Below are 115343 nucleotides of genomic sequence, written 5' to 3' on the forward strand. Positions count from 1 at the left end.
GTGGCCAGAGTGACCTTGTCGAGGCGCAGCGCCCGCAACAAGGGGTGCTTTTTCATCGGTTCCAAGACGCTGCGTTTGCCGACAATGATGCCGGCCTGAGGACCGCCCAGCAATTTGTCACCGCTGAAGGTAACCAGATCCGCTCCTGCCTCAAGGTATTCGCCCACCGTCGCTTCGCCTTGCAGGCCATAGGCCGAAAGATCGATCAGGGTACCGCTTCCCGCATCGACCATGACCGGCAGAGAAGCTTCGCGACCGACGCTGACAAGCTCTTCGGTCGAAACCTCGGTGGTAAAACCAACCACTGCAAAATTGCTGGTGTGCACCTTGAGCAGCAGGGCCGTTTCCTCGGCAATAGCCGTCCGGTAGTCCCGGGGATGGGTCCGGTTGGTGGCGCCGACTTCCCGCAAAATTGCACCGCTCTGTTCCATGACCTCGGGGATACGGAAGGAGCCACCGATCTCCACCAGTTCACCACGGGAGACAATGACTTCCTTGCCGCGAGCGAGGGACGAAAGGGCAAGTAACACGGCGGCGGCATTGTTGTTGACCACGATGGCGCACTCGGCTCCGGTCAGGCTGCAGAGCAGCTCTTCCACATGGACCGCACGCTTACCCCGCTCCCCGGTTTCCAGGTTAAATTCAAGGGTGCTGTAGCCAAAAGCCGCTTCGAGCATCGTCTCACGAAGAGACGGAGGCAATACCGCCCGGCCCAAATTTGTGTGCAGAACCACCCCGGTGCCATTAACCACCCGCCGTAGGCCGAGAGTATTTAATTTCTCTATGGCAAGTCCCACCCGTTCAACAATGGATTCTTCTGCGAGAACTTCCTCCGTTGCTTTTCCGGCAAGGATCTCGGCGCGTACCTGGTTGAGAGCTTCCCGAACCGCCTGGACAATCATCCAGCGGGGATGCTCCTCAACAAACACTTTAATGGCCGGCCACTCCAGAACCTTGTCTACTTTTGGAATATTTTTGAGCAAGAGCGTTACCTTTCCCGCTTTAAATCGAAGGGACTTTCCCGTCATAGAGACATCACACCCGGGGCCATGCTCAGCCGATATTATCGGTCCCGATTACAGGCCACAATGGCGGCCTTATTGTATAACCTGGCCACTAATAGTCAAGAAAGGAAAGAACTGGCAAAGAGACAGTTCTATTGAAAATTTCAATAACATCCAATCAAACTATTAATAATTACAATTAGACATAAATGTCTGTATTTGTTAGTTTCCCCTCGAATACTTCTTTTTATCGATGGAGGAACACATGAAAAAATTATCGTTTATCGGTCTGGCACTGATTGTTTCCGTTCTACTTACCTGTTCACCGGCATTTTCCGACAGCCTGGCCCCCTTCAAGGGCGAAAAAGGGACATTGAAAGTTTCCGGCGGAACAGCGCATATCCCGGTTATGAAAGAAGCCGCGCAGCAAGTTATGATGGCGAATCCCGATATTCAGATCAGCATCGCCGGCGGCGGCTCGGGCGTCGGCATCAAGCAGGTCGGTGAAGGCCTGGTCGACATCGGCAACAGCGGACGCAAAGCCAGCGACGAAGAAATCGAACGCTATCAGCTCAAACTGCACAAGTGGGCCATCGACGGCGTTGGACCGGTGGTAAATCCGGCGAACCAGGTCAAGGCTCTGACCCAAAGCCAGATGATGGATATTTTCTCCGGCAAGCTGGACAACTGGAAGCAGCTGGGCGGCGCAGACCGGAGCATCAACATCTATACCCGCGATGAAGCCAGCGGCACCCGCGCCGTGTTCTGGAAAAAAGGCCTGAAAAAAGGACCGATCAGCTCCGGCGCCCATGTTGTCGTCTCCAACGGCGCGATGAAATCGGCCATCGCCCAGGATCCTTACGGCATCGGCTACGTCTCCGTGGGTCACATCGATGAGATGGTGGCGCCGGTGGCCCTTGACGGCGTAGTGCCGACCATTCAGACCATACAGGACGGCACCTACAAAGTCGCCCGCGGACTGTACAGCAACACCAAAGGCGAGCCGACCGGCCTGACCAAGAAATTCATCGACTTCCTCTACACCCCCGAGGGGAAAAAGATCATTGAGAAGCGCGGATTTATCCCCGCCCAATGAAAAGATACCGGGAGCTGATTGCGGAGAGGGCCTTTCTCCTCTCCGCATTAGCCAGCTCTTCCATCACCGTAGCGATTCTGGGCTTCATGGTGTTTATGGGCCTGCCCCTGCTCAAGCAGGGGGGGCTTCACCAGCTGCTGCTGAAACCGTGGGCGCCCTTCCAGGGTTTGTTCGGCATCTACCCGATGATCATGGGCACCGCTGCCATCTCCCTGCTGAGCCTGTTGTTCGCCTTCCCCTTAAGCCTCGGCTGTTCCTTTCTGATCGGCTCCATAGCACCGCAAACCGTCAGCAAAGGATTCCGGCGCTTGATCGAGCTGATGACCGGCATCCCCACGGTCATCTACGGCTTTGTCGGGGTTTTTCTCCTGGTCCCCATCGTCCGCGAGCTGTTTCAAAGCGGCTCGGGCCTGTGCATTCTCACCGCCGCCCTGGTGCTGGGCATCATGATCTCGCCCACCATGACCCTGTTTTTCTGCGACAGCTTTGACCGGATTCCCAAGGCCTACCTGGATGCCGCCGATGCCCTGGGCGCAAGCCCCGTACAAAAGCTGCTCTATGTTATTCTGCCGGCCGCAAGACACGGCATGCTCAACGGGGTCATCCTCTCCCTGGGGCGGGCCGTGGGAGACACCCTCATCGCCCTGATGCTGGCGGGCAATTCGGTGCGGGTCGCCGAATCGGTTCTGGAACCGGCCCGAACCCTCACCGCCCATATCGCCCTGGTCATCGCCGCCGATTACGAAAGCCCCGAGTTCCGCTCCATTTTCGCCTGCGGAGTGGTGCTCTACCTGTTCACCATGACAGTGACCTTTCTGGTTCGCTACCTGAGTTTCAGCAAGGATAGAACAGTTTGAGATACCGCAGCCTCGAGCGCCTGACCATCATATTTTCCTGGCTGGCCGGCTTACTACTGCTGAGTGCAGTCGGCTTGCTACTCGGCTACCTGTTCGTCAAAGGCCATCAGGCCGTCAACCTTAAATTGATTTTCGGAGACGCCTCCCCTTTGCGAGCCATCCTTCTGCAAGAGAGGGTGTTTAACGGCCTGTTCCCCGCCATCGTCGGCACCCTGGTCCTGGTCCTGCTGTCCGTCATCTGGGCCATCCCCGTCGGCATGGCCACGGGCATCTATCTCGCTGAATATGCCGGCCCGCGGGCCAAGCGGGTGTTGGATGCTTTTTTCGACGTCTTATCCGGCATCCCCTCCATCGTGATCGGGCTGTTCGGCTTTGCCTTTGCCGTGTTTCTGCACAAACACTATTCCGACCGCATCGGCCCCTGCCTGCTCATATCGAGTATCGCCCTCTCCTTCCTGGTCCTGCCTTACATCATTCGCACCACTCAGGCGTCCCTCGATGGCATCCCACGGGAAACCCGCCTGACCGCCCTGGCCCTGGGAGCCACCAAATTTCAGAATATCTTCCTGGTGCTGATCCCCAAATCCCTGGCCGGAATCATGAGCGGGATCATCCTCGCCATCGGCCGCTGTGCCGAAGATACCGCCGTCATCATGCTGACCGGAGCCGTCGCCTCCACCGGCCTGCCCCGGTCGCTATTTACCCAATACGAAGCCCTGCCCTTTTATATCTATTACATTTCGTCCCAATATACCGATCGGGCCGAACTGATGCAGGGATACGGCGCCGCCATCATTCTCCTGCTGCTGTGCGCCGTGCTGTTTTCGGTGGCCTACGGCATTCGCAAGGGCCTGAGCCATTTCGCCCTTTACCGACCATGAGCCTGCCATGACTCCAGATATCAAGATACGCGTTGCCGACCTGAACTTTGCCTACCGGGACCGGACCATCCTTCGGGACGTGAGTCTCGAATTCGCCGAGAACACGATTACCGCCCTCACCGGATCTTCCGGAGCCGGCAAATCGACCTTTCTCATGACCCTCAACCGCCTGTGGGAAAATATCTCCGATGCGAAGATGCAAGGCACGGTAGAGATCAAACTTCAGGACCGATTTCGGGATATCTACGCCGCCGATCTGGCCGTGACGGAATTGCGGAAAATGGTCGCCATGGTGTTTCAGGTGCCCAACCCTCTGCCCATGAGTATTCGCAAAAATATCGCCTTTCCTCTCAAACTCAGCGGCGAAAGAAACCGGGAATCGGTTGACCAGAAGATTGAACAGGCCCTGAAAATGGCCAATCTGTGGGATGAAGTCAAAGACCGCCTCAACGAGGATGCCCGCAACCTCTCCGGCGGTCAGCAGCAGCGGCTCTGCATCGCCCGGGCCTTGGTGCTGGAACCGGAAGTGTTGCTGCTGGACGAACCGACCTCGTCGCTGGATCAGGCATCGACAGCGGTTATCGAAGAGCTATTACTGAAACTGAAGGATCGCCTGACCATCCTGATTGTGTCCCATCATCCGGAGCAGGTTGATCGCATTGCTGACAAGATCATCCAGTTTGGCGATAGCGGGATTGTTTCCACAGGCTGAAAACTATCGAAGCAGAAAAAACAAGAAAGGCCCCGCCTAAAAAACTGGAGGGGCCTTTTGATATCTTGGGTGCAATGATTTATCGGCAATACGGGGAGTGACCCTCGCTTACTCAGTCTATTCAGGTCGGAAAGTAAGTAAAAAAACAACGTCCCAGCCCCCCTCAGAACGCCGGTCCGAACTCCATATTTTTCATTGCCACAAACCCTCGCTTGCGATAGCATCTCCACCATTTCCAGGACTGCCGAATAATAGCAGCCGGTCACTCGCTCATTTCACACGGCACGACAACGATCGTGCCGTAGCCTGTTTGTAGTTGAATTTCCTGACATGACCAAAGACTCCTATATCACCTATCGCCCCATCGGCATCCTGCGATCCCCCTATACCCGGCGCATCGATGCACCCCATCAAAGCACGGTGGTGGAGGGCACTGAAACCGGGGCGTTCGCCCCAGCTACCCTGGAACTTCAGGATTGGTTGGACGAGAAAATCCTTCAAGATCTGGGCGGCTTCGAGCGACTTTGGCTCATCTTCGCCTTTCATCGGAGTGAAGGCTGGAAAAGCAGCGTCAAGCCGCCCCGGGGTGGACCGAAGCGGGGCGTTCTGGCCACCCGCTCCCCTCATCGTCCCAATTCCATCGGCCTTTCGGCGGTGGAATTGGCCAAGATCGAAGGCAGGACGCTGCACCTTCGCGGCGTGGATCTCCTTGATGGCACCCCTGTTCTGGATATCAAACCCTACGTGCCCTATGCGGACGCCTTTCCCGACGCCAAAGCCGGCTGGATCGACGATCTGGATGAAAAGCTGGGACGTCATTCCGCGCCCGGACCTCGCAGGCCCAGGGGTAGGTAAGAACGCTAACCCTGAATTCCGAATTCCGCGAATTCCGGCGAATTCCGGGGACACCATACTCATTAGCCAGGTTTCGGGCCGGGCTTTTTTCTCTTTAAATCGCGGCCAAGTGTTTGCCCCAGATTGGCGAGGAACTTGTCATCCCCAAGTGGACGTCCGGTTCTTTCCGCCTCGGGCGAATTCCGGGGACACCATACTCATTAGCCAGGTTTCAGGCCGGGCTTTTTTCTCGTTAAATCGCGGCCAAGTGTTTGCCCCAGATTGGCGAGAAACTTGTCATCCCCAAGTGGACGTCCGGTTCTTTCCGCCTGTTTAAGGGCGAATATCTTAGATGCGCTAAACTCTTCAGCTAAAAAGCCCTGCCAATCTGCGACCATTTCAACAAGAGGTGACTGTTTCACCAGAGGGTCGGTTTTGCCATTTACATGAAAGGCGGCGCTGCTCCATGGATAATTCTCGGCTTGTTCGCATAGATTGCTTCTGACAGGATTCAGTTCAATGTAACGAGCGGCGGTCAGAAGATGCGGTTCGTCCATTGGATATGAAGCAAAACGGCCCTGCCAAAGATGCCCCCTCCATCCCTCACGGAAATTGATCCGGCGTGTATAGCGGCGATGGGTTTCACCAATGGCAAGGCATAGTCCGTCTTGGTCATGCGGCACGGCAATAAGATGCACATGATTGGGCATTAGACAATACGCCCAAATTGCGACCTTATGCCAGTCGCACCAATGCCTCAAAAGATCGAGGTAGGCTCGATAGTCTTCGTCAGAAAAGAAGGTTTGCTGCCTACGATTTCCCCGTTGAGTGATGTGATGGGGCAAACCGGGGGCAACGACTCGTGCGATTCTGGCCATGCTGCATATTAAGCGCCTCTAGTAACTCTTTCAAGGAATTATTCACCAGGCCTAATCTTACTGGACAGATTCCCTAATGAGTATGGTGTCCCCCGAACTCCCCCACAGTAAGCCAATAACCGAAAATGTCTCATTCCAGGTGGCACTAAAGCAGGGAGGTTTACACCACTATATTCCAAGGGATTATGGCAGCCTAAATGATCCCTGCAAATATGGTACAGGCCTTGCCTCATAATTCTTCCGAATGGTATTCTTAGACCATCAGGGGGGAAAGGAGACTTTCCATGCAAAGCATTGCAAAATTGCCCCTCGCCTCCCTGACGATGGTTATCGCCGGGCTGCTGTTCTGGGCCGCCCCCCTCTTGGCACAAGTCGTCCAGCTTGCTTGGGACCCGAGCACCAGCCAGGATGTCGCAGGTTATAAAATCTACTACAAGGCCGACTCCAGCGAGTTGCCGTTGGATGGAGTGGAAGCCTTGGAGGGTCCATCGCCCATCGATGTCGGCAATGTGACTGCCTTCACCCTGAATGAACTTCCGGAAGGATCGATTTACTATTTCCGCGCTACCGCCTACGACAGTACCGGCTATGAAAGCTCACTGTCCAACCTCGCGTTCAGCGAGTGGCTCCCCGCCATCCTGGCTCCGGGCATGAACGAAATTGTCGATTCCTCGGTAGTGCTGGTCTGGAGCCCACCGCCGGACGATCTCGATCTCACCTTCTCGCTAGTATACGGCACTGATCCCGAGTTGCGAACCAACATCAAAAGCAATAAAGGTCGCCTCAAAAAAGACCCCACCTTCATACCAACGATGTTGATCGACAACCTGGCGGACACCAGCTATACGGCAAATGACCTCTACTCCGGCATCACCTATTACTGGCAGGTTGTTGCCACCGACGGCAGCGGACAGCAATATACCACCGGCATCAGCTCATTTGTCACCGAATAAACGGCTATTGTACGGATAAATGGAAGCACCTGAATTCACTGAAAAACTGAATCTTACAACACCTGTTATCTAGAACATCTTCATGAATCTAACTCTATTCGGCTTGATAGATACGTGCTATGAATAGTCATTTGTAAAAACCTATTCGATCAAATGCTTGGCACACAAAATTCGAGCTTTGAATACTCAAATATCCATCCAATCGATATTTACAGCTCAACCAAGAAAACGACCATGAACCTGAAACAGCTAGAAGTCTTCATCGCCGTAGCCGAAAGCGGCAGTTTTTCCCGCGCAGCGGAAATCACCTTTCTGACCCAGTCGACGGTCAGTCAGCACATATCCTCTTTGGAAAAAGAATTTGACCTGAAATTGCTGGACCGGACCGGGAAAGGGGCCTTTCTCACCGAGGCGGGAAAACTGCTTTTGGAGCAAGCCCGGCGGGTGGTGGCGGAAGCTCAGAACATCCCCCTGGCTCTTAACCGTTTTCGCGGCTTGGAGGATGTTGTACTGAAGATCGGCGGTAGCAATATCCCCGCCTGCTACATGATCCCCCTCTGCGTTTCTTCCTTTCGAAAGGAACATCCCGGCGTGGTCATTTCCCTCATCCAGGGAGACAGCCGGGAAACTCTGGACCGGCTCAAAAATGAAGAGGTGGAGTTTGCCCTAATCGGCACTTGTGTGCCTGAAAAGGGTCTCGCCTTTACCCCCCTGTCCCTGGATAAAATCTCCCTGGTGGTGCCCGTCGGGCATCCCTGGAGCGTAAAGGAATTTATCCTTCCGGAAGATCTGGGCAGCGAATCTTTCATTTTTCGCGAATCTGGATCGGGAACGGATCAAACCCTGCGGGAGCAACTGACCAAGGCGAGCTTTGCCCCGGAACAATTGAAAGTCTCCATGGTCCTCGGCAGCAACGAAGCGGTAAAACAGGCGATCCTGCACGGTACCGGGGTTTCCTTTCTGTCCGAACTGTCGGTGAAAAAGGAGTGCGAGCGGGGCGAAATGTGCATCGTCAACATCCGGGGTTTGGACATTTATCGCCACATTTATTTAGTAACCCGAAAGGCTCGCGAACTGGCTCCGGCTGCCAAGGCCTTTATCGACAAACTTGTGCAACATTTTCCCTCGAAGTAAGTCTTCAGCAGAACCGTTTTTTCTTTTTCTTATGGCGCAACCCCTCGTTTTTTCGCTCAAATCAATTGCAAACATTGCCCAAATCGGCTACTATCCGACCTCTTAAACGACTTACGAATGAAGGTTTTTTCAGGGCCTGAAAACGTCGATTTGGTTGCTAAGATGTTAGCTCTGATTTCACAAGATCATGGAAGCGCGACGGTCTCTGGTGGGCCGCCCGGTCTTCAAAACCGGTGTGGGGGGTGAGAAACTTCCCAGGTGGGTTCGATTCCCATGCGCTTCCGCCAAATTACCCCTGGTTGCAATCAAGAAGATGACAATCCAACCATGAAACACCTCATCCTCGGCACCGCCGGTCATATCGACCACGGCAAAACCTCACTGGTCAAAGCCCTGACCGGCACCGACACGGATCGCCTGAAAGAAGAGAAAGAGCGAGGCATTACCATTGAGCTGGGTTTCGCTCATCTGGAACTGCCGGGAGATATTCAGTTCGGGATCGTGGACGTGCCGGGCCATGAGCGGTTTGTGCGGGCCATGGTGGCCGGAGTCGGCGGAATGGATGTGGTGATGCTGGTGATCGCCGCCGACGAAGGGATCATGCCCCAGACCCGGGAGCATCTGGAAATCTGCCAGTTGCTCGGGGTCAAAAAGGGACTGGTGGCCCTCACCAAATGCGACATGGTGGATGAGGAGTGGCTGCAGCTAGTGACCGAAGAGGTCGGCGACTATCTGGCCGGCAGCTTTTTGGAAGAGGCGGCGATCATCCCCGTTTCATCGAGAACCAACCACGGGCTCGACGATCTCAAGTCGGCCCTTGAGCTACTGGCAAGTGAAGTACAGGAAAAGTCGGCTGACGGTTCCTTCCGCCTTCCCGTCGACCGTGTGTTCTCCGTTCCCGGTTTCGGTGCAGTGGTCACCGGCACCCTCCTTTCAGGGGAAATTGCCACTGGCGAGGAAGTGGAGGTGTTGCCTTCCGGCCTCACCTCCCGGGTCCGCAGCGTGCAGAGTCACGGCCAAACAACCGAAAATGGTGCGGCCGGCCAGCGTCTGGCGGTTAACCTGCAAGGAGCCGATCATAACCAACTCTGCCGTGGCGATGTTGTCGTTCCCCGGGGAGTATTTCGTGCCACCCGCACGGTAGATGCACGGATCGACTACCTTGCTTCGGCTCCCCGGGAGTTGAAACATCGGGCCACTCTGCGCCTCCATTCGGCCACCTATGAGGTGTCGGCGCAGGTGATCCTCCTTGACCGGAGCTCCCTCGCCCCCGGTGAATCGGCCTTCGTTCAACTGCGTCTCAAAACTCCGGTTCTGCTCCTGCCCGGCGACAATTTCATCGTACGCAGCTACTCGCCCCAGATTACCGTCGGCGGCGGCACCGTCATCGACCCCGCGCCGCCTCGCCGCAGACGCCGCTCTGCCCAAGCGTTGGAACTGCTTCACTCTCTCGACCAAGGCGAGGACACCGACAAGCTGTTGCTCCTGACGCAGGCGAGTCTCCTGTCCGGCCTGACTTTGGAGGAACTGGTTCTTCGCAGTGGCCTGTCGGAAAAGAAGATTGAGTCTCCCCTTGCCGGACTGCTCTCCAAAGGCCTGATCGTGCAGGCGCTGCGCAAACCTCGCATGTTTCTGGCCGGGGAAGCTTTCGCAACCCTTAAGTCACTGCTGACAACAGGCTTGGAAAAGTACCTGCAGGCCAACCCCCTTAAGGAAGGCATCGGCAAAGAAGAGCTGAAGGCGCAGATCCCACAGCGAAGCGATGTGCGTTTCTTCGAGGCGCTGCTTAGTGCGTTGCAGAAGGAACAGAAGATCATTGTTGACCGGGATCTGATCAAAATACCGGGTCACCGGGCCTCTGCCGCTGTTGATCAGGCCGCCGTGCTGGCTAAACTGGAAGGCGCCCTGCAACAGGCGGGCACCGAACCGCCCAGCATCAAGGTTTTGGGCGAACTGGTTCGCTGCAACGACAAGGCGGTGCTGGAACACCTGATCCTGCTGCACCGCGAGAACCGGGCGGTGAAAGTAACCGCCGACCTCTTCTACGCCCCCCAGCCTTTGCAGTCGATACAGGAAAGGCTGGTGGCCTTTCTCAAAGAAAATGAGGAAATCACCCCGCCCCAATTCCGGGAGCTGACGGGACTTTCGCGGAAATTCATGATTCCCCTGCTCGGCTATTTTGATCAGGAAAAAATCACCCTCCGGATTGGCGACAAGCGGGTATTAAGGAAACGCTAGAGGACGGTTCACGAAACCGGGCCGGTCCTGCGACAAGAGAACAACCACAACATACTTGTTCGCTGCGCGATTTTGTATTGTAATGTGCAGGAGCAAAAAGGTTCTCATACCTTTTACCCCTGATGGCTCAACCGGAAAACAGCCTGTTCCTTTTGACAGTCCGGCAACTGGGAAGAAAAACCATGTCTACAAACCAAACGAGCGGGGAATTCAACCTCCCTGAAGGGTACGCACTGCCCGAAAACCTGTACCGGGAGCTTGCCGCCTTTATCGAGGGCCTGCCGACCAAAGCCGGCCACCTGGTCACAGCGCTGCACAAAGCCCAGAGTCTGTTCGGCTACCTTCCGGAAGAAGTTCAGAAGTTCGTTGCAGAGCATATGGATGTGTCGGTGGTTCACGTCTACGGTGTCGTCAGCTTCTACACCTTCTTCACCCAGATACCCAAGGGTAAGCACCCCATCTCCATCTGCATGGGGACGGCCTGCTTCGTCGTCGGTGCCGATAAGATCGTTGAATCCTTCCGGCAGCAACTCGGTGGTGTCGAGGTCAGTGAAGTGACTTCCGATGGTCAATTCTCCATCGACTGCCTGCGTTGCGTCGGCACTTGCGCCCTGGCTCCCGTGGTCATGATCGGTGAGAAGGTCTACGGAAAAGTAACTCCAGACCAAGTTAAAGACATCATTGCCGACTTTTCTTGATGGCGTCGCAAGCTGCATCGATGGTCTTAATGCATTAGCAGACCCCATGAATTCACTAAGCTAAATTTTGTAAAATGGCTAAGCAAAAATTTCGTCCTACAAGGCTTGGTGTTTTTTTAGGGGTGAAGGCATACATCTAGTATGTCGAGATCCTGAAAAAATGCCGTAACGCCGTAGGGCGGACTTTTTGCGACGCCGCCATTAAAAAAGAAGGAGACATCTGACATGTCTATGTTGAATATAACCATTGACGGTCAAACCACGCAGGTACCGACCGGCAGCGCGATTCTCGATGCTGCCAGTCAGCTGGGAGTGAAGATTCCGACCCTGTGCCATTTGGAAATGGAAGAGAAATGCAACCAGCAGACTGCCGCCTGCCGGGTCTGCGTGGTGGAAGTTGAAGGCCGCCGCAACCTGGCCCCCGCCTGCGCCACCCCGGTCATGGAAGGCATGATCGTCAAGACCGACACCGAACGGGTTCATGCAGCGCGCAAGACCGTTGTCGACCTGATGCTTTCCGACCATCCCCTCGATTGTCTTACCTGCGAACAGGCTGGACGCTGTGCCCTGCAGGACCTCTGCTACCAATACGACCTTGAACAAACTTCCTTTCCGGGTCAGCGCAATGACTTCCCGATAGATACAACCAATAAATTCTACAGCCGCAATCTCAACAAGTGTGTGGCCTGTCGTCGCTGCGTCGTCATTTGTCAGAACTTTCAGAACACCAACGCCATCGGCTTCGGCGACCGCGGTTTCAGCACCCATCCGGTAGCCCCCTTCGATCGAGGAATGGACGAATCGACCTGCGTTTCCTGCGGCAACTGCGTTTCGCTCTGCCCCACCGGTGCTCTACTGCCCAAGAGCAAAGAAAAGTTCCGCAGCTGGGAAGTCTCCAAAGTGGCCACCACCTGCTCTTACTGCGGTGTCGGCTGCCAGATGACCCTGTTGACCAAAGACAACAAGGTTGTCGGTGTCGAGCCCGCTAACGGCCCTTCCAACGATGGTCTGTTGTGCGTCAAAGGCAAGTTCGCTTTCAACTTCATCAACCATCCCGACCGCCTGACTTCCCCGCTGATCAAAAAGGACGGCCAGTTCGTCGAAGCAAGCTGGGAAGAGGCCTACGACCTCATTATCGACAAGGTCAAAACCGTTAAATCGGAATACGGCAGCGAGGCCCTGGCGGGACTGTCTTCGGCCCGTGTCACCAACGAAGAAAATTACCTGTTCCAGAAACTGGTTCGAGCGGGGTTCGGCACCAACAGTGTCGACCATTGTGCCCGACTTTGACACTCCTCAACAGTTGCCGGTCTGGCAACTACGCTTGGAAGTGGCGCAATGACCAACAGCATCAACGAGCTGATGGCCAGTAATGTAATTTTCATCACCGGCTCCAACACGACCGAGTCTCATCCGGTCATCGGCGCCAAGATACGTCAGGCAAAGAAAAGAGGCGCGAAGATCATCGTCGCCGAGCCGCGGGCGATCGAGATAACTGCCGATGCGGAGATCTTCCTGCAGATCACTCCGGGAACCAACATCGCGCTGTACAACGGTCTCATGAGCACCATCATCAATGAAGGGCTGCAGGATGTCGAATACATCAAAGAGCGCACCGAAAACTACGACGAGCTGGTAGCCACCCTGGCCGACTTCAGCCCGGAAAAAGCGGCTGAGATCTGCGGCGTCAGCGCCGAAGACATCAAGGCCGCCGCCCGCATGTATGCCGAAGCCGCTAAAGGTGCCATCGTCTACTGCATGGGCGTCACCCAACATTCCAGCGGCACCGAAGGGGTCATGAGCCTCGCTAACCTGGCGCTGCTCTGCGGCAATATCGGTATCGAATCGGGCGGCATCAACCCGCTGCGCGGCCAGAACAATGTTCAGGGCGCCTGTGACATGGGCGGCCTGCCCGGCACCTATCCCGGCTACCAGAAGGTCACCGATGCCGAGGTGAAGGCCAAGTTCCAGAAGGCCTGGGGCGTCGAACTGTCCGACAAACCCGGCATGACCCTGACCGAAATCGTCGACAAGGCCGGTCACGGAGAGATCAAGGTGCTGTACATCATGGGCGAAAACCCCATGGTTTCCGACCCGGACCTGACCCATGTCGAAAAGGCTCTGAGCAATACCGAGTTTCTGGTGGTACAGGACATCTTCCTCACCGAAACCGCGCAAATGGCCGACGTGGTTCTTCCGGCGGCTACCTTCGCCGAGAAGAACGGTACCTTCGTTAATACCGAGCGCCGTGTCCAGAGGGTGCGTAAGGCCATCGAGCCGGTGGGCAACTGCAAGCCCGACTGGGTGATTCTGAGCGACCTTCTCAACAGGCTCGGTATCGAAAAGACCTACGCCGCTGCCGAGGAAATCTTCACGGAACTCGCTTCGGTGACTCCCTCCTACGGCGGGATCAACTATGCGAGGCTGGAAAAATTGGGCAGCCTGCAGTGGCCCTGCCCGACGACGGACCACCCGGGAACCAGGTTCCTGCACGCCGGCCAATGCGCCCGCGGTCCGGGTCTGTTCAAGCCGGCAGTGTTCAAGCCCAGCGCCGAGCTGCCCTGTGCGGAGTACCCTCTGGTTATGACCACCGGGCGGGTGCTCTATCACTACCACACCCGGACTATGACCGGTAAGGAAGCGGGCCTGAATCAGATGTGTCCCGAATCCTTTGTCGAGATCAACCCGACACTGGCCAGGAAACTGGGCATCGCAAATGGCGACAAGGTCGCCGTATCGACCCGTCGCGGTCGGGTCGAAGTGACCGCCAAACTCACCAACATCCTGAAAGAAAACGTTATCTTCATGCCGTTCCATTTTGCCGACGGATCGGCCAACACCCTGACCAACCCGGCACTTGACCCGATCGCCAAGATCCCCGAGTACAAGTCCTGTGCGGCCAGGGTGGAGAAGATTTAGATAGGATACGGGCAGCAGAAGCTAGCAGGATGGCCTTTTTGCGACGCCATCAAAAAGACTTCGCAGCGACGGTAGTCTCCGGTTATAATGGTGTCCACCAAACCTTTTTAACCCTCTCGACTTTTGTATCAGTGGAGTTCTGAATTATGATCGAAAAAAATGTTGTCACCGATTTTTGCGGAAAATCCTCGGAACCTGTTATCGATGCCACCAGTTATGTCCATCCCCTGGCCGCCGTTATCGGCAATGTTATTCTCGGCAAAAACATCATGGTCTCGCCTACTGCGGTAGTGCGAGGCGACGAAGGGCAGCCGCTGTTTGTCGGCGACGATTCCAATGTTCAGGACGGGGTGGTCATTCACGCTCTGGAAACGGAAATGAACGGCAAAGAGGTCACCAAAAACCTCTATGAGGTTGAAGGGGAGAAATATGGCGTCTATGTCGGTCGCCGCGTTTCCCTGGCTCACCAGGTACAGATCCACGGCCCGGCCGTAGTCCTCGATGGAACTTTCGTCGGCATGAAAGCCCTGGTATTCAAATCCTTCGTCGGTAAGGGTTGCGTTATCGAACCCGGCGCCATTGTTATGGGCGTCTCCGTGGCCGATGGCTGCTATGTGCCGGCGGGCATGGTGTTGCGCACCCAGGAGGATGCCGACGCTCTGCCGTCCATCACCGATGATTATCCCTTCAAGAATCTGAACAACGGGGTCGTGCATGTCAACACAAACCTGGCTAAACAGTATCTGGCGGCCCAGAAAGCTTAAATATTGTAACGACCTGCCGTTTAATTTTCGAGAAAGAGGTTCATGGAAGCTGTTAGCGACCGACGGGAATTCCCGATTCTAAAATATCGTCAGGGGCAAACCAGCGAAGTATCGGACGTGGTGGTCGCTGAATACAACCTGGCGATTCAGGTCAACGGCAGGGATTTCGTTATTTTGCTCTGTACCCCCGTTCTCTGGACGACCTGGTGGTCGGCTTCCTTTTCTCCGAAGGGATCATTCAAGACCGCAGCGATCTGCAGGAGCTGACCATCGACGAGGCCCGGCAACAAGCCCGGGTGACCCTTGGAAAAGCGGCCGCCGCGCGCTTGAAGGACGATCAACCCTTTAGCCGCAAAACGGTACCGACGGCCGGCGGCAAAGGCCACTCCACCCTGGATACCGGCAGCATCCAGGCATTGACCGGACATTGTCGCGACGACTTTTCCATCGAGGCAACAAAGGTTCTGGAACTCATGGATCGGTTCAGCGGAAAATCCCAGCTGTTTCTCGATACCGGCGGGGTCCACAGCTGTGCCCTTTCCGACGGCAGCGACTTGTTGCTTTTTGAAGACGACATCGGCCGGCACAATGCCCTGGACAAGGTATTGGGCCATGCCATGATGCACGATATGCCGCTGCACGATAAAATCGTGCTCACCAGCGGCAGGATTTCCACGGAAATTCTTGCCAAGGTGGCCCGGCGGGGAATACCCGCCATCATCTCCCGGTCGGCGCCGACCAGTGCCGCTATTGAACAGGCCAAAGCTCTGGACATGACACTGATCGGGTTTGCCCGCGGCAATAACTTTAACGTTTACACCAATTTTTCCTGCCTGACTCGAGACTGACCCTTTTGCAAGGCTGTAAATTTTCTAGTAAGCCGGAGAAGTAATGGACAGGGAATTCGGCAGCGCCGTCATACTGGCGGGCGGTAAAAGCCGCCGCATGGGCTTCGACAAACAGTTCTTGCAGATCAAGAACCACTATCTGCTCTGCCACCATGGCAAGCAACTGGCCAACCTTTTTGATCAAATCATCGTGGTGACCAACACCCCCGATCTCTATCGGGATCCCCCCTTTGTTCTGGTCAGTGACGAACTGTGCGACAAAGGCCCCCTGGGCGGAATCCATATCGGCCTTAAGACGGCAAGCTCTCGCCAGGTTTACTTCCTGGCCTGCGACATGCCCAACATCAATCTCGACTATATCCGCTTCATGCAGCAACGCCTGCGAGGCGGCACAAACACCGCCTGCATCACCCGCTTTGGCGATTGGATCGAGCCCTTTAACGCCTTCTATGCCCGCGATTTGGTACCAGGCATCGAAGACTATCTTCATCGCGGCCACCATTCCCTCTTTCAGTTTCTTCACGAACACGACACTCACTATGTCAGTGAAGCGGATGCCAGGCGCTACAGTCCCGACTGGCAGATGTTCCTCAACCTTAACACCCGTGAAGAATTTGAAACCTGGCGCAGCGCTAGTCCCGACACGGGGTTCAACCCTTCCTGGGTCGTCGAGTCCCGCTGATAAGGGGTTCCTTAAGCAAAGGGCTTGCACTAGGCGTTAACGATCTGTATTGTCCTTCAGCACATTGTGAAAAATCACCATCCCCCATTCTATTCATTTACAGGCTGACCTTTGACTCAACCGGATATTATCGTTATTGGCGGCGGTGCCGCCGGCATGATGGCCGCTGGCCAGGCGGCGCAAGCCGGCGCCCGCACCCTGCTCTTAGAGAAGATGCCATTGCCCGGGCGCAAGCTCGGCATCACCGGCAAAGGCCGCTGCAATCTCACCAACAGTGCTGAAATGCGCGAGTTCATCGCCCACTTTGGTCCCTCAGGACGCTTTTTGCGGCAAGCCTTCGCGCGTTTTTTCAATGTTGACTTGATGGATTTCTTTGAAGACCTCGGTCTCAAGCTGGTTACCGAGCGGGGCGGGCGGGTGTTTCCCGCCAGCGGTCAGGCCGGTGACGTGTTGAGAACGCTGCGCCGCTGGCTGCAGGAGGTCGGCGTCACCGTACAAACCTCGGCGACCGTCGAAAGGCTGGTGGTGACCGATGGCCGATTGACCGGGGTTGTCTGCAACGGTCAAGAGATTCCTTGCAAAGCGGCGATTCTGGCCACCGGCGGGGCTTCCTATCCAGCTACGGGCTCCACCGGGGACGGCTATCGCTTCGCCGCCGCCGCAGGTCATCATATTATCGATATCCGGCCGGCCCTGGTGCCCCTCGAGACGGCCGATTCTGTTACCGGGCGCATGGCCGACCTCAACCTGCGCAACGTCCAAGCCCGGTTGCTGGTCAACGGTAAAAAGGTGGCGGAAGATTTCGGCGAGCTGGTCTTCAGCAAGTCGGGAGTCACCGGTCCAATCATCCTGACCCTGAGCGGCTTGGCGGTAGACGCCCTGCGCAGCAACCATAAAGTGGAATTATCTCTCGATCTCAAACCGGCCCTCGACGAGCAAAAACTCGACCGCCGCCTGCTGCGCGATCTGGACGCCCGCGGCAAGGAGCCCATCTCCAGCCTGTTGCGGGGTCTTTTACCCGCAGCCATGGTGCCGGTCTGCCTCGATCTTACCGGTCTTCCCGCAGAGCGCACAGCCGCCACCCTGAACGCCAAAGAACGCCGTAAACTAGGCCGTTGGATCAAGGACTTTCGTCTTGAAATCAGCGGTCATCGTCCCTTTAGCGAGGCTATTGTTACCGCCGGTGGCGTCGAAACGAAGGAAGTCGATCCACGCACTATGGAATCGCGTCTGACCGAGGGGCTTTATCTGGCCGGGGAGCTGCTCGACTTGCAAGCGGAGACCGGCGGCTACAACCTGCAAGCAGCCTTTTCAACGGGCTGGCTGGCCGGCCGCTGTGCCGCCGAGGCGGTTCAGGAAGGGGATTTGTAAATGCAGATCTGGATCGATGCCGACGCCTGTCCCAAACCTATCAAGGAGATCCTGTTTCGCGCGGCCGAGCGGGTGAAGGTATCCCTCATTCTGGTGGCTAACAAACCACTGTCGACTCCGGCTTCCCGTTACATTCGTTCGATGATCGTCGCCTCGGGGATGGATGTCGCCGATGCCACCATCGTCGAACTGTTACAGCCCGGCGACCTGGTGATTACGGCTGACATCCCCCTGGCTGCACTGGTCGTCGATAAGGGCGGCCACGCCCTCAATCCCCGGGGAGAACTGTATGACAGAGACAATATTCGCGAACGGCTGGCCATGCGCGACCTGATGGACGAACTGCGCGGTAGCGGTATCGACACCGGAGGACCGGCCCCCTTCAATAAGCAGGATCGCACCGCCTTTGCCAATCAACTCGACCGTTTTCTGGCCAGTCAGCTCAAATAGTCCTCTTCACCACGGGACGGTGAATTATCCAACCTGTCACCCATTAACAGTGTTTGCGGACTCTCCCTTTCTGAATCACCAGTTTTTTTAAGCTGCGCATTTCCCCACCCCAGTCATTCTCTTAAATGTTTACACAAGCCGTGGACACCGTAGTTTCCCCTCTCCGGTTACCATCTGCCAAGAATATCTTCTGTTTTTGGTTGAAGATGACCAGATGGTAATGTCCCCGTCATCTTGACGTAACGTCAACCCCTTATATTTTCCCTGATAGCCACCGCTCTTTGTATCGGTGCGTCGATAATTGTTGCCGCAAAGCATTGCACCAGTAGCTCTGCAGCATCTCGTTTGAGGGAAGATAAGTATGTCAAAAGTATCGCTCTTTGAAAAAAGGCCCAAACAGGTTACCCGTTACTTTGCACGAATTGCCAAAGCTGCCGGGCCCCTGCTCCCGCTTCTGAAATTTTTTGCGCTTGCCACATTACTGCTTAGCCTTACCCGCTTCGGCCTGGTTCTTTGGCAATGGCCGCGGGTTGCGGCGGTCGATGGGCTGTGGAGAGTGCTCGGTTTTGGAATCCGGATGGACATGATTCTGATCTGTTATCTGCTGATTCCGCTAGTGCTGGGATTGTTTTTGTTTCCCGTCCGTTTAAACAGCAAATCTATCTGGCAGAAGTTCTCTTCAGTCTGGCTGTCCTTCTGGATCGTCTTCCTGGTTTTTATGGAGACAGCCACCCCCCCTTTTATCCTGCAATACGATCTTCGGCCCAATCGGATTTTCATCGAATATCTTAATCATCCAAGGGAGGTTGCCCTGACAATATGGGGCGGTTTCAGAGCCCAACTCCTGGTCGCTTTGATATTGACGACGGCCATGATATTTGTTGTCCGATGGATTTTTCGGGCACCCGTTAAGCCCGTCCCCCAGTGGAGTATCTGGAAGCGGCTAGTCGTTTGCCCCCTCGTCCTCTGCATTCTCTTCATCGGTGGCCGCAACAGTTTTGATCACCGCCCTGCCAACCCCAGTACGGCGGCTTTTTCCAGCGACCACCTGGTGAATGAACTGTGTCTCAATTCGGCGTATTCGGTTCTTTATTCGATTTACCGTCTGAAGGATGAGAAGAATACTGGCAAGATCTACCCCCGAATGAAGAAGGAAGAAATCGTACAACGTATGCGGCGCGAAATGATGCTTCCATCAGCCGCTTTCGTGTCGGAGGAAGTTCCTACACTGCATCAGCAAAAAGCCAGCTCCGTTCGTCAAAAACCGATGAATCTGGTCATCATCCTGGAAGAGAGTCTGGGGGCGCAATATGTTGAGTCCCTGGGGGGCAAACCCTTCACCCCCGAGCTGGATGAGCTAGCCAAACAAGGCCTATGGTTTAAGCAACTTTACGCAACGGGAACTCGTTCCATTCGCGGCATTGAAGCCATCACTACCGGATTTCTTCCGAGCTCAGCACGTGGCGTCATAAAACTCGGCCTGGCACAACAAGGTTTTTTTACCATCGCTCGAATATTGAAGGAAGCTGGCTACCGCTCTGAGTTTATTTACGGGGGCGAAAGCCATTTCGACAACATGCGCGGCTTTCTTCTGGCTAATGGCTTTGACCGGGTCATCGACGAAAATGATTATGATGACCCGGACTTTCGTGGCACCTGGGGAGTTTCGGATGGCGACCTGTTTCGCCGGGCCGATAAGGAATTTTCCCGACACGGTGACAATCCCTTCTTTGCCCTGGTCTTTACCTCTTCTAATCACTCCCCCTATGATATCCCGGAAAACCCTGTAGCGAACTCGACGGCGAAGCGGGGTACTGTCGCCGATGCTATAAAATATGCCGACTATGCTTTGGGCGAGTTTTTCCGCAAGGCCCGTGCTTCCGATTACTGGGACAACACCCTGTTCCTGGTGGTTGCCGATCACGATGATGTGGTCAAAGGCCCCAGTCTGATCCCCATAGAACACTTCCACATTCCTGGGTTGATTCTGGGGGGGACCATCAAACCCGGCAAGTTCGACAAGATTGCCAGCCAGGCCGACCTGGCCCCAACCCTCTTGTCTCTCATGGGCATTGATTCTGAGCATCCCATGCCCGGTTATGACCTTTTACAGCTTCCCGAGGAATTTCCCGGCCGTGCCATTATGCAATACGGATCGACCCATGCATACATGCGTGGAGATCAGGTCGTGGTTCATGCGCAAAACAAACCGGCACAACAATTTACCTTCAGTTCCGGAAATCTTATCCCGATCCGGCAACCGGACCCAGAGCTGACAAAAGATGCCCTCGCCACAGCCCTCTGGCCAAACGTTGCATATCGGAAACAACAATATACCCTTGGCGAGCATTCTCTGGCCGCCGTCCGCATAAACGATAGCGATGGCCTAGTAGCCCAGCTCAAGCCTCGAGATGTAACTCATCTTGAGAAAGAAGAACTGGCCGGTAGTCGAAGACCTCTGCACAATTGACAGAATCGCTCCTGCACCATAGGCAAAGAATAAAAAAAACCTGTGAAGCTTGTCGTCATTACTTCTTTGCAATACCCCATAAGAACAAATAAGATGAAATTACTCCGGGGAGTAAAGTAGGTTTTAGAGCTATTGAACCCAGTCAATAGTCGAGTTGGTAAATACGAGAGATTGCTATGCGAATACTACTTGTAGAAGATGATGTGCGAACGGCACAGTTCATCAAAAAAGGGTTCACCCAGGCAGGGTTTGCGGTAGACTGTGCCGCCGACGGTATGGAAGGCCTGTTTATGGCCGAGGACGGACTTTATGACGTTGCCGTGATCGATATCATGTTACCCAAACTCGACGGCTTGACGCTCATCGAGCGTCTTCGCAAGCAACGGATCAATACCCCGATTCTTGTTCTGAGCGCAAAAAACACCGTTGATGACCGGGTTCTCGGTTTACAAACCGGCGGCGACGACTATCTGGTCAAACCCTTCGCCTTCACAGAACTATTGACCCGCGTCCAGGCCTTGTTGCGGCGAAGTCAGGCCCGGGAAGAGCCGACGACCTTGACAGTATCTGACCTGACCCTGGATATTGTGAAACGCAAGGTTTTCCGAGGGGAAATGGAAATCGAACTGCAACAACGTGAATTTTCACTGTTGGAATATCTTATGCGGAACGAGGGGCGGGTCGTTTCAAAGACGATGATTATGGAACACGTTTGGGATTATAATTTTGATCCGGAAAGCAATGTCGTCGAATCCCGCATCTGTCGCTTGCGGGACAAGGTCGACCTGCCGCGATTTCGTAAATTGATTCACACCGTACGGGGAGCAGGCTATCTCCTTGAGGATAAAAAATAGATGTTTCGTACCCTTCCTGCTCGTCTAACCTTTCTATATACCCTCCTCTTTGCCATCTTGTCGCTGGCTGTTTTCGAGACGATCGACAACAATCTGGAAACCAACCTGCTGCAAAGAGTCGATACCGAACTCAGCGGCGATGGCCGTGAGTGCGTGGAGATTTATCAGGAGAATGGACTCGAAGGCCTTGCGCGGGAAGTGTTTCTCGAGACGGAAGGCGAAGGGGACGAGCATGTTTTTATCCGCGTCTATTCGCCCGAATTCAAAGTAGTTTCCTCCTCCGATCTCAGCCGTTGGCAGGGGTTGCCAGCGCATACCCGAGAACTGGAGATACACCGCAGCGAACGCTTCCAGACCATCTACCTGCCCGGGAATCGGGACCGGGTGCGAATATTTTTTCAGGAACTTGGGGACGGTCATCTTATTCAGTTCGGCAAGATTCTCAGCGAGGACGAACAGCTCCTCAAAGACTTTCGCGGGGTGTTTTACCTCTCTTTTGCGATTATGCTCATGGTCGGCATTCTCATCGGCTTTTATGTGGCAAAGAATGCCCTTAGCGGCATTCAACGTGTCCGGCACGGTGCCGACCAGATGAGCCGGGGCGATTTGTCGCAACGCATCGTCCTGGATGGTGGCAGTGAAGAGATCAAGAATCTTACCCACTCCTTCAATCGCATGCAGGACCGGATTCAGTCTCTTATCGGTGAGCTGCATGACGTAACCAATAACGTAGCCCATGACCTGCGAAGTCCGGTGACACGCATGCGCGGCCTGGCAGAAACAACGCTGACGGGCGACCAGAGTCTTGAAGAATATCGGGACATGGCAGGGGCCGTTGTTGAAGAGAGTGACCGTCTGGTTGGCATAATCAACGTTATGCTCGAAATCGCCGAAACCGATGCAGGCCTGCGCCCACCTGCCCAAAAGCCTGTCGATATAAAAGAAATAATTCAGGACGTGGCAGAACTTTATTCCTCGGTCGCACAGGATAAGGGGATATCCTTAACCACAAAAATCCCTGAGATTGACCTCATTGTGTATGGCGATCGGAGTTGTCTGCAAAGGGCACTCGCCAATCTGCTAGACAATGCGATAAAGTTCACCCAGCAAGGCGGACAAGTGGTGGTTTCTGCACATACCGAAAATCAACACCTTGTTGTTAAGGTCGTTGACAATGGACCTGGCATCCCCAAAGACGACTTGGTCCGTATCTATGATCGGTTTTTCCGGGGGGATCAAAGTCGTTCAACACCAGGAAACGGCCTTGGCCTGACTCTGGTCCAGTCGATTGTTCACGCCCACGGCGGAGAGATTTCCGTTGACAGTTCAACCGATCAAGGTACACAGGCAAAAATCTCTCTACCAATGCATTAAATCACAATCAAAAAAAATTTGAATTTCGCCATTCACCTGGCATGAAAATGGCCCATCCGTAACTCAGATGGGTCGTTCTTGTTTCAAGCCATGTCTGTAATTGCAATAAAAACGATACCCTATTGAGAGTTTGCTACGAATACTGCTTCTTGCTGGAAAGTTCTGAAAGGAATAGTGTCGCAGACGGCCGGGCTCTACCCTGCATAAACGCTGGAGCGGAACTCAGCCTGATCCAATAGGGTAGGCAAACCGATGACAGTGATCCATGGGGAGGCGCTGTTACCTCCCTGGCAGATCACAGGGATTTCGATCAGCTAGAAAAGTGCTATTAAATACGTCAGTCAGCAGAGAACCGCTCGCATAAAAGGCACCATATTCTGGTGCGGGAGGACTCGCGCAAAGCTAAAGAACCACCCCCTACTGCAGGCCTTCATAAACCCAATCGGTCAGACACAGGGACAAACCATAAACCTTGGCCCTTACCGATTGGGTTAAGCCCATACAACCATGGGAGTCGTCCTGTTCACTGACCTCGTTGGGTTTCTCCTGAATAGCCAAGACCTGCCACTGGCGTTGTTCTAGATAATCCAAGGCTTTATGGGCCGCGCTATTGCTGGTTTCCGCCTCGACCCAGAAATGGGCCAGGGCTTGTTTGACCTTGCGGGGGCGATCTTGGTTCCAGGGGGGAGTGACTTTCATGCTGAGATAGTACAAAATACTGCCTCCTTTGGAATATGGGACATTCTCAACTACGCAGCCTGTCGTCTCTGTCCCGGATGCCACTATACTCCTATACCGTCCGCGACCAAGCACTGGCTGCTGCTTCCACTGAAAATATTAGCAAAAACTATGCAAACTAATCGATTCTCCGTCAAAAAATTTGCATTTTTTCAAGTTCCACCCTTTTTGTTATACTTTTTGTAAATGATATCCAACACCTTCACTTCACCCCAAGGGCCGGTAGCGCATGAATGAAATGACTGTCTGGAAACTCTTTGAACCCTATTTTCTGGCTATTCTGCTCGGGGCCCTGATGGGCTTGGAGCGAGAACGACAGGAGCAGAGGCTAGCCGGATTTCGCACCTTCATTCTGGTGACGCTGCTGGGAGCCATCTGCGGCAACATGGCGCTCAGCGGTTCGTATCCATGGATGGTCCCTGCGGGCCTTTTGGCCGTTACCGTTCAGTCGGCCATGGTCCATGTCCTCCGCCTTAAAGAAGACATAAAACCGGGGTTGACCACCTCCGTCGCCCTCTTGGTGGCTTATGGCATCGGGGGTCTGCTGGCGACAGGCTACACGGTACCCGCCGTAGCCATCGCCCTGGCGACCACGGTCATTCTCTATTTCAAACTGCAGATGCACGAATTCTCTCGCCGCCTGCAACAAAGAGACCTCTATGCGATTTTTCAATTTATTCTGGTCGCATTTATCATTTTACCGATTCTGCCCAACCGGGGCTTCGGCCCCTACCAGGCATTGAACCCCTACAATATCTGGCTGATGGTGGTGATCATCAGCGCCATCAACCTGGCCGGCTATATCACTCTCAAGGTAGCCGGACAACGTTGGGGCAGCCCGGTACTCGGCATCCTCGGCGGTATTGTTTCCAGCACCGCCACCACTCTGTCGTTCAGTCGCTACACCCGGGACAACCCCGGCTTCTCCCGAGCCGCAGCTCTCGTTGTCGCCCTGGCTTCAACAGTGGTGCTGATACGCGTCGCCTTCCTGATCGGCATGATCCAGCCTACTCTCTTGGCCGGGCTGGCTCTCCCCATGGCAGCCATGTTCGTCGGCGGCCTGGTCCCGGCCTTTATGATCTGGCTGTCCCGTCCTGAAATAAGTTTACAGCTAGGAGGCTTATTTATGGACACAGCAGAAAGTAAGCGGAAGAGACGTACTCAACGTGATTACACCATGGGCTTTAAATTGCAGGTGGTTGCTGCCGTAGAAAAAGGCGACATGACCTACAAGCAGGCTCAGAAGATTTATGGCATCCAGGGCCGCTCGACAGTGTTAAAATGGTTGCGAAAACACGGAAGGCTGGATTGGACCCAACCTGTGAGGATGACCATGCCCAAATCTCCCAAAGCCAAAGAAAGTCCCGCACAGAAAATCAAGCGACTCGAGCGCGAACTTGAGGATGAACGTCTTCGCAATCTGTTGTTGAATGAAGTGGTGGATATCCTGGATGCAGAGCACGGAACGGGACTGCGAAAAAAGTATATTGCCAAGGAGCGAGACGCCTTCAAAAACAAAAAGGGCTGAGTCTAAGCCGCGCTTGTAAGCTCCTTGGCATCACCCGGCAAGCCGTTTATCAAAGAGAAAAACGCAGTGAGCAGCGCAGCATAGAGTTGGCACCCGTCAAGTCAATGGTGATGGAGGTCAGACGGTTTATGCCGCGGCTTGGTACGCGCAAACTGTATTTTTTGTTGAAACCCATGTTTGTTGAGCAGGGAATAAAGTTGGGGCGTGACGCTTTTTTTGACTATTTGAGAGCGCATCAACTGCTGGTGACACCGATCAAGCGCTACACAAAAACGACGCACAGCAAACATTGGATGAAGAAATACCCGAATCGTTTAGGCAGTCAAGAGATCAGCTGTGCCGAACAAGCCTTTGTGAGCGATATTACCTACGTTGAAACGGATGAAGGTGTTCACTATCTATCATTGGTCACAGATGCCTATAGCCGCAAAATCATGGGTTATGAAGTCAGTGACAATATGCGTGCTGACAGGGTCGTAAAAGCTTTACGTCGGGCAGCTAAGCAACGACAGACAAGCCGAGCGTTAATACACCATTCAGACCGAGGTCTACAATATTGTTCAGCGATCTACCAGCAAGAGCTAAAGCGTCATGGTATGACGCCGTCAATGACAGATGGCTATGATTGTTATCAGAACGCTTTGGCCGAGAGGGTAAATGGTATTTTGAAGCAGGAGTTTCTGATCACCAAGTGCCGGACTTTGAGTGAGTTGAAGGGTTTGGTGCGGGAATCCGTCGATACCTACAATCGTCTGAGGCCACACCTCAGCTTAGACATGAAAACACCAGAAGAAGTACATAAGAAAGCCACCTCCGCAAGGGAGGTGGCTTGAAAAAACCGTCAATCTATTTTAGGACGTGACAGGCGAAAAACCCCCCGCAACGATGGGCCGGCACCAGACACCAAGAACCCTGTGGAACTGCCTCAGGCCCTGTTTTTCGGTCTGCTCTACGCCGCGGTCATCCTCGCCGTTTCCGCAGCGAAAGATTATTTAGGCGACCGCGGAGTCTATATCGTCGCTCTGATTTCCGGCCTGACCGATGTCGATGCCATCACCCTGTCCAATGCGCGCCTGGTTCAACAGGGGGTATTGGGAGCATCCCAAGCCCACATCAGCATCCTCATCGCCCTCGTCTCCAACCTCTGCTTCAAGCTCGGCCTGGTCGGATTTTTCAGCACCCGACAGATGTTCCGCTGGACCCTGTGCTGTTTCGTCTGCCTTGCCCTTCCCGCCCTGCTGATTCTCATCTAGAAACATCATAAAGGTAATAACTTTCCCGCATGGGTACAGCTCCCTTGTGAGCTGCTGCTTCCTTAGAAAAACCGGCTGTTTGCGGCAGACAGCATAGCCTTAACAACATCCCTTTTGAGCTTTTGCAGGATTGTTTCCGCCAGATTGATTTGATGAAACATTAAACCTCTATTTTCGCTTTTCCACACACGACTCCGTTCGACCTTTCCTGATACCTTCTCGTATCCAACCCTCAGAATCAGCCTTGGTCAGGGGAAGAACGTGCTGCTGTGGAATTGTCCCTCCCATCTGGTAGATTTTAGATATGAGCTTGATGTAACTGCAATTTCCCCATGGGAGATATGAATGAAATTTCGATGGAGATCCGAAGAGGGAGCATCAGCAGTTGAATATGCTGTGCTTCTGGCCTTGATAATCTTAGTAGCAATGCTTTCCATTACAAACCTTGGAACCAAGGTATCCAATACCTACGAGCCGTTGGCGAATGCCCTGCCCGGAGATGGGGGAGGTTCTGGAGGTTCTGGAGGTTCTGGAGGTTCTGGAGGTTCTGGAGGTTCTGGCGGTTCTGGCGGTTCTGGCGGTTCCGGTGGTTCCGGTGGTTCCGGTGGTTCCGGTGGTTCCGGTGGTTCCGGTGGTTCCGGTGGTTCGGGTGGTTCGGGTGGTTCGGGTGGTTCCGGTGGTTCCGGTGGTTCGGTGGTTCGGGTGGTTCGGGCGGTTCGGGCGGTTCGGGCGGTTCGGGCGGTTCGGGCGGTTCGGGTGGTTCGGGTGGTTCGGGTGGTTCGGGTGGTTCGGGTGGTTCGGGCGGTTCGGGTGGTTCGGGTGGTTCCGGTGGTTCGGGTGGTTCCGGTGGTTCGGGTGGTTCGGGTGGTTCGGGTGGTTCGGGTGGTTCGGGCGGTTCGGGCGGTTCGGGCGGTTCCGGTGGTTCCGGTGGTTCCGGTGGTTCCGGTGGTTCCGGTGGTTCCGGTGGTTCCGGTGGTTCCGGTGGTTCCGGTGGTTCCGGTGGTTCCGGTGGTTCCGGTGGTTCAGGCGGTGGTTCAGGCGGCGGTTCAGGTGGTAAGCCAACGGCCATTGCTTCCTCCACTTACCAGCAAACGGATACCGTGGATCAGTCTCAAGTCCCGATTCGGTCTTGGGGAGAATATCTGGCAGTGAACATGTGGCTTTCCAATACGGAAAAAGAAGAAAAGGAGGGCCAACAGTTCAATATTCAGGCACCCGCGGCAGACCCGGTCCAACGCACTTTGGCGTTCTGGAGTATGGCCTTTTTTGTCCTGTTCTCCTTTGTAGCCAGCCTACTTGCTCATAGTCTGGTTAAAAGCTATCTCAAGGCGGCCCTTGTTATCGGTTTTGGCTTCGCTTTCGCTAGTCTGGTCGGCTATTGTTTCAGCGCTGTCCTCCCCCCCATTCTTCTCATGGTGGTGGCGGTTGTCGCCAAAGGTTTAGTGGCGTTGCTCATAGCCCTGGTGGTCGGCCTGCCGTTTCTTTATATGCGGCAAAAAGACTGAAAGAACAAAAAACCGAATTGCGCTTTTATTATAAATCACGTTCCCTCCGATCCTGACTGAATTGAAGTTGATTTCGAAATATTTGCTACCAACGCCGGCAATGGCCCGCAAGACGCAACTCAATACTAGATATTAAGTTCACCACGCTGGCTGGTTTTTCCGGGCTCTATACATCTCTTTCAGGCCCGCTTTACAGCAAAGATCAAGGTGCTAAACTCCAAGAGGGTGAAACTTCCACGGATCTTAACAAAGGAGGATGCAATGCCTTACGGAAAGGGCCGGACCTACAAAAAAGTCGAAGTAATTGGGGTATCCAGCGCAGGAATCGAAGAGGCCATTCAACAGGCTGTAACCAAGGCACAGAAATCCTTAGAAAAACTTTCCTGGTTTGAGGTTGAGGAAGTTCGCGGTCATATTGGTGATGACGGCAAAGTCAGTGAGTATCAGGTTATCATCAAGGTTGCCTTTGAGCTGAAGTAGGTGACCATGTTTCGAACATGACCTTCAAAAGGCGTAAATCCGGCAAGTTGCCAGAGCCCAGATTAATCCCCTGGATCGCCTCCATCTTGCTGGATGCGGCTCCTCGTCTTAGTCAGACTCTTACAAGTTGTCAACTCTGGGAAAAGAAAAACCCGCCTGGCAAACCAGTCGGGTTTTTCTGATATATCAGGAATTTCAGTAATCCCACTAGCAACCCTCCTTTTCAGGCGCAAAATAATCCGGAACAACTTGTCATACAGCTTATCCTTGACCTTCGCCATTTATTAATTAGCTACATTGGCTTTGTTTTATTTTTGATGGGTTCTGGAAATATGCCGGCTTGGAAAGGGTCAAGCAAACGCCAATCCAATAGAATTTCATAGTCAGGAAAAAGTCCGGCAGGTAATGTTTCCGTCAGCCGTCAGCATCGGCATTTGCTGTTAAACTTGGTTAACCATACAGTCTGCATAAGCCGAGGCATACTTAATGGCAGAGATGCTTATTTATCTGAAAAGAGGTAATTCCAAGTTTTTTGATTTTCTGGCCATTGTTTTATACAGGTGTAAAATATTAGTTATGCGGCCAAGACAGGAAGAGGCGCATATGAGAGTCGACAAGTAACCTCAGGATTAGTCGAATGTCCTTCAAATGTCAGGAGGATAAGACAATGACGACGAAGAAAATACTCTTTCTATGCGGCAGCCCCCGCCACAAACGAAGCGCCAGCCTGTGTACGGCGAAGTACCTGGCCCGTTTCCTCGATTACGACTACGAATTTGTAGACGTGGTCAAGGCCAGGCTGTCCACCGATCCCAGTAAACCCGAGCCATCCTTCTTAAAGATCGTAGAAAAGATGCAGACGGCCGACGCCATCGTCTGGACCTTCGGCGCATGGCTTTTGTTCGTTCCGGTGCAGATGCAGTATCTTCTCGACAAGCTGTTTACCCAGGGATATGACTTCAGCGGAAAAGTCGCGGCGGCAGTGATGACCTCGGTTCATGTTCACGACGATTTCATCCTCGACCGGGTGCGCTTTGTTAGCGAGCAGTTGGGCTTGGGCTATGTCGGGGATGTGTCTGCCGTGGGCAATCCCTTCTTTGGCTACGAGGACGAGGAAGTGACGGAGGACAGTTGCCGTATTCTGGCCGGACAGCTCAACCACACGCTGGCCGACGGGTACTTGCCCGCCAGACATTATCCGCCGGTTGAGCGCAGGTATCTTTCCTCCACGCACCGGGGTCCAGGATTTACAGTGGACGATCCACCAGTGCCGAAAACCGGCGATAAGACGATCCTGGTCCTCACCGGCAATCGCCTGTCGGAAGACTCGGCCAATGCCTCGGTCATAGAATCTATTCGCCGCTATTCCCGGAACAGCGTTGAGGTGATTGAGCTACAGGACCGTCAGGTTGGCCCCTGCGTAGGATGTTACCTTTGCGACTTTCACGAGGATGGAGTCTGTGTTCTTAAGGACGAATACGAGACGATCAAGCAGCACCTGCACCAGGTTGATGGCATCGTTTTTGTCGGCACCTGTGTCTCCGGGATGGTGGACTGTCACCTGAAGGCTTTTCTCGACCGCTGTTGGGGCTTCGCCCATCGCCCCTCGCTGAAGGGCAAGTATGGCTTCGTAATTGCTACTGGCGGCGGGCCGCTGGAAGCAGAGGCCGCTTGGTACCTGCGGAATGTCCTGAACAAATTCGGCCCGTGTTGCATCGCCGCCCTGACTCAACGCGCGGAAAACGCCCCTATCTTTACCGCCACCGTGCGCCGGACGGTTGAAGACCTGGACCGGGCGCTCGACGAGAAATGGCAGATTGCTGACCGATTTGGCACCCGTGGCGCCACCTGGACGTTCCGCGATTTGGCAGCCACAAGCGGGATGGTACTCCGGGCGGACTACGAGTTCCACAAAGAGCACCGGATGTTTGATGCCCCATCTCCAGGTGGCGTGAACATGCTTATGAGGCTGCTCTTCAGGAGTGAGAAACTGAAACAATTGATGGTGGCGAAGAATCAAGCGCGGATCGCAAAAGCGCGTGGAAAACGCCTGGACGCATACCTTCGACGTGGCCGATTGGGAAAAGGGGAAGAAACTTCAAGCTGATGCCAACGAGAATATGGGTAGGAGGTAGGAGAGCGACTGCATAAACGTTATTTGGGATGTGGCCGCATAAACGTCGCGGCACCTGATTGCACTATCGGCGTGAAATCAGAGGTGCCTTTATGATTAGTGGTGACGTTGGCAAGGAGAGGCTCGGCATATAAGCCGGGCGGCAAGTGAGTTCCATTCCGTTGATACTGTAGAAGAATCCTGACCTAAAAATTACCATCCATCAGACACAAAAATCCCGCCAGGCGAACTTGGCGGGATTTTCCAATATGTCAGGGGGAGCGAGACACTCTTCTAGCCCCATCGATAAGGTGAGCGAGAGAAAATAGTGACCACTTTATGTGGAGCAGTAAAGGTGAAGGCCAGAACCCTAGTCTCGCTCACGGGGAACGAACCTGCCGACGGAGGGGGGACTAAGGAATACCCGTTTGAGGACGATCAGCGAGAGAGGTGCGGTGCGGTTCCAGGGCATCAAGAGCATTAGTCGCGCCAGTGGGCAATAATTCAGGAATAGGTTGGCCGGTAGGCCGACCGTTGTGATGTACATCAGAAAAGTCATGCCGGGAACGTAAGTACCGAGAAAGGTCCATAGCAGATAAGCGAGGCGGACTTGCACTGGGAATGGATCTATGCGGAAGCGGAAAAGCCAAAGAAAAAGAAGAGAGTGAAGGGCGGAGATGATCACCACCCAATGATAAAAAGATTGGTCGAAAAGACCGCCAAGCAGAAGGAGCCAAGTGAACAGCCAAAGCCACCAGATCAGGCGTTTCCGGGTTGATTCGGCTAGATGCTGCCAAGGTGTATCGGTTGCGGTAGTCATGAGTCCTTCCAAAGTAGAGACCAGTAGGTGCGGTGCAATCAGATTCTTGGGCCATTATGGCAAGAATCCATTGCTCAGCCAACCGGAATACAGTTCGTCTGTGTCGGTACATTGTTCCGGTCGACCATTTTCGACCGTACTCTTGGGGGCAGAAGATCCAGGATCCCAGAGTAGGCAGGCCAAACAAGGCGCTCCGTTTAACGCACGTATTCTTTGTCCTGCATGCAAGAGCTCCTGAGACTCATCAACATTTGACCAGATCACGTTTCATTAGCTGTAAGATTATATTCGAGACACTCTGCGCACGATTCAGTAGCCACCCCGCAAGCACGTATTACAGAATCCCGCCCAACTTGGTAGCTGAGAATGGGGAGCAATGAATGATGGAACAAACCGTCAGCACAACTTCGAATGATTTGAGTTTTCCCCATGCTGAGATAACAGTTAAAATGAGCTATCGAACAACCGAATAGCCGCGCCTTGCCCAGTCAGAAATCCCATAACGAAGGTTGTAGATTCTCTTAAAGCCACTTTCAATCAACAAACGTGAGGCAACAGTACTACGATTACCGGTAGCACAGTAAATCAAAATGTCCTGGTTTTTGTACGCTTCCAGTTTCGAAATGTTTTGCTGCAACACCTGCACCGGGAGCAGGTTTGCGCCCTGAAGATAACCCCGCCTAAACTCTCCCGGGGTTCTAACATCCAGAACCAGTGGGTTGGTGTTCTGCAAAAGCCTAAATGTCTGCTCGGCGCTCAACTCCGTGTAGGACGCAGCAGTGTATTCTATAACCTTTATAGTGCCGTTGACTTTTCCTGCCGAGACGCTATAACTACCAGCATTTTTCATCTTTATGTACGCCCGCTCCCCTTCTTTGGCTGGAAAGGTCTTCATAAGATTCAGCGCGGGTATTTCTATAGTAAAGCGGTCAAAGCCGCTGATCGATGGTTGGATGTAATCGCCGCGATAAATCACAAAATCATTCTCTTGTCCCGGCACAAGTGTCAACAAACGAAGACCGTTAACAACCTTGCCGGAAATTTGCGGGTTACTGTCCACCTGAGCAACCCCACTTGCCACAATAAAACAGCCCAGCAACGCTACAAACAACAGGCTGATGTATTTTCGTTTCATAGTCGTCTCCTAAGGAAATCAATTATCTACGGGAGCTATTGTATGTTTTTTATGCTAAGCATTTAAGACACCAACATACATATGAAAAACACAATATATGCAAAGCGGAATGTCTGCAACATAATAACTCTTCGTTAGCGCTTTTTATATCTGTCATAAATCAAGTGTTAGAGTTGCTGACCTCCTCCCAGACACCAAAAGCCCTCGATCTCCAGACCGGGGGCTTTTCTCATAGGCCAGGACATGTAGGGGCCTTTCACCTATTCCCCCAGAAGCAGCTTTAGACCAACCAAGACAACATTGAGGACACAATACGCTTTTTTCATATGCCTTGGTTTGACAAGCGCTGCTATCATACAGGGTCATTTTTGTATTGTAGCGATGTCATTCCAAAAGGCTGCTAAATATCAAATAGATCAACGGCCAGCTCAATGTTAATAGCTGGCCGTTCTTACCATGCAGGGAGAACACCACTTCCTTGACTTTCCCTGATGTCTTTTCCACAATGCCCTTTCCGAATGAGAGTTATTAGCCTCACCCGTAAAATGGAAGCGGGTGGTTTGGTAATTTGAAAATATTCAGTCTCCCTCTCAACATGATGTCTTTCCAATGGGGCAACTATGGTACCACTACAAAAAGTTATACACATAACATGTGCTTGCCTGCTGCTATCTTTTGTATTTACAGGCTGCCAAAGCGGGGCAGACACGCGCCGAGAAAAATTACGCGTTACGGCCGGAGCCATCAGCAATATCTTTATAGGTGCCCGGGAGACGGCGCATTCCTTGCGAGATAGTGCCGCCAAAATCTATAGTCAGCCGCTTCCTGAGCCTAGCCAGGAACATTTATCTAAATACGCTTTTTTCGAAAAAACATCCTATTATAAAAAGAAGGACGACGGTTTTTGCGGCATGTGGGCCTCAGGCTTCATTCCAATAGAGGAAAAGCAACAGGCCCGCATTCTTGCGTTGGAAAGCCTGGAGCCGGAGATAAAAAAATCCGTCACGGAAAATGAATTTATTGATCAGGCTTATGTACTTACTCGCGAACATATTTCTATTTACTACCCCTTCTTCAATCCGGTGGCGTATTTTGAGCCCAAGCTCGACTTTTATAAGGCGTTCAAACCGTTCTATGAACCCAGCCCCAAATATAACCCAACCCGCAAAGCTGTGTGGGTCAAGCCATATATCGATGCCACCGGAAAAGGCTACATTGTTTCCGTATCAGCCCCCATTTATAAAAATGATAGCTTTGAAGGGACCGCAGGTTGTGACATCCGAGTCAAGCCAATTGGCGAGAAACTTCTCTCTTCCGAACGCAATATGATGATTGTTACCGATGAAACCCTGGTTGTTGCAAGTACTCCAAGATGTAATAAACTGCTAAACTTCAAAGGTCTTGGAAAGTATTACTACCTTCAAAATATCACTGAAGATGTTTCTGCCCCAGACCGGTTCAAGCTCAGCCATTCCGGTAGTCCATCTGTAAAGACAATGGCCAGGCGCTTACTCGCTGAATCCGAGTTCACCATTTCGCTACACAACCGAAATTACACTGTTATTCGCGAACGCATCGACATTCCCGGTTGGTTCCTTGTGGAAATAATACCTCAATAAGGTTTTCTTCAAGCATGAGACTGAAAACACAACTTCTCGTCTGGTTTGGTATTCTCGTCCTGCTCTTTATTATGATCGGGGCAATGAACCTGCTCTTTTTCCGTAACTCTACCAGCACTGTTGAAGATCTTTCCCGTACCCGATTTGAGGTGGACAAACAGATACAGCGCGCCACATTGATCATTGGAGAAATCCACACCGATGTGCTGGAATCCATGGTCTTAGGTGGGCCAGATCGTGAGGCGCGGCTTGCCGAACTGGACGCCCAGGCCCTACAATTCTACGGCCTTATGGACCAACTCTCTGTCGCCCTCGCAAACAGGGATGAAACGTTACGGACCCTGTTCAATGCATTTCAGGCATACTATCTGGTAGGCAAGCGGGTACTTCGCAAAACTGGCGCAGAACGACTCGCAGCGGGGGAAGATACCATGCGTGTTTTCATGCGCCAAAAAGAAGAACTAGCTCTTACCCTGAATCAAGCTTATACGACCTATGAATCGGATTTTGATGAATGCATTCTTGAAACACACGACAGCATCGTCGACCTTGCCCAAAAGTCAGCCCTGCTGATAACTTTTGCTATCCTGCTTTCCATAATTGTCACCTTCACCATCTTGAAAAAATTCAGAAATCCTCTTATGAGCTTGATGCAGGCCGTTGAAAACCTGAAGGCCGGTGAACTCGGAGCCCGTGCAGTCATATATGCAAAAGATGAAATCGGCGCTTTGGCTCTTGCGTTTAACGACATGGCGGATCGTTTGCATCAGCGAGACCAGCAGTTGCGTTCTTCTGAGAAAAAGTTTCGGAGCATCTTCGAAAATGCTACCGACGGCATCTTCCAGTCAACCCCTGAGGGCAAAATCATTCTTGTAAACAGAGCGTTGGCGAAAATGTTGGGTTTTATGTCGCCGGAGGACTTTTTACAGGAGTCGGAAAACGTTGTTAATTACTATGCGGTGCCGTCAGAACGTTCTCGCCTTCTGGCACGGTTGCAGAAAGATGGACGAGTCAGCGTCGATACGGATTTGATCCGGCAAGACGGATCAACTATCCACGTTGCTCTAAAATGTCATGCAATCTATGCTGAGAATGGCGAAATTGCCTATATGGAAGGAATGATTGTCGACCTTTCCCATATTGAAGAGGCTCGCCGCCTGACTTTGGCCAAGGAATCGGCGGAAGCTGCAAGTTCGGCAAAAAGTGAATTTCTGGCCAACATGAGTCATGAAATTCGCACGCCCCTCACCGTAATCCAAGGTATGAGCGACCTCTTGTGCGACACCAAACCGACCCTGGAACAGCAACATTTCATTCAGGCGCTCCAGGCTTCCAGTAGCCATCTCATTACCATCGTCAATTCCATACTGGACTTAACAAAAGTGGAGGAAGGTTGCATCGAGTTGGAATCCATCCCATTCGACCTTTCAGAGCTCATCCAAAAAGTCTGCAAGGGCTTTGCGACCCTCGCCCATGAAAAAGGCCTGGAATTGATCGCTACGATACACCCTGAAGTACCGCTATCACTTAAAGGCGACCCCACACGTTTGGGGCAGGTGCTGTACAACCTTGTCGGCAATGCCATTAAGTTTACCAACGAAGGACACGTCATACTGACGGTGGAGGTTCTCACCTCCGCCACCACCCTCTCTGTCCCCGGTCGACCCACTCTTTGTTTCACTGTGAAAGATACCGGCATTGGAATAGCGCAAGAAAAACTGGATTTGATTTTTGATAGTTTCTCGCAAGCCGACACATCCACGACGCGTGAGTATGGTGGTACCGGTCTGGGTCTGACCATCGCACGACGATTCGTCCAACTTATGGGTGGCACTATTACCGTGGATAGTGCTGCAGGCCGGGGAACGTCCTTTTTGGTTACCGTTTCGCTTGAGGCCCCAGTTTCCCAAGAGCCCTCCGCTCATCCACTTGGCCGGGCTTTGGTGCTAGAACCTTGCCAGATGGCGGCGGAATCACTCGCCATCACATTAAGCGGCCAGAGGTTTACACCTATAATAGCCAACGATATTGAGCAGGCGGTTGCATTGATCCAGCAGACAAAGGATTCCAGTCCTTTCAATTTAGCACTGGTTGGCGGGCCGGACTGGAAGGAATCGGTTTGCCAAATCTCCAACGTCATGGGTCGCATGTCCCTTTACGCGTTGGTAACGACCAGCGACCTTCAGACAAGCCAGGAGATGGTCAATTCCTCCGGTATATCCGGCTTTTTGACCAAGCCTGTCTTGCCATGTGATATCCGCAACTTGGTTTCGCAAGATATCCGGTGTAACACAAGTGCCGCAGAATCTGAAAAAGATGCAGACCCAGTGGGTGAATCAGAATCAAGACACCTCCATATCCTGCTCGTCGAAGATGATAAGAGCATCCGTAAGATCATCGAAATCTATCTGCGTGTCCCTCAGTGCACCCTGGAAATAGCCGAAAACGGTGCTGAAGCTGTCGAAAGATTCAAGATCGAGATTTTCGATCTTGTTATCATGGATATTCAAATGCCTGTCATGGATGGCTTCCAGGCCGCTAAGGGAATGAGGGACTTTGAAAACAACACCCAGCGTCCGGTAACACCAATCATCGCCCTTACCGCCAATGCCTTCGATGAAGATCGCGAGAAATGCCTTGCCTCTGGATTTACAAGTTATCTGCCCAAGCCTATACAGCGAGATCGTCTGTTGAGCATTGTTCGTGAATTGGCCGAAAAGAGTTCACACTATAAATAAAAACAAGCATCACATTCCAATAAGTCACCACCCATCAAACACTCAAATCTCTCGATCACCTAGCAGGGGGTTTTTCTGATATATCAGGGCTTGTGAGAAGCTCAAATCTTAACCACATCTGACCCATAGAATAATCCAGTCCAATATGTTGAACACTTTTTTCCTTCTGAGAGTTGCAGGCTAGATTCCTGGTGGCAATTCCGCAGCCGATATCGACATTACCACCCCAGACCTATCTGCCAGCCCCAAACTCAACAATTAAAACAGAAAAAGGCACCTCCAAAAATAAAGATGACTTCCCTAACTGTCATCGTCGTGAAAAAGCTGTGTACTGGGTCAGACTAGACGATAACGTCTAAATGGTGTGCTGCGCTGGGAAGCTCCGAAGGATTTGAAGAGAGATTTTTCCTGCCGGCACTTTCTGTTTTTACCTGTAGCAACGTGTAAGGCCCGTCGCTTATAGCCCGGGCCTTTTTTCAATAATATGGAATCTAACCGTTCACCAGTTTTTCCGGAGGTTTTCAACCACCAGAATATTTGAATGTAGTTCTATGTGATCTGCATCTGTTTCGATAGGCTACCTCCTTTCACAAGGGGGCTTCCTCCCCCTCATCTTTATTATACGCTCATGGCGCTGAAATTACATCCGGCGGTCGGTTTTGCAAGTTCCGGGAACACCAACACTCTGGAGACGAGAATCTGAACTCATGCAGTCTTGCGATCTAGCATTGCTCAGACCCTGAAATAGCCCGGCCAGGAAATCCTGGCGAGCTATTTTTTAATGACGATAACTACTCTGGAATTGAGGCACAAAGGATTTTGGGAGGAAACATAGATAGGCGTCGCGAGTCTAGAGCTTGGACGACAGATAAGTTGTTAAATACGCAACCTATTGTTCCGTAAATTTTGGAATTTTTTGTTTTCACTCCAATGCAACAATTTGAATATTGTTTACACTTCAGTTAAGTACCCAAAAAACAGAGACTTGCAAGGGTTAATGCTGGAGGTTTCATGAAGAAAAAAGCTGTTGTTGTCGATGATGATGATTATTGTAGATATAGTCTCTCTTCATTTTTACGGAAAAACGGTTATGAAGTGACTTGTTTTGATTCAGGGATTTACTGCGAACTTCATAAGGGTTCGCAATCGATGTGCTCTAAAGAGGAACCTTGTGGCCACTTTTTTCTAACAGACAACCGAATGCCTGGCATAGATGGTTTAATGCTGATTGCACGTCAAAATAATGGTGCATGCAAGGTGCCCATTGAAATGAAGGCTGTGCTTTCAGGTGCTTTTACTACTGATGAATTAGCTCAAGCCGAGAAGCTTGGCTGCAAAATCTTTCAAAAGCCCTATGATTTTGATGAGATCTCCAAGTGGCTTGATCAACAAGAAGAGATTATTCCACCCGATTGAACGTTTGCCAGGATCCACTTTGACGGAAAGAATCCTATTGCATCATTGATGGGCCAAGCTTGGTCCTTTAATTTTTTAGGCTATGCTAATCACCCCTGATACGTCACTAGTTCTGAAGCAAAGAACCCCGTCCTGATCGCCAGACGGGGTTTCCTCATATTGTAGGGCATATCGGTGTGACGGAAAGTCGGTCCCTCGAAATCGAGGAGATTCAATACCACAACAAATTGGACAATCCAAGCCTCGACAGGATCGGCTTCTCACCGCCTGTCGTCACTTTTTTGGCGACCCCGCTCATGTGGCGCCATTTTTATGGCGAAGCTCTATACATCCATGGCATTCAAGACTTTAAACGGGCGACAAATAGAACACTTTTATATCTTTAGGAAGTCATTAATTTTTAAAAACCGATATTCTCTTTACACGAACCCCAAATTTTCCAACAACGAACCGTCAGTAAAATGGCGGCCATGTAAAAAACGAGCTTCGTGCTTCACCTCTCTACGTCCCCTCTATTCTTCCTAAAAGCTTGATAAAACACACAAATTTCCAAAACAAACTATTTAAAGACTGGAAGTTCCTTTTGGCACACATGATGAAAGTACACTTGATAATAAGTGCTTAAAACCATCGCTTTCAATGATTATTATCGCAACCATGGAGGACTAAACAAATGAAATGCCCCAAGTGCAAAGGGAAAATGCATGCAGAAAAACTCTATGACTTTGTTCGCGCCTTCGACGCCTGGAAATGCTTTTGTTGCGGCGAGATAATCGATTCGACCATAGTTTCCAATCGTGCCCGTAATGCCAGCCTTCATTTGGGATAGGTCTTTTTCTCCGTCCTTATTCTCCGCCACTTTCCCTCAGAGGCAATAGAAAGCCCCGGTATCTAACCGGGGCTTTCTATTGCTGATTCGTGTGGATTTTCAGAATTTAAGAGAACATCTCCTAGTGCTCTTGCAAAACAATGGGACTTGGTTAGTTTTTGAAAAACAACATAAAAAACAAAGTTTAGAGGGGTTCCGAATTTTGAGAACCAGGCAACTGAGTTCTCGTCCCTTTTGATTGAATCTGAATGATGCGGACCTTTACAGTCCGTTTATCAAGGGTTTCATTTTTTTAATGACTGTAGAACATTCTAAAAACACCGGCGACAATCCGGATTTTTCTACTATGCAGAACATGGATAGCTCCCGCTTACAGCGTATTCTAGCATTGACTCCTGTAGTTACTTATACCTGTCGGCCAGATGGAAATTATAGGGCCACATTCGTCAGCGAAAATATTAGAACAATACTCGGGTACGAATCTTCAGAATTCATAGCGGATTCGGGGTTCTGGCCCAGCAAAATTCATCCCGATGACAGAGTCAGGGTCTTTGAAAATCTTCCCGAGCTTTACCAGACAGGAAATTCTGTTCACGAATACCGCTTCCTGCATAAAGACGGAACGTACCGCTGGATGCGCGACGAATTGAAGCTATTGAAAGATCAAGATGGGAAGCCGCTTGAAATTGTTGGCAGCTTGCTGGATATCTCTGACCGCAAGGCGTTGGAAGATAACCTGCGTGATAGTCAAAACCATCTTTTAGAGGCCCAAAAGATAGCCCACCTGGGAAGCTGGAACTGGGATATTTTAAGTGATGAAATCCTTTGGTCTGCTGAAGTCTATCGCATTTTCGGTGTCGATTCCCAAACGTTCAGTCCTGCCTACAAATCCTTTCTGGATTTCGTCCATCCTGAGGACCGTGAGTGCGTCGATGAAGCGGTACAACGTGCGATAAAAGAAAGATCCCCCTACACTATTGATCATCGCATCGTACGACCGGACGGAAGTATCCGCCATGTTCATGAGCAGGGCCGGGTAACCTACCACCAGGACGGCAAGCCTGTGTCCATGGTGGGAACGGTCTTGGATATCACCGACCGCCAACGGGCCGAGGCTATCATCCAGGGGCGACTCGATTCCTTGACTCGGCCTGAGGCCGATACCGTTGGACTGTCCTTTGAAGATCTGTTCGACCTGGATCAGATTCAAAAAATTCAAGATGCTTTCGCCAAAGCCACGGGAGTCGCCGCCCTTATCACCGATACCAACGGCCGCCCCATCACGAAACCCAGTAACTTTTGCCGTCTTTGCAGGGATATTATCCGCAAAACCGAGAAGGGCCTGACGAACTGCATGCATTCGGATGCTGCCTTGGGACGGGGCACCCTTGACGGCCCGATTATCCAGCCCTGTTTAAGTGGCGGTCTTTGGGACGGAGGGGCCAGCATCATGGTGGGCGACAAGCATATCGCCAACTGGCTGATCGGACAAGTACGGAACGAACAGCAGGATGATGAAAAGATGATGGCATATGCTCGTGAAATTGGAGCGAACGAGGAGGCGTTTCGGGCAGCGCTGGCCGAAGTCAACGTCATGTCGCAGGAGAAATTCAGCCAAATATGCCAAGCCCTGTTCCTTATGGCAAAGCAAATGTCCACATTAGCGTATCAGAATGCGCAGCAAGCACGTGCCATCCATGGCCGGGACAAGATCGAAGAAGCTTTGCGGGAGAATGATCGAATCAAAAGCGAGTTTGTCAAGACGGTAGCACATGAATTCAGGACGCCACTAACCGCGATTAAGGGATTTTCGGAATTATTGCTGTCGAACAACCAATTATCTCAAGAGGAACAGGAGCAGTCTCTTCGTTACATTTACGAAAGGTCCTTCTTCTTGAGTGATATGGTAGCTGACATGCTTGATATCGCCCGCATCGAATCCGGAGCGGCGCTTTCACTAAAAAAGTCGCTCTGCTCGGTCACAGAAATATTTCGACAGATAGAGCCTTTCCTTAAGGCCCAGACCTCCCACCACCGTCTTGATGTCACCCTTGCTGCTGAAAACACCTTGCTGAATGTTGATCAAGCAAAGATCGGTCAGGTCTTGGAAAATCTGCTTAGCAATGCGGTCAAATTTTCACCCGCCGACAGTCTGATTCAAATCAAAGGGGCTATTATTGAAAAGAGTTATCAGATTTCCGTGGCCGATCAGGGGATTGGGATGACTCCGGAACAGATGGAAAAGGTCTTCGACAAATTCTACCGAGCCGATGCCTCCGATACGGCTGTCTCCGGCATTGGGCTGGGCATGAGCATTGTCAGGAATATTGTCGAGGCACATGGCGGAAGTATCTGGGTGGAAAGTGAATTAGACCGTGGAACGACGGTCAATTTTACCATTTCCCTGGACTATGGAAATGGTAAATAGTCATAAAGAAGGTATTTTAATGAAACAAATTCTGATTGTTGAAGATCAAGTCGATATCCTGAACCTTTTGGAGATGATCCTCAGGGCAGAAGACCGCGAAATATTAATGGCGGAGAGTGGAGAAAAAGCACTCGAATTTGCCCAAGAAACTCGTCCGGAGGTCGTTCTTCTAGACATTATGCTGCCCGGCGAAATTAATGGATATGAAGTCGCTCGATCACTAAAGAACGATCCGAGGACTGCTAATTGCTCCATCATTGTTATGACCGCCAAGGTTCAGGAACAGGACAAACTAGAAGCTTTGAAAGCAGGTGCAGACGAATTTATCGGCAAGCCATTCAATATAGAGGATTTGAAAAATAAGGTTATGAAATTTCTTGAATAGAGGCCCTAGGACTCACCACCTATCAGACGCAAAAAGCCCGCCAGGTCAACTTGGCGGGCTTTTCTCACATTGCAGAAGTTATAAAAAACTTATTTATAACCTCGTCTGAATTCTGGAAAAAATCTGGAGCAATGTGTTGAACACTTTTGCCTTCGTTTCGTCGCACATGTGGGAAGTGTCTAGAAAACTAGGGACAATTCAAGAATAGTGTCTTTATGTTGTAGCCATTTGACGGATTTTAAGGAAACAAGATACAGATGCGATGGGAAAAGTGTATAATGTCGCATTTCACCGGCAATATTGGCAGCAACAGAGTACCCATCTTGATGTATTGCAAAAAACATTATTCAACACTAAAGTTCTGGTAATTTTATACGACATGGTGTCGTATAATACCTGGTTGGCAATAATACGAAAGAACGTTTGCATGGAATAAAACGTGCCTGAAATTTAACTCTTTTTGCCCAATTTGATCAAGACCATCAGTTTGTTAAACAAAAACATAAAGAGGAGCTTATCATGTCAGACGACAAGTACACATCAATCGTAAACCTTGATTTCCAGTACGCACATAGGTTTATGAACTGGCCGAGAGAAGCAAAACACCTTCACGGCCACTCAGGTCTTTTAACCATTGAACTTGAAGACACCGTAGACCCGGTAACTGGATTTGCACACGCTTGTAAAGATGGCTTCAAAAAAGCATGGGAAATTTGTGACCATTTCCACCACGCAACATTGTTTCAAGAAGGCGACCCGCTTCTTGACGCGGTTCTTGCTGTATACAAAAAGGAAGGCATTAATAACGACCCAGAGAATTGTGTTCCTCTTAAAAAGATAGACCACGCACTTGCTTGGTCATACCCGGAATACAGAATAGTTGTGACCAAAAAAGTTTCTACTTGTGAGAATCTTTGCGAGCTTTTCTACGAGCTTCTTAAAAACAAGATGCCAATCAAAAAAATCACTTTTCGCTCATCTTCTATGAACGCAGCATCGAAAGAGTTTAAGTAAAAAAATGCCCTATTAGTAAATATCCACCGGCTAGCCGGTGGATATTTTTCTGGCTCGCCGCATTATCTAATGGACAACTTCGTGGGGGGACCTCCTTTTAAGGTGGACCGTGATTCGCTCACACCCATATGTCAACATGATAAAATTTTTGCGGCAAAACGGAAACAATGTGCCAACAAGAGGGTGCAGGCGACGGGCTACCCGCCCGCGCATGAACCTCGATGTTGAAGCTGTAGAAAAACTAGAATCTTACAAGTCACGAACTCTAAAACACAGAAACCCCGTCTGGATCGCCAGGCGGGGTTTTCTGATATGTCAGGGTCAGTCAGAATGAACGAATGCTGACCTCGGGCGGCCTTCAAAATCAACAACACAACATATGAGACAGGGCCGATGCCTAAGGTGAGCTCGGGGCGACAAATGCCCTGACACAGGGGGGTCCTAAATTATCTAGAGATTTATCAGGCGGTTTCCATGGCCACAAAGGGGGATGGTTTTGACATAAGAATCGGTGGCTGGTTTGGGCAACAATTAGCATTCAAATTTATTCACCATGAGGGCGAGTCTGCTATTTTCCCTTTTGCTAATGCTTGAAATTTATCCATAAACATGGAAAATATAAGGGGAAACAAACCGAAATCCAGCCAACACAAGGAGACGAAAATGCGTTCTGACCAAAAATGGCAATGCACTGTCTGTGGCTTGATCGTTACAGGGCCCGCTCCACCGAAGATTTGTCCCAAATGTGGAGCCAGATCCAATTGTTTTATCAAGATCAAGTAACGATTCCCCCCTTCATGATTAAACCACAAACCTTTTTCAGAGGGCCGGGTTGCCATATTCCCATACAACCTTTGGGGATATTCGGGACTTTTTTAAAAGCCGGAGGTAATTCAATCCTCCCTGAACTTTTTTGTCTTCGATCTCTTAATTACTTTTTCCAACTCAACCGCCAGGAAGACCACAGTTGAAAGCAGGATCGTGATGATCAATTCCTTGGCGGGAAGCGGTTCGGTCTTGAAGATGGGGTTCAGAAACGGCACATAAATAGTCGCCATCTGCAAGGCAAAGGTCAGCAAGACAGCCCCCAGAAGTGGTTTATTGGATAACATTCCCTGTTTGAAAAACGATTCCCGTTCAGACCGAATGGCCAGCACATGCCCCATTTGACTCAGACACAGGACAGTGAAGACCATGGTTTGCCAGTGAGCCTGACTGCGGTCAATGTAAAAGGCCTGGGTCATAATTGGAACGGCCCCCATAAGCAGCCCGCCCCAGATGATATGGGCACCGAGCCCTTTGGCGAAAATACTTTCCTTCGGATGCCTGGGGGGGCGCTGCATGATATCTTTTTCCGCCGGCTCTGCAGCCAGGGCCAAACCGGGCACACCGTCGGTCACAAGGTTGATCCAAAGGATGTGGATCGGCAACAGAGGGATGGGCAGACCAAGGAAGGGGGCCAGAAAAATGGTAAATATCTCGCCCGAATTGCTGGTCATGGTGTATTTGATGAATTTGCGGATGTTGTCAAATATACGCCGGCCTTCCTGGACGGCTTTCACGATGGTCGCAAAGTTGTCGTCCAGAAGAATCATGTGGGAAGCTTCCTTGGACACATCGGTGCCGGTAATGCTCATGGCGACACCGATATCTGCCCGCTTTAAAGCCGGGGCGTCGTTGACGCCGTCGCCGGTCATCGCCACAAAATGCCCTTTATCCTGCAATGCCTTGACAATTTTCAACTTCTGCTCGGGGGCGACCCGGGCGTAGACCCGGATCCTTTCCACAGCGGATTCGAATTCTGCCAACGGAAGCTGCGCGAGCTCCCGACCGGTCATAACGGCATCCTTCTCCCCGCGAATGATCCCAACCCGCCTGGCAATAACTTCGGCCGTCAGCGGGTGGTCCCCCGTAATCATCACCGGCTGGATGCCGGCGGATTGACACATGGCTACCGACGACGCTGCCTCAGGCCGGGGGGGATCCATCATGCCGACAAGCCCGAGCAGGATCATCCCTGATTCTGCTTGTTCCGCAGTCCGCGGATGGGGAAGCGTCTCCCAGATCCGCATAGAGAATCCCAGTGTTCTCAGACCTTCGCCGGCAATCTGTTCGGCAATTTTCAGAACTTTCGATCGATCAATTTCTTCCAACCCCTGGCTGGACAAAACTTTGTCGGATCGTTCCAGCATTTCCTCTACCGCCCCCTTGGTAAAAGAAACGATTCGGCCGTCATCCCATGGATGAAAAGTGGTCATAAGTTTTCGGTCGGAGTCAAAGGGAATTTCATTCAGTCTGGGGTGTTTTTCATCCAGACTCTCGCGATGCAAGCCCTTCCCCCGGGCCAGATCGAACAGAGCCGTTTCAGTCGGATCGCCTATCACGTCTCCCGAGGCGTTCAGCCGGACGTCGTTGCATAGAGCCAAGGAGGTCAACAAAAGATCCAAGGGGCTTCCGAAAGCCGGCGACCCCTGGGTGCTTTCCGTTTGTTTCTTGAGTGGCAACTCGGCAGGCCTTTGCATGCGCCCATCCGCATAAACCTTTTCCACCGTCATGCGGTTCAACGTCAAAGTCCCGGTCTTGTCGGAGCAAATGAAAGAAACGGAGCCGAGTGTCTCGACCGCCGGAAGTTTGCGAATCAAAGCCCGTTGCTTGATCAGCTTCTTAGCGCCCAGGGCCAGGGAGATGGTAATTACGGCGGGAAGAGCCTCAGGAATGGCCGCCACCGCCAGGGAAATGGCCGTAAGAAGCATCAAGAGCGGAGGCTCACCCCGGAGAAGACCGGCGACGAAAACGATGGCACAGATGGCCAGAACCGCGTAGGCCAGCTTCTGCCCGAAAGAGGTGAGCCGCTTCTGCAGCGGTGTTCGTCCTTCACCCTGTTCCTGAAGAAGAGCAGCGATCCGTCCGAGCTCCGTATCCATTCCGGTGCCCGTCACCAGACCCCGACCTCGACCATAGGTAACCAGAGTGCCTTTATAGGCCATGTTTGTCCGGTCTCCGATGGACAGGTTCGCTTCCTCGAGCGCCATGCTGTCTTTTTCCACCGGTACGGACTCACCGGTCAACGCCGCTTCTTCAATCCGAATTTGGGCCACTTCCGTCAACCGGATATCAGCCGGCACCACGTTTCCGGCCTGCAGGACAACCAGATCACCGGGGACTAGCTGCTCCGCGGGGATCGACTCGGACCGGCCGTTGCGAATAACAGTGGCAAAAGGAGCCGCCAGTTTTTTCAGAGCGGCCATAGCTTTTTCAGCCCGGTATTCCTGAACAAACCCAAGCACGGCGTTGAGCAGAACAATGATGGCAATAGCGATGGAATCCGCCGGTTCGCCGATGATTCCGGCCACGATGGCAGCGGCGATCAGCACCAGGATCATGAAATCCTTGAACTGATCCAGAAACATCATCCATAACGATTTGCGGCTTTTTTCGATGAGCTGGTTGGGGCCAAAACGTTCCAGTCGTTGACGGGCTTCCTGAGAGGACAGGCCTGTGGCGGATGACTGTAACTTCTCCAGCACCTCCCCGGTATCAAGCCGGTGCCAGTTGATCAATCCCTCTGTCTTTTCGGACTTTGTGCTCATCTTTTTCCTATTCCGGGATGTAGGTTTCGATCCGTTATTGATTGCAGCCTGGAAAAGAACTTGACCGCTTGAGGTGACCCTGAGCTGGCCCGCCAACATGGACACAGTCAGCGAATGGCGAACATAAAAGCCGCTGCTTATCAATTGGTTCAAGTTGACCGAAAATTCCGATCAAGTCTATCAGGTTACCGACTGAGTTGCTTTCAACTTTATAGACAACTGCTGCCTTCCCACGAATTTTATCACCATGCACCAGACCTCAAAAGTACCCCTGGAAAACTTGGTGGGCTTTTACCGCATTGCAAGAAAATTAGGGCAGCTGGAAAATTTGCAGATAGAAATACCGACCAACATCAACCCGGTTAATTGAACTCAAGCCCAGGGTGCTTTCTAACTCTTCCGCTGACAATCTCATGCTTTGCGGTGGTCCGAATGGAGTCTCTTCCTTCTTTATCTCGACGAGGGCGAGAGTCCCTCCTGGCTTCAGCAAGCGCTTCGCCTCTAAAACAAACCCTTGCATTTGTGCGGGAGTGAACCCATGAAGGACCGTTGACAGGTAGATCAGATCGATGGAGCTGGGAGGCAGCTTCGTTTGTTGGGTGACATCCCCAACGAAGGGTTCGATAACGGTTCCCCTGGTTTCCTCCGTCAACCAGGCGATGGCACTGGCGTCCGGGTCTAAGGCATACACCTTCCCTGAGATCCCTACCTGCTTGGCGAACTCTACAGCCATGTATCCATTGCCGCACCCTGCATCCAATACTTTTTGACCAGTACGAATAGAAAGGCTAGCAACGATCTTTTCTTTTTCCACCAGGCGTTCCGAGGATTTTCCCTGGTGCTGGTGCCCATTATTGTGCTTTTTTTCCATGACGACTCCCTGGTTAAGGCGCTTAACTATTCTGCCAAAAAAAATTATTCGCTGTTCAGGCGCTCATCCGCAATTTCACTAAAGATTTCCAAAAGTTTTTTCAGGGTCTTCATTTCGCCCGGCGAAAGCTTTTCCATAGCCTCGACAATCCGGGCCATATCTCTGCCATGGGATTGCTCATGGGCACGACAGGCCTGCCAACCCATCGCAGTGAGAGACAATTCTATTTCCTTATTGCTGTGCGCCGAAGGCTGCTTGACGATGAATCCTTTGCGGGCCAGTTTGGAAACCATCTGGGAGGCAGCGCTTTTACTCACGCCAAAACAGGTGGCGAGATCTTTCACGCACAGGGGGCCCTGCTCCCCAATTGCCTGGATCGTATGTGCCTCCCGGGTGGAGATTTCCACACCCTCGCCTACCACTACCGGCAGACCCTCGATGCGAGCCAACTTGCGGGCAACCTTCTGTAGCTCCATCGTTCTTTGCATGAGTTGTTGTTTGTTCTTTTCCATAGCGGCAATAGTACAGCTACTTAACCATTTATGCAATAAAACCATCTGTACAAGTACAAGCGAGAGAGGTGGGGGCAAGTTGATCTATTATTTGTATTTAGAAAATCACAACCATCACTGAACATGCCTTGCAGTTCATTCCTTTTCAGTAGTGGCGGATTTTTAGGAAACGCAGAGAAGCAGTCAGTGGTCAATATAAGAAAAAAAGCAAGCGGCTCCGCCAGTATTATTGGCTGGCCGTTTTTGGTGAGATAACAACTTTCCTCGTATAGAGGAGGACAGCCATTAGGCATAAATAATGTGACTTTTACTTGACATAAAATACCCACAGGATATTAGCTAATGAGACAAAATGTGCTATCACTTTTCCGACAAGAGCAAAACCAGGGCAATCTGGTGACGCAAAGCTATGGGTTCGCACTATGCGGATCGCCTGGCTACCGAAGAAAATGTGACAAAAACAGGGGATGGTTTTAGATTTTCAGGAACCTTCACTGCTAAATTGTTGCGTCCATTTTCCAGCCGGAAGATGGACTTTTTTTTTGCTAAAAACCATTAAATCGCTTCCTTACTTAAGCTACCGCGTTAGCCGATGGGTTTTGGGAAGCAGATAAGAACTGGAGACATGGCCATGTTTGACACAGTCTACACCAGGATCTGGATCGTGGCGGGGGCCCTTTTATTCTTCTCAACCACCTCCATTAGCGCTCCTCTGCCAGTGATTAATACCGATTATCGTGAACCGGTCTCTTTAGAAACGTGCATTCAGGTCGCACTGCAAAACAATCATCGCCGTCCGGCTTCCCGCTATGCTGTAGAGATGGCCGAGGCTCAGCATCGCCAGGCTTTGGCCGGATACTGGCCGCAGATCACCGCCAAGGGCGGGTATCAGCGTATGGATGAGTCTTCGAACTTCCTCTTTCCTGAAAAGAGCATATCTCTCCCGGGGGGCGGGATCCCACTTCCGCCAGCATTGGGTGGGGGATTCTTCCAATCGACGACATTGCTGTTTCAGAACAGGATGTCAAGCTGATGGATGAGGAATCCTACCGGGCCGCCGTCGAGGCAACCTGGCTTCTTTATGACGGAGGCATGCGCAAAGGCTATCGCGAACAAGCCAAGGGTCTTGTCGATATGATGAAACAGGACTCGCGGCGCACTGACCTTGAAATTGTCGACAGCGTCAAACGCTATTATTACGGAGCGGTTCTGGCAACCCAACTCCACCAGATCGGCAAAGACACCTTGGCTCGCATGGAGGCAACTCTCAGCCTTACAGAGACAATGTATAAAGAAGGCAGCGGCAGGGTGAAAAAAACGGACTGGCTGGACAATAAGGTCATGGTCGAATCGCTGCGGTCCATGGTGGCTTTGCTGGAAAAAAATGAATTGATGGCTCAAGCCGCCATAGCCAATACCATGGGCTTGTCATGGAAGGCTAGCGTGATACCTGCCGAGAGGGAGATGCCTTTCTCACCGTTCCCCGGCCTATTGGACGGCATGGTCAGCAAAGCCTACCAGTTTAACCCTGACTGGGCTAAAGTCGAAGCCGGCATCCGGGCGGCGGAAGGGGCCGTGCGTACAGCTGAAAGCGGCCATTACCCCAAACTGGCGATTACCGGCGAACTGCACAAATGGTGGAATGATTACGACGCCGGCATGGCAACGGACCGCAACAAGGAAGGCTGGACCATCGGCATAGGCATGGAAATTCCGATTTTCAGCGGCTTCCTGACTTCAAACAAGGTGGCCGAAACCCGGGCCCGTGTGTCCAAAATCAAGGAGGAGCAATTCCTCCTCAAAGAGGGCATCGGCCTTCAAGTCCGGGATACTTTTCTCGCCTTGAATGCCGCAGAGAAATCCCATCAGGCAACACAAGACGCCATGATCGCCGCAGAGGAAAGTCGCGACCTGAACACCCGGGCCTACCAGCACGAACTGGTAGAGACCGAAGATGTCATCCGCGCCCAGTTGATGGAAGCTCTGATGTCAGCCCAGCACTACAAAACCCGCTACGATCACATTGCCCTCCAGTCTCGAATGAACTTGCTGGTCGGGACCGAAATATTGAAAAAGCTGGAGCATTAGTGACGCCGTCACTACCTGAGGCTTCCGGCGGATCGATGCAAATACTCAAGGGACAGAACAGATGAAAAGAGGAACTCCCACCCTCCCAACATGGCGTCTATGGCCCACGGGCTTAGCCGCCTTGCTCCTGGTGATGTTGGTTCAGAGCACCGGCCACGCGGCCGGACCGTCTGTGGTCCCCTTTCGTATCGGCTTCACCAGGCAAATGTTCACCGAAGTCAATGAAAGCGATGCCAGAGCAGCAATAAAGGTCTGGGGCCAGACTGTTGCCAGAGATCGCGGCATTGCTGCGGCGCCGGAGCCTCTGTTATTCAACGATGAGGAGGAGATGCTTAACGCACTGCAAAACAAAGCGGTGGATGTGGTGGCCGTATCGACCCTCGAATACGAACTTTTGCAGCGGAAGACAACTTTCGGCCCGCTCTTTTTCACAGTCCATGACAATGAACTAAGTGAAGAATATCTCCTGCTGGCGCACCGCGACGGCCCCGTTCAAAGCCTTGCCGATCTAGCGGGCCGCGTCATACAGTTCCACGACAATTTACGCCTCTGCCTTGCCCCCCTATGGTTGGACAGCCTGCTGATCGAGAACGGTCAGAAACCCAGCGAATCGTTTGCCGGACGAATTACCAAAAAAGCAAACCTCTCCAAGGTACTGCTTCCAGTCTTTTTCCGTCAGGTCGATGCGTGCGTAGTCAGCCGCAGCGGTTTTGATACCATCACTGAATTAAATCCCCAACTCGGCCGGCAGCTTGTGGTGATAGCCTCTTCTTCGGCAGTGGTTCCGGCCGTCTTCGCTTTTCGAAGCGATTATGCCCCCCCTACAAGGAAGCTTTACTTGATGGTATTCGCAATCTCCATGGAACAGCCGCTGGCCGACAGGTTCTCATGGTATTCAACGGCAACAAGATCGAAGAACACCCCAAGTCCTTCTTAAGTTCGGCGCTACAGCTTATTGCATCCCACTCGCAAATGATGAAGGACAATTCGAGGCCATGAAGACCATTATCTATGCCATATTATTGTGCCTGACAGCGACTGCAGCGCCGGGGCAAGATCTTGCGAAGTTGAACAAACGCACGTTTCACATCGGTGTTTCTTCACGACTTTTTCGAAAGTTGAACCACAATGAAGTCATCGCCTCCTACAAGGTCTGGGCATCCACAGTTGCTAAAGAAAGGGATCTTGACCTCGATGTTCAGGTGTCCATGCTAAATGGACTGGAAGGAATTCAAAATGGACTCAAGAACGGCTGGCTGGACGCCGTCAATCTTGCCACCGATGATTATGATGTCCTAAGCATTGATCCCGACACAGTCTTTTACCCTCTTCGGGAAGATGGCGCTGGAACCGTCTACATACTGCTCGTTCATACCGAGAGTGGAATCGAAGGGGTGAAAGACCTCGAAGGGCTTAACCTGGTCACATATGAAAGCCATAACATGGTCCTGGCCCGAAAGTGGCTTCAAAGCGAGTTTACGCGTGCAGCAAACGGGGCCATGCAAGAACGGGACATCGATATCACCACAGTTGACAAGGCCGCTGATGGGATTTTTAAAGTGTTTTTCCGCCAGGCCGATGCCGTCATAATGAACCTGGGCACCTTCAACTTGGCCTGTCAATTGAACCCCCAGCTGCAGAAAAAACTTAAAATTATATCGAGGTCACCAAGGCTTATACCGTCGTTTTTTATATTTAGCCCTGATTATCAGGGCAAAAACAGGCAGCTTATTGAGGAAGCCATCACCGGACTGCACAACTCTGCAGCCGGCCAGCAGGTGCTCACTATATTTCAAAGCTCTCGCATGGAAAAGTCCTCTACGAAAATTCTGGATGAAACCCTCAGCTTTCTTTCCGATTATAAGGCTTTGCAGCTAAATCTTTCGGCAGCGAGGCAGTAATCACGGGAGAGGGATATTGATCAATCGACAGACATGGATTGCCGGAATTGCCCTGCTCTTTCTCATACTGGGTGGAGGGACATCTCACAGTACGAAAGAATCTACAGTCGCATTAAAACCGGCACATCTGACTGTGGCCTTTACGGAAAGTGCTTTTCACGGCATTAAACGCCAAGACGCGGAAATTGCTTTCAAGGCCTTCACAAAAAGCATCGGCATTAACAGTGGTTACGATATATCAGTTAGGGTAAAAACCTTTAAAAATGTCGATGATATTAAAGACCTCCCAGTCAAAGAAAGGCCAGAGCTGGTTATTTTGGACAGTCTGACCTTTTTGGAAATGGGAGAAACCCCTTGGATCGATCCGGTTTTTATGACATCCCAGCAGGGACAGGTCGCTAAAAGCTACCTGCTTCTGACGCACCAGGACAGCAAACTGAGAGCCCTGAGTGATTTACGTGGGAAGTCTTTGAACCTTTGTGCAACCAATAATGCAAAACTGGGCGACTGCTGGCTAAACTCACTGCTAAAAGAAAAAAAACTCGGCAGCCCTGCAGAGTTTTTCACGAAGGTTGAACTTCACGACAAGCCGATGCCTGCGCTTCTTCCGGTTTTTTTTAATAAAACAGATGCGGCCATCATCGATACGCTTAAGTTTAAGCTGATGACAGAGCTAAACCCGCAACTCAATAAAATGCATACGGTAATAGCCTCTGAACCTCTCGTGGAGAGCGTGATATGCGCCAGCGATTCCGAGTGGTCCTCAAAAAAGTTTAAAGAGGCAGTTCTAAAACAAATGATCGATTTGCACCGTTCTCTGTCGGGCCAGCAAATACTGACCCTGTTTAAAGTCGATCAGATAGTCCCATACGAATCGGCGTACCTGAATTCCATGCGTACAATCCACGACCGATTAAAGTCTCCTGACAAGAGCCGCACCAGGCAACAACGGCAAAAACCCGCTTTCAATTAAGGACGAGGATGTCACTATGTCTTTAAATCAAGACTTACCTATCCGCATGGGGATATCCATGCGCATCGCTCTTTTGACCTGGCTGGTGGCCCTGGTGACGTTGCTGGTGTTCGTCCTGACCATTCTCCCCCAGCAAAAAATCACCTATCAAAAAAACCTGAAATCCAAAGCTAACAGCGTGGCCATCTCATTGCATAACGTGGCCGCCGGTGCTGCGATCAACGAGGACTACGCCGGAGTTGTCAGTGCCTGCCAGACTCTGCTGTCCGGAGACGATGAAATCGATTTTCTGATGGTGGTGAAAAACGACGGCTTTGCCTTGATCAACGACCAAAACGGCTGGAAAGTGGAACAGCAGGTCGAAGATTACTGGCATCCTGAAAACCGAAAGGCCGCAGGCAGCATCGCCGCTGTCCCTCTTCTCGATCGCAGGGTTTTTCACTTTGCACAACCCTTCGATTATTCCGGCATTCAGTGGGGCTGGATTCACGTTGGCCTTTCCCTCGAGTCCTATGACAGCAGCGTTGCATCCTTGTACCGCACCACTCTGTTGCTGACCGTGGGATGTGCCTTTCTGAGTCTGCTGATTTCTTTGGGTTACGCATCACGGCTTGTTCGTCCCATCCTGCGCTTACGCCATGCTGTTAAACAGGTCGCCGAAGGGGACTTTTCGGTGCGGATCGACATGAATCGAAGAGACGAACTGGGTAATCTTGCCTCGTCGGTCGATATCATGACCAATGCATTGCGACGCCGGGACCGCATTCTAGAAAGCGTTCGTTATTCTGCCCAGGAGTTCCTGCAGACGGAACAATGGGAAAGCTCTATCGACACGGTACTTGCCCGGATCGGCAATGCGGCCGATGCCAGCCGAGCCTACATCTTTGAAAACACAGAGGATGAAACGGGCAGCCTGTTTATGTCCCAACGTTACGAATGGACGGCGCAGGGTGTTGCCCCGGAGATATCCAATCCGGAACTGCAGATGCTTTCTTATGACGCCTCCGGTTTCAATCAATGGCGTTCGATTCTTGCCGACAACAAAACCATCAGCGGAGCGGTTGCCGAAATGGAGGAAAGGCAGCGCGCCATTCTCGAACCGCAAGGCATCCTCTCCCTTCTGGTTATGCCGGTTTTTGTCAACAACAAGTGGTGGGGATTTCTTGGGTTGGACGACTGCTCTCAGGCGCGCCTTTGGACGGACGCCGAAAAAGACAGCCTGCGCGCCGCCACCGACATGCTCGGTGCGACTATCGCCCGCCAGGGCATCCAGGAAGCCCTGTTGGAAGCCAAAGCCACATTGGAATTACGGGTCAAAGAACGCACCAGGGAGCTGCAAGCCCAGGTGGCGGCCAAGGAGAAGGCCTTATCGGATCTCGCCGAGGCCCAAAGCTCTCTTCTTGAGGTGTCCCGGGCAGCCGGAATGGCCGAAGTGGCTACCGGCGTATTGCATAATGTAGGGAATGTCCTGAACAGCGTAAATGTCTCCAGCACCCTGCTCATCGAGCACCTGCGAAAATCCCGCTGCGGCAATATCGCAAAGGTGGCGGATCTGATGCAGGAACATGCCGGGAAACAGCCGAACTTTCTCACTGAAGATCCGCGGGGTCGCCAGATACCTGAATATCTGGCATCCCTTTCTAAGTCACTGGAAGAGGAACGTCAATTGATGCTGCAGGAGACCGAGTCTTTGTGTGAACGAATCGACCACATCAAGGAAATTGTCTCGATGCAGCAGAGCTATGGTCGCGTAGCCGGCGTTGAAGAAACCGTTTGTCCTGAGAAGCTTATGGAAGACGCCCTAAAACTTAATACCGGTGCACTTGAACGCCACGGGGTAGAGGTTGAACGTCATTACCAAAATCCGTCACCGGTCACTGTAGACAAGCATAAAACCCTGCAAATCCTTTTAAACCTGATCAACAACGCCAAGTATGCTTGCAGCGAGAGAGAGGGTGAAAAAATCATCACCTTGAGAGTCGATAATCCTGCGCCGGATCGCATACGATTCCAGGTTGCGGATACAGGAGTTGGTATAACATCGGAGAATCTGACCCGGATTTTCCAGCACGGTTTTACAACCCGCAAATCGGGCCATGGTTTCGGCCTTCACAGCGGGGCCCTTGCTGCTCGCGAGCTTGGCGGTAGTCTCACCGCGTTTAGCGATGGGCTTAATACAGGCGCAACCTTTACCCTTGAACTGCCCTGTCATTCGGGAGAGATAGTATGATGAATCACGGAGTTTCCTCAGCACCTCGCATTCTTATCATTGACGACAACGTAGCAATACATGAAGATTTCAAAAAGATTCTTCTGAAGGGAAAATCCTCCGACAGCAAATTGGATGATCTCGAAAGCGCCCTTTTCGGCGAAAGAGATGAGGTTTTTTCTCCGCCCGAATATGTAATTGATTTCGCCACTCAGGGAAAAGAGGCTTTGGCCATGGTCGAACAGGCCGAAAAGGAAGGGAGTCCCTATGCACTGGCCTTTGTTGACGGCCGCATGCCTCCGGGATGGGACGGCATTGAGACGATTAGCCGCCTCTGGAAAGTCAGTCCCGATATGCAAATGGTTTTGTGTACCGCTTATGCCGATTATTCATGGGATGAAATCCAACAAAACCTGGGCCAGACCGACAGCCTGGTCATCCTGAAAAAGCCATTTGATATCGCTGAGGTACTGCAGTTAGCCCACGCTTTGACCCGCAAGTGGGAGCTGAACCGGGAGATACAAGGAAGACTGCACCAACTGGCCTATTTTGATAGTCTGACCGGCTTGCCGAATCGAACGCAATTCCTGGATTCATTAAACAAAACGCTGGCCAATGCCCAAAAAATGGAAAAAAAGGCCGCACTTCTCTATATCGACCTCGACGAATTCAAACGCATCAACGACACCCTGGGTCACAGCATTGGAGATAAACTGCTAAAAATTATTGCCCAGCGTTTGTCCACTTGCGTCAGGAATTCCGACCTGCTGGGAGAGCGGGGTGAAAATCACAAAACAGCCCGCCTTGGAGGCGACGAATTTACCGTACTGCTTTCCAACGTAGAGTCAGATGAGGAGGCTTCCGCTGTTGCCAAACGTATTTCCAATAGCTTGAACCAGCCCGTTGAGCTAGGCGGCCATCAGATGATGGTTGTCCCCAGTATCGGCATTGCCATGTTCCCTGCAGACGGTGAAGATGCCGATAGTCTTATGAAAAATGCTGATATGGCAATGTACTTTGCAAAACGCAACGGCCCCCAAAACTATCGATTTTACCAAGAGTCCATGAATGCTAATGCATTGAAAAGGCTAACCATTGAAACACAATTGCGTAATGGGCTCGAGGCGGAAGAGTTTTCCCTTGCCTATCAGCCGCAATTTGATTTGAAAACAGGGAATTTGAGTGGCGTCGAAGCTCTGCTCCGCTGGAAGAATAAAGAACTTGGACAAATCCCCCCCATGGAATTTATTCCTATTGCTGAAGAAAGCGGCTTGATTCATCCCCTTGGCGAGTGGGTAATGCGCACAGCATGCACGCAAGTAAAGACGTGGCAAGACCAAGGAATAGACCTGCCCCGGATAGGCGTGAATGTTTCACCTAAAGAATTCATTCATCCAGAGTTTATATCCAATGTTAAGTCTGCCCTCGCGGATAGCGGTCTGGACCCATCAGCGCTGCAAATTGAAATTACCGAAACACTTTTAATGGAACATTTTGAGGGGACGGCGAAAACCCTGGAGGAACTCCATAAAATGGGAGTTCAAGTGGCTATAGACGATTTTGGCAAAGGCTACTCAAGTCTAAGCCGGCTGCAAGAACTTGCCATTGACTGTCTCAAAATAGACCGCTCATTTGTCAGTGCGGTCGACGAGAGCTTCAGGCAAAAGTCGGTATTGAACGCCATCATTGCCATGGCCAACGGCATGGACCTGGGTATGATCGCAGAAGGAGTGGAAACAAAAGAGCAGTTTCTCTTTCTCCAGGAAAAGCATTGTGATGAGGCCCAGGGCTACATGCTTAGCAGGCCGCTGACTTTGGAGCAAGCTGAGGAGTTCCTACAAAAAGCAACTATGCAATTAAACGATCAAGACCCTTATTCTTCACTAGATCAAGGTTCCGCCGATCTTCAGAGCTCATAACCCTTAGACTGCCCTCGGAATATTTGTCGCTCGCAATCCATTTGATGCGATTGCGAATATCACCATTTGCCATAATATAAAGGCCCGTCCGGTTTCCGGACGGGCCTCTTCTTATCAGTTGTGCCAGTACGGCATCCCCGGATATCCAGGGCACCGCATCGGCACTTATTAAAGGCTGCGGTTGGCGTCCAAGACCATCAATCGACCTGCACCACCTCTTTAAGTTCGGGAAAATGCTGAAGCAGTGTGCGTTCGATGCCCATTTTCAGGGTCATGGTCGACATGGGACAGGAACCACATGCACCGGTCAAGCGCACCTTGACCACGCCATCGTCCGTGACATCCACCAGTTCCACATCACCGCCATCGGCTTGTAATGCCGGACGGATAGTCTCGAGAACTTCCTGGACCTGTTGTTTCATAAGCTTCTCCTTTTTCCCATATTATACCGTGGAAAAGCAGATAACTTATAGGGAATGGAGATAGAACCCGCTCAATGAAGCAGGCCAAGCAGCTTGTGGATCTGCAGCAGGTCGGAAACCTGCCGCACCAACAGAGTTGAAATCCCTCTTTCTGCTGGGGGCAGCAGATCGATGTGTTGGCGGTCGCCGACAAACAGGAAACTTTCCGGAGGCCCGCCGATATCGTTTAGAACCTGATCCAATGCCTCACTGTCCGGCTTTGGCCGCCAGCAAAACTCAATGGTATAAATACGCGTGAACAGGTGTTCGATCCCCAGCAGCGCAAGGATCTTTTGCACTAAAGGATAGTTGTTGTTGGTATAGATAAACAGGCTGTATCGTTCGGCAAGGCTGCCAAGGAGATGCTGCAGCGCCGTGTCGTTGTTCAGATATTGTTCAGGCCGAACCCGGTCCTGAAGTGCTTGGTGAAATTCAGAAAGTTCGATGCCGAGCTCAGCACAAACCAGGCTTAGAGCCGGTTCGAATCCCGTCTGGTCGGTCAGCTTTTGACGGGTACTGCGCACCACATTACAGCCCTGCGAGGTGGTCAAACCACGCCCCGAAGCCACTAACTCGCACGCAACCTGCTCGATTTCATCACGGACCCCCTCGTTGACGTAGAGGGTGCCATCCAGATCAAAAACAATCGACTTTAGCGTATTGGAAAAGCTGGTCATTGGTTGTCACCCAAAATTTTCGATATCTCGTTGTGAATACTTTTATGGATGCAGACAACTCTATCAACCTGCGGTGACATGTCAAAACTTGCTGGACGCCCTGCCCTGGTCCAGATCTTTTAACCAAGCCAAAAGTTGCTTCGGATCGTTGCAAAAGACGCCATCAACACCTAGCTGCCAGCAGTGTTGGAGCCGGGCAAAAGTATCGACGGTCCAGGGATAAACAGCCAGCCCCCGCTGGTGACAGGCGGCAACCAATTCAGCGGATAAAAAATCGAAGCGCGGATTGAAGCTTTCCGCAGTGCAAGCCGCCGCCCGCTCTACGGCTGCGGCCCAGTCCGGCTGTTCCCACAAAAAAGCCAGAGGCAATTGCGGCGCCCTACGCCGCAGCTGGTATAGAAGATCATGGTCAAAGGAAGATAAAACGATGGAAGCCTGCGGATAAGAACGGGACAAACCCAGCACCGCCTTACCGGCGGCGGAATCTTTGATTTCAACATTGAAGCGCAATTGCCTGCCGCCCCGGCATAATACTTCCTGGAGAGTCGGTATCTTCTCGCCGGCAAAGGCTGCACTGAACCAGGAACCGGCATCCAAACGCTGGAGTTCCTCCAAAACCAGTTCCGCAACGGGACCTCGCCCGTCACTGGTGCGATCAAGGGTCTCATCATGAAGTACCACCGGTACCCCATCATGGCTTAAGTGCACGTCGAGTTCCAGACCGTCGGCCCCGGCAGCCTCGGCAGCCTGAAAGGCCGCCAGGGTGTTTTCCGGTGCCAAGGCCGAAGCCCCCCGGTGCGCCCAGACAAAAAACCTTCTCATTTACCCTCCACCTTGTACTGAAACGGCCAGTCATTCCACTCTTTTGCTGCTTCTAAATATACATCAATAAGCCCCAGGAGTCTGTCGGTCTTGACGGGCCGAAATGAAAAGCTGGCTGTTCGCATCCGCATTTTCGATAATTTGAGAGCGAATAGCAGGGTTATTTGGCGAAAATTGTCGAGAATCTGGGCCGATCAGACGATTTTGCGGTCGGCTCATGATAAGCCCGGCAGCCTCCTTACATTCATCTGCCATCGGGCAACTTGTTTTCGAAGGTAAATCGTGGCATGATGAGCGCCGACCGAAACCACCTATTTTTTTACATCCAAGGAGGGCAACGCACGATGGATCGCAATCTTGCACTGGAACTGGTGAGAGTCACCGAAGCCGCGGCTCTGGCCTGCGGCCGTTGGGTCGGCAAAGGGGATAAGAACAACGCCGACGGTGCCGCGACGGAAGCTATGCGGCGCACCCTCGACTCGATCGAGATCAACGGCACGGTAGTCATCGGTGAAGGCGAGATGGACGAAGCCCCGATGCTTTATATCGGCGAAAAGGTCGGTACCGAGGGCGCCCCCGAGGTCGACATCGCCGTCGACCCTCTGGAAGGCACCATCATCTGTGCCAAGGGCACGGCCGGCGCCATCACCACCATCGCCCTGGCCCCCCGTGGCGGCTTTCTCCATGCCCCCGACATGTACATGGATAAGATTGCCGTCGGTCCTACGGCCTACGGTGCCATCGATATAACGGCTCCTCCCAAAGAAAACCTCAAGCGGGTAGCGGAAGCCAAAAATTGTTACATTGAGGACTTGACCGTGGTCATTCTCGACCGACCCCGGCATGAAAAGATCATCAACGAAGTGCGCCAGGCAGGCGCCCGAATTCATCTTGTCTCCGATGGTGACGTAGCTCCCGCCATTGCCGCTACCGTAGCCGACAGCGGCGTCGACATGATGATCGGTATCGGCGGCGCTCCGGAAGGTGTGCTGGCCGCGGCCGCCCTCAAATGCATGGGAGGCGATATGCAGGGCCGTCTGGTCTTTATGAGCGACGAGGAAAAAACCCGCGCCAAGAGCATGGGTATCGACGACTTCGATCGCATCTATACGGCCGAGGAAATGGCCAGCGGAGACATCTTCTTTGCGGCAACCGGAGTAACCAACGGTGAGCTGCTGCGAGGAGTCCGCTACTACTCAGGCGGAGCCGAAACCCACTCCATCGTCATGCGCTCCAAAAGCCGCACGGTTCGGTTCATCAAATCCCAGCATCAATTTGACTTCAAGCCGCTCTACTAAGCGCCTTGCAAGCCAGGCAAGAGGCTTGTCGCTCTGAGCTTTTACATGCTATGATGAGCAACTTTTTCGGCCGTATCAGGAGATTGTCCGACACTCTCCTGGCGGCATAAGAATAACCGTACAAGGAGAACAGTTCCATGGCAGGACACAGTAAATGGGCTAACATCAAGCATCGTAAAGGTGCTCAGGATGCCAAACGCGGCAAAATATTCACCAAACTGATCAAAGAGATCACCGTAGCCGCCAAGCTCGGCGGCGGCGATCTTGATACCAATCCGCGCTTGCGCACCGCCGTTGACAAGGCCAAAGCCGGCAATATGCCCAAGGACACCATCGAGCGGGCTATCAAGAAAGGTAGCGGCGATCTCGAAGGGGTCAATTATGAAGAGGGCACTTTCGAGGGCTACGGTCCCGGTGGAGCGGCGGTAATCGTCGAGTTCATGACCGACAACCGGACTCGCACCGTGGCTGATGTGCGTTTTATCTTCAACAAGCATAACGGCAGCCTCGGGGTCAACGGCTCGGTAGCCTTTCTCTTTGATCGCAAAGGACTGATTGTTTTCGACCAGGAACAAGACTTCGACACCCTGTTTGAGATGGCCCTGGAAGCCGGTGCCGAAGACGTTAAGGACGAGGGTGACGGTTATGAAATCATTACGGACCCCACGACCTTCATCGAGGTGCGCGATGCCCTGGCCGCCCAGGGATTACAGTGGCAGTCAGCGGAAGTCACCATGATTCCCCAGACCACCGTGCAGCTCGAAGGCAAACAGGCCGAGCAGATGCTGAAGATGATGGACAAGCTGGAGGATAACGACGACGTGCAGAACGTCTACGCCAACTTCGACATCTCCGAGGAAGAGTTCGCCAACTTCATGGGTTGATTCAGTAATTCGAATACGGGCGGCGATCTGGGTCTTCGGAACCGACGCCGCCCGTTTTTTAATCCGGACTATTCAGCCAGCAGGACGAAGGCAGGATCCATGCGCATTCTGGGAATCGACCCCGGCTCACGAATCACCGGCTACGGCATTATTGAAAAGCGCGGAAACCGGCTGTTGCATATCGACAACGGTGCTATTACGACCCGCAGCAGCGACGAGTTGGCCAACCGGCTGAAAGTGATCTACCGGGATCTTGAACAGGTGATTACCGAATACGCTCCCAACGCGGTCGCTATCGAACAAATTTTTGTAGCCAAAAATGCCCAGTCGGCTCTCAAGCTGGGCCATGCCCGGGGCGCCGCTATGTTGGCCGGGGTCAATGCCAACCTCACGGTGGCCGAATACACCGCCATCGAAGTCAAAAATGCGGTGGTCGGCTATGGTCGGGCCGAAAAACGACAGGTTCAACAGATGGTCCGCATGCTGCTCAATCTGCCGGAGATCGCCCAGGAAGATGCTTCGGATGCTCTGGCCGTCGCGATCTGCCACGCGCACAGCGCTCGGATAACCCAACTCAAGCGCTCTTAACCCATATATCCCCCTGGAGTCTATCTTGATCGCCCTGCTCAGCGGCAACATCGTTCATAAATCGGTCAACCAGATCATCGTCGACGTCAACGGCGTCGGCTATCGGCTGCTGATCCCCCTCTCCTCTTTCTATTCTTTGCCGGAAGAGGGCGCCGTACGGCTCCATGTACACACCCATGTGCGGGAAGATGCTATTTCGCTGTTCGGGTTTCTGACTCTGGAAGAAAAAGAGATGTTCGTCCTGCTACTGACCATCTCAGGGGTCGGTCCCAAGCTGGCTCTCAACATTCTGTCCAATATTCCCGTTAACGATTTGAAGTGCGCCCTGACCCAGGGGAATATCAAGCAGCTCTCAAGCCTGCCGGGAATCGGTAAAAAGACCGCCGAGCGACTGGTATTGGAGTTGAAGGAAAAGATTCCCCAAGGCACATTTGAACCAGCTGCGGCTGGAACCCCGGCCACAATGGCCGGCGACCAACGGGAAGATGCCTTGTCAGCGCTGGTCAATCTCGGCTACAAAGAAAACCTGTCCAAAAAAGCTCTCGACAATCTGGAAATCCCCCCAGAGGCCTCTCTGGAAGAGACTCTCAAAGCGGCTTTGAAGATTCTGATGCGCTGAGCAGGCTGAAAGGGATCGATACCAATCGACCAGGACCGGCGACAGGTACCATTTTTTTATTTACGGCTTTATGGCAAGGAGGGAATATGAGCGAGCGACTGATCAGCGGCGAACTCGGTGAAGACGACCGTTTCGAAGCCTCGCTGCGGCCGCGCACCCTCAAGGAATATATCGGCCAGATAAAAGCCAAGGACAACCTGCAGGTCTTTATCGATGCGGCCCGCGCTCGCCAGGAGACCCTGGACCACGTTCTTTTCTTCGGTCCTCCGGGCCTCGGAAAAACCACCTTGGCCAACATCATCGCCAGCGAAATGGGCGTGAGCATCAAAAGCACCTCCGGACCGGTGATTGAAAAACCGGGCGACCTGGCAGCTATTCTGACCAACCTTGAAGAAGGCGACGTCCTGTTTATCGACGAAATCCATCGTCTGTCGCCGGTGGTAGAAGAAATACTCTATCCGGCCATGGAGGATTATCAGCTCGATATCATCATCGGCCAGGGTCCTTCGGCCCGCACCATCAAGCTCGATATTCCCCGCTTCACTCTGGTCGGCGCCACCACCCGAGCGGGCCTGCTTTCTTCGCCGCTGCGCGACCGTTTTGGCGTCATCTGTCGCCTGGAGTTCTATACCGCCGAGGACCTGGCTACCATCGTTCGCCGCAGCGCCGGTATCCTTGGTGTGCCGGTGGCCCAAAACGGCGAAATGGAAGTCGCCCGGCGTAGCCGGGGCACCCCCCGTATCGCCAACCGCCTGTTACGCCGGGTACGGGATTTCGCCGAGGTTAAAGGCGACGGTACGATCACGCGCGAGATCGCCGACATGTCTCTGAACCGGCTGGAGGTTGATGGCTGCGGCCTCGATCAAATGGACCGGCTGATTCTGCTGACGATCATCGACAAGTTTGGCGGTGGCCCGGTTGGAGTCGAAACCCTGGCAGCGGCAGTCGGTGAGGAGAAAGACACCATCGAGGATGTCATCGAACCCTATCTCCTGCAGCAGGGTTACCTCAACCGCACACCTCGCGGCCGTACTGCCACCGACCTCGCCTATCGTCACTTGCAACGTCTGCCTCAAGATGCCGACAACGGCGAGCTTTTTTCTTAATTACTTACCAAGAGCTGTCAGTGCATGGTTCCTGCAAACCCAGCATCCATTGATCCCGACACCCTGCACCAGCTTACCGACCAGCTGAGTCACTGGGCTGAAAGTCTCATCAGCCGAGGCCGTACGCCTCTGCGCAAGGTCGAGACCTTTCCGTCCCTGTTGACCGCCATTGGTGAGCTGCGCCCCCCCCTGCTGTTCTGGATTAATCGTGACAGCTGCATGGCTGGGGGAGTCGTACTTTTCCCGGGGGAAAACGATACAGCAGCAATGGAAATGGGCCACTACTGCGCTCAAGCCCTGGGACTGCGCTATTTCATCACCTGGACCCGAAACGAAGTCTCCTTTTGGGACGATGAATCCCCTCCTCGCCTGCGAAAACAGTTGCCTCTGACTAAAGGGGCCAAAGCCAACGCCCGCGATTTCCAAGAAGTCCTGCAGCTTCTTCTGGAGGAGATCAAACTGCTGGCGGTACTCGCCGCGGTGCCGCCACCGGAACTTTCGGCCTGTTATCTGGCCAACATGTGGCGCACCACCTTGCTGGCAGCGGAACCCCTGTTAAATGAACATTACCGTATCGCCCGCAGCGAAGAGCGTCTGACCAAGGGTGACGTTCCGGGGCAATTGGCCATCGGCAAGGGGTTCCTTACCTTTGTCCGGTTGCTGGCTCTGAGTCACTATGATTTGCTGCCCACCGAGATCCAACCCCATCTATTAGAAGAAGAGATTCGCCGCGTCCTGCCGATCTTACCTCCCGGCCTACGGCAATCTCTGGCCATGAGCGATACGGAACTGGCGCTTCCGGAACCGGTCGCGGTTCGCTACCACCTATTGTTTCGTCGCCTGACACAGTTGCGACCAGCCAGCGATCTGCAGCGCTGTTGCCAGGCCTTAGACCTGTTGCTGGAGCAGGAGCACCGGCGACTGGGTGGTTACGCCCCACCCTGTCCGGTCCCGGCCACGGCCGCAACCTTGTTGCTTAATCCGGACCGCGCATACAAAACCGTTGCGCCAGCCCTGGAATTTGCTTCGGCACCCTTGTTGGCCGGGCTGGCTCTACAGCGCAACCTATGCGGTCACCCGGCCATCGACCAGACCGTATCTCTCTGGCAAGCCCCGGAGGGCTTTGTTCCCAGCCATATCAGCGGCACTCTGGTCGATCAACGGCTACCGTCCCCCGAACGGCGTAATCATTTTCTGGCCCTGTTGCGTCGATCCTGGCCTAACCGCCGCTTTCGCCTGCCGGTGGCTACACCGACCTGGACCTGGCACCTGCTGCACCTGTTGGGCCTGGCCGCCGCCGGTGCGACCATCGAACTGCGCCTGCCAAGCGGCTGGTTGGCCAGCAACTACGGCCTGACCGTTCTGGAACTGATTCAAAAACAATTCACCCTGGAACAACTCTCTGCCGAGACGGACGAAGAAATCATCCTGCGCATCAAAAAATCGATAGATGATGACTGCATGACGTTCATGACCCATGGCGACAGCACGCGCTCAGTTGAATGGAGATGGTTGAATTCCCGGCATCCGGCCCTGTTGTCCCTGGCTCTGCACCTGCCCGATCCGCTGCTCAGCTTGCTGCAGAACGGTTCGCTCTGCCTGCCGGAGGAGCAAACCTGGCCGGAACATCATACCGAAGCGATCTTCGCTTTTACCCGTTCAACTCTCGGTCAGGCCTTTTGGCAATTGCTCGGCGACGGCCGCCCTTTGCCCCGCCGAACTTTATTGCAAAAAGAAGTGCTGCGCACCGGCTTACCCCTGCCGCCCTCCAAGGTTCTGGACCAATTACAAAGAACCATGGACGGCGAAACATCGGAAACCACTCGTCAGCGTGCCTACGAACGGGAACTGGCCCTCTGGCTGGGCAGCGATCTTTCTTCCCTCGCCGCTGGTCCCTGGGCCGAAGGCTACGAAACCATCGCGGCCAGAGCTGTTAATACCGACCCTAAGGAGTTGACAGAGACAATCACCCAGGAAGTCTTTGTGGATGGAATTCCGGTTTTTCCCGACCACTATCTTTACGACTATTACCGGCCGGAACTTCGTGATTACACTTTCACTCCGCCACTAAACCGTGGCTCTGAATTTTTCGGTCGTGTCGAATTGATTGATAAACAGCAGCGCCGGTTGGAGGTCGAAGGCCTGGATGCTGCCCGTGCCCTGCTGCTCTGCGCCGCGGCCGGCAAGACTTCCATCGGCCTGCCAGTCGAAGGTCAGATTATTTCAGCCATCGTCCAACGTTATCTGACAGATTTGCAGAACCTGCACCAGGCTCTATTGCGTTGCTGCCATCGCCATTGCGCTGACCCTCAGAAAGCTGAAACCCTTACCAAAACGATCTGGGCCGACCAGCCCTTACCTTCCTGGGACTGCATTCTAGAGCTGTCGCGCCTCTAGGGCCCTGTCGGACACTACCGGCCCAAGGGAAAATTCGGCTGATAGAGAACGGATTTCAGCTCATTTGAAGATTCATAGCTGAAGCTATGGGCCAATCGGCCGAGCTTGCAGCTGGCTCATGGATGGTCTGCCAGCCCCTTGAAAGTTCAAAACCTTGTCAGACCTTTCTTTGCCCGTATAATTAGCAACAACACTCTTTCGGTTCTGCCTTCCCTGCTGTTCACACGAGGCGTTCCATGGATACAGTGAAAACCACCATTGGCCTGGCACTCGGCAGCGGCGCCGCCCGAGGCCTGGCGCACATCGGCGTGCTGAAGGTACTTGAAGAAGCCGCCATCCCCATCGCCTGTATCGCCGGGACCTCCATCGGTGCATTTATTGGCGCACTCTACGCTGCCGGCGTCCCGGTTCAACAGATGGAGAAGACCCTTTGCGAACTCAACTGGCGAGCCCTGGCCCGCCTTCTCTCTCCTGCCCTGCCCACCTCGGGCCTGTTGGACGGTGGCAAAGTCGTCGAGTTTATGGCCGAGCTGTTGCCGGTTCAAACATTTGAAGAGCTTTCCATTCCTCTGGCAGTAACGGCCACCGATATCGAATCGGGGGAAGCCCTGGTTATACACCAAGGCAGCCTCTTAGAAGGACTGCACGCCGCGACAGCCTTTCCCGGCATTTTTACGCCCGTACCTTGGAACGGCCGTTTTTTGGTCGACGGCGGCTTATGTAATCCGGTGCCGGCTAACGTAGCCTACCGCATGGGTGCCCAACGAGTGATCGGCGTCAGCGCGATCCCTACGCTGACAGGACCTCAATCAACAGGTCTGCAGACACCTTTCATCAAGCCGCGCAAGCCGCACAATACCCTTCGAAGATTCTTTACCAGCGCCCAACTCGAGAACCTGTTTCACGATATTTGGCAGAACAACCGTCAACCACAGAGTTCGGCCGCCGCACAGTCACAAAAACGTCCCCAACAACGGTCGCCCGGTATTTTCAGGGTCTGTTCCCGCAGTGTCGCCATCATGGAAAACCAGATCAATGATCTGCGCCTCGAGAAAGAAGCCATCGATCTGCTGGTTCGGCCCATCTTTGACGACATCAGCCTGCTTGACTTTCACCGAGCCAAAGAGTCCATTAAGGCCGGCGAAATCGCTACCCTCCGGTTACTACCAAAAATTCGCCAGCTGTTAGAATAATTTTGCAGCAACAGCCCTCTGTGTTATTATTGAAAGTACCTAGAATCATTGCTGATCTATAGGAGAACAAGCATGAATGATCTCATTGAAAAAACCCTGATGGCCGGTATTGGAGCCCTGGCTCTGAGTCAAAAAAAAGCTGAAGAACTGGTGGGGGAATTGCAACGCCAGTTTAACCTCAGCGAAGAAAAGGGGCAGGAATTGTTGGACAAAATCAAGGAGACCGTGAGTGGCCAACAGCAACGACTGGAGGAAGTCGCTCGAGAGGAGCTGCAAAAATCGGTGACTCGTTTCGGTCTGGTAAACAGGGAAGAATTCGATCAACTGGTCCAACGGATTGAAGAAATGGAAAAACGCCTGAAGTAAGCCGAATGATCGGCCCTTACCGGAATCGATAGCAACCATGCAGATCTTTTCGCGGATCAACCGCAATATTCGCTCGTTGCGCCGCTATCGCCAGGTTCTCGGCGTTCTCATCAAGTACGGCTTCGGTCACGTCGTTGAACAACTCAATATCCACCACTACCTGCACCGGGGCAAGCAACTTATCAGTCGCGGTGCTGCGCGCAAAGAAATCGAGCACCTGACCGCTCCCCACCGGCTACGGCTGGCTCTTGAAGAACTGGGGCCGACCTTTATCAAACTCGGCCAGCTCCTTTCTACCCGTCCCGACATTCTGTCGGTGGAATACACCCGAGAATTGGGAAAACTGCAGGACAAGGTGCCCATGGTTCCGGCGGGCTCCATCCGGGAAGTCATCGAGACCGAATTCGGCCAATCGGTGGAGACCCTGTATGCCGAATTCTCCTTTTCCCCCTTGGCTGCCGCCTCCATCGCCCAGGTCCATCGCGGCAAATTGCATAGTGGTGAAGAAGTGGTCATCAAGGTGCGGCGACCGGATATCGCCCGCATCATCGAAACAGATATCGATATTCTGCAGGGTCTTGCTTATCTGGTCGAGCGCCATCTGGCCAGCGGCACGATCCTCAATCCCGTAGCTCTGGTCAAAGAATTTCGCCGCACCATAGAGCGGGAGATGAATTTCAACCGGGAACGCCACACCATAGACCGGTTTCGGGAAAACTTTTTACAAGATGCCACGGTCTATGTTCCTCAAACCTACCCGAACTATTGTGGTGAAACGGTCCTGACCCTGGAGTATGTCGATGGGATAAAGGTGTCCAACTTCGATCAGCTTCGGGAAGCCAGCTATGATCTCAAGACCATCGCTTGTAACGGCGCCAACGCCATCTTGCAGCAGGTTCTGGTGCACGGCTTGTTTCATGGAGACCCGCACCCCGGCAACATCTTTGTTCTGCCGAACAACGTCGTTTGCTTCATCGACTTTGGGATGATCGGACGTCTCGACAGGGAACTGACCTTCCGCCTTGCCGAGCTGCTGACCGCCGTACTGCAAAGAGATGTGGAACGACTGGTGGCTATCCTGCTCTACTCCGGTGATTTAACAGAGGAGATTCGCCGTCCCGAATTGAAAAAAGCGGTCAGTGACTTTGTCGATGACTATTACGAGGTGCCGTTGCAGGAGATTAGAGCGGGACGCTTGTTGATTGAATTCGTGGAAATCCTGATCCAGTTTCGCATTCCCTTTTCTCCCGACCTGATGCTGCTGGCCAAAACTTTGATTACCATGGAGGGTATTGGCCGACAACTCGATCCCGAGTTCAACATGGTGGGCCATCTCAAACCCTTTATGAGCAGGTTATTGCAAGAAAAAGTCGGGCCGACTAACCTGAGTCGAGAGGGAATGCGTATGATGCAGTCCTACGGCGCGCTGCTAAAAACGCTACCTGATGACCTGAAAGAATTCATCACCCGGATCAACCGAAACAAATTCAAAATTGACCTTGAACACCGCGGCCTCGAACGACTCATCACCGATCTGGACAAATCGAGCAATCGACTCTCTTTCAGCCTGCTCATCGCCGCCTTGATTATTGGCTCTTCCATCGTCATGCAAACCGACAAGGGCCCGCTACTCTTCGGCTTTCCAGCCCTCGGCATCCTGGGCTACTCCATCGCAGCGGTGCTCGGTCTATGGCTGGCCATCGGTATTTTACGCTCCGGCCGCCTGTAATCCATTGTGTTGTAAATAACACACGCCATCTGTCTAAATAACCACAATAGTTTTATCCCGCCTTCAATGTCCTAACCCAAACCTAATGATTACAACACCTTAAATAGACCCAAAAAAGTGGCAAGCTCTTTGCATTAACCCTGTGTGTAACATGAGGAAAGCTTCTTGTAATTAATTGAGGGAGGACACCCTTTTATCATGATTTATCAAAAGACCCTGCAACAACCCGTCAAGATTTCCGGTATCGGCCTTCACTCGGGGCAAGAGATCACCATGTCCCTGCGTCCCGCCGAAGCGAACACCGGTATTATTTTCCACCGCAGCGAAGGCGAACGCATCGTTTCCATTGAAGCGTCCTCCGCGAACGTGGTCGATACACGCATGGCGACCGTCATTGGCAAGGGCGGCCTGTCGGTTTCAACCGTCGAACATCTAATGGCAGCCCTTGCGGCCTGCGGCATCGACAATCTGCACATTGACATCGACGGTCCGGAAGTACCGATCATGGATGGCAGCGCCGCTCCCTTTATCGCCCTGCTGCAGGACTGCGGTACACGCCAGCTGGCTGCCAACCGCAAATACCTGGCGATCCGCAAGCCGATCACCGTGGTCGACGGCGAAAAACGCGTCACCCTGATTCCTTCGCGTTTCTTTCGCATCTCCTACGATATCGCCTTTGACCACCCCTGCATTTCCCTGCAGCATCGCGCGGTCAAGGTTTCAGAGAACCTCTTCGCAAAAGACTTGGCCCCTGCCCGAACCTTCGGCTTTCTACACGAGGTCGAATATCTCAAGGCCAACGGTCTGGCCCGCGGCGGCTCGTTGGAAAATGCCGTAGTCATCGGCGAAGACAGCATTCTCAACCCTGAGGGATTGCGCTTCAACGACGAATTTGTCCGGCACAAGATCCTTGACGCCATCGGCGATTTCAGTTTGGTAGGCTATCCGATCCTTGGCCATATCAAGGCGTACAAAGCCGGGCACGACATCAACCACCAGACAGTTGAAAAGATCCTTGCTTCTCCCGACTGCTGGCAGCTGGTTGAACTGGGAGAAAGCCCACAGAAAAAGACTCGGGCCGTTGCCGGCCAGCGGTCTTTTGCTCCCGACATGGCTTTCTCTTAAATCAAATAATCTAATCAGCAAAAAAGGCAGCCCTCGGGCTGCTTTTTTTTTACCTGCGGCAGTCAGCGATAGAACTTGCAATTCGGACAATAAATGTCCTAGAATTGGCTATTTACTCATTCCAAGAGCGCTATGAAACCCGCTATCGAAAGCCCTCCGAAGAGAAATAAAGAGCAACGTAAACGCCGTCGCGAATGGCTGATTGCAGGACTGGTTACCCTGTTGGTGGTGGTGCTGGGACGGTACGAACAGGAACTGTTCGAAATTTCCGCCCAACTGCCTCTCTCCCAAAGCATTCTGGTTCTTGCTCTGATCAACATCAATATTCTGTTGATCATCCTGATTTTATTTCTGGTCGTTCGCAACCTGTTTAAATTGTTAGTTGAGCGACGACGACAGCTTCCTGGTGCACGCCTGCGTACCAAACTGGTCGTGGCCTTTGTCGCACTCTCTCTGGTGCCGACCATGCTATTGTTTTTTGTGGCGGCCGGCATCATTTCCAGCACTATTGAAAACTGGTTCAATGCCGAAATCGAATCGTCTCTCGAAGAATCCCTGGCCGTCGCTCAAACCTACTATAAAAACTCCGCCACCAATGCCCTCTATTATGCGGATCAAATCTCCCGCATTGTCAAAGAACAAAAGCTGCTTAACGAGACCAATTTGCCGTTTCTGGTGGCACTAATTGAGCAGAAACAGCAGGAATACAATCTCGGGGTAGTCGAGGTTTTCTCGGCCACCCATGAAGAGTTGGTCCGCGCCTCTAACCCGCAAATTCCTGACACCGAATTCACCGATCCCGATTCGGACACCATCCGCGAAGCCCTGCAAGGCAACAGCCGCACCCTCATCACCCGCATGGGCAAAGCCGACTTGATTCGGGGCATCGTCCCGGTTTTTTCCAATTGGAATCCCAACGACGTGGTCGGTGTGGTGGTGGTCAACTACTACGTTCCCTATTCGCTGGTCAGCAAAATGGAGGAAATTTCTTCCTCTTTTGAACAATACAAGTCCACCAAACTGCTCAAAGGAAAGATTCAAAAGGGCTACGTGCTGGTCCTGTTGTTGATCGCCTTAGTCATTATCTTTTTGGCTACCTGGTTCGGTTTCCACCTGGCTCGGGGCATCACGGTACCGATTCAGGAACTGGCCCTGGCCAGCAACAGAGTCGCCGAAGGCGACCTCGAGGTACAAATTGCCATTAAAAGCGATGACGAAATAGCCCTTTTGGTGGAAGCTTTCAACAAGATGACGGCCGACCTGCGCAAGGGCCAGGAGAGTATTCGCCAGGCCAATCGCGAATTGCAGGTGTCAAACCTTGAGCTGGAACAACGTCGCCGCTACATGGAAATTATCCTCAAGAACGTTACCGCCGGCGTCATCTCGGTCGACCAAAAAGGCAACCTGACTACTATCAACAAATCGGCGGAAAAGCTTCTTAAAATTCAAACGGGCAAGGTTTTAGGCAAGAACTTCCGTGAAGTCATCAAGACCGAGCATCTTCCTCAAATCAAGGAATTACGTCTTCTCCTGGCCCAATCAGGTAAGGATTCCATTCGTAAACAGGTCACCGTCGATTTGCCCGATGCGAAACTGACCCTTTTGGTCAACCTGACGACCCTGCGGGATGAAAACGGTGAATTCATGGGTACGGTCGTCGTATTCGACGATCTTACAGAATTGATCCGTGCCCAGCGCATGGCCGCCTGGCGCGAGGTGGCGCGGCGCATTGCTCATGAAATCAAGAACCCGTTGACCCCCATTCAGCTTTCCGCCCAGCGCCTGAGACGCCGGTATCTAAGCCGTTTTGATAGCGACGACACAGTATTCGACGAATGCACCATGATGATCGTCAAGCAGGTAGACGAACTCAAGAACCTGGTCAACGAATTTTCCAGTTTTGCCCGCATGCCGGCCAGCAAACCGACCCCCAACAACCTCAACGACATCATTGCCGAGGCCTTGGTCCTCTACCAGGAAGGACACAAGGACATCTCTTTCGACTTCAATGCCGATGACCACCTGCCGGTCTTTAATCTCGATCGAGATCAGATTAAGCGGTCAGTGATCAACCTTCTCGACAATGCGGTCGGCGCCGTCGGAACCGGTGGCCATATCTCCGTGGAAACCGGTTTCAACGAAGAATTGCAGATTGCCTCCTTTACCGTTGCCGACGATGGCTGCGGCATCACCGCTGAAGACAAACCACGGCTGTTCGAGCCCTATTTCTCTACCAAAAAGACCGGTACCGGTCTTGGCCTGGCCATTGTTTCCAGCGTCATTTCCGATCACAACGGCTATATCCGGGTCAAGGACAACCAGCCGCGGGGCACCCGCTTTATCGTCGAACTGCCGGTAACTAACGACCGCAGCTCTCTAACCTGATCTTCACCCAGATACTTTGGATGCAGATTACTGAGTTACTGCTTTGGAACCGAGCAACTTTTTGCAAGGTCAAGGAAATCAAGGCCTTGCACGGAGGCGTACATCGGTACGCCGCACCATTCAGCAGGACAGCGGAACGGGACAGTCTTTGGCTGCCCGCCGGGTGAGGGCCATGGAGGTCCCCAATCACACGCAAGGCCGTAGAATGATGCAGAGCTTGCGAAAAGGGGCCTTTTCTAGACAGAAGCCAACATAGGAAACAAGTATGAAAAGTATATTAGTCATAGATGATGAACAGAGCATTCGTGAAAGCCTGAAAGGAATTCTGCAGGACGAAGGCTACCGCGCCGTCTTTGCCGAAAGCGGCGAAGAAGGCCTGACCCAGGTGCGGGAAGAGACCCCCGACCTGATTCTGCTTGATATCTGGCTGCCGGGCATTGACGGTCTTGAAACCCTGCGCTTGATCCGCGAAGACTTTCCCGAACAACTGGTGATCATGATGAGCGGTCATGGCACCATTGAAACCGCGGTCAAAGCTACCAAACTTGGCGCTTACGATTTTATTGAAAAGCCCCTGTCTCTGGAAAAGGTGTTGCTCTGCATCGAGAACGCCTTCAAGGTCGGTCAGCTGGTTGAAGAAAACCGGTCCCTCAAGGAAAAGATGGCCAAGGATCGCGACATGATCGGCGAGAGCGAACCGATCTCCTCGCTTAAGGAACAGATCGCCATCGCCGCGCCGACCTCGGGCTGGGTGCTGATTACCGGCGAAAACGGCACCGGCAAGGAGCTGGTGGCCCGCGCCACGCACAATCTGTCGAAACGTCGCGGCAAGCCCTTCGTCGAAGTAAACTGCGCCGCTATCCCCGAAGAGCTCATTGAATCAGAGCTTTTCGGCCACGAAAAGGGTGCCTTTACCGGGGCCACGGCGATGCGCAAGGGAAAGTTCGACCAGGCCAACGAAGGCACCCTGTTTCTCGATGAAATCGGCGACATGAGTCTCAAGACTCAGGCCAAGATTCTGCGCATCCTGCAGGAACGAAAATTTGAACGGGTCGGCGGCAGCCGCACCATCGAGGTCGATGTGCGGGTCATCGCCGCGACCAATAAGGACCTGGAAGAGGAGATCGAAAACGGCAACTTTCGTCAGGATCTTTACTACCGGCTCAATGTGCTGCCCTTCCACGTACCGCCGTTGCGCGAACGGCAAGAGGACATCCCCCTGCTGACTCAGCACTTTCTGGCCCATTTCTGCAGCCAGGAAGGCCGGCCGATTAAAACATTGGCCCCGGAGGCTCTCGAAGCCCTGATGAACTATCCCTGGCCGGGCAACGTGCGAGAACTGAAAAACCTGGTGGAACGCCTGGTGATCATGATCCAGGAGGACACCATCACCCGCGCCCATCTGCCGGAAGCAGTTCTTGGGACCACGACAAACTCAGCTGCGGCCAGTACCGCCGCCACCCTCAAGGAAGCTCGGGAACAGTTCGAAAGAGAGTTTATCCGCCAGAAGCTGGAAGAGTTCGAAGGCAATATCTCCCGTACCGCTGAAGCTATTGAAATGGAACGCTCGAACCTGCACCGCAAGCTCAAGGCGTATGGCATCGAGTACAAGAAGTCCTGAAAACCTTCGTCTTCTTTTACGGCAACAACAGACCGGGACACCTCAAATCAGCGCCTGAACTTGTTGAATGGATGTGCAACTGAAGAAGGCTCCTCGGATCACGAGGAGCCTTCTTCAGTTTTTATGGCGGACCAAAAGAACAAGCTCAAAGACCGGTAATCTTCTCCAGTATTTCCGGGTAGCGAGCACCCTGCACCTCAACTTTCGAGGCGGCGCTCTCGATATCCCGCAGATCCTCCACCGTGAGTTCAAGCGAGGCTGCGCCGATGTTCTCCTCCAGGCGATGCAGCTTGGTAGTGCCCGGAATCGGAACGATCCACGGCTTTTGCGCCAGCAGCCAGGCCAGCGCGATCTGGGCGGGAGTCGCCTGCTTCTGTGCCGCGATGGTGCCGAGCAAATCGACCAGGGCCTGGTTCGCTTTGCGGGCCTCGGTTGTAAACCGGGGGACGACGTTGCGGAAATCGTTCTTATCGAAGCTCGTGTTCTCGTCGATCTTGCCGGTGAGAAAGCCCTTGCCCAGAGGGCTGTAGGGGACCAAGCCGATGCCGAGCTCCTCAAGGGTCTGCAGCACTTCCCTCTCGAGGGTCCTGGTCCACAGGGAGTATTCACTCTGCAGGGCAGTGACCGGCTGGACGGCGTGGGCGCGGCGGATTGTCTGGACGCCGGCCTCGGAAAGGCCGAAGTGCTTGACCTTCCCCTCCCCGATCAGGTCCTTCACCGTGCCGGCGACATCCTCGATCGGCACGCCTGGATCGACCCGGTGCTGATAGAAAAGGTCGATCACATCGGTCCTGAGGCGTTTGAGGGAGGCTTCGGCGACCTTCCGAATATTTTCAGGGCGGCTGTTGAGCATCGATTCGCCTTCTTTGGGATCGCGCGGATCGAAATCCGTATTGAAGCCGAACTTGGTGGCAATCACCACTTGATCGCGTAACGGAGCGAGAGCCTCACCCACCAGCTCCTCATTGATGAACGGCCCATAGATTTCCGCCGTATCGAAAAAGGTGATGCCGCGCTCGACGGCGGCACGGAGAAGCGCGATCATCTCCTTCTTGTCCTTAGCCGGACCGTAGCCGAAGCTCATACCCATGCAGCCGAGCCCGAGAGCCGAAACTTCCAGGCCGCTATTACCTAATCTTCGTTTTTGCATCCTTTTCTCCTTTGTATTGGGTAAGCCTGAACCGTTCCCGTAAATCAGAATGCCGCCCGCAGGATCTGCAGCACCTCGTCCTTGCCGAGAACAGCCAAGATACCCAACTGGCCGTCCTCCACGGCTTTTTCGGCGATCACTTCCAGGTCCTCTTCCTTGACGCCCGCCTCGCGCAGGCTCGCGGGCATCTTGATGACGGCATAGAATTCCTCGAGCCGCGTGACGCCTTCTTCCGCGGCCTTGGCATCATCCTTTTCGCGCACGTCGAAGACATTGCGGGCGAATCGCGCGAAAATCGGCAGGTGTTCCGGCGCCGCGCTCATGGTATGCCGCATCCAGGCTGGCGTCAGCAGCGCCAGGGTGACGCCATGGGTCATGTCGTACATGCTGGAGAGTTCGTGCCCGATGCCGTGCAGCGGGAAGGTGGGCGACGGCTTGCCGAGCAGAAACTGAAATCCGGCCAAGGCCATGGAACTGGCCCACATGATGTTGGCACGAGCCTCGTAGTCTTGCGGATTTGCCAGGATTTTAGGGGCCTCCTCCAAGACGACCTTCATTACGCCCTCGTTCATGCGGTCCTGCACCTTTGCGGCGACATCGGGGGTAAAATACTGCTCCATGAGATGGCAGAGAATGTCCGCGACGCCCGCCATGGAATGATATTCCGGCACCGTGTAGGTGTACTCCGGATCTAGGATGGAGAACCGGGGATTGAGCAGCGGATGCAGTAAAACTTTTTTCTTATGATCCTCACCGACGGTGATGACCGCGCCCATGTCCATCTCCGAGCCGGTCCCCGCCATGGTCAGAATGGTTGCCAACGGTGCCGCGGCAACAATCTTTGAAGAGATCCCTGATTCATCGACAAAAAGATCGGTCACCGGACCATCATATTTCACCCCGGCAGCAATGGCCTTGCAGGCATCCAGAGTCGAGCCGCCGCCCACGGCCAGAATGAAATCACAGCCGCGTTGGCGATAGAGTTTAATTCCCTCCTGCGAGCTTTCGATCCTCGGGTTGGGCTGGATGCCGCTCAATTCCACATACGCAAGATCGGCCTTGTCCAATTGCTCGATAACGGTATCGTAGATGCCGTTCTTTTTTATGCTGCCGCCGCCATAAGCCAGCAGCACCTTGGAGCCGCCCTGGGCCTTGATGGTCTCGCCGAGAATGTTTATTTGGCCTTTGCCGAAATAGGCGGTGGTCGGAATGCTGTAGATGAAGTTGTCCATGTGTTTTCTCCTGGATGGTTTTGATTTATTTTCATGATACGTTGGGTCCAAGCGAAACCGGTAGACCGATTCTGCCGGACCATTGCCTGATTGTCCGAAAGAGCATCGGTTTATGCTGAAATGCGAGCACAGTGGACCAGCCGCGCCCATCCGCCGCATTGCCCGATAGCCCGAGTTGAAGGTCTCGGAATAAATCGTGAGCCTGCGTCGGAATGTCCACACCCAATTAAGGAAATGAGTGGCACTCCCCAGAATGCATAAAGTCACAGGAATGAATATTTAAGCCTTGAATGTCAGTTCAGAGCCTTTGCATTGGGGGACTTTCAGAATCGCCGGTTTTCGCGATTTTATCCTTTGGTATGTGCCACCACGCTGCATAGGGGATACCCAAAGGGTCTTCAACAGGCTGACCCATTAAAGGTGTCGCAACGCTAACGTCCCTGCGATTCGCTTCTGCCAGCAGCCTCTCGATGGGCTCCGTCCAGTTGTGGAGGGAAAGATTAAACTGACCCCAATGGATGGGCAGCAACACCTTGCCCTTAAGATCGATATGGGCCTGCACGGTTTCCTCCGGCATCATGTGAATCTCCGACCACGCCTCGTTATAGGCGCCAGACTCCAGAAGGGTCAGATCAAAAGGACCGTACTTGTCCCCGATACTTCTAAACCCATCAAAGTAGCCCGAGTCTCCTCCAAAGAAGATTCTGTGCTTTTGACCCTGAATCACCCAGGAAGACCAGAGTGTTTTATCCCGAACAAGCCACCGACCGGAGAAATGTCGGGCAGGTGTTGCAACCAGCTTTATCCCCTTGTTCGACTGTTCCTGCCACCAGTCCATCTCGACAATTTTATTTCTTGGAACCCCCCAGTATTCCAAATGTCCCCCCACGCCTAAAGGAACGCAGAACAGGGAAGTCTTATCAATCAGTGCTTTGATGCTCCGGTAGTCGAGGTGGTCATAGTGGTCATGTGAGATCAATACGATATCGACCTTTGGCACATCCTTGAGTTGCAGTGGGAGAGCTGTGCCAAAGCGCTTTGGTCCCAGGAAGGTGAAAGGTGACGCCCGGTCACTGAAGGTCGGATCGGTAAGGATGACTTGTCCATCCATCTCGATCAGGCAAGTAGAGTGGCCAAGCCAGGTCAGACGTAAGCCATTGGTTGCACCGATGCTTTCGACAGCAACCGGAATGGAAGGAAGTACGGCTTCAGGCTCTCGTTTTTGCTGGTCGGTGAAAAACTCAAGCAAAGAACCCAATCTGTTTCCCGAAGCGGTACTGACACGGGTTTCAATTGTGTTGAAGAATTTTCCATCCTTAAACTGAGAAGAACTTATCAACCTTGCATCACGCCCAGCCAGTCCCAACTGGGGCGCGCAAGAGGTGAACAAAAGCACTGATGCCAACACTATGAGCACAAGACAACATGTCATTTGGATAGTTCTCTTCATTTAACACTCTTTATTGAATGGAATCTTGGATCGTTCATCTCTTCGGCGGCGCTTCTACATCCGAAAAGGCCTGCACTGCGTCTGGAAGACGCTGTCCCCGAATCTTGATCACCGCAACAGACTTATTCAGCTCGGCCAGCTCGGCGGGTGTGAAACGAACAGCAACCGCGCCAACATTCTGGTGCATATGCTCCCGATGTGTCGTTCCTGGGATCGGCACAATCCAGGGCTTCTGCGCCATCAGCCATGCCAAGGCAATTTGCGCTGGTGTGGCATTTTTTCGTTCGGCCCACTTCTTCACCAATTCCACGAGCGCCAGGTTGTACGGCAGATTCTCTGGCGAGAACCGGGACTCGGTGCCTCGAAAGTCACCGGGAGCGAACCGGGTATCCGCGTCGAACCAGCCGGTTAGAAACTGCACACCGAGGGGGCTCCAGGGCACAAAGCCAATACCCAGTTCCTCGCAAGCCGGGAGCACTTCCTTCTCAGGTCCGCGCCATAGCATGGAATACTCGTTCTGGACCGCAGTAACGGGCAGTTCAGCATGAGCGCGCCGCAGCGTCTTAAGCCCCATCTCGGACAGCCCCCAGTGCAGGACCTTACCCTGATTCATCAGGTCCTTGACTGCCCCTGCGACGTCCTCGATCGGGACGTTGGGATCGACTCGGTGCTGGTAGAGGAGATCGATGCGATCGGTCCGAAGGCGTCTGAGCATAGCCTCGACGACCCGCTTGATATGTTCCGGGCGGCTGTTGAGTCCAGGGAGGCGCGCGCCAGTGTTCTGATCGATGTTCCAGCCAAACTTAGTTGCAATCACGACCTGATCGCGAAAAGGGGCCACCCCTTCACCGAGGATGCGCTCCACTTCGAAGGGGCCGTAAGCCTCCGCCGCATCGAAAAAGGTGACACCATGATCGAAGGCGGCGCGGATAACGTTTATCATTTCCGGACGGTACGGCACGGTGGTTTCATACTTGCGGCTCATGTTCTGAACACCGAGCCCAATGCTCGACACCTCGAGTGCGCCAAGCCTGCGGCGCCCCTGGCGTGGGGGCTGCTGAAGGCTGCCTTGACCTGTGCCCCCGGGGGAACTCTGCCCGGGCTGCACTTGTGCGGCGGCAGAAACATGAGGCAACAACGAGGCTGCGGCCACCCCTGCCCCGGCGATGAGAAACTTGCGTCGATCCAGCTTAGCGAAGCCACCCTCTTGAGCATGATCGTTTTGAGTTTTATTCATATCGGCGACCCTTCTTCGATTACCTTCAATGGCGTAGGGTTACGTGTTGTTGCTGCCAGTATTTTCACGATGGACGAAGCAATGAAAAAGCGCTTCTTTACCTTCTTTCAGTACCCATATTGTTCGTCATTGACATGCTCCAGCCATTGAACGGTTAAACCATTGCGGGGAGCAGAGATTGCGACATGCGACATAGGGCTATCCGGTGCAGCGCCATGCCAATGACGTTCATCCGCCGGAATCCAGACTACGTCCCCCGGCAGGATTTCCTGAACGGCTTCACCTTCCGACTGGACCAACCCCCGGCCGGAAGTAACGATCAGAGTCTGTCCGAAAGGATGTGTGTGCCATGCCGTGCGTGCCCCGGACTCAAAATTTACAATTCCGCCACGATAACTTTCGGGTATTTCTGCAGAAAACCTGGACTCGACGGTGACATGGCCAGTGAAATAATCTGCCGAAGCCTTTGTCGGCTGCTCTTTTTTGATGACCTTAACGGATTTGGCCTGGTTCTCCGGCGGGCTGATGCCGAGGAGGTCGTTGAGAACCGCAGTGGCTTTTTCAGCGCTTTCTACACTGACGTCCTGCCTGAGAACCGAAATATAGTCTTCAAGCTGCGTTTTGCCCAACCCAGCATTCATGGAGACTCTAAGATGTGCTTTGAGCTGTGGTTCTGTCCCTGTCATAGCGGCTAGAATACTGATGGTCGCCAGTTCGCGTTGTTGATGGCTGAGAACATCTCGATAAAAAATATCCGCAAACAGATGCTCCACTAAAAACTGGTCAATGATGGGGGTAAAAACCGGATACCCGCTCGTGCGTTTCGATACATCCCTGCCCACAAGGGCATTGCGGGTTTTGTGACCATATGCGGTCTTATCGAACTCGGCGGCCATGGCCGTTGCCTGTTTACCAATGTTGTCTTTTATGCCTTGCTCTTTGCGTTTATCCATGACGGCCATGAATGTATTGATGCCATTCAGGGCCCGTGGAAAACCAGCATAGGCATAGGCATGAACCAGAATTTCTTTTATTTCATTTACAGTAAGTCCAGAATCCAGACCTTCACTCAGGGCTGTTTCAAGCTTCTGCATATCTCCACTCGCGGTAAAGGCCGCAATGGGGATGATTTTTTTCTCCTTGGCACTTAATGCTTCACATCCCTCTGCCCGCGCTTTAGAAGTACCCGCTAAACAAACCACCGCGACAACCAATGTGGCGATAATTATTGTAAATTTTTTCATAGTTTTCCCTTGTTTATGTTCCTTGTCAGCGAGGATCGTTACATTCAAGACAGATCTTCTTATTGCTCCATATCCTTGCCTAAATAACATGGGTTACGCTTGTTGATTCGGTTGACTTCCGGGTAGAATCACTAATCCAACCCTTTCTTTGCTAGCCAGTCGGACATAAGGTTCGCGATTTCGAGATTATTCAGATCCGAAAATGGCAAGTGCGTATTGCCGCGTACTCCTATTTCCGGCAAATGCACGACCGTGGCATCGCCCCCGTGCCGATTCACCGCATCGGCCCACAGACGCGCCATTTCCAGGCGTATCCGCCACATGTCCTGACCCGGATTTTTTGAAGGCAGTTCTGGGATATAGTCACCGTAATAGATGACGATCGGAATCTTGGTGAGTTTCATGAAGTCAGACAATGGAACAGGCACACCCTCAAGTGTCCCTCCAGAGCTGGGTTTTGGGGCTGGCACATCACCTTCCGGAAAAACAAAATTACTGCCGGGTTCATAAGAGACGACAGCACGAATATCGGGGCTTTTGATTACAGTTTGCCAACCCATGCCACCACTGTGCGAATGGGTAACAAGGATACCCGGACCTATCTTGTCGAAGAGTGCTGCCACGGCATCCGAGTTTACGTCGATATCGATCGGGCCGGTATCAGGAGCCAGCTGACGAAAGTACTGACCCAACGCTTCCGAGGCCCGGGAGAACTGTACACCAGAGAAATACTCGGGCCAGACCCCGATGCGAAAAATATTAAACCATCGCTGTTCATCCGGCACAGGTGCCAAGGTCGCCGGTTGGGTGCTGCGCCCCGCATTGCCTCGACGTGGTTGGTCAAGTACATAAACTTCGTAACCTCGCCTGAGGAAGAGATTCTGATAACCCTCTCGTCCATCGGGTGTGGTTTCCCAGGTCTTTGAGAACTGCCCGAAGCCATGCCAGAGCACAAGCGGCAATTTCCTGGGGTTTTCCGGAATTTGGTAGAACACGTAGGCGTGGTCTCCGTGGAAGGTCTGGCCCTCCGGAGTCATTTTGAGCGGGTCAAACGTTCCGGGGTTAGTGATTACGGTGCCGCCGACGGCAAAACTCCCTTGCTCCTGAATGACCAGCAATCCGGGTTTGCCGCTTCGCTCAGCAATTGAGCAGGCGGAGAGGCTCACGCTGAGCAAAGTCAGTGTGAGCGCAAGCATGAGCTTCCGAAACTTTGTCTTCATCGTTTGGCTCCTTACTTCAGCACCTTGCCGAAGAATTGGGTCAATTTATCCATGGCCTGATTCACATATTGCGGCTTCCAATAGGTTTCGATGTGAGTTGCACCGTCAAGCAGGAACAATTCCTTATTTTTTGCGCTGGTCGCCCCCTTAAACGCACTTTGGGTCATGTACAGGGAATCGGCCTTGCTGCCTGCCATCATCAGTAACGGTTGGTTGATCAGGGCCATATGGCTGGCCGCATCGAAATTCATTAAATCGAGGAGACTGCTCATAGTGTATTTGAACGTGGAGTTGGGGTGGGCGTGGGTCTTGCCGTAATATTCAAAACCCTGGCGATACAAATCAAACGGCAACTGGGCGATTTGTTCATCCGTCAGCTGCACATCACCTGCATAGATAATTTCACCGCCGGCGGCTTCTTGCGCACGGGCGTCTGAGGCTTGCTTTAAGCGTTCCTGTATGGTGGATATTTGCGAGCCCAGATAGCCGTTGCGTCGCACCAGGCCGGAATTAAACATACTCAAAGTGGCAACGGCCTTAAACCGCTTGTCGGTTTGGGCCGCCTTCAAGGCATAGCCGCCACCGCCACAGATACCCAGCAAGCCTAGGTGGTCGGCATCGACACCGGCAAATTGCGTGATGAAGTCGGCCATGCCGCGTACATCTTCAATCCGGTTTGCCGGCTTGTCCACATTGCGGGGCAGACCACCGCTGGCGCCTTGATACGCCGCATCCGCAGCAATGGTGAGGTATCCCTGTTCTGCCAAACGCTGAGCATACAAGCCGGCGACTTGCTCTTTCACGCCACCATTGGGGTGAGCCACCACCACCGCCGGGTAGTGCTTGCTCGGGTTATAGTTCGCAGGGGTATACACGTTCGCGGAGATAGCAATACCGTTGAGCTGGTAAGTGACCGAATGGATATTCACTTTGCCTGCTGCATTTTCGGTAATCGCGCCGTCGTAGGTGAGGGTAAACGGATTAAGTGTATAGCCTGCTGCCATGGTTGCTCCTGGTGAAATGCTGAGCGCCGCCACTAATAGCAACGCTACGATTTTCAAGCTGGGCATGGTTATTCTCCGTTCTTTTTGTCTGCTCGGTTGGTTTTAAAACTGCCGGTAGGGGCCCCCGGTCAGGCTTCCGCTGCCAGCCCGTTATCCGGTCTTTTTGCTGCTAAATCCGCCTGCGCCCGTGCCGCGGACGGTCGAACGAAAACCAGGGCGATGAGCAGGGCGACAAACAGCATGAACCCGCCGCCGGTCATCACCGCCGAGATCCGATGACTGAGCAGTTCCGACCCCTGCAGCCGCGGCGCATCCGCCGCGGCGAACACCACCACCAGGATGCCGAGACCAAGGGATCCGCCGATCTGGTGGGCGACATTGACCAGCCCCGAAGCCGCCCCCTGATCACGGTCCTCGACCCCCGCCACTCCCGCCACGGTCAGGGGGCCGAGGGCGGCGCCGTTACCCAGACCGATCAGAATCATCGGCAGGGCGATATCCGTAACGAAAACGGCGTGCGGACCGGCCTGCCCCAGCCAGAACATGCCGGCCGCCGTAAACGCCAGGGCAAGACACAACACCCCGCGTTGCCGAGCCTGCGGGTGAGATTCGGCAAGATCATGGCGGCGAGGAAGGTCGGGATGGTCATTGGCAGGAAACCGATGCCGGCCTGCAGCGGCGAGAAACCGAGTACCAGCTGCATATATTGGGTGGAGAAGAAAAAGAAGCTCACCATGGCGCCGAGAAACAACATGCGGGCGGCATAAGCTCCCGAGCGTTCGCGGCTGGCAAACAGTCGCAAGGGCAGGATCGGCTGCCTCACCCGGGCCTCGTTGAAGACAAAGAGCGCCAACAGGACCAGGCTGAGACCGAGGGCGGAGCGTGTCAGCGAATCGCTCCAGCCGGCCTCGGCCGAACGCACGATGCCGTACACCAGAGCGCCCATCCCCAGGGTCGAGCAGATCGCCCCGAGAACGTCAAAGGCGCCGCCGGTGCGCTTTGATTCCACCAGCAGGCGCGCAGCGGCCATGATGAGGCCGATTCCGATCGGCACATTCATGAAGAAACCGATCCGCCAGGAGAGCTGATCGGCAAAGATACCACCGAGCACGAGGCCGAGGCTGGCCCCGGCGCCGGCGACCATCGAGTAATAAGCCAGCGCCTTGGTCCGTTCGGGACCATCAGGGAAGGTCGTCGCAATCAGCGAGAGCACCGTCGGGGCGAGGATCGCGGCCCCGACGCCCTGCACGGCGCGGGCACCGATCAGCCAGGCCGGTGTCCCGGCGATGCCAATGGCAAAGGACGATGCGGTGAAGAGGGTCAAGCCCAGGATCAGCATGCGCTTGCGCCCCAAGATATCACCGGTGCGCGCCGCCAGCAGCAGAAAGCCGCCAAAACAGAGCAAGTAGGCGTTCTGCACCCAGGAGAGGCCGATGGGGGAGAAACCCAGCGCCTGCCGGATCTCGGGGAGACCGGTGATGACGATGGAAATATCGAGGACGATGATCAGATAACTGACCAAAACGATGGCCAGCACCGCACCGGGAGAGGCTGACGACGTTGTCGCCAGCTTTTGGTTTTCACTATTCATCTGTTGTTGCCTTTCCGGTATCCGTTGAAACCTTTATTGCCGGCCCAAAGGGGTTCCCTTTGTCCCCTGGCCCTCGATCGTTGATCCTATCTTGTTTTCATCCGCAAACCGCCCTTTTCCATAGGGCAACTGCGCTGTGTCATCCGGAGTTTCCAGATGGACACTATCTTGGACCGAGGCGCGCCACGGCCGGTAGACCAATCCTGCCGGATTCTTGCATGATCGTCCGAAATCCGGAAAAATGGTTGTCATGAAGGGCAGGATCAACTAGCCTGTAAGCGAAGAAAATCATCGTAACAAGGGATGGTTATGCAGAAGAGCGAGGGCAACGAAAAAGACATTGCCATAGAGACCTTGGGCGGGAGCATTGCCCGATTAACCGAACAGGGCGAGTTGCAGACAACGGCTATTCCGGCCTTGTCTCTGTTTCGGCGGACCGAGCCGACCGAACCGGTCACCGGCATGTACCAGCCGAGCATCTGTCTGATCGGCCAGGGCGCCAAGCGCGTGCAACTCGGTGACGACACCTACATCTACGATCCGCAGCATTACCTGATCACCTCGGTGCACCTGCCGACGGTGGTGCAGATCACCGAAGCCAGCCCGGAAAAGCCCTATCTGGGGCTGCGGCTGACCTTCGACCTGCACGAGATCGCCCAGTTGATGGCGGACAGCCAGCTGCCGCCGCCCCGGACCCAGCAGTCGGGCCGCGGCATGGCAATCGGCGAGACAACCCTGCCGCTGGTGAATGCCTTTGTACGTCTGATCGACCTGCTTGACGCCGAGGAGGATATTCCGATCCTGGCACCGGTCATCCAGCGGGAGATCATCTACCGGTTGCTGGTAGGGGACCAGGGAGCGCGACTGCGCCAGATCGCCGCGGCGGGGAGCCAGAGCCGGCAGATAGCGGAGGCTATCGATTGGCTGAAGGGTAACTACACCCAGCCGTTGCGTATTGACGAGCTGTCAACCCAGGTCAACATGAGCATTTCAACCTTCCATCACCATTTCCGGGCGCTGACGGCCATGAGCCCGCTTCAGTACCAGAAAACGCTGCGTCTGAACGAAGCCAGGCGGCTGATGCTCATGGAACGTTTGGATGCAGCCTCTGCCGGATTCCAAGTCGGCTACGAAAGCCCTTCCCAGTTCAGCCGAGAGTACAGTCGCCTGTTCGGCGCACCGCCATTGCGAGATATCACCAACCTTCGACAAATCACACCCCTTGAAAATCCCTGATATTACAGAACAACCTCAAACATTTTCAAAATGGCATGATGATTTAAACCAGTCGTTTGGATCACAAAAGCATTGACCGTCCCCAACGGTATAAACGCAATCATAAAGCTTCAACAAAAAACGCCCGCTGACAAAAATGTCGGCGGGCGTTTTTTGTTTATGAAGGAAGCAAGCCTAGGCGATTGCCGGAGGACTTTCGAAACTGACACGGCCAATCTTGCCGCTCTGCAGGTCCCGAAGCAACACCTCGGCTGCCCGATAAGAATCGACCACGCCTCCGGAACCCAGACAACCACGCCGGCGGCCGATTTCATCCAGCAGTTCAGTGGGTTCTTCCGGCATATCTTTGAGTTTGTAGCGCGTGGCCAGCAGCTCCAGGTAGCTTTGTCGCAAGTAGTCTGCGGCAAACACAGCCACATTCTGGTAATCCATGGCGTTGTCGCCGATTGCGCCGCTGGCGGCCAGGCGATAAGCGCCCTGTTGGTCTTCGAGGTTTGGCCACAGAATACCGGGGGTGTCGAACAGCAGGATGCCATTGCGCAGATCAATCTGTTGAGCGTGTCTTGTTATTGCCGGCCGGTCGCCAACCTGGGCGATGCGTTTTCCGGCCAGAGTGTTGATCAGGGTCGATTTGCCGACGTTGGGAATGCCCATCACCATCACCCGTAGCGGCCGGCCCGGTTTACCGCGCTGCGGCGCGAGGCTTCGGCAGAGCTTGGGAATTCGAGAAACATCCCCTTTGTTGCCGGCGTTGATGGCCACGGCGCGCAGCCCGTGGTCGCTCTTTTCGAAATATTTCACCCAGGCCTTGGTGACCTGCGGATCGGCCAGGTCGGCCTTGTTCAATACTTTGATAAACGGCTTCTGTTGGCGCAACTCCGCCAGCAAAGGATTACCGCTGGATGCCGGCAGCCGGGCATCGACCACTTCGACGGCGACATCGATCTTGGGCATCACCTCGATGATCTGCTTGCGGGCACTGTGCATATGGCCTGGGAACCACTTGATGGTCATGCGTATCACTCCTGACGCGAAAGCGTCTATTAAATTATTCGACTGGTCGACCGCTGTTGCTGGAAAGGATCGCCGAAGCGGTCCGCTGGGCAGCACTGACGCAGTCATTCAGGCCAATGCCAAAAAAGGCATTGCCGGTGAAAAATAGCCCCGGATAACGAGCACTATGCTGCTGTAAGTCTTGCAGACGTTTCCCATGACCGACCAGATATTGAGGAATGGCCTGGCGGTGGCGAAAGATCTGTACAAAATCGGGTTGGACATCGATGCCCATGGTCTGCCGCAACGCCGACCGGGTTTCAGACACCACCCGGTCATTATCCCATTCGGCCACTTCAGGATGGGTGGCGCCTCCCAACATGGAGCGCAACAGGACACTGTCTTTGGGCGCGCGCTGCGGAAAGATACTCGAATCCCACAGGGTCCCCAACAGGGGCATGGCATTGGGCCGCGCCACCAGATAACCGAAACCATTCAGGTTGTGGGCAATACGCTGGCGCCGGTAACCGAAGCAGGCCACCTGCAGCGAGGCGTAAGGAATTTGTCCCAGCAGGTCGGCCATTGGCTGATCGAAACCCTTCACCAAACTGGCAAAACTATAGGCGGGAACCGCCGAAACCACGGCATCCGCGGTGAACTGCCGGCCATCGGCCAACTGCAAGTTAAACTTTGTCCCTGCCGGTTCCAGGCCGACCACCTTAGCCGAAACCTGCACATGGTCGGCCAGTACCTGATGCAGACGATCGGTGAGCTGTTGCAATCCGTTGGAAAAAGAAGTCAGTACACCGGCCGGCCCGGAAGCACTGGCCACCGCCTGACCGGAACGGCGTTCCGCGCGGCGTTGGCGAGCCAGGCGCAGCATAGCACGAAAAAGTCCGCCATATTCCTCTTCCAGTTGGTGAATGCGGGGAAAACAGCTCTGCAGGCTCATGGATTCCGGATCACCGGCGAAAATCCCCGATACCATCGGCCCCACCAATCGATCAAGAGCCTGCCGCCCAAGCCGGCGACGACAGAAATCAGCCAGGCTTTCGTCCTCACCCCCACGACGAGCCGGAATAGCTATTTCAGCAGCCATGCGCACCTTGGCCACCGGCGAAAGCAACCCGGAGCGCAGAAAAGCCACGGCATTTTCCGGTACCTGGTGCAAGCGGTCCAAGGCATAGATGAAGCGCCGGCGAGCGTTGTCATTGGAACGGACCAGCTCTTCAGCCACTTCCAATTGCCTGCAAAGATCGAGAGTAGCTGGCTTACCATCAAGAAAACCGTTGGGACCCCATTCACACAGATAGCCTTCATCGTTGCGCAAGCTACGGATCTTGCCGCCGACATGAGGCTCTTCCTCGAGTACGGTCAACGACAACTGCCGGCCTTTGGCACGGGCTTCCTGCTCCAGCAAAAAAGCTGTGGCCAAGCCCGAAATACCGGCACCGATGATAACCACCTGCATGGGAAACCGCCTTTGTAAGAGAGAATAACGATCGTCCATTATGACAACAAACGAACCGCTATGCAATGATGGCACTAAACGCTAACCGAACTATTTATCCAAACCTTTTCCCGGCTCCTCTTGACCTTCGGCATGAGCATCTCTATATTGTCAGGGCACTTCAGCTGCACAACCGGGAGACACCATGAGCAAAGACTACTACGCTACCCTTGGCGTCGCAAAAGGCGCCGATACCGATACTATCAAAAAGGCCTATCGCAAACTGGCCCTTAAGTACCATCCGGACAAAAATCCGGACGACAAAAAGGCCGAGGAAAAGTTCAAAGAGATCACCGAAGCCTATGCGGTCTTGTCCGACAAAGAAAAGCGTCAGCAATACGATCAATTCGGCGATAGCGGTTTTCATCAACGCTATTCCCAGGAAGACATCTACCGTAATTTTAATGCCAATGACATGTTCCGCGATTTCGGCTTCGGTTCTGACGACATCTTCAGCCGATTGTTTGGTGGAGTTGGCGGACGTAGCGGCTTTCCCGGCGGCCGTCCGCAGGCGGTAAAAGGCCAGGACTACGTCATGCATCTCAGCATCCCTTTCCGTCTGGCGATAGAAGGGGGCAAAAAACGGGTCGAATATCGTGGCGAGCAGGGAGTGGAGAACCTTCAGGTAACCATTCCTGCCGGCATCGAATCGGGGCAGAAGCTGCGGGTTTCCGGAAAGGGCGGAAAAAGTCCTTCGGGAGGGCCTCCGGGTAATCTCTTTCTGGAAATCAAGGTCACTCCCGACCCCACCTTCAGCCGGGAAGAGCAAAATCTACTGGTAAAGGTTCGCATTCCTTTCAGCGGTGCCTGCCTGGGCTCATCGGTCGAAGTCCCCACCCTGCAAGGGAATAAACGGATCAAGGTACCGGCGGGCATTCAAAGCGGTGGCAAAATTCGTCTTAAAGGCTATGGCGTCCCGGCCAGGAAGGGTCACGCAGCAGGCGACCTGTATGCGATCATCGAGGTAGAAGTTCCAGACAAACTCGATATTGAGCAAAAGGCCCTGCTGAAAGAGTTAAAAAAGGCCGGCCTGTAAGCAACAACATACCACACCCTACGCACACAAAAGCCTCTCTTGATGAGAGGCTTTTTTTCGTTCGGACCATCAGCAGAGGCCGCCGGGAATATAGGTATTCCCCATGCGGTAGAGACTCCCTGCATACGAACTTTTATGAGCAATTCAAGGACAGATGGTGTCTGGCCAGTTCGGCCAGCGCGTCAATAAAGTCCTCATGGTCGTTCAAGGAGGGGCTGCGCACCATATGCTTGATACCCCGCTGAAAAGCTGCCGCCTGCAGTTCAATATCGATTTCATAAAGAGTTTCCACATGATCGGAAACGAAGGAAATGGGCACCAGCAAAACCTCCGTCTGGCGTGACACAGCCAACTTGTCTAGCAGGGTGGTCACCGACGGTCCGGTCCAGCGTACCGGGCCGCTGCGGCTTTGAAATCCCAAGAGCCACTCCCGGTCGGGCAGGCGCTGCATAATTCCCCGTACGGTGGCCAGCACCTGACTCAGATAGGGGTCGCCACGGTCGATGACCTTTTGCGGCATGGCATGGGCAGAGAAAAGCAATGGCACTCCGGCTTGCCGGTCGGCCGGAAAGCACTCGAGACCTTCACGGATACGCATCACCAGGGCGTCGAGATATGGAGGCCAATCATACCACTCGGGGATAACGGCATAGGACAGATCGGGGTAAAGCACCGCCGCGGCCTGCTGAAAGTCGGCGATACTGCTACCGCTGGTGGCACCGGCATACTGGGGATAAAGAGGCAGCACCAAGGCTTGATCGATGCCGTCGTCGCGCATCTGCCACAGCACCTCTTGGGCCCTTGGCGTTGAATACCGCATCAACACATAGCTCTTCCAGCGATCTCCCAACTGCCGATCTAAAGCCGTAGCCTGACGTTCACTCCAGTCACGCAATGGAGACTTACCGCCGATCTGACGGTAATACTCACGACTTTTGGGCGCACGGCGACGGGCCAGGAGGCGAGCCAGCGGCTTTTGCAACAAAGGACCACCGGGCAGCTTGATCAGGTGCCGGTCGCTAAAAAGCTTGCATAGATAAGGCTCTACGTCTTCCAGACTCTCGGGACCGCCCATATTGAGCAGTACCAGTCCGGTTTTCCGGTCGGATTGCAGTTTACCGCTGCCCGACAGGGTATCAAGAATCCGTTGCATCAAGTCCTCACCTGCCTACCCTTTGCCGCTCAGTCGGTGTACGCATTCAACCAGGAAAGCGGCTTTTTCCGGGGCTACTGTCGGCACAATTCCATGCCCGAGATTGAAAACATGCCCAGGTCGACCGGCATTTTCATCAAGGATACGCCTGACTTCCCTTTCGATAATCGCTTCCGATGCAAACAATACTGCCGGATCGAGATTTCCCTGAACGGCCATTTTGTTGCCCAATTGATCGCGAGCCCGTCCCAAAGAGGTGTACCAGTCGAGACCCATGACCTGACCGCCGGCCTGTTGTACCGTATCGAGCATAGCACCAGCTCCTTTGACGAAATGAATCACCGGCACTCCCCGCCCCTCAAGAGCGGCAATCAGCCGACGGCTGTAAGGCAATACAAAGCGCTGATAATCTGTGGGAGAAAGAATGCCTCCCCAGGTATCAAAAACCTGAATGGCCTCCGCGCCGGCATCGATTTGTGCGTTCAAGTAGCGGCAACTTGTTTCGGTAATCTTGTCCATCAGGGCCGTATAGACCTCCGGTGCCTGATACATAAGACGTTTGATGCTGGCAAAATCCTTGCTGCCGCGCCCTTCGACCATATAACAGGCCAGAGTAAAGGGGGCTCCTCCAAAACCGATCAGCGGTACCCTGTCCTGTAATTCCTGACGCAGCAAACGGATCGTCTCATAGACGAAAGGAACCTCGTCCTGCACTTCGGGAATTCTCAAGGCGTCCACCGCCCTTGCATCACGGACCGGATCACTAAACACCGGGCCCGGTTCATAGCGCAGTTCCAGCCCCATGGCTTCGATCGGGATGAGAATATCGGAGAAGAGGATGGCTGCATCGACACCGAGGATATCGATCGGCTGGATAGTGACCTCGGCGGCGAGTTCGGGGGTCTTACAGAGTTCCAGAAAGCTTAATTTGGAGCGGATGGCCATATATTGGGGCAAATATCGACCCGCCTGACGCATCAGCCAGATGGGTGTTCTTGCCGTCGGTCGCCCCCAGCAGGCCTCAATAAAATCGTATTGGATAGACATGGACACCGCTCCTATGATTTACGACCGGTCGAGGCCGGCGGCTGATAGTTACAAAAAGGTTCCTCGGCCAGATAATCACCATGAACCGCATCGGCTCTTGCCCGGCAGCCACCGCAGACCTGAAGATATTCGCAGACCCCGCATTTGCCGCGATAGAGACTGAAGTCACGCAATTCTTTCAACAAAGGAGCATTAAACCAGAGATCCTTGAAAGACCGCTCCTTAACGTTACCGGCGATAGTCGGAAAGTAGGAGCAAGGCTTTAGGTTGCCGTGAGCATCGATCAGACAGATGCTCTGTCCGGCCAGACAGCCTTTGCCGCCTCCCGTGGAAAAGGACAAGCTGCGCCGTTCGTAGGAAACCTTGGAAGCTCGCGCCAGCTGCGGGGCAATACGATAATAGTGGGGGGCACAGGTGGGACGCATGAGAATCTCCGTCTCTTGGCATTCCTGGTGGAAATGCCAGGCCAGAATCTCCTCATAATCCTCCGGCGAGATCAACTCGTCCATGATCTCCTGTCCGCGACCGGTGGGAACAATCATGAAAAGATACCAGGCGACCGCCCCGAGCTCCTTGGCCAGCCGAAAGGTAGCGACAATGTCGGTCTGATTGCGACGGGTAAAAGAGGAGTTGATCAAAAATTTGATACCGTGACGCTTTAGGGTGTGAGCGGCGCGAATAGTGGCATCAAAAGCGCCGGGGCTCTGACGAAAGTCATCATGCCGTTCGGCTCGGGAACCGTCCAGAGAAAGGGAAACCATGCGAATTCCGCTGTCGAGCATCTGTCGACAGACCTGGTCGTTGACCAAAGTTCCATTGGTCGCCATACACATGCGTAAACCCTGCTCCGTGCCGTAACGAGCGATCTTGAAGATATCGTCACGCAGCAGCGGCTCGCCACCGGACAATACCAGCACAGGCTTGGAAACTTGGCAGATATCATCGATAAGGCGAAACGCCTCGGAGGTGGAGAAGTCTCCCTCTGCCGCGTCCATATTGGAAGAACAACGACAATGAACACACTGCTGGTTACAGCGTTGGGTGGTTTCCCAGGCGATCCACTTGGGTAAAAAAGGCTGGTCGTTGCTACTCATGCCTCTCCTTTGACAAGACTGAAGCAGAAAACTATTATTGATGCATTCCCAAAAACTCACAGGATGGCCAAACAAAAATTTGGTCCACCAAGGCCTGGTGTTTTTCAGGAACGAAGACATACATCTCGTATGTCATGGTCCAGAAAAATACCGTCACACCGTAGAAGGACTTTTTGCGATGCCATTAATCTTACCTCAGATACCAGGTACTTAACAAGTTCAGGATGACAATAAAAAAGGCGGATCTTTCGATCCGCCTTTTTTCGACTTAAATGAATGGGACTGTGTAACGATCAGCCGTTAGAAACCATTTTCGGCAGAGCGGCGCTGACTCCGAACAGCTCTTCAAAAATCTCCGCCACGGTAGAGATACGGTCGGCTTTCCAGGCATTAGTGCCGCAAAAAACCAGTCCATTAACCACGTCGCCCCGCTGGGCACGATCCAACGCCTCTACAATACAGAACCTCTCCCGGCTCTCTTTGTAGGTGCATCGGTGCAGACAGTTGCTCGGACACTTCTGACCGGCAGCCAACTGCCCTTCACGAATCTGCTCGATATGCTTGATAATGGCCCGTCCGGGAAGCCCCGCAGGACTCATGACCAGACCGATGTCCTCCGGCCGACAATCGAGATAAGCCTGTTTGAAAGCCAAATCCGCGTCGCACTCATCAGTGCAGACAAAACGGCTGGCCATCTGTACCGCATCCGCACCTTGGGACAAGGCATGTTCCACATCAGCCCGATCCCAGATACCACCCGCAGCAATAACCGGAACTTCGGCCTCCCAGGTCTCCCTGAAGTAGGCTTTGACAGCGCGTACGGTTTCGTACTGATCGTATTGGCCGTTACCGATATTTTCCAGCTTTTCGCCAAGATGACCACCGGCAGTATCAGGATCTTCGACTACCACGGCATCGGGCAAGCGACCGTAATTTTTGTACCACTTGCGAGCGATCAACTGTGCCGCACGGCTGGATGAAACAATGGGAATCAACGCCACTTCGGGAAAATGTTCAGCAGTAATACCCGGTAACTGCATCGGCAGGCCGGCACCACTGACAATGAATTTGGCTCCCGCTTCACAGGCTGCTACTACCATCTCGGCATAATTGGTCACAGCGACCATGCAATTGACCCCGATCACCCCTTCCGGAGCAATAGAATAGGCCTTGCGGATTTCATCCTGAAATGCCAGGGGGTCGGCGACAGCCAGATTCTTACCGTTAAAGTGACGACTGTTGACACCGATACCGGCTGCCGCTACGGTGCCAAAACCCCCGCACCGGGCAACATGGCCGGCCAGATTGCCGGCGGATACACGGACACCCATTCCACCAAGGATCAAAGGTAAGGGAGCGCTATGACGGCCGATAGTCAGACTATGATTCACGTCTAATATCCTAATTAATATGGGGTTTAAAATACAAATAAGCCATGGTCTCACCTTGGCTTGTTATAAATACTACCACCAGCCCATAAGTAATATATGTAATAGTTATGTAAAAACAACCTTGCCTTTGGGTCAAAACCCCTTGTCCCCACTGAAGCTCAGTGGTAAGAAAGCAGTATGAAAATTTTCCGTCGTCTCGTCAGCCCTTTGATCGTCTTTATCGGCATCCAACTTGCGTGGGTGCTGGTGGTAATATTCTGGATTTCGTGGTTTGTACGCTACAACCGCAAATTCCGCACCTTGGCCGAAAAATACGGTCCTGGATTGCCCCAGAGTGGTCTCGACTGGATAGTTCTCGTCGAAGGCCTGGTACTGCTCATAGCGATCCTTGCCGGAGTCTATGTCATTTTTCTCTACTGGCGAAGGCAAACCTCCCTGGCCCAGGAACAACGCAACTTTATCTCGCAAGTCAGCCATGAATTCAAGACACCGCTGGCCTCCTTGCAATTGCACCTTGAAACCATTCGGCTGCGCCGGCCGGACCAGCAGCAGCTAGACTTCTTTCTCGGAACCATGCTTGAAGACACCGTGCGATTGCGCAGCCTGGTCGACAACCTGCTGGACGCCAGCCGACTGGAACAAAAACGCATCCGTCTCGACCTGAAACCCGGTAACTTGTCACAACTGGTTGGCGATTTTTTTCAACAGCAAACCGCAACTCTGCCGGAAGACGCTCGACTGACGCTGAATCTAACTCCACACCTTTATTCCCGAATCGATGCTGCGGCACTGCAGATGGTTTTACGGAATCTGCTGGAGAATGCTCTGCTCTATTCCGATGGCCCCCCCATCATACATGTCAGCCTCAAGGCAGAGGGCTCCCGCTGCCACCTCTGCTTTTCCGATCAGGGAAGAGGTATCGCTGACAAGGATAAAAAAAAGGTGTTCCGCATGTTTTATCGCGTTCGCAAGAGCGATGAAACGATTCGCGGGTCAGGACTCGGTCTATTTATTGTCAAAGCGGTCATCTGGCGCCACAAGGGCAAGGTCTGGCTTGAGAGTAAAGGATTGGGGAAGGGCACGAGTTTCCACATGTTATTGCCACGCATCGAGCCAATAGAGGGAGCCGGGAATGACTGAACCCTATATTCTGTTGGTCGAAGATGAACTTCACATCGCCCAGGGCTTAAAGTTCAACCTGGAAATGGAAGGCTTTGCAGTTCAACACGTGACCACCGGCGAGCAAGCCCTGGCCAAAAAGCCCTGGATCGGCTGCTGCCTGGTTATTCTCGACCGGATGCTGCCCGGCATAGACGGGCTGCAGGTGTGCCGTTCTATCCGTCAGAACAATGACCAATTACCGATCCTGATGCTGACGGCTATGAGCAAGGAGCAGGACCGTATAGCCGGACTGACCGAAGGCGCCGACGACTATCTGACCAAACCCTTCAGTCTCGAAGAATTTCTGTTACGCGTCAAAGGCATTCTGCGCAGAGCCGGCTGGTATCGCCAAAAAGCGGCAGCAGAGAAATGTTACTCTTTTGCCGAAAACCATGTCTACCTGCAGCAACAACGTGCGGTCACCAACAACAAGGAAATTACTCTGACCGAACTTGAAACCCGCATGTTGCAGGTTTTTTTTGAGCATGAAGGCGAGGTTCTGTCCCGGGCAAAGTTACTGGAATCCGTGTGGGGGGTTACTCCGGACACAGAAACTCGCACCCTGGATAATTTTATCGTCCGACTGCGTAAATATTTTGAAAAGCGGCCGAGCCATCCCCAACATTTTGTTACCGTTCGTGGGAAGGGTTACCGGTTCCAGCGACAGGCGAAAAATTAACGCAAACGACAAAAGGGGGAGCCGTCGGCTCCCCCTTTTGTCGTTTTGTACAGAAATTAAGCTCTGTATTTATCCTAAAATTTCTTTGCGGAAGGCGTCGATGCCCATCTCGTTGATGAACCTGCCGATCCGCCCCTTCTTGTTATGATTTTTGAACCATTGAACGACCTTATCCAGGATCTCCATGGCTTCTTCGTCGGTGGGGACGTGCTCGGCCAGTTTCTGCGAAAGATGGGGCATGCCGCCGCCGTTACCGCCGACCATGACGTTCCAACCTTTGGGCGTGCCGATCAGGCTTACATCCTTGATACAGGCTTCAGCACAGTCGTTGGCGCAGCCGGAGACACCCATCTTGAATTTCCAGGGCAGCTCCATACCGTGATATTTTTCGTCGAGCGCCATACCCACGCCGACTGCATCCTGCTGACCGCGCTTGCAAAAGGTGGTACCCGGGCAGATCTTTACCGAGCGCACGCAGAGCCCGATAGCATGACCCGGTCTTTGGTCCAAAGCTTCCCAAACATCATCGAGGCTTTCTTCGGCCAAGCCGACAATAGCGATACGCTGAGCGCTGGTAATTTTAAGAGCCTGAGCATTGAACTTTTCGGCTACATCAGCGATCTTGCGCAGAGCCGCGGGAGAAGTAACGCCACCGGGGATATGGGGTGCAACAGCATAGGTTTCCTTGTCCCGCTGAACAATGGCACCTTTTTCCAGGATGTCTTTTTTCATAGCTGGTTTTCTCCTAAAAAGTAAAATTCAAAAAACATACAACAGACTTCAACCACAGGTGGGATAACTCATAATGATTACGGACAATTTTTAACCCGCACCCAGCAAATTGTCAACTCTTGCGAACAGATCGTCGAGCTTAAAGGGCTTGACCAGATAATCGCCAACCCCCAGGGACGCAGCGCGATCACGCTCTGGTTGCTGATCTTTCGCCGTCAGGATCATAAATGGACATTGTTTATAAACGGGACTCTGCTGCAGATATTCAATCGTTTCAAAACCGTCCATACCCCCAGGCATCATCAGATCGACAATAATAAGATCAAAACGATGGTCCTCGGCCAGCTGCACCGCTTGCTCTCCGCTTTCTGCCAGAAAGACCTGCCGGCCTTCGCCCTGCAGGCTGATTTCCAACAGCTGCCGAATAATTGCCTGATCATCAACGATAAGTATGTTTTTCACTGTGCTACCTTTAGGTCAAGGACCGAACACTCTGCCATCATCATTCCACGGGCAGAGTAAAGTGTACTATAGTGCCCTCACCGAAACAACTTTCCACCCAGATTCTGCCACCATGAGCCTTGATGATTTCCTGAACGATATTCATACCGAGGCCGACCCCCTCAATAGCGGAATTGGACGTGTCGGCCCGATAAAACTTGTCAAAAATTCGCTGTCGTTGATCTTCGCGCATGCCGATGCCCTCATCTGCTACCGACACCTGAAAACCGCTGTCGTGACGCTGGCCAGTGACCCGTATTGGACCACCTTCAGGCGAATATTTCACTGCGTTACCAAGGATATTTTCCAAAGCCTGACGCAACTTGACCCGGTCGCCGTAAACCACCGAGTCCGGTTCAGGCAGAGCCACTTCAAACAGATGACGGTCCGACTTCCAGGAAAGTTGCGAAGTGGCTTGCTCAATAAGCTGAGAAAGATCACAGGGGGTTTTTTCCAGCACGAACCCCGTCCCCGACTCGATACGCGCCAGGTCGAGCAAATCGTTAACGGTCCTCGACAAATTTTCGGATTGATCGTGAATTATAGCCAGCAGCGATCGCTGCTGGGCGGTCTCCAAGTCAGGACGAGACAGCAATACTTCTGAGAAGCCCTGGATGGATGTCAAGGGAGTCCTTAATTCGTGAGCGGCAGTAGTGATAAACTCCGTCTTCATCGAATCGATTTCCCGCTCTCGGCTCACATCCCGCAAGGTAGTGATAATCCCGCTGTGCTTGTCAGCCTGATCATGAATCGCCGACATTCGTGCCTGCAGAGCGCGGGATGCGCCGGCACTGTCGCATTGTTCAAACTCAAAGAGGCCCCCTGCCTCGGCACAGCACAAAGCCCTGACCAATTTCGCCGGCAACAGCGCCGTTACATAAGGATCGTTTACGGACCGATTGGCTACCTGCCCAAAAGTAATTCCCAGCAAGAATTCTGCTGAAGGGTTCATGCGCACTATACGCTGGCAGGTATCGGTCACGATCAGGCCATCGCCAACGGACTTCAATATACAGGCGATATTGGCCCGCGCTTCCCGAGCAGAGGCGAGAGCGTTTTTCAGTTCTGCTTCAGTCTCTTTACGACCAGAGATATCTTGTACCAGACCGATACCATAGAGGGGTTGTCGATAGCCATCAAACACCCAGGCGCTGGTCACATGGCCCCAGACCTGTTTCCCCTCTTTGCAGACAAAGCGTTTTTCGTAATCGAAAGCTTCACATTTGCCTTGGCGAATGGCGTCAAAACGCTCCCGCGTAGCAAGCAGATCATCGGGATGGGTAAGGTCGAATACCGTCAGGTGTTGCAGCTCTTCACGACTGTAGCCGATAAAGTCACAAAAGGCTGAATTAACCTGCAGATAACGTCCCTCCAAAGTAATCGTGTTCATGCCGGCCGCGGCATGCTCAAAGATAGAACGAAATAGTTCCTCACTCTCCCGCAACCGACCATCAAGACGCTGACACCGAAGCATACTCAGCGTCAGACGTTCATTAACTTCCGTCAGTTCCCGAGTCCGCTGCTTGATCAAGGACTCCAGCGTACCACCGCCCCTTAAACAGGAAGAACGCCCCTTGGTCGGCAACAATGGCCCGCGACCCCTTCTGCCGCGCCGCGTACCCGTTATTGCAGCTTTAAGCAACCTGCGTTTAATTGCCCGGCGTGATCGATTGACTGTGGATCTTCGATTTCCCATGGCTATCGCTGCAGCAACACCGCGCCTTCTACTCAAAAAAGCAGTGCCAACATCCCTGACACCGATTTCTTGACCCGGATTAAAGCTGGAATATTCTTAAGTAAACCAGTCTAGCGGACAATATAACGAATTCAAGGGGCCGACCATTTTTTATAACATTTCGTTGTCTTTAGCAGGACAACTATTTATAGTTTCTCTAATCGTGACGTCACATATAGCGCGAACCGATCAGGCAAGATTTTCAAGGAGAATTCACCAATGGCACTATTCCTTACTGAAGGGGACGTTCAACAAGTCCTGACCATGCCCATGGCCATTACGGCAATTGAGGAGGTGCTGCGTGAGGTCAACCTGGGGTTAGCGGTAAACATTCCCCGTCAGAGAACTCGAGTCCCAAAAGGAGCGTTGCATATCCTGCAGGGAGCGGTGGAGAGTCAACAAGTCATCGGCTATAAGGCTTATACATCGACCAGAGAAGGCAACCGTTTCTTGCTTCACCTCTACGACAGCAATCACGGCAATCTACAGGCGGTTATTGAAGCAAATTATCTCGGGATGATACGCACTGGAGCCGCCAGCGGTGTCGCCAGCAAATGGCTAAGCCGCAATGATTCGACCACGGTCGGACTGTTCGGCTCGGGCTGGCAGGCAACGGGGCAGTTGGAAGCCCTCTGCTGCGTTCGACCCATCTCCCGGGTTAAGGTGATGGCCCGCAATGCGGAACGACTGAACGAGTTCTGCCGTCACAACAGCGATCGGCTCGGAATTTCCGTCGAGCCTTATCAAGATGCGGAACAGGTGGTTCGCAATAGCGACATTGTCACCACGGTCACCACAGCCGCCGAACCGTTGGTTCACTTTCCCTGGGTCGAAGAAGGCACCCATCTGAACGCCGTCGGCAGCAACGCCTTGATCCGCCGTGAAATCGACGAAAAGACCATCCGCAATTGCAACCTGGTGACCGTTGATTCCCGGGATGTCGCGGCTAACGAGTGTGGCGACCTGTTGCCACTTATTGAAAAGGGGCGCCTTAACTGGCGGCAGGTGGTAGAACTGGGGGATATCATAGCCGGTCAGGTCAGCGGCCGGACAGCCAACGCACAGATCACCTTGTTCGAATCCCAAGGTATGGCCGTTCAAGATCTAATGCTTGGCAAACGAATACTGGCGGCGGCTCAAGCAAAGGGTCTCGGCAAGGAACTGCCTTTCGGCAATTGAAAAAACTGCCGGATATTATTGCACGCTCACAACATATCGATAGGATCAACGTCGATAGTCGCTGTCACCCCGGCCGGGACCCGACTACGCAAATCTTTGAAATGGTTCAGCAAATGGCGCAAAGCAGATCGGCTGGGAGCTTTGAGTAAAATTTGTCGACGCCACTTACCCCGTAACCGGCTTAAGGGACAGGGCGCCGGCCCGAGGATTTCCACCGTTGTGCCATCCGCCAGTTCCTGCCACGCGTCCGCCAGCCCTTCGGCGGCGGCAATCACCCGCTGTTCATCGTTCCCTGCCAGCAGACAATTCACCAGGTGACCAAAAGGCGGATAACCCAGCATTTCACGGTTAACCAATTCTTCATCATAAAAAGATCGATAGTCATGCCCCGCCGCACAACTCAACACATAGTGCTCAGGATCGTAGGTCTGAATGAGTACCCGGCCTGGTTTTTCTCCCCTGCCCGCCCTGCCGGCCACCTGGGTCAACAGCGAAAATGCCCGCTCGGCAGAACGGAAGTCGGGTAAGTTCAGTGCACTATCGGCATTAACCACCCCCACCAGGGTCACACCGGGAAAATCATGCCCCTTAGCCACCATCTGGGTACCGACCAACACATCGATACGGCGACTCGCCATACCGTCAATCAATTTCTGATGGGTACCCTTACGCAAAGTGGTATCACGATCCATGCGTCCGATATTAGCCGCAGGCAGCAACTCCGCCAATTCTTCCTCCAGGCGCTCGGTACCGGCTCCTTCCGGGGCCAGTTCATTACCGTGACAAACCGGACAGGTATCGGGCGGAGTCAGGGAAAAATCACAGTAATTACAGCGCAGTACTCGTTGCTGCTGATAGTAGGTCAGGGTAATTTCGCAATTGGGACAGCGCACCGTCGCGCCGCAGTCGACACAGAGCAGGAAGGGGGCAAAACCGCGTCGATTCAAAAGCAGCAGGGATTGCTCTCCCCGTTCCAGATTTTCCAGCAGGGCCTGTCGCAGCGGCTCAGCTAAAACGCCTTCGGGACGTTGCTCGGACAGGTCGACCAGTTCCACTGTCGGCAACGGCCGCCCCATAACCCGGTCTGCCAGGGGCAGGTATTCACTCTGCCCCTGCTGAGCCCGATAAAAGGTGGTCAGGGCCGGAGTGGCACTGCCCAGCAATACAGTGGCACCTAGCATCTGGCCCCGCAACAAGGCCAGATCACGGGCATGATAACGAAACCCGTCCCCCTGCTTGTAACTGCCCTCATGTTCCTCGTCGACCACAATGATCCCCAGGTTTTCGATGGGGGCAAAAATCGCCGAGCGGGCACCGATCACAATATCGGACTCCCCGCGAGCCACGGTTCGCCAGGTGTCATAACGCTCGCCATCGGACAACCCCGAATGAAGCACAGCCAACCGTGCGCCTTCCGCAGCAAACCGCGCTCGAAAACGCCCCACCAACTGGGGGGTGAGGGCAATCTCCGGTACCAGCACCAGCGCTTTACGACCCAACTTCAAAGCCTGCTGAACAGCTCGCAAATAGACTTCCGTCTTGCCACTGCCGGTCACACCGTGCAACAACATCGGTCGAAAATCGTTGCCGGCCAGTGCTTCTTCGATAGTCTGCAAGGCGACCAGCTGCCCCTCAGCGGGTTCGACAGGACAATCGGCTGTCAACGGTACGGCTGCAAAGGGATCACGGTTTCGTTCTTTTTTGTCTTCAGTGACAAAGCCCTGCTCAACGAGGCGTTTGAGACTGCCATAGACATCGCCGAACTGTTCTTTTAATTGCGTCAAAGGCGTGGCGCCGTGCTGTCTCAGATAATCCACGATGGCCCGCTGCTTCGCCCCCCGCGGTTCCTCCTTTTCAAGCAGCAGAGTAAAAAAACTTTCGCTAAGGATTTTCGGGCCCTTCCCGACACCACTCAAACCAGCCGGCAGCGCAGTGCGAATCACCTCTCCAAGGGGATGACAATAGTAGTCGGCGGCCCATTCAAAAAACGCCACCATCGATTCATGAAAAAGGGGCTCGCGATCGAGCACCTCAAGCACATCTTTCAGGCGCGCAACGGGCTGATCGGTAAAGCCGAGTAGATAACCGACCACCTGCCGTCGACCGAGGGGCACCCGCAGGCGTGCACCGACCCGAGCCTGCTGGGACAACGATTCGGGAATACGGTAGTAAAGAGCCTGGGGTAAAGGAGCGGCAACAGCCACGCGAGCAATCAAATCAGACAAAAGTGAAAACCTCGGTGCCTACAAGGCACTGTCGTTTGTGTTTATAAGCGCCCATAGAACATTATTGGACATCCCAAATACTTGCATTTGGTGCCCTGACAGGGCCCATGCTATAGTTCGACATAAAGCGTTGAGAAAAGGCAAGGTTTATCCAGAAGCATCAGGAGTTTACTTGCATTATCCGGCAGGAGCATCCTAATCCGTGAGCGAACCCACTACGAATAAAACCATCACCAGCCTTTCCCGCCGCAAGTTTCTTACGGTCGGCACCGGGCTGATTGGAGGTCTCTTTCTGGGCAAGGCCTGCTGGTACGAGCCACGGTCTTTCGTTGTGGAAAAAGTGCAGCTGAGCATCGCCAAGATCCCCCCGGGGCCGGGACTGCGCATCGTCCATCTGTCGGACTTCCATCTGCGTTCCTTGCCCAATCATTTCGCCGAGGCCGCGACAACCATCAACGAACTGCGCCCTGACCTGATCCTGTTAACCGGTGACTATTTGGACCAAGCACGCAAACTTGAGGGCGCCCTTGAGTTCGTCAGCTTACTGCGGTCCGAAGGAGGCATCTTCGCCGTTCAGGGCAACTGGGAATATTGGTCCCGCCTGGAGGGGGAACCTCTTCGGCGGAAACTGGCCAAGGCGGGAGCTGAGCTATTAATCAACGAGCGCCGCGACCTGCTGATACGCGGCATCCCCTTATCGATCCTCGGTATCGACTATCCTTCGGCCTCCCAAGGTCTGGAAAAGATACGGCAGGCCGCAACCAGCAATCGCCTCAATGTTGTCTTGTCCCATGTCCCGGCCTTTGGGCACGACAGACTGTCACCAGTGGCCGACTTGATCTTAAGCGGCCATACTCATGGCGGGCAAGTTCGCCTACCCTTTATTCACCCCTTCTATCTGCCTCGGTTCTCCGCCCCTTTTGTTTCCGGTCTCTACAGAGTAACGGCCAACAACATCCCCCTCTACGTCAATCGCGGCATGGGCACCAGTGTTTTACCGGTCCGTTTTTTCTGTCAGCCGGAAATTGCCTTGTTGCAGTTACACAGTCCAGCGGCAGGCGAAGTACCCTGGTAACAACAGCCCGCATCCCGGTTCAATGGCCTCCTAAAACCCGACATGTCGCCTTAGCATGTTTCGAGCACAGGCAGCAACCGGCGAATTTGATCCATTAAATCGGCAAAACCTTCGCCGGTGAGACTTTGAGCACCATCGCAAAGAGCGGTTTCCGGCGTGGGGTGAACCTCTATCATCAGACCATGCGCCCCGGCCACCAGTGCCGACTTGGCCATAACCGGCACAAGAGACCTTTTACCGGTAGCATGGCTGGGATCGACCACAATCGGTAGATGACTCAATTCCCTCACCAGGGGGACAATGGACAGGTCAAGAGTATTTCGAGTTGCGGTTTCAAAGGTTCGGATGCCCCGTTCGCAGAGCACCACCTGACTATTACCCTCAGCAAGAATATATTCAGCGGCTGCCAGGAATTCCTCCAGCGTAGCACTCATACCCCGTTTGAGCAGTATTGGACGATCGAGTTTACCGACTTCTTTCAGCAGCTCAAAATTCTGCATATTACGGGCGCCGATCTGCACCAGATCGGCATATTGACAGACCGCGTCTAATTGACCGATGCGCATGACTTCCGTAACTACCGGCATATCGACTTCGTTGCCGGCAGCGCGAAGGTATTTAAGGCCTTCAATACCCAATCCCTGAAAGGAATGGGGGCCGGTTCTCGGCTTGAAAGCGCCGCCCCGCAATATTTGGGCACCGGCGCTCTTCACCAATCGAGCGGCCGTCACGATCTGTTCTTCGCTTTCGATAGAGCAGGGACCAGCCATAACCACCGGAGCCAATCCATTACCCAGAACCACCTCACCCACCCGCACTTCGCTGGCAGCAGGATGGAAATCGCGAGAAACCAGTTTGTAGGGCTTGCTGACATGGATAACCTCAAGCACACCGGGAAGCTCCAAGATAGTGCCATCATCGACATAACCCTGATTGCCAAGTACCCCGATGGCCGTCCGCTCTTTACCGGGGATCGGCTCACTTCGAAAACCAAGGGCGGTCACAGCTGCCTGAACGGCCTTGATCTCTTCAGCTGTGGCGTGATGATGCATTACGATAAGCATGGCTCACCATCCTCTTCCGTTAAATATACAAAGACCAAACACAACATTTAGGTTTTTCCTGTTCCTTATTCAGACTATGGTTAAATACCACTTTTTATCGAAGCTTCGCAATTGTCAAAACAAACGGCAAAATGCTATGCTCGCTGAAGCTTGATACAGATTCGACAACTCAGCCCCTTTCACTACGATTCCCACCAATGACCATAATCCGCCAGATTGGCCTATATATCATGATACTGGTTCCCCTCTGCTTAAGCTCTGCTACCGAAGCAGCGGACACACCGGGGGATATAATAGCGATGCTCGGTTGCCGCGCCTGTCATCGATTAAACGGTAAGGGCGGTCAAATCGGACCAATCCTCAACGGAATCGGTCAGCGCATGAACAGGCGGCAACTAGAGCAGATGCTGATGTCCCACGAGGCAACAGAGCCCAAACAGCACATGCCGCATTACGACTACCTCTTCGAATCAGAAAGGCAACAACTGCTAGACAGCCTTGAGCATCAATAGAGTGTTTGTTTTGTCCCCCTTCTGATAGTTGAAAAAGGTTGTCAGCTATGATATTTTGCCGGGCTTTGATTCTCCAGTAAGGGAACAAGTGACCCGAGTATTTTTCAGGGATGTTTCCGGCAACCACCGATAATTAACCAACAACTTTTTTGTTGCCTTAAATGCCTTAGAACCGTTGTTCAGCACCCAGTCAACAGAGAGTATGATTCTTCATGACTCAGCGCATCATTGAAATAACCTCTCCAACATTTCTCCCGGAGCAACAACTTGAACCCCCGGTGGATTTTGCCGCAATCTTTGGCAACGACAATCCCCTTGCCCTGGAGATCGGCTGTGGCATCGGAGACTTCATCGTTCAACTGGCGGCACAACAACCACAGCGAAACTTTTTAGCCATCGATATCTATAACAAGGGCTGCTACAAGACCTGCCGAAGAATCGACAAAACCAGCCTGACCAATGTTCGAGTCATGCGTATCGAGGCCCGCTTTCTCCTTGACCGCTATCTGACCATGGATAGCCTGGATGCCGTGTATATCAACTGCCCTGACCCCTGGCCAAAGAAACGTCATCGCCAACGGCGCCTTCTCAATCAGGAATTCCTAAAAACATTGCTGTACTATCTGCGACCCGGCGGCGAACTTTTCTTCAGCACCGACTTTGCCGATTATGCCGAACAGGTCGCCCCGCAACTGCTCAGTCTGCCCGACTATCAAAGCAAGCTCGAACAACTGCCCGGACAGTTGCCGGCAGACTATCCCCGCTCGAAATACATGCGCCGTTTTCTGGACCGGGGACAGCCGATCTATTTTCTGCACTGCAACAAAAAGGAGTCTTGCGACAGCGGCCCTCATTTGCTTGCACCGGTCAGCCCGGGATTTAGAACCCCTTGGAGCACCATTCCCCATGGCTGACTACTTGACCGAAAATTTCGCCGGCACCGGCGGCACCATCAAAGAGTGCCCGGAAGACTTCCGCGTCGAAGAGATTCCTCTCTATGAACCTTGCGGAGAAGGCGAACACCTGTATCTCGACGTGGAGAAAAGCGGCCTCACCACCCTCGACTTGCTGGATACTCTGGCAAAAGCCCTCGGCGCCAAACGACAAGAGATGGGCTATGCCGGTCTAAAAGACGCACGGGCGATCACCCGGCAAACCATCTCGGTGACAAAAGTCAGCCCCGAACAAGCCATGGCCTTGCAAATTGATGGCGTTACCATTCTGGCAGCCCGCTATCATCGAAACAAGCTACGCACCGGTCATCTAAAGGGCAATCGTTTTATTATTCGCATTCGCAATGTCGGTCCGCAGGCCCTGGAGAGAGCACAGGAAATCTTGCATGTTCTGCAAATGACCGGGGTGCCCAACTACTTCGGCAAACAGCGCTATGGCGTGCTCGGTAACAACCACTTAGTGGGCAAGGCTATATTGAATGGGGATTTCCCTGGCGCAATCGCTCATATCATCGGTGACCCGACGGCTATCCTCAACAGCGATTGGCAACGAGCTGCCGAAGCCTTTGTCAGCGGCGATGTTGAAGCAGCCCGCAGCCTTCTGCCCCGGGGCATGGGCAGCGAAGCTCGGCTACTGGGCCAGTTAATCAAGGGGCATTCGCCCAAAAAAGCTCTTCTCGGCATGCCGCACAAGCTGCTACGGCTCTATCTGTCGGCCTATCAATCCTGTCTCTTCGACCGACTCGTAACCATGCGGCTCGCCTCACTGGAGACCCTCTGGCCTGGCGACCTCGCTTACAAGCATGACAATGGGGCCTGTTTTCTGGTAACCGATCCGGCCGCAGAGCAACCGCGCGCCGACCGACTGGAGATCAGTCCGTCAGCCCCACTATACGGCTACAAGGTCACATTGAGCCAGAAGCAAGCAGGCATTCTCGAAGAAAGTCTCCTGACCAAAGAAGGTTTGTCCCGCGAAAGCTTCCGCCTTGCTCGGGGCCTCTCTCTGGAGGGGAGTCGCAGACCGCTCCGTGTACCGTTGGGGAAAGTCACTGTCGAAAAAGAGAACGACCATCTGGTCGTAGCCTTTTCCTTACCCAAAGGCAGCTATGCCACCAGTGTTTTGCGCGAAGTGATCAAAGCGGATGAAACCTGAGAGGTTGAGGCCAAGCGACAACCGTAACCTTTTCAGCTACTGGGCATATCAAATGATTGGCATGAAGTCTGCTTAAAGAAAGCACCAATAAAACACCGTACTTGTTTTACAAAAAACCCAAAAAAAAAACAGTTTGGTAAATTATTTTATTGCTTTCCAAACAAAAAAACCGCAGCACATTAGGCCAGCCAAACAACCACCAAAAAGATGGCCTAAGATGCTGTTGTTTCTCAGCTTTATGAAAGAAATACTCCATAAATATTTCTTGTCTAGCATTTATCTTTAAAGAAAAATGACAAACGAACCGCATTGACAATTATAAAACAAGATTTTAGTATTTAAGCGGCAATGTATAAAAAGGCAGCTTTTCAGGCCACTTTTTTAATCAGGCAATGAGCCAAATCATAACAGGCCCTTCGCCGTTATTTATTCATTCAATTATTGAACGACAACACTTTGCCTCAAAACCTTACCCCTTCGGTGCGATCAAACACCCCGAAGCAGGCAAGGATCTTCTCGCCGCAAACAGTAGAAAATTTGACCCATAGAATGAATTTAAATAAGGATACAAAATACCATGGCACGTAAAGAAAAATCCGAATACATGATTCAGGCAGTGTCCCACGCCCTCGATCTGCTTGAGCAGTTCCATGGCGACGACGTTGACGAACTCGGAGTCACCGAGCTGAGCAAGCGGTTGAAGCTTCATAAAAACAACGTTTTTCGCCTCCTTGCAACCCTCGAGTCCCGCGGATATATCGAGCAGAACAAAGCGACCGAAAACTACCGTCTGGGCCTCAAATCCCTGGAGCTTGGCCAAACCTTCATCAAAAAGATGGGCCTGCTGCATCAGGCCAAACCGGTCCTTGAAGAACTGGTCAACGAATCCAACGAAACCTCCTACGTCGCCATCTTTAAGGACGGCTATATCGTTTACCTCGACGTGGTGGAAACCCGCCTGACGGTGCGAGTGGTTTCCCGTGTCGGAACCCGATTGCCGGCCTACTGCACCGCCGCAGGGAAAGTCCATCTGGCTTATATGTCCGACGAGGAACTGGAAAGCGTCTTGCCCAGCCAGGAACTGGATGCCTACACGCCCTATTCCATCACCGACCGCCAGGAGCTCAAGAAAGATCTGGCCCAAGTTGCCGAGAGGGGCTATGCCTTTGACATCGAGGAGCTCGACATTGGTGTCCGTTGCGTTGCCGCCCCGATTCGAGATTACACCCGGCGCATCGTTGGTGCCTTGAGCATCTCCGGTCCCGCTACCCGCTTTTCCGACGAACGACTGGAAAAAGAACTGGTCCCTCTGGTGACTCGCGCCGCCGAAGAACTTTCGACCCGTCTCGGCTTCCACAAGTAGACCCGTTTCGACCGAGTCAAGACAACTGTTAACGACATGCAGACTGTTTTCTGAGCGAAACCACCACCCCTTGAACCTGGGCAGTCCAAAAGACCGGTCGCCTTTCAACCGAAGCCATCTTCCAGCTTCGGTTGAAAGGCTGGCTTCCTTGTCGGCCAACCGACTCGCAAACACTTTCCCGCCACCTCGGCAAGCCCTCTCAGCCATGACCACTAACGAACCATCACAACTGGAAGCACTCATCTCCCGTGCCCGAGAACAAGGCGTCCTAAATGACGAACAGCTGCCTTTTCTGCTGACGCCGGCCAGGCCCAACGGCTACGGAATTCTGCTGGTTCACGGTTTCACTGCCAGCCCCCGCGAGATGGAGCCCCTTGCCCGGCTTCTGACTCAATTGGGATTTACGACCATGGGGGTACGACTACCGGGTCACGGCACCAGCCCGGAGGATCTGGCCATTCGGCATCACGATGAATGGCAACAGGCAGTAGAGGAAGGATATCTACTATTACAGCAACACACGCAAAAGATCTTTGGACTCGGCCTTAGCACCGGCGCCCTGCTGATCATTGCCCTGGCCGCTCGGCAACCACTGGCGGGAATGATCCTGCTTTCACCTTTCCTACGGATGAAACATCGATTGGCGCCGGCCGCCGGCCTTTTGCGCTTTATCAAAAAGTATCAGAGCCGACCGGTTGCCCCCGAGGAGGCAGCAACCTATTACGACCGCCGACCTTTACATGGAGTCCATCAGCTTAATCGGCTCTGCCGTAAGGTGCGCCGACTGGCTCGCCAAATAACCATCCCTGCACTTCTCGTTAACGGCACGGGAGATAAGACCGTTCGCGTCGACAGCAGCCTGAAACTATTTCACCTGCTGCGGAGTCAACACAAAATCTTTCATCTTTACGGCCCGGAAGTCGGACACGCCCTGACCGCACCGGAGAACCCCCGACGCCTGGAGCTCTACAGTCTCATTCAGCACTTCCTGAATCTTTGGGCTCCCGCGAAGGGGGACTCAAATATTCCATCAGAGACCTGACCTGCTCCTCGGTCTCTTGTGGTGACCCTGAGTTGTCGACAATAAAATCGGCGCGGGCTAGTTTTTCCATCTGCGGCATCTGGGAATCTATGCGGGCCAGAGCCTTTTGCCGGTCGATTCCATCCCGAGCCATCAAACGTGCTAATTGAACCTCCGCATCGACCTTTACCACCAATACCTTATCGACCTGCCGGTCGGCACCGGCTTCAAACAGCAAGGGAGCATCATAAACCACTAGCGGCGCCCCTTCTTGTTCTGCCTCTCGCAGTCTCTTGCTGGCCAACTCGGCAATTGCCGGATGAGTAATGTTGTTCAGCGCCAAACGGGCCTGATGGTCATTAAAAACCATATCGCCCAGCAACTGACGATTAAGGGTGCCATCTTCCCTGAGCACCTGCCGGCCAAAGTACGCGGCGATCTGCCGTAAAGCCTTGGCACCCGGCCGGACAACCTCCCGAGCCAAAAGGTCAGCGCTAACCACCACAGCCCCCAACGCTTGAAAAGTCTGTGCCACTGTTGTTTTACCGCTGGCGATGCCACCGGTTATGCCCAACACCATATATCTACCTTTCCCAAACAAGTCGATCCACTGTTGAACATCAAAAACTAGTGAAATCAAATAACAAATGTTGTAATATTAAAATATTTATTTTTATCTATTGCTGCTTAGCGGACCTGTTTATCGATCTTGTGGTAAAACATATCATAATCACCAGCAGCAGATGCAACAACCAAGCTTTCAATTGCAGAACTAATTTCAACGAGATGAACCCTGCTGGTCAGCGGAGAGGCATAGACATTTCGCCATGAATGAAATCCGTAGCGGACATAACGACCCTGCTGAATTTCGCCGGCAGGGGCAGGTTGCAAAAGCCCTTCTCGGTATCGGCAAGCTGTTCAAGGCGGTCCGCTTCTATCCCCCCGGACATCCGGCCCTCGAGAGCACGTGCCAAGAAACCCTTAATCTTCTTGCTCCCCTGCTGCGGCAGGGACAAATGGTAATTATCATTAGAAAAACTGGATTTTACTGGCAGGAAGAACCTGTCGGCAGCGATATCCCACCCCTAAAAGACCTAGCCTTCTTCTTTTTCGCCCGTTTAGTGCATCGCCTGTTATTTCTACCTGACCTGACGATGCGCGATCTTGAGGCTTTCGCTCGCTGTGCCATCGGCGAACCGGCTGAGATACAGCGGGCAGGGGGACTTCAAGAACTTCTTCTGCAACAACATATTACCGGCCTGTTCCTCAATGAAATTGACTTGCAAACCATCCAGGCCCGGCGTGAAAAGATCCTTGTTGAGCAAGGCATCGATCCGGGGAAACTGGACGAAAGCCCCTTTGATCCGCCCCCAGAGCCGCCACCAGAAATCGACACGAAACAGATCCTGTCGCCCGAAACACTGCTAGAGAACCTTTCGGCCGCCCAACTCGATCCGGCACAACTGCTACAAGAGCTGGAAAAGAACAACTCGGATCAACGCTATCGCCTGCTCTGTCAAAAACTCGTTACCATTCTGCCAGAACATCTGCACGAACCGGAGCTGTCCACACCGCGAAAAGCTCTGCTATTACTGGCCCGACATGGTGCCGAAAGATCTCGCAGCAACGACCAACGCCGATCATGCCTGGAGGCCCTCGACAAACTCGCCAGGCCGGAAATACTGAAATTCTTCATCAATGCTCTGTGCGACAAACACCAACACAGCGGGGGGCGTGACAACATTATCGAGGCCCTGAGCGTGTTTAAAGAAAAAGCAGCCGTTGCCCTGGTCGACAGACTGGCCAACGAAGAGAATAGCCAAGTTCGAAAGCTGCTAGCAGAAGCCTTGATAAAACTCGGCAACTGTGCAGCTCCTGCCCTTGTTGAACGACTGGCCGACAACCGTTGGTATATTGCTCGTAACGCAGTGGCCATTCTCGGCAGAATTGCGAACCGTAAGACCGCCATCCACGTTCGCCCCTATCTTGACCATCGCGATCACCGCGTTCGAAAAGAGGCTGTACGATCCTTGGGCCGCATCGGCGGCCCCGTTGCGCTCAAGGGGCTACAGCCCTTGATCGACAACCGGGACCGGGAACTATGCCCCCTGGCAATTGTCGCCCTGGGAGCAATGCAAAATGAAGCGGCAGTCGGACCGTTGATCCGATTGCTAAATTCCTTTGACCCATTGTTGAAGACTTTTGACCTCAAAAGAAGAACGATCAAGGCCCTGGGTGCCATTGGCTCGCCACAAGCCGTCCCTCACCTTGTAAAAGTCCTCAGAAGAAAGCGTCTCTGGAAACGAAACCTCCATAACAAGCTCCGCAGCAGCGCAGCTCAGGCACTAGGGAATATTGCCACCGAGGACTCGCTTCTAGCCCTTGAAATTGCATGCAAGGACCCTTCGCCACTGGTCGCCCATGTAGCGCGGGAAGCTTTCGACAAAAATTTAGCAAGGACCAAAAATGAACCCTGAATTGTTCCAGCAGATTGTCATAGGCTTTACCAGCACTTTTAAAGGATTGCACCTTTACCCGGCTCAGCATCCCACCATTCGTATCCAATTGGAAAAACTGCTCCTGCGCCTGACCACCCATCTTGAGCAGCGGGAAATGCTTAAAATGGGTTTGCTGGAAGACACCTTATTCATCGATGACCACCTGTTTGCCGTTCAGACTCCGGCCACCACAATACTTACCCAACTACTGAAGCAGTTTCAGATCGAAGCCTTGGAATTTCACCGAGGCCTTACCGAAAACGAACTGCTTTATTTTCTGCAACTCTTGAAACAGACAGACATCGCCCCGGAGGATTTGGAGGCGATGCTGGCAGAACAAAATATCGAGCATATTCGACTGGCTGGCGGCAACCCAGACGAAGATCAGGAACCGCGCAAAATTTACGGCCGAGCCATGACGGTCGTTAATGAGATGTTCGAAGACGTACACTTGGGGCGCATTCCCTGTTCGAAAAAAGCCAAGCATGTCGTTAAGGACATGGCAAGGCTTACCCTGTCCGACCCCCATGCCCTTTTTGCTCTGTCCATGCTCAAAAGTTACGACAACTACACCTTTACCCATTCGGTCAATGTCTCGGTGATAGCCTTGGCAGTCGGCCGAGCCTGCGGATTAACGGAAGAGCAACTGCGCATTCTGGGGCTGGGAGGTCTGCTGCACGACATCGGCAAATTGAAGATCGACCTGGAGATTATCAACAAACCGGGGCGCCTGACCGAACAGGAATTTGCCCAGATCATGAACCATCCCCGCCTGGGAGCGGAAATCGCCCATGAGGCAGAAGGCATTCCCCCAACAGCTATCGACATCGTGTTGGGTCATCATCTTCGTTATGATTGCCAGGGTTATCCTGCCGATGCGCAATTGCAAGGCTCTATGGAAATGGTCAATATGGCTGCCATTGCGGACACCTATGATGCCATTACAACTCTGCGGTCCTACCAAAGACCGGTCTCTCCGCGACAAGCCGTGGCCAAGATGCTAACGGTCAGCGGAACCATGCTCCATCCGGAATACCTTGACGCCTTTATCACATCCCTCGGCACTTATCCCGTCGGCAGCTTAGTGCGCCTGGCGAACAACGAAATCGGCTTGGTGGTCCGGGTCGGCACTGACAATCCCGATGAAATCGAGGTCAAAATTCTTTTTGACGCAGACGGCCAACATCTGTCAAGACCACGCTCGTTACAAATGGCGAGCAACGTTAAGCACCTGGTGGTGGCTGAAGTCGACAGCTTTATCAAAGGTATCAATCCGGTCGATTATTTTTGAGCAAGTCTGCAGCAGGAAGGTTTTCAGCGGGAAAGGGCGGGATCATCTGTTTCATCGAGAGGTAGTACACCCAGGGCTTCAGCAGCAAGGGCTCGCAGGACAGGACGCGGATCATTAAGCAGAACCAGCAGGTCGGTCTCTGCGGCCGGGTCGGCGATGGCGGCGAGGGACCGCACGGCACTTTTGACCAATTCCTCATCCGACCCTTGCAAAAGAGCTGTTAAAAAGGGAGTAAGACGCCGGTCGGAAAAGTTGCCAAGAGCTTCGGCTGCATGAACCCTAACCGCCGGATCGGGATCTTTAAGGTGCCGTACCATGTACTTAAGTACTTTAACATTCTTTTTTTTGCCCAAAACCTGAAGTGCGGCACCACGAACATCCGCCTCTTTGGCATTAAGAGCGGCAACCAGCGGAGAAAAAGCCTTGGAGCTGGCTACCTTCTCCAAAGCATAAATTGCTCGGATCTGCTGCTCGCGACTGCCGGCTTTCAGTATCTTGGCAATAGCACCCAGGCCTTGCATGGATTCAAGCTTTTCCAGTGCCGCTGCGGCAGCTTCACGCACATCACTTTCCGTATCGCTCAATGCTGCAACCAGAGCTTCTTTTCTTTTTTTCAGCATCATCCACCCATAACAAATAAGCGATCACCAAACGCATATAAACGCATATAAACGCATATAAACGCATATAAACGCATACTAACAGAAAGCAAAAAACGGTGCAACGGCTTTACATTCCGCGCCTATTGTGCCCTCTCAACTGCGGAACCACGCAAGACTTGAATCCGTTGGTAGTTCCTGCTATTATGGTTCGCTGAGCCCTTCAAAATGTGGTGCAATGTGGCCTAATGTGGTGCAGTGTGGTGCAGCATTTTATGCTGGCCGGCAATAATGGGTTCAGATCCTGATGATACTGGGAGTGTTTACATGTTCGAAGTTCTGCAAAACGATACGCTGGCACCGAACGTTCACCGACTGGTGATTCGTGCACCGCGTATTGCCAAAGCTCGTAAATCCGGGCAATTTGTTATTATTCATCCGGAAAAGGGTGGTGAACGGATTCCGCTGACCATTGCCGATGCTGATCCGCAAGCCGGCACGATTACTCTGTTTGTCCAGGCAGTTGGCCCCTCGACCTTGAAGATCGTCGGCACACCTGTTGGCGACAGTTTGCAGGACATCGCCGGGCCACTGGGAAAAGAGACCGAAATCGAAAGATGGGGTAAAGTGGCCTGTGTCGGCGGCGGTGTCGGCACGGCGGTCCTCTACCCTCTGGCCAAAGCCCTCGCTGATGCCGGCAACGAAGTGACCACCATCATCGGCGGTCGGGCCAAACCGTTTATTATCTTGGCCGATGCACTTGCCGAATTTTCCCGCGAAGTACTGATTACCACCGAAGACGGCAGCCTCGGGAAGCAGGGGTTTGTGACCAATGCCCTGCAAGAACTCATTGATGACCCCGAGCTCTGTCCTCAGGCTATTTTTGCCGTGGGCCCGGTTCCAATGATGAGGGCGGTATGTGAATTGACCCGTCCCTACGGCATCAAAACCATCGTTAGTCTCAACCCGATCATGATCGACGGCACCGGCATGTGCGGCGGTTGCCGGGTCAAGATTGACAATGAGACCAAATTCGCCTGTGTCGACGGTCCCGAATTCGACGGACACCAGGTTGATTTTGCACTGCTTATGGACCGTTTGACCATGTACCGGGAGCAGGAAGCCAAATTAGTCGGTGAACTGCCACCGGAACTTCAGAAAAAAATCATCAAGGTAAAGAAATAGCTTTCCGATGAAAAAAAATCTAAGTCATAAAGAGATCATGGCCATCAAGCGGGTTAAAATGCCCGAGCAAGATGCGCAGGACCGCAGCCGCAACTTCAAAGAAGTTAACCTGGGTCTGAACAAGGAACAGGCGATCCGCGAAGCGCAACGCTGTCTTCAGTGCAAAAGTCAACCCTGCGTTGACGGTTGCCCGGTACGCGTGCGTATTCCGGAATTTATCGAGGCTGTAGCCGAGGGCGATTTACCCGAAGCGGCGCGGATTCTGTTAGCCGACAATACCTTGCCTGCAGTTTGTGGTCGTGTCTGTCCCCAGGAAGACCAGTGTGAAGTCCTCTGCGTGCGCGGTGCTAAAAGCGGGCCGGTAGCCATCGGCTATCTTGAGAGATTTGTCGCCGACTGGGCCATGGAACATCCCGAGGAACTGACTGGTGGAAAGCCCCCCCAGCCGAGCGGAAAAAGCGTTGCGGTGGTCGGCTC

The 115343-nt window shown here is 53.1% G+C and carries 100 protein-coding genes, 1 tRNA gene, 1 pseudogene and 1 riboswitch (2 of these 103 running past the window's edge); of the genes and pseudogenes, 69 read left to right on the top strand and 33 right to left on the bottom strand.

Features of this window, described 5'->3' with window-relative positions; translation table 11 throughout:
- On the bottom strand, positions 1 to 1028 hold the 5' portion of the coding sequence (gene selA / locus A7E78_RS06800) for an L-seryl-tRNA(Sec) selenium transferase (RefSeq protein WP_072283523.1). 403 nt of this gene lie to the left of the window's left edge; 1028 of the gene's 1431 nt are visible here — the first part of the coding sequence; its start codon is at positions 1026 to 1028; the stop codon falls past the left edge of the window.
- 241 nt (positions 1029 to 1269) lie between these two features.
- On the opposite strand from selA, the gene A7E78_RS06805 reads away from it, so the two are divergent.
- The 5 genes from A7E78_RS06805 (at position 1270) to tsaA (ending at position 5405) form a co-directional block, all read left to right on the top strand.
- Positions 1270 to 2100, top strand: coding sequence for a phosphate ABC transporter substrate-binding protein (locus A7E78_RS06805; RefSeq protein WP_072283524.1), 831 nt, complete (start codon positions 1270 to 1272; stop codon positions 2098 to 2100).
- On the top strand, positions 2097 to 2957 hold the full coding sequence (gene pstC / locus A7E78_RS06810; protein ID WP_072283525.1) for a phosphate ABC transporter permease subunit PstC: 861 nt from the start codon (positions 2097 to 2099) through the stop codon (positions 2955 to 2957). The genes A7E78_RS06805 and pstC overlap by 4 nt, the downstream gene beginning before the upstream one ends.
- The gene (gene pstA / locus A7E78_RS06815; protein ID WP_072283526.1) at positions 2954 to 3838 is read left to right on the top strand and encodes a phosphate ABC transporter permease PstA; all 885 of its coding nucleotides are present in this window, start codon (positions 2954 to 2956) and stop codon (positions 3836 to 3838) included. The genes pstC and pstA overlap by 4 nt, the downstream gene beginning before the upstream one ends.
- A 7-nt stretch (positions 3839 to 3845) precedes the next feature.
- Positions 3846 to 4550, top strand: a complete 705-nt coding sequence (locus tag A7E78_RS06820; RefSeq protein WP_072283527.1) for a phosphate ABC transporter ATP-binding protein — start codon at positions 3846 to 3848, stop codon at positions 4548 to 4550.
- 330 nt (positions 4551 to 4880) lie between these two features.
- Positions 4881 to 5405 carry a tRNA (N6-threonylcarbamoyladenosine(37)-N6)-methyltransferase TrmO gene (gene tsaA, locus A7E78_RS06825; RefSeq protein WP_072283528.1) on the top strand — a complete coding sequence of 175 codons (525 nt, stop codon included), beginning with the start codon at positions 4881 to 4883 and terminating at the stop codon, positions 5403 to 5405.
- Between the two features lie 200 nt (positions 5406 to 5605).
- On the opposite strand, the gene A7E78_RS06830 is transcribed toward tsaA, so the two are convergent.
- The gene (locus tag A7E78_RS06830) at positions 5606 to 6262 is read right to left on the bottom strand and encodes a transposase (RefSeq protein WP_072283529.1); all 657 of its coding nucleotides are present in this window, start codon (positions 6260 to 6262) and stop codon (positions 5606 to 5608) included.
- Between the two features lie 284 nt (positions 6263 to 6546).
- Between A7E78_RS06830 and A7E78_RS06835 the strand changes: the two genes are divergently transcribed.
- The 15 genes from A7E78_RS06835 to A7E78_RS06905 all read left to right on the top strand — a co-directional run bounded on the left by A7E78_RS06835 (position 6547) and on the right by A7E78_RS06905 (position 23017).
- Positions 6547 to 7215: a fibronectin type III domain-containing protein gene (locus A7E78_RS06835; protein WP_072283530.1), complete on the top strand. Its 669-nt coding sequence runs from the start codon at positions 6547 to 6549 to the stop codon at positions 7213 to 7215.
- 234 nt (positions 7216 to 7449) lie between these two features.
- On the top strand, positions 7450 to 8349 hold the full coding sequence (locus tag A7E78_RS06840; RefSeq protein WP_072283531.1) for a selenium metabolism-associated LysR family transcriptional regulator: 900 nt from the start codon (positions 7450 to 7452) through the stop codon (positions 8347 to 8349).
- Between the two features lie 189 nt (positions 8350 to 8538).
- A tRNA-Sec gene (locus A7E78_RS06845) sits at positions 8539 to 8636 on the top strand.
- 40 nt (positions 8637 to 8676) lie between these two features.
- A complete protein-coding gene (gene selB / locus A7E78_RS06850; RefSeq protein WP_072285075.1) occupies positions 8677 to 10587 on the top strand; it encodes a selenocysteine-specific translation elongation factor in 1911 nt (636 codons plus the stop codon).
- Between the two features lie 182 nt (positions 10588 to 10769).
- On the top strand, positions 10770 to 11285 hold the full coding sequence (locus A7E78_RS06855; protein WP_072285076.1) for an NADH-quinone oxidoreductase subunit NuoE family protein: 516 nt from the start codon (positions 10770 to 10772) through the stop codon (positions 11283 to 11285).
- A 231-nt stretch (positions 11286 to 11516) separates the two neighbouring features.
- Positions 11517 to 14204: a formate dehydrogenase subunit alpha gene (gene fdhF / locus A7E78_RS14795; protein ID WP_083553198.1), complete on the top strand. Its 2688-nt coding sequence runs from the start codon at positions 11517 to 11519 to the stop codon at positions 14202 to 14204.
- A gap of 146 nt (positions 14205 to 14350) precedes the next feature.
- Positions 14351 to 14968 (top strand): LbetaH domain-containing protein, encoded by a 618-nt coding sequence (locus A7E78_RS06870; protein ID WP_072283533.1) that lies wholly within the window; start codon positions 14351 to 14353, stop codon positions 14966 to 14968.
- A 42-nt stretch (positions 14969 to 15010) separates the two neighbouring features.
- On the top strand, positions 15011 to 15235 hold the full coding sequence (locus A7E78_RS15035) for a hypothetical protein (protein ID WP_158516081.1): 225 nt from the start codon (positions 15011 to 15013) through the stop codon (positions 15233 to 15235).
- The gene (gene fdhD / locus A7E78_RS06875; RefSeq protein ID WP_158516082.1) at positions 15175 to 15816 is read left to right on the top strand and encodes a formate dehydrogenase accessory sulfurtransferase FdhD; all 642 of its coding nucleotides are present in this window, start codon (positions 15175 to 15177) and stop codon (positions 15814 to 15816) included. The genes A7E78_RS15035 and fdhD overlap by 61 nt, the downstream gene beginning before the upstream one ends.
- Positions 15817 to 15859: 43 nt before the next feature.
- On the top strand, positions 15860 to 16498 hold the full coding sequence (locus tag A7E78_RS06880; RefSeq protein ID WP_072283534.1) for a molybdenum cofactor guanylyltransferase: 639 nt from the start codon (positions 15860 to 15862) through the stop codon (positions 16496 to 16498).
- A gap of 111 nt (positions 16499 to 16609) precedes the next feature.
- The gene (locus A7E78_RS06885; protein WP_072283535.1) at positions 16610 to 17869 is read left to right on the top strand and encodes a BaiN/RdsA family NAD(P)/FAD-dependent oxidoreductase; all 1260 of its coding nucleotides are present in this window, start codon (positions 16610 to 16612) and stop codon (positions 17867 to 17869) included.
- The gene (locus tag A7E78_RS06890) at positions 17870 to 18319 is read left to right on the top strand and encodes a YaiI/YqxD family protein (protein WP_072283536.1); all 450 of its coding nucleotides are present in this window, start codon (positions 17870 to 17872) and stop codon (positions 18317 to 18319) included. It abuts the gene before it with no gap.
- Between the two features lie 361 nt (positions 18320 to 18680).
- Positions 18681 to 20789 (top strand): LTA synthase family protein, encoded by a 2109-nt coding sequence (locus tag A7E78_RS06895; RefSeq protein WP_072283537.1) that lies wholly within the window; start codon positions 18681 to 18683, stop codon positions 20787 to 20789.
- Positions 20790 to 20965: 176 nt separating this feature from the next.
- Positions 20966 to 21643, top strand: a complete 678-nt coding sequence (locus A7E78_RS06900) for a winged helix-turn-helix domain-containing protein (protein ID WP_072283538.1) — start codon at positions 20966 to 20968, stop codon at positions 21641 to 21643.
- A complete protein-coding gene (locus A7E78_RS06905) occupies positions 21644 to 23017 on the top strand; it encodes a sensor histidine kinase (RefSeq protein ID WP_072283539.1) in 1374 nt (457 codons plus the stop codon).
- 417 nt (positions 23018 to 23434) lie between these two features.
- On the opposite strand, the gene A7E78_RS06910 is transcribed toward A7E78_RS06905, so the two are convergent.
- The gene (locus A7E78_RS06910) at positions 23435 to 23731 is read right to left on the bottom strand and encodes a hypothetical protein (protein WP_072283540.1); all 297 of its coding nucleotides are present in this window, start codon (positions 23729 to 23731) and stop codon (positions 23435 to 23437) included.
- A gap of 262 nt (positions 23732 to 23993) precedes the next feature.
- Here A7E78_RS06910 and A7E78_RS15355 point away from each other — a divergent pair.
- The 7 genes and pseudogenes from A7E78_RS15355 to A7E78_RS06965 all read left to right on the top strand — a co-directional run.
- Positions 23994 to 24842: pseudogene (locus tag A7E78_RS15355) on the top strand (MgtC/SapB family protein); the annotation flags it as partial.
- Positions 24843 to 24881: 39 nt separating this feature from the next.
- A protein-coding gene (locus A7E78_RS14800; protein ID WP_418361389.1) for an IS3 family transposase occupies positions 24882 to 26116 on the top strand; the annotation gives its coding sequence in 2 pieces (ribosomal slippage) (positions 24882 to 25250 and positions 25253 to 26116; 1233 coding nt in all).
- 15 nt (positions 26117 to 26131) lie between these two features.
- A complete protein-coding gene (locus A7E78_RS06935; RefSeq protein WP_083552849.1) occupies positions 26132 to 26536 on the top strand; it encodes a DUF4010 domain-containing protein in 405 nt (134 codons plus the stop codon).
- A 345-nt stretch (positions 26537 to 26881) separates the two neighbouring features.
- On the top strand, positions 26882 to 27688 hold the full coding sequence (locus A7E78_RS15130; protein ID WP_162493598.1) for a Flp family type IVb pilin: 807 nt from the start codon (positions 26882 to 26884) through the stop codon (positions 27686 to 27688).
- Positions 27685 to 28041, top strand: coding sequence for a hypothetical protein (locus A7E78_RS14935; RefSeq protein WP_145924858.1), 357 nt, complete (start codon positions 27685 to 27687; stop codon positions 28039 to 28041). Before A7E78_RS15130 ends, A7E78_RS14935 begins: the two co-directional genes overlap by 4 nt.
- Positions 28042 to 28302: 261 nt before the next feature.
- Positions 28303 to 28521 carry a dodecin gene (locus A7E78_RS06955; RefSeq protein WP_072283543.1) on the top strand — a complete coding sequence of 73 codons (219 nt, stop codon included), beginning with the start codon at positions 28303 to 28305 and terminating at the stop codon, positions 28519 to 28521.
- Between the two features lie 667 nt (positions 28522 to 29188).
- A complete protein-coding gene (locus A7E78_RS06965) occupies positions 29189 to 30628 on the top strand; it encodes a flavodoxin family protein (RefSeq protein ID WP_072283545.1) in 1440 nt (479 codons plus the stop codon).
- A gap of 376 nt (positions 30629 to 31004) precedes the next feature.
- Here the strand turns inward: A7E78_RS06965 and A7E78_RS06970 are convergent, their stop codons facing one another.
- Both A7E78_RS06970 and A7E78_RS14810 read right to left on the bottom strand, forming a co-directional pair.
- Positions 31005 to 31454, bottom strand: a complete 450-nt coding sequence (locus tag A7E78_RS06970) for a hypothetical protein (protein ID WP_072283546.1) — start codon at positions 31452 to 31454, stop codon at positions 31005 to 31007.
- Between the two features lie 454 nt (positions 31455 to 31908).
- Positions 31909 to 32589, bottom strand: coding sequence for a rhodanese-like domain-containing protein (locus A7E78_RS14810; RefSeq protein WP_083552854.1), 681 nt, complete (start codon positions 32587 to 32589; stop codon positions 31909 to 31911).
- A gap of 620 nt (positions 32590 to 33209) precedes the next feature.
- On the opposite strand from A7E78_RS14810, the gene A7E78_RS06980 reads away from it, so the two are divergent.
- The 8 genes from A7E78_RS06980 (at position 33210) to A7E78_RS15625 (ending at position 43801) form a co-directional block, all read left to right on the top strand.
- Positions 33210 to 34208, top strand: coding sequence for a cache domain-containing protein (locus tag A7E78_RS06980; RefSeq protein WP_072283547.1), 999 nt, complete (start codon positions 33210 to 33212; stop codon positions 34206 to 34208).
- A 14-nt stretch (positions 34209 to 34222) separates the two neighbouring features.
- On the top strand, positions 34223 to 36946 hold the full coding sequence (locus tag A7E78_RS06985) for a hybrid sensor histidine kinase/response regulator (protein WP_072283548.1): 2724 nt from the start codon (positions 34223 to 34225) through the stop codon (positions 36944 to 36946).
- 1011 nt (positions 36947 to 37957) lie between these two features.
- Entirely contained in the window at positions 37958 to 38362 is a 405-nt protein-coding gene (locus A7E78_RS06990; protein ID WP_072283549.1) for a response regulator, read from the top strand.
- Positions 38363 to 39035: 673 nt separating this feature from the next.
- Positions 39036 to 39191 carry a hypothetical protein gene (locus A7E78_RS15180; RefSeq protein ID WP_201258048.1) on the top strand — a complete coding sequence of 52 codons (156 nt, stop codon included), beginning with the start codon at positions 39036 to 39038 and terminating at the stop codon, positions 39189 to 39191.
- Between the two features lie 238 nt (positions 39192 to 39429).
- Entirely contained in the window at positions 39430 to 41619 is a 2190-nt protein-coding gene (locus A7E78_RS06995; RefSeq protein WP_072283550.1) for a PocR ligand-binding domain-containing protein, read from the top strand.
- 19 nt (positions 41620 to 41638) lie between these two features.
- Entirely contained in the window at positions 41639 to 42004 is a 366-nt protein-coding gene (locus A7E78_RS07000; protein WP_072283551.1) for a response regulator, read from the top strand.
- A 519-nt stretch (positions 42005 to 42523) separates the two neighbouring features.
- Positions 42524 to 43018, top strand: a complete 495-nt coding sequence (locus tag A7E78_RS07005; protein ID WP_072283552.1) for a 6-carboxytetrahydropterin synthase — start codon at positions 42524 to 42526, stop codon at positions 43016 to 43018.
- 663 nt (positions 43019 to 43681) lie between these two features.
- The gene (locus tag A7E78_RS15625; RefSeq protein WP_072283553.1) at positions 43682 to 43801 is read left to right on the top strand and encodes a rubredoxin-like domain-containing protein; all 120 of its coding nucleotides are present in this window, start codon (positions 43682 to 43684) and stop codon (positions 43799 to 43801) included.
- 110 nt (positions 43802 to 43911) lie between these two features.
- Here the strand turns inward: A7E78_RS15625 and A7E78_RS07015 are convergent, their stop codons facing one another.
- The 3 genes from A7E78_RS07015 to A7E78_RS07025 all read right to left on the bottom strand — a co-directional run bounded on the left by A7E78_RS07015 (position 43912) and on the right by A7E78_RS07025 (position 48027).
- Entirely contained in the window at positions 43912 to 46608 is a 2697-nt protein-coding gene (locus A7E78_RS07015; protein WP_072283554.1) for a cation-translocating P-type ATPase, read from the bottom strand.
- A 310-nt stretch (positions 46609 to 46918) separates the two neighbouring features.
- Complete coding sequence (locus A7E78_RS07020; protein WP_072283555.1) at positions 46919 to 47479, bottom strand: class I SAM-dependent methyltransferase; 561 nt, start codon at positions 47477 to 47479, stop codon at positions 46919 to 46921.
- Between the two features lie 44 nt (positions 47480 to 47523).
- Entirely contained in the window at positions 47524 to 48027 is a 504-nt protein-coding gene (locus A7E78_RS07025) for a MarR family winged helix-turn-helix transcriptional regulator (RefSeq protein ID WP_235606818.1), read from the bottom strand.
- A 330-nt stretch (positions 48028 to 48357) separates the two neighbouring features.
- Positions 48358 to 48436: riboswitch (cyclic di-GMP riboswitch) on the top strand.
- 186 nt (positions 48437 to 48622) lie between these two features.
- Between A7E78_RS07025 and A7E78_RS15525 the strand changes: the two genes are divergently transcribed.
- From A7E78_RS15525 to A7E78_RS07060, 7 genes are all read left to right on the top strand, one after another.
- Positions 48623 to 49024: a TolC family protein gene (locus tag A7E78_RS15525; RefSeq protein WP_072283557.1), complete on the top strand. Its 402-nt coding sequence runs from the start codon at positions 48623 to 48625 to the stop codon at positions 49022 to 49024.
- Positions 49024 to 50079, top strand: coding sequence for a TolC family protein (locus tag A7E78_RS15530; protein ID WP_072283558.1), 1056 nt, complete (start codon positions 49024 to 49026; stop codon positions 50077 to 50079). Before A7E78_RS15525 ends, A7E78_RS15530 begins: the two co-directional genes overlap by 1 nt.
- Before the next feature lie 205 nt (positions 50080 to 50284).
- Positions 50285 to 51016: a phosphate/phosphite/phosphonate ABC transporter substrate-binding protein gene (locus A7E78_RS07040; protein WP_158516083.1), complete on the top strand. Its 732-nt coding sequence runs from the start codon at positions 50285 to 50287 to the stop codon at positions 51014 to 51016.
- A 58-nt stretch (positions 51017 to 51074) separates the two neighbouring features.
- Complete coding sequence (locus A7E78_RS07045; protein ID WP_072283560.1) at positions 51075 to 51980, top strand: PhnD/SsuA/transferrin family substrate-binding protein; 906 nt, start codon at positions 51075 to 51077, stop codon at positions 51978 to 51980.
- 16 nt (positions 51981 to 51996) lie between these two features.
- Positions 51997 to 52953 (top strand): phosphate/phosphite/phosphonate ABC transporter substrate-binding protein, encoded by a 957-nt coding sequence (locus A7E78_RS07050; RefSeq protein ID WP_072283561.1) that lies wholly within the window; start codon positions 51997 to 51999, stop codon positions 52951 to 52953.
- Positions 52954 to 52969: 16 nt separating this feature from the next.
- Positions 52970 to 55183, top strand: coding sequence for a sensor histidine kinase (locus A7E78_RS07055; RefSeq protein WP_072283562.1), 2214 nt, complete (start codon positions 52970 to 52972; stop codon positions 55181 to 55183).
- Positions 55180 to 57081 (top strand): EAL domain-containing protein, encoded by a 1902-nt coding sequence (locus tag A7E78_RS07060; protein WP_072283563.1) that lies wholly within the window; start codon positions 55180 to 55182, stop codon positions 57079 to 57081. Before A7E78_RS07055 ends, A7E78_RS07060 begins: the two co-directional genes overlap by 4 nt.
- A gap of 197 nt (positions 57082 to 57278) precedes the next feature.
- Here A7E78_RS07060 and A7E78_RS07065 read toward each other — a convergent pair whose 3' ends face one another.
- The 3 genes from A7E78_RS07065 to A7E78_RS07075 all read right to left on the bottom strand — a co-directional run bounded on the left by A7E78_RS07065 (position 57279) and on the right by A7E78_RS07075 (position 59041).
- Positions 57279 to 57503 carry a NifU family protein gene (locus A7E78_RS07065; RefSeq protein ID WP_072283564.1) on the bottom strand — a complete coding sequence of 75 codons (225 nt, stop codon included), beginning with the start codon at positions 57501 to 57503 and terminating at the stop codon, positions 57279 to 57281.
- Positions 57504 to 57574: 71 nt separating this feature from the next.
- Positions 57575 to 58219 carry an HAD family hydrolase gene (locus A7E78_RS07070; RefSeq protein WP_072283565.1) on the bottom strand — a complete coding sequence of 215 codons (645 nt, stop codon included), beginning with the start codon at positions 58217 to 58219 and terminating at the stop codon, positions 57575 to 57577.
- Positions 58220 to 58300: 81 nt separating this feature from the next.
- A complete protein-coding gene (locus tag A7E78_RS07075) occupies positions 58301 to 59041 on the bottom strand; it encodes a glycerophosphodiester phosphodiesterase (RefSeq protein ID WP_072283566.1) in 741 nt (246 codons plus the stop codon).
- Positions 59042 to 59385: 344 nt separating this feature from the next.
- Here A7E78_RS07075 and glpX point away from each other — a divergent pair, with 344 nt between their 5' ends.
- The 12 genes from glpX (at position 59386) to A7E78_RS07135 (ending at position 74352) form a co-directional block, all read left to right on the top strand.
- Positions 59386 to 60339, top strand: coding sequence for a class II fructose-bisphosphatase (gene glpX / locus A7E78_RS07080; protein ID WP_072283567.1), 954 nt, complete (start codon positions 59386 to 59388; stop codon positions 60337 to 60339).
- Positions 60340 to 60476: 137 nt separating this feature from the next.
- Positions 60477 to 61223: a YebC/PmpR family DNA-binding transcriptional regulator gene (locus A7E78_RS07085; protein ID WP_072283568.1), complete on the top strand. Its 747-nt coding sequence runs from the start codon at positions 60477 to 60479 to the stop codon at positions 61221 to 61223.
- 99 nt (positions 61224 to 61322) lie between these two features.
- A complete protein-coding gene (ruvC, locus tag A7E78_RS07090) occupies positions 61323 to 61811 on the top strand; it encodes a crossover junction endodeoxyribonuclease RuvC (RefSeq protein WP_072283569.1) in 489 nt (162 codons plus the stop codon).
- A gap of 25 nt (positions 61812 to 61836) precedes the next feature.
- Positions 61837 to 62430, top strand: a complete 594-nt coding sequence (gene ruvA / locus A7E78_RS07095) for a Holliday junction branch migration protein RuvA (RefSeq protein ID WP_072283570.1) — start codon at positions 61837 to 61839, stop codon at positions 62428 to 62430.
- Positions 62431 to 62516: 86 nt separating this feature from the next.
- Positions 62517 to 63536: a Holliday junction branch migration DNA helicase RuvB gene (gene ruvB, locus A7E78_RS07100; protein ID WP_072283571.1), complete on the top strand. Its 1020-nt coding sequence runs from the start codon at positions 62517 to 62519 to the stop codon at positions 63534 to 63536.
- A gap of 24 nt (positions 63537 to 63560) precedes the next feature.
- The gene (locus A7E78_RS07105) at positions 63561 to 65933 is read left to right on the top strand and encodes a hypothetical protein (RefSeq protein WP_072283572.1); all 2373 of its coding nucleotides are present in this window, start codon (positions 63561 to 63563) and stop codon (positions 65931 to 65933) included.
- A 236-nt stretch (positions 65934 to 66169) separates the two neighbouring features.
- Positions 66170 to 67126, top strand: coding sequence for a patatin-like phospholipase family protein (locus A7E78_RS07110; RefSeq protein WP_072283573.1), 957 nt, complete (start codon positions 66170 to 66172; stop codon positions 67124 to 67126).
- Positions 67127 to 67198: 72 nt separating this feature from the next.
- A complete protein-coding gene (locus tag A7E78_RS07115) occupies positions 67199 to 67492 on the top strand; it encodes a phasin family protein (RefSeq protein ID WP_072283574.1) in 294 nt (97 codons plus the stop codon).
- A 37-nt stretch (positions 67493 to 67529) separates the two neighbouring features.
- Positions 67530 to 69221: an ABC1 kinase family protein gene (locus A7E78_RS07120; protein ID WP_072283575.1), complete on the top strand. Its 1692-nt coding sequence runs from the start codon at positions 67530 to 67532 to the stop codon at positions 69219 to 69221.
- Between the two features lie 198 nt (positions 69222 to 69419).
- Positions 69420 to 70346 (top strand): UDP-3-O-acyl-N-acetylglucosamine deacetylase, encoded by a 927-nt coding sequence (gene lpxC, locus A7E78_RS07125; protein WP_072283576.1) that lies wholly within the window; start codon positions 69420 to 69422, stop codon positions 70344 to 70346.
- 132 nt (positions 70347 to 70478) lie between these two features.
- Positions 70479 to 72731 (top strand): sensor histidine kinase, encoded by a 2253-nt coding sequence (locus A7E78_RS07130; RefSeq protein ID WP_072283577.1) that lies wholly within the window; start codon positions 70479 to 70481, stop codon positions 72729 to 72731.
- Between the two features lie 265 nt (positions 72732 to 72996).
- Complete coding sequence (locus tag A7E78_RS07135; RefSeq protein WP_072283578.1) at positions 72997 to 74352, top strand: sigma-54-dependent transcriptional regulator; 1356 nt, start codon at positions 72997 to 72999, stop codon at positions 74350 to 74352.
- 145 nt (positions 74353 to 74497) lie between these two features.
- On the opposite strand, the gene A7E78_RS07140 is transcribed toward A7E78_RS07135, so the two are convergent.
- The 9 genes from A7E78_RS07140 to A7E78_RS07175 form a co-directional block, all read right to left on the bottom strand.
- Positions 74498 to 75502 (bottom strand): aldo/keto reductase, encoded by a 1005-nt coding sequence (locus tag A7E78_RS07140; protein WP_072283579.1) that lies wholly within the window; start codon positions 75500 to 75502, stop codon positions 74498 to 74500.
- Between the two features lie 44 nt (positions 75503 to 75546).
- Positions 75547 to 76734, bottom strand: coding sequence for an iron-containing alcohol dehydrogenase (locus A7E78_RS07145; protein WP_072283580.1), 1188 nt, complete (start codon positions 76732 to 76734; stop codon positions 75547 to 75549).
- 298 nt (positions 76735 to 77032) lie between these two features.
- Entirely contained in the window at positions 77033 to 78184 is a 1152-nt protein-coding gene (locus A7E78_RS07150; protein ID WP_072283581.1) for an MBL fold metallo-hydrolase, read from the bottom strand.
- 34 nt (positions 78185 to 78218) lie between these two features.
- Positions 78219 to 79421, bottom strand: a complete 1203-nt coding sequence (locus tag A7E78_RS07155) for an aldo/keto reductase (RefSeq protein WP_072283582.1) — start codon at positions 79419 to 79421, stop codon at positions 78219 to 78221.
- Between the two features lie 107 nt (positions 79422 to 79528).
- Positions 79529 to 80713, bottom strand: coding sequence for a (R)-mandelonitrile lyase (locus tag A7E78_RS07160; protein WP_158516084.1), 1185 nt, complete (start codon positions 80711 to 80713; stop codon positions 79529 to 79531).
- 83 nt (positions 80714 to 80796) lie between these two features.
- Positions 80797 to 81885 (bottom strand): alpha/beta hydrolase, encoded by a 1089-nt coding sequence (locus tag A7E78_RS07165; protein ID WP_072283584.1) that lies wholly within the window; start codon positions 81883 to 81885, stop codon positions 80797 to 80799.
- 11 nt (positions 81886 to 81896) lie between these two features.
- Positions 81897 to 82955, bottom strand: coding sequence for an alpha/beta hydrolase (locus tag A7E78_RS07170; protein ID WP_072283585.1), 1059 nt, complete (start codon positions 82953 to 82955; stop codon positions 81897 to 81899).
- Between the two features lie 62 nt (positions 82956 to 83017).
- Positions 83018 to 83374 (bottom strand): MFS transporter, encoded by a 357-nt coding sequence (locus A7E78_RS15190; protein ID WP_201258049.1) that lies wholly within the window; start codon positions 83372 to 83374, stop codon positions 83018 to 83020.
- Positions 83371 to 84480 (bottom strand): MFS transporter, encoded by a 1110-nt coding sequence (locus tag A7E78_RS07175; protein WP_201258050.1) that lies wholly within the window; start codon positions 84478 to 84480, stop codon positions 83371 to 83373. The genes A7E78_RS15190 and A7E78_RS07175 overlap by 4 nt, the downstream gene beginning before the upstream one ends.
- 309 nt (positions 84481 to 84789) lie before the next feature.
- Between A7E78_RS07175 and A7E78_RS07180 the strand changes: the two genes are divergently transcribed.
- Positions 84790 to 85716, top strand: coding sequence for an AraC family transcriptional regulator (locus A7E78_RS07180; protein WP_072283586.1), 927 nt, complete (start codon positions 84790 to 84792; stop codon positions 85714 to 85716).
- A gap of 174 nt (positions 85717 to 85890) precedes the next feature.
- Here the strand turns inward: A7E78_RS07180 and ylqF are convergent, their stop codons facing one another.
- Both ylqF and hemG read right to left on the bottom strand, forming a co-directional pair.
- Positions 85891 to 86730, bottom strand: a complete 840-nt coding sequence (ylqF, locus tag A7E78_RS07185; protein ID WP_072283587.1) for a ribosome biogenesis GTPase YlqF — start codon at positions 86728 to 86730, stop codon at positions 85891 to 85893.
- Positions 86731 to 86764: 34 nt separating this feature from the next.
- Positions 86765 to 88180 carry a protoporphyrinogen oxidase gene (hemG, locus tag A7E78_RS07190; protein WP_072283588.1) on the bottom strand — a complete coding sequence of 472 codons (1416 nt, stop codon included), beginning with the start codon at positions 88178 to 88180 and terminating at the stop codon, positions 86765 to 86767.
- Between the two features lie 184 nt (positions 88181 to 88364).
- Here hemG and A7E78_RS07195 point away from each other — a divergent pair, with 184 nt between their 5' ends.
- Positions 88365 to 89255, top strand: a complete 891-nt coding sequence (locus A7E78_RS07195) for a DnaJ C-terminal domain-containing protein (RefSeq protein WP_072283589.1) — start codon at positions 88365 to 88367, stop codon at positions 89253 to 89255.
- A 133-nt stretch (positions 89256 to 89388) separates the two neighbouring features.
- Here A7E78_RS07195 and hemH read toward each other — a convergent pair whose 3' ends face one another.
- From hemH to A7E78_RS07215, 4 genes are all read right to left on the bottom strand, one after another.
- Positions 89389 to 90408: a ferrochelatase gene (gene hemH, locus A7E78_RS07200; protein WP_072283590.1), complete on the bottom strand. Its 1020-nt coding sequence runs from the start codon at positions 90406 to 90408 to the stop codon at positions 89389 to 89391.
- Positions 90409 to 90423: 15 nt separating this feature from the next.
- Positions 90424 to 91455: a uroporphyrinogen decarboxylase gene (gene hemE / locus A7E78_RS07205; protein WP_072283591.1), complete on the bottom strand. Its 1032-nt coding sequence runs from the start codon at positions 91453 to 91455 to the stop codon at positions 90424 to 90426.
- Positions 91456 to 91466: 11 nt separating this feature from the next.
- A complete protein-coding gene (locus A7E78_RS07210; protein WP_072283592.1) occupies positions 91467 to 92549 on the bottom strand; it encodes a radical SAM/SPASM domain-containing protein in 1083 nt (360 codons plus the stop codon).
- A 293-nt stretch (positions 92550 to 92842) separates the two neighbouring features.
- Positions 92843 to 93940, bottom strand: a complete 1098-nt coding sequence (locus A7E78_RS07215; RefSeq protein ID WP_145924861.1) for an NAD(P)H-dependent flavin oxidoreductase — start codon at positions 93938 to 93940, stop codon at positions 92843 to 92845.
- Between the two features lie 177 nt (positions 93941 to 94117).
- On the opposite strand from A7E78_RS07215, the gene A7E78_RS07220 reads away from it, so the two are divergent.
- Both A7E78_RS07220 and A7E78_RS07225 read left to right on the top strand, forming a co-directional pair.
- Positions 94118 to 95080 (top strand): sensor histidine kinase, encoded by a 963-nt coding sequence (locus tag A7E78_RS07220; RefSeq protein ID WP_072283593.1) that lies wholly within the window; start codon positions 94118 to 94120, stop codon positions 95078 to 95080.
- Positions 95073 to 95780, top strand: a complete 708-nt coding sequence (locus A7E78_RS07225; protein ID WP_072283594.1) for a response regulator transcription factor — start codon at positions 95073 to 95075, stop codon at positions 95778 to 95780. The genes A7E78_RS07220 and A7E78_RS07225 overlap by 8 nt, the downstream gene beginning before the upstream one ends.
- 69 nt (positions 95781 to 95849) lie before the next feature.
- On the opposite strand, the gene A7E78_RS07230 is transcribed toward A7E78_RS07225, so the two are convergent.
- The 3 genes from A7E78_RS07230 to A7E78_RS07240 form a co-directional block, all read right to left on the bottom strand.
- The gene (locus tag A7E78_RS07230) at positions 95850 to 96512 is read right to left on the bottom strand and encodes a nitrite/sulfite reductase domain-containing protein (protein ID WP_072283595.1); all 663 of its coding nucleotides are present in this window, start codon (positions 96510 to 96512) and stop codon (positions 95850 to 95852) included.
- A 90-nt stretch (positions 96513 to 96602) separates the two neighbouring features.
- Positions 96603 to 96974 carry a response regulator gene (locus A7E78_RS07235; protein WP_072283596.1) on the bottom strand — a complete coding sequence of 124 codons (372 nt, stop codon included), beginning with the start codon at positions 96972 to 96974 and terminating at the stop codon, positions 96603 to 96605.
- A gap of 40 nt (positions 96975 to 97014) precedes the next feature.
- A complete protein-coding gene (locus A7E78_RS07240; RefSeq protein WP_072283597.1) occupies positions 97015 to 98601 on the bottom strand; it encodes a PAS domain-containing sensor histidine kinase in 1587 nt (528 codons plus the stop codon).
- A gap of 366 nt (positions 98602 to 98967) precedes the next feature.
- Here A7E78_RS07240 and A7E78_RS07245 point away from each other — a divergent pair, with 366 nt between their 5' ends.
- Complete coding sequence (locus A7E78_RS07245; RefSeq protein ID WP_072283598.1) at positions 98968 to 99927, top strand: ornithine cyclodeaminase family protein; 960 nt, start codon at positions 98968 to 98970, stop codon at positions 99925 to 99927.
- 26 nt (positions 99928 to 99953) lie between these two features.
- Here the strand turns inward: A7E78_RS07245 and priA are convergent, their stop codons facing one another.
- On the bottom strand, positions 99954 to 102152 hold the full coding sequence (priA, locus tag A7E78_RS07250; RefSeq protein WP_072283599.1) for a replication restart helicase PriA: 2199 nt from the start codon (positions 102150 to 102152) through the stop codon (positions 99954 to 99956).
- Between the two features lie 202 nt (positions 102153 to 102354).
- Here priA and A7E78_RS07255 point away from each other — a divergent pair, with 202 nt between their 5' ends.
- Positions 102355 to 103227, top strand: coding sequence for a metallophosphoesterase (locus A7E78_RS07255; protein WP_072283600.1), 873 nt, complete (start codon positions 102355 to 102357; stop codon positions 103225 to 103227).
- A gap of 50 nt (positions 103228 to 103277) precedes the next feature.
- Here the strand turns inward: A7E78_RS07255 and aroF are convergent, their stop codons facing one another.
- Positions 103278 to 104291: a 3-deoxy-7-phosphoheptulonate synthase gene (aroF, locus tag A7E78_RS07260; protein ID WP_072283601.1), complete on the bottom strand. Its 1014-nt coding sequence runs from the start codon at positions 104289 to 104291 to the stop codon at positions 103278 to 103280.
- A gap of 197 nt (positions 104292 to 104488) precedes the next feature.
- On the opposite strand from aroF, the gene A7E78_RS07265 reads away from it, so the two are divergent.
- The 5 genes from A7E78_RS07265 (at position 104489) to A7E78_RS07285 (ending at position 109314) form a co-directional block, all read left to right on the top strand.
- A complete protein-coding gene (locus A7E78_RS07265) occupies positions 104489 to 104803 on the top strand; it encodes a c-type cytochrome (RefSeq protein ID WP_072283602.1) in 315 nt (104 codons plus the stop codon).
- A 212-nt stretch (positions 104804 to 105015) separates the two neighbouring features.
- Positions 105016 to 105717, top strand: coding sequence for a tRNA (guanosine(46)-N7)-methyltransferase TrmB (gene trmB / locus A7E78_RS07270; RefSeq protein WP_072283603.1), 702 nt, complete (start codon positions 105016 to 105018; stop codon positions 105715 to 105717).
- Entirely contained in the window at positions 105710 to 106909 is a 1200-nt protein-coding gene (gene truD / locus A7E78_RS07275; RefSeq protein ID WP_072283604.1) for a tRNA pseudouridine(13) synthase TruD, read from the top strand. The genes trmB and truD overlap by 8 nt, the downstream gene beginning before the upstream one ends.
- Positions 106910 to 107486: 577 nt before the next feature.
- Positions 107487 to 108272 carry an IclR family transcriptional regulator gene (locus A7E78_RS07280; RefSeq protein WP_072283605.1) on the top strand — a complete coding sequence of 262 codons (786 nt, stop codon included), beginning with the start codon at positions 107487 to 107489 and terminating at the stop codon, positions 108270 to 108272.
- Positions 108273 to 108477: 205 nt separating this feature from the next.
- A complete protein-coding gene (locus tag A7E78_RS07285; protein WP_072283606.1) occupies positions 108478 to 109314 on the top strand; it encodes an alpha/beta hydrolase in 837 nt (278 codons plus the stop codon).
- Here A7E78_RS07285 and coaE read toward each other — a convergent pair.
- Entirely contained in the window at positions 109247 to 109873 is a 627-nt protein-coding gene (coaE, locus tag A7E78_RS07290; protein WP_072283607.1) for a dephospho-CoA kinase, read from the bottom strand. The genes A7E78_RS07285 and coaE overlap by 68 nt on opposite strands.
- 247 nt (positions 109874 to 110120) lie before the next feature.
- Between coaE and A7E78_RS07295 the strand changes: the two genes are divergently transcribed.
- Complete coding sequence (locus A7E78_RS07295; protein ID WP_072283608.1) at positions 110121 to 111770, top strand: HEAT repeat domain-containing protein; 1650 nt, start codon at positions 110121 to 110123, stop codon at positions 111768 to 111770.
- Entirely contained in the window at positions 111760 to 113082 is a 1323-nt protein-coding gene (locus A7E78_RS07300; RefSeq protein ID WP_072283609.1) for an HD-GYP domain-containing protein, read from the top strand. The genes A7E78_RS07295 and A7E78_RS07300 overlap by 11 nt, the downstream gene beginning before the upstream one ends.
- Before the next feature lie 23 nt (positions 113083 to 113105).
- Here A7E78_RS07300 and A7E78_RS07305 read toward each other — a convergent pair whose 3' ends face one another.
- Positions 113106 to 113705, bottom strand: a complete 600-nt coding sequence (locus A7E78_RS07305) for a HEAT repeat domain-containing protein (protein ID WP_072283610.1) — start codon at positions 113703 to 113705, stop codon at positions 113106 to 113108.
- Positions 113706 to 114008: 303 nt separating this feature from the next.
- Here A7E78_RS07305 and A7E78_RS07310 point away from each other — a divergent pair, with 303 nt between their 5' ends.
- Together A7E78_RS07310 and gltA are read left to right on the top strand one after the other, a co-directional pair.
- Positions 114009 to 114866: a sulfide/dihydroorotate dehydrogenase-like FAD/NAD-binding protein gene (locus tag A7E78_RS07310; protein ID WP_072283611.1), complete on the top strand. Its 858-nt coding sequence runs from the start codon at positions 114009 to 114011 to the stop codon at positions 114864 to 114866.
- Between the two features lie 7 nt (positions 114867 to 114873).
- On the top strand, positions 114874 to 115343 hold the beginning of the coding sequence (gene gltA / locus A7E78_RS07315) for an NADPH-dependent glutamate synthase (protein WP_072283612.1). It continues 943 nt past the right edge of the window; 470 of the gene's 1413 nt are visible here — the first part of the coding sequence; it begins with the start codon at positions 114874 to 114876; its stop codon lies beyond the right edge, outside the window.

This window comes from Syntrophotalea acetylenivorans, from assembly GCF_001887775.1.
In the GTDB taxonomy this organism is placed as follows: Bacteria; Desulfobacterota; Desulfuromonadia; order Desulfuromonadales; family Syntrophotaleaceae; genus Syntrophotalea_A; species Syntrophotalea_A acetylenivorans.

What these genes read in the sequence shown, in the direction of transcription:
- A7E78_RS07300 (WP_072283609.1), top strand. Translation starts at nt 111,760, where the DNA reads ATGAACCCTGAATTGTTCCAGCAGATTGTCATAGGCTTTACCAGCACT.
- A7E78_RS06830 (WP_072283529.1), bottom strand. Translation starts at nt 6,262, where the DNA reads ATGGCCAGAATCGCACGAGTCGTTGCCCCCGGTTTGCCCCATCACATC.
- A7E78_RS07020 (WP_072283555.1), bottom strand. Translation starts at nt 47,479, where the DNA reads ATGGAAAAAAAGCACAATAATGGGCACCAGCACCAGGGAAAATCCTCG.
- hemE (WP_072283591.1), bottom strand. Translation starts at nt 91,455, where the DNA reads ATGTCTATCCAATACGATTTTATTGAGGCCTGCTGGGGGCGACCGACG.
- A7E78_RS06890 (WP_072283536.1), top strand. Translation starts at nt 17,870, where the DNA reads ATGCAGATCTGGATCGATGCCGACGCCTGTCCCAAACCTATCAAGGAG.
- A7E78_RS07225 (WP_072283594.1), top strand. Translation starts at nt 95,073, where the DNA reads ATGACTGAACCCTATATTCTGTTGGTCGAAGATGAACTTCACATCGCC.
- A7E78_RS07060 (WP_072283563.1), top strand. Translation starts at nt 55,180, where the DNA reads ATGATGAATCACGGAGTTTCCTCAGCACCTCGCATTCTTATCATTGAC.
- A7E78_RS15530 (WP_072283558.1), top strand. Translation starts at nt 49,024, where the DNA reads ATGGATGAGGAATCCTACCGGGCCGCCGTCGAGGCAACCTGGCTTCTT.
- A7E78_RS07015 (WP_072283554.1), bottom strand. Translation starts at nt 46,608, where the DNA reads ATGAGCACAAAGTCCGAAAAGACAGAGGGATTGATCAACTGGCACCGG.
- aroF (WP_072283601.1), bottom strand. Translation starts at nt 104,291, where the DNA reads ATGCTTATCGTAATGCATCATCACGCCACAGCTGAAGAGATCAAGGCC.
- ruvB (WP_072283571.1), top strand. Translation starts at nt 62,517, where the DNA reads ATGAGCGAGCGACTGATCAGCGGCGAACTCGGTGAAGACGACCGTTTC.
- truD (WP_072283604.1), top strand. Translation starts at nt 105,710, where the DNA reads ATGGCTGACTACTTGACCGAAAATTTCGCCGGCACCGGCGGCACCATC.
- pstC (WP_072283525.1), top strand. Translation starts at nt 2,097, where the DNA reads ATGAAAAGATACCGGGAGCTGATTGCGGAGAGGGCCTTTCTCCTCTCC.
- A7E78_RS07145 (WP_072283580.1), bottom strand. Translation starts at nt 76,734, where the DNA reads ATGGACAACTTCATCTACAGCATTCCGACCACCGCCTATTTCGGCAAA.
- hemG (WP_072283588.1), bottom strand. Translation starts at nt 88,180, where the DNA reads ATGCAGGTGGTTATCATCGGTGCCGGTATTTCGGGCTTGGCCACAGCT.
- A7E78_RS07000 (WP_072283551.1), top strand. Translation starts at nt 41,639, where the DNA reads ATGAAACAAATTCTGATTGTTGAAGATCAAGTCGATATCCTGAACCTT.
- A7E78_RS07075 (WP_072283566.1), bottom strand. Translation starts at nt 59,041, where the DNA reads ATGAGAAGGTTTTTTGTCTGGGCGCACCGGGGGGCTTCGGCCTTGGCA.
- A7E78_RS07285 (WP_072283606.1), top strand. Translation starts at nt 108,478, where the DNA reads ATGACCACTAACGAACCATCACAACTGGAAGCACTCATCTCCCGTGCC.
- A7E78_RS15525 (WP_072283557.1), top strand. Translation starts at nt 48,623, where the DNA reads ATGTTTGACACAGTCTACACCAGGATCTGGATCGTGGCGGGGGCCCTT.
- A7E78_RS07310 (WP_072283611.1), top strand. Translation starts at nt 114,009, where the DNA reads ATGTTCGAAGTTCTGCAAAACGATACGCTGGCACCGAACGTTCACCGA.
- lpxC (WP_072283576.1), top strand. Translation starts at nt 69,420, where the DNA reads ATGATTTATCAAAAGACCCTGCAACAACCCGTCAAGATTTCCGGTATC.
- A7E78_RS07305 (WP_072283610.1), bottom strand. Translation starts at nt 113,705, where the DNA reads ATGATGCTGAAAAAAAGAAAAGAAGCTCTGGTTGCAGCATTGAGCGAT.
- A7E78_RS07040 (WP_158516083.1), top strand. Translation starts at nt 50,285, where the DNA reads ATGTTCACCGAAGTCAATGAAAGCGATGCCAGAGCAGCAATAAAGGTC.
- A7E78_RS07170 (WP_072283585.1), bottom strand. Translation starts at nt 82,955, where the DNA reads ATGCCCAGCTTGAAAATCGTAGCGTTGCTATTAGTGGCGGCGCTCAGC.
- ruvC (WP_072283569.1), top strand. Translation starts at nt 61,323, where the DNA reads ATGCGCATTCTGGGAATCGACCCCGGCTCACGAATCACCGGCTACGGC.
- A7E78_RS07175 (WP_201258050.1), bottom strand. Translation starts at nt 84,480, where the DNA reads ATGAATAGTGAAAACCAAAAGCTGGCGACAACGTCGTCAGCCTCTCCC.
- A7E78_RS07265 (WP_072283602.1), top strand. Translation starts at nt 104,489, where the DNA reads ATGACCATAATCCGCCAGATTGGCCTATATATCATGATACTGGTTCCC.
- A7E78_RS06900 (WP_072283538.1), top strand. Translation starts at nt 20,966, where the DNA reads ATGCGAATACTACTTGTAGAAGATGATGTGCGAACGGCACAGTTCATC.
- A7E78_RS07155 (WP_072283582.1), bottom strand. Translation starts at nt 79,421, where the DNA reads ATGAATAAAACTCAAAACGATCATGCTCAAGAGGGTGGCTTCGCTAAG.
- A7E78_RS06880 (WP_072283534.1), top strand. Translation starts at nt 15,860, where the DNA reads ATGGACAGGGAATTCGGCAGCGCCGTCATACTGGCGGGCGGTAAAAGC.
- A7E78_RS07210 (WP_072283592.1), bottom strand. Translation starts at nt 92,549, where the DNA reads ATGAGTAGCAACGACCAGCCTTTTTTACCCAAGTGGATCGCCTGGGAA.
- A7E78_RS06855 (WP_072285076.1), top strand. Translation starts at nt 10,770, where the DNA reads ATGTCTACAAACCAAACGAGCGGGGAATTCAACCTCCCTGAAGGGTAC.
- A7E78_RS07220 (WP_072283593.1), top strand. Translation starts at nt 94,118, where the DNA reads ATGAAAATTTTCCGTCGTCTCGTCAGCCCTTTGATCGTCTTTATCGGC.
- A7E78_RS07110 (WP_072283573.1), top strand. Translation starts at nt 66,170, where the DNA reads ATGGATACAGTGAAAACCACCATTGGCCTGGCACTCGGCAGCGGCGCC.
- A7E78_RS06870 (WP_072283533.1), top strand. Translation starts at nt 14,351, where the DNA reads ATGATCGAAAAAAATGTTGTCACCGATTTTTGCGGAAAATCCTCGGAA.
- A7E78_RS06820 (WP_072283527.1), top strand. Translation starts at nt 3,846, where the DNA reads ATGACTCCAGATATCAAGATACGCGTTGCCGACCTGAACTTTGCCTAC.
- tsaA (WP_072283528.1), top strand. Translation starts at nt 4,881, where the DNA reads ATGACCAAAGACTCCTATATCACCTATCGCCCCATCGGCATCCTGCGA.
- A7E78_RS07245 (WP_072283598.1), top strand. Translation starts at nt 98,968, where the DNA reads ATGGCACTATTCCTTACTGAAGGGGACGTTCAACAAGTCCTGACCATG.
- A7E78_RS06985 (WP_072283548.1), top strand. Translation starts at nt 34,223, where the DNA reads ATGAGACTGAAAACACAACTTCTCGTCTGGTTTGGTATTCTCGTCCTG.
- A7E78_RS07180 (WP_072283586.1), top strand. Translation starts at nt 84,790, where the DNA reads ATGCAGAAGAGCGAGGGCAACGAAAAAGACATTGCCATAGAGACCTTG.
- A7E78_RS07165 (WP_072283584.1), bottom strand. Translation starts at nt 81,885, where the DNA reads ATGAAGACAAAGTTTCGGAAGCTCATGCTTGCGCTCACACTGACTTTG.
- A7E78_RS14810 (WP_083552854.1), bottom strand. Translation starts at nt 32,589, where the DNA reads ATGAAACGAAAATACATCAGCCTGTTGTTTGTAGCGTTGCTGGGCTGT.
- hemH (WP_072283590.1), bottom strand. Translation starts at nt 90,408, where the DNA reads ATGCAACGGATTCTTGATACCCTGTCGGGCAGCGGTAAACTGCAATCC.
- A7E78_RS07065 (WP_072283564.1), bottom strand. Translation starts at nt 57,503, where the DNA reads ATGAAACAACAGGTCCAGGAAGTTCTCGAGACTATCCGTCCGGCATTA.
- trmB (WP_072283603.1), top strand. Translation starts at nt 105,016, where the DNA reads ATGACTCAGCGCATCATTGAAATAACCTCTCCAACATTTCTCCCGGAG.
- A7E78_RS07150 (WP_072283581.1), bottom strand. Translation starts at nt 78,184, where the DNA reads ATGAAGAGAACTATCCAAATGACATGTTGTCTTGTGCTCATAGTGTTG.
- A7E78_RS07085 (WP_072283568.1), top strand. Translation starts at nt 60,477, where the DNA reads ATGGCAGGACACAGTAAATGGGCTAACATCAAGCATCGTAAAGGTGCT.
- coaE (WP_072283607.1), bottom strand. Translation starts at nt 109,873, where the DNA reads ATGGTGTTGGGCATAACCGGTGGCATCGCCAGCGGTAAAACAACAGTG.
- A7E78_RS07055 (WP_072283562.1), top strand. Translation starts at nt 52,970, where the DNA reads ATGTCTTTAAATCAAGACTTACCTATCCGCATGGGGATATCCATGCGC.
- A7E78_RS06905 (WP_072283539.1), top strand. Translation starts at nt 21,644, where the DNA reads ATGTTTCGTACCCTTCCTGCTCGTCTAACCTTTCTATATACCCTCCTC.
- ylqF (WP_072283587.1), bottom strand. Translation starts at nt 86,730, where the DNA reads ATGACCATCAAGTGGTTCCCAGGCCATATGCACAGTGCCCGCAAGCAG.
- A7E78_RS06840 (WP_072283531.1), top strand. Translation starts at nt 7,450, where the DNA reads ATGAACCTGAAACAGCTAGAAGTCTTCATCGCCGTAGCCGAAAGCGGC.
- A7E78_RS07120 (WP_072283575.1), top strand. Translation starts at nt 67,530, where the DNA reads ATGCAGATCTTTTCGCGGATCAACCGCAATATTCGCTCGTTGCGCCGC.
- A7E78_RS07195 (WP_072283589.1), top strand. Translation starts at nt 88,365, where the DNA reads ATGAGCAAAGACTACTACGCTACCCTTGGCGTCGCAAAAGGCGCCGAT.
- A7E78_RS07140 (WP_072283579.1), bottom strand. Translation starts at nt 75,502, where the DNA reads ATGCAAAAACGAAGATTAGGTAATAGCGGCCTGGAAGTTTCGGCTCTC.
- selB (WP_072285075.1), top strand. Translation starts at nt 8,677, where the DNA reads ATGAAACACCTCATCCTCGGCACCGCCGGTCATATCGACCACGGCAAA.
- A7E78_RS06835 (WP_072283530.1), top strand. Translation starts at nt 6,547, where the DNA reads ATGCAAAGCATTGCAAAATTGCCCCTCGCCTCCCTGACGATGGTTATC.
- A7E78_RS07115 (WP_072283574.1), top strand. Translation starts at nt 67,199, where the DNA reads ATGAATGATCTCATTGAAAAAACCCTGATGGCCGGTATTGGAGCCCTG.
- A7E78_RS07070 (WP_072283565.1), bottom strand. Translation starts at nt 58,219, where the DNA reads ATGACCAGCTTTTCCAATACGCTAAAGTCGATTGTTTTTGATCTGGAT.
- A7E78_RS07230 (WP_072283595.1), bottom strand. Translation starts at nt 96,512, where the DNA reads ATGAAAAAAGACATCCTGGAAAAAGGTGCCATTGTTCAGCGGGACAAG.
- A7E78_RS07280 (WP_072283605.1), top strand. Translation starts at nt 107,487, where the DNA reads ATGGCACGTAAAGAAAAATCCGAATACATGATTCAGGCAGTGTCCCAC.
- A7E78_RS06965 (WP_072283545.1), top strand. Translation starts at nt 29,189, where the DNA reads ATGACGACGAAGAAAATACTCTTTCTATGCGGCAGCCCCCGCCACAAA.
- A7E78_RS07045 (WP_072283560.1), top strand. Translation starts at nt 51,075, where the DNA reads ATGAAGACCATTATCTATGCCATATTATTGTGCCTGACAGCGACTGCA.
- A7E78_RS07105 (WP_072283572.1), top strand. Translation starts at nt 63,561, where the DNA reads ATGGTTCCTGCAAACCCAGCATCCATTGATCCCGACACCCTGCACCAG.
- A7E78_RS07130 (WP_072283577.1), top strand. Translation starts at nt 70,479, where the DNA reads ATGAAACCCGCTATCGAAAGCCCTCCGAAGAGAAATAAAGAGCAACGT.
- A7E78_RS06955 (WP_072283543.1), top strand. Translation starts at nt 28,303, where the DNA reads ATGCCTTACGGAAAGGGCCGGACCTACAAAAAAGTCGAAGTAATTGGG.
- A7E78_RS15180 (WP_201258048.1), top strand. Translation starts at nt 39,036, where the DNA reads ATGAAATGCCCCAAGTGCAAAGGGAAAATGCATGCAGAAAAACTCTAT.
- A7E78_RS07005 (WP_072283552.1), top strand. Translation starts at nt 42,524, where the DNA reads ATGTCAGACGACAAGTACACATCAATCGTAAACCTTGATTTCCAGTAC.
- A7E78_RS06805 (WP_072283524.1), top strand. Translation starts at nt 1,270, where the DNA reads ATGAAAAAATTATCGTTTATCGGTCTGGCACTGATTGTTTCCGTTCTA.
- A7E78_RS06970 (WP_072283546.1), bottom strand. Translation starts at nt 31,454, where the DNA reads ATGACTACCGCAACCGATACACCTTGGCAGCATCTAGCCGAATCAACC.
- A7E78_RS06895 (WP_072283537.1), top strand. Translation starts at nt 18,681, where the DNA reads ATGTCAAAAGTATCGCTCTTTGAAAAAAGGCCCAAACAGGTTACCCGT.
- A7E78_RS06990 (WP_072283549.1), top strand. Translation starts at nt 37,958, where the DNA reads ATGAAGAAAAAAGCTGTTGTTGTCGATGATGATGATTATTGTAGATAT.
- A7E78_RS15130 (WP_162493598.1), top strand. Translation starts at nt 26,882, where the DNA reads ATGAAATTTCGATGGAGATCCGAAGAGGGAGCATCAGCAGTTGAATAT.
- A7E78_RS07135 (WP_072283578.1), top strand. Translation starts at nt 72,997, where the DNA reads ATGAAAAGTATATTAGTCATAGATGATGAACAGAGCATTCGTGAAAGC.
- A7E78_RS15190 (WP_201258049.1), bottom strand. Translation starts at nt 83,374, where the DNA reads ATGATTCTGATCGGTCTGGGTAACGGCGCCGCCCTCGGCCCCCTGACC.
- A7E78_RS15035 (WP_158516081.1), top strand. Translation starts at nt 15,011, where the DNA reads ATGGAAGCTGTTAGCGACCGACGGGAATTCCCGATTCTAAAATATCGT.
- glpX (WP_072283567.1), top strand. Translation starts at nt 59,386, where the DNA reads ATGGATCGCAATCTTGCACTGGAACTGGTGAGAGTCACCGAAGCCGCG.
- A7E78_RS15625 (WP_072283553.1), top strand. Translation starts at nt 43,682, where the DNA reads ATGCGTTCTGACCAAAAATGGCAATGCACTGTCTGTGGCTTGATCGTT.
- A7E78_RS07295 (WP_072283608.1), top strand. Translation starts at nt 110,121, where the DNA reads ATGAATGAAATCCGTAGCGGACATAACGACCCTGCTGAATTTCGCCGG.
- A7E78_RS06980 (WP_072283547.1), top strand. Translation starts at nt 33,210, where the DNA reads ATGGTACCACTACAAAAAGTTATACACATAACATGTGCTTGCCTGCTG.